Origin of the sequence: Nostoc sp. NMS8, assembly GCF_017115045.1 — a bacterium.
Taxonomy (GTDB): domain Bacteria; phylum Cyanobacteriota; class Cyanobacteriia; order Cyanobacteriales; family Nostocaceae; genus Nostoc.
Genome location: NZ_JABXKK010000068.1, coordinates 57,672 through 173,014, shown reverse-complemented (window position 1 = coordinate 173,014; position 115,343 = coordinate 57,672). Strand labels below are relative to the sequence as shown.

The 115,343-nt window shown below is 41.4% G+C and carries 107 protein-coding genes, 1 tRNA gene and 1 pseudogene (2 of these 109 cut by a window edge); 44 read left to right on the top strand and 65 right to left on the bottom strand.

Features of this window, described 5'->3' with window-relative positions; translation table 11 throughout:
- The 6 genes from HWQ39_RS13565 to HWQ39_RS13540 form a co-directional block, all read right to left on the bottom strand.
- Nucleotides 1-1,511: the 5' portion of a cation-translocating P-type ATPase gene (locus HWQ39_RS13565; protein ID WP_292845425.1), read on the bottom strand. The gene continues 970 nt to the left of window position 1, outside the view; only the first 1,511 of its 2,481 coding nucleotides appear in the window; its start codon is at nucleotides 1,509-1,511; the stop codon falls past the left edge of the window.
- A 483-nt stretch (nucleotides 1,512-1,994) separates the two neighbouring features.
- The gene (locus HWQ39_RS13560) at nucleotides 1,995-2,270 is read right to left on the bottom strand and encodes an NINE protein (RefSeq protein WP_292845422.1); all 276 of its coding nucleotides are present in this window, start codon (nucleotides 2,268-2,270) and stop codon (nucleotides 1,995-1,997) included.
- Nucleotides 2,271-2,568: 298 nt separating this feature from the next.
- Complete coding sequence (locus HWQ39_RS13555; RefSeq protein ID WP_292845419.1) at nucleotides 2,569-2,718, bottom strand: hypothetical protein; 150 nt, start codon at nucleotides 2,716-2,718, stop codon at nucleotides 2,569-2,571.
- Between the two features lie 321 nt (nucleotides 2,719-3,039).
- Nucleotides 3,040-4,614, bottom strand: a complete 1,575-nt coding sequence (locus HWQ39_RS13550; protein WP_292845416.1) for a CPBP family intramembrane glutamic endopeptidase — start codon at nucleotides 4,612-4,614, stop codon at nucleotides 3,040-3,042.
- A 14-nt stretch (nucleotides 4,615-4,628) separates the two neighbouring features.
- A complete protein-coding gene (locus tag HWQ39_RS13545) occupies nucleotides 4,629-4,778 on the bottom strand; it encodes a hypothetical protein (RefSeq protein WP_292845414.1) in 150 nt (49 codons plus the stop codon).
- A gap of 148 nt (nucleotides 4,779-4,926) precedes the next feature.
- Nucleotides 4,927-6,195 carry a bifunctional sterol desaturase/short chain dehydrogenase gene (locus HWQ39_RS13540; protein ID WP_292845411.1) on the bottom strand — a complete coding sequence of 423 codons (1,269 nt, stop codon included), beginning with the start codon at nucleotides 6,193-6,195 and terminating at the stop codon, nucleotides 4,927-4,929.
- Nucleotides 6,196-6,430: 235 nt separating this feature from the next.
- Between HWQ39_RS13540 and HWQ39_RS13535 the strand changes: the two genes are divergently transcribed.
- Complete coding sequence (locus tag HWQ39_RS13535; RefSeq protein WP_292845408.1) at nucleotides 6,431-6,679, top strand: hypothetical protein; 249 nt, start codon at nucleotides 6,431-6,433, stop codon at nucleotides 6,677-6,679.
- A gap of 681 nt (nucleotides 6,680-7,360) precedes the next feature.
- Nucleotides 7,361-9,031 (top strand): MBL fold metallo-hydrolase, encoded by a 1,671-nt coding sequence (locus tag HWQ39_RS13530; protein ID WP_292845405.1) that lies wholly within the window; start codon nucleotides 7,361-7,363, stop codon nucleotides 9,029-9,031.
- Nucleotides 9,032-9,089: 58 nt separating this feature from the next.
- Here HWQ39_RS13530 and HWQ39_RS13525 read toward each other — a convergent pair whose 3' ends face one another.
- From HWQ39_RS13525 to HWQ39_RS13495, 7 genes are all read right to left on the bottom strand, one after another.
- Nucleotides 9,090-9,401 (bottom strand): DUF6679 family protein, encoded by a 312-nt coding sequence (locus HWQ39_RS13525; protein WP_012408115.1) that lies wholly within the window; start codon nucleotides 9,399-9,401, stop codon nucleotides 9,090-9,092.
- A gap of 704 nt (nucleotides 9,402-10,105) precedes the next feature.
- Nucleotides 10,106-10,366, bottom strand: a complete 261-nt coding sequence (locus tag HWQ39_RS13520) for a hypothetical protein (protein WP_292845402.1) — start codon at nucleotides 10,364-10,366, stop codon at nucleotides 10,106-10,108.
- Nucleotides 10,367-10,633: 267 nt separating this feature from the next.
- A complete protein-coding gene (locus tag HWQ39_RS13515) occupies nucleotides 10,634-11,422 on the bottom strand; it encodes a Nif3-like dinuclear metal center hexameric protein (protein WP_292845400.1) in 789 nt (262 codons plus the stop codon).
- Between the two features lie 32 nt (nucleotides 11,423-11,454).
- Nucleotides 11,455-12,204 (bottom strand): hypothetical protein, encoded by a 750-nt coding sequence (locus tag HWQ39_RS13510; RefSeq protein ID WP_292845397.1) that lies wholly within the window; start codon nucleotides 12,202-12,204, stop codon nucleotides 11,455-11,457.
- Nucleotides 12,205-12,485: 281 nt separating this feature from the next.
- Nucleotides 12,486-12,899: a secondary thiamine-phosphate synthase enzyme YjbQ gene (locus HWQ39_RS13505; protein ID WP_292845394.1), complete on the bottom strand. Its 414-nt coding sequence runs from the start codon at nucleotides 12,897-12,899 to the stop codon at nucleotides 12,486-12,488.
- A gap of 216 nt (nucleotides 12,900-13,115) precedes the next feature.
- Complete coding sequence (locus tag HWQ39_RS13500) at nucleotides 13,116-14,198, bottom strand: glycosyl transferase (protein WP_292845392.1); 1,083 nt, start codon at nucleotides 14,196-14,198, stop codon at nucleotides 13,116-13,118.
- Nucleotides 14,199-14,275: 77 nt separating this feature from the next.
- Nucleotides 14,276-15,469 (bottom strand): aminotransferase class V-fold PLP-dependent enzyme, encoded by a 1,194-nt coding sequence (locus HWQ39_RS13495; RefSeq protein ID WP_292845388.1) that lies wholly within the window; start codon nucleotides 15,467-15,469, stop codon nucleotides 14,276-14,278.
- A gap of 126 nt (nucleotides 15,470-15,595) precedes the next feature.
- Here HWQ39_RS13495 and HWQ39_RS13490 point away from each other — a divergent pair, with 126 nt between their 5' ends.
- The 8 genes from HWQ39_RS13490 to ftsH2 all read left to right on the top strand — a co-directional run bounded on the left by HWQ39_RS13490 (nucleotide 15,596) and on the right by ftsH2 (nucleotide 26,848).
- Complete coding sequence (locus tag HWQ39_RS13490) at nucleotides 15,596-17,056, top strand: TM0106 family RecB-like putative nuclease (protein WP_292845385.1); 1,461 nt, start codon at nucleotides 15,596-15,598, stop codon at nucleotides 17,054-17,056.
- A 266-nt stretch (nucleotides 17,057-17,322) separates the two neighbouring features.
- Entirely contained in the window at nucleotides 17,323-18,507 is a 1,185-nt protein-coding gene (locus tag HWQ39_RS13485) for an esterase-like activity of phytase family protein (RefSeq protein WP_292845382.1), read from the top strand.
- Nucleotides 18,508-18,791: 284 nt separating this feature from the next.
- A complete protein-coding gene (locus HWQ39_RS13480) occupies nucleotides 18,792-20,414 on the top strand; it encodes a serine/threonine-protein kinase (RefSeq protein WP_292845379.1) in 1,623 nt (540 codons plus the stop codon).
- A 104-nt stretch (nucleotides 20,415-20,518) separates the two neighbouring features.
- Complete coding sequence (locus HWQ39_RS13475) at nucleotides 20,519-22,042, top strand: serine/threonine-protein kinase (protein ID WP_292845376.1); 1,524 nt, start codon at nucleotides 20,519-20,521, stop codon at nucleotides 22,040-22,042.
- Nucleotides 22,043-22,152: 110 nt separating this feature from the next.
- A tRNA-Asp gene (locus tag HWQ39_RS13470) sits at nucleotides 22,153-22,226 on the top strand.
- A gap of 138 nt (nucleotides 22,227-22,364) precedes the next feature.
- A complete protein-coding gene (gene gltX / locus HWQ39_RS13465; RefSeq protein WP_292845373.1) occupies nucleotides 22,365-23,810 on the top strand; it encodes a glutamate--tRNA ligase in 1,446 nt (481 codons plus the stop codon).
- Nucleotides 23,811-24,033: 223 nt separating this feature from the next.
- The gene (locus HWQ39_RS13460) at nucleotides 24,034-24,528 is read left to right on the top strand and encodes a hypothetical protein (RefSeq protein ID WP_292845370.1); all 495 of its coding nucleotides are present in this window, start codon (nucleotides 24,034-24,036) and stop codon (nucleotides 24,526-24,528) included.
- Nucleotides 24,529-24,961: 433 nt separating this feature from the next.
- Nucleotides 24,962-26,848, top strand: coding sequence for an ATP-dependent zinc metalloprotease FtsH2 (gene ftsH2 / locus HWQ39_RS13455; RefSeq protein WP_292845367.1), 1,887 nt, complete (start codon nucleotides 24,962-24,964; stop codon nucleotides 26,846-26,848).
- A gap of 151 nt (nucleotides 26,849-26,999) precedes the next feature.
- Here the strand turns inward: ftsH2 and rnc are convergent, their stop codons facing one another.
- The 4 genes from rnc to HWQ39_RS13435 form a co-directional block, all read right to left on the bottom strand.
- Nucleotides 27,000-27,686 carry a ribonuclease III gene (rnc, locus tag HWQ39_RS13450; protein WP_292845364.1) on the bottom strand — a complete coding sequence of 229 codons (687 nt, stop codon included), beginning with the start codon at nucleotides 27,684-27,686 and terminating at the stop codon, nucleotides 27,000-27,002.
- 136 nt (nucleotides 27,687-27,822) lie between these two features.
- On the bottom strand, nucleotides 27,823-28,608 hold the full coding sequence (locus HWQ39_RS13445; RefSeq protein ID WP_292845361.1) for an NYN domain-containing protein: 786 nt from the start codon (nucleotides 28,606-28,608) through the stop codon (nucleotides 27,823-27,825).
- A 553-nt stretch (nucleotides 28,609-29,161) separates the two neighbouring features.
- Nucleotides 29,162-29,770 carry a hypothetical protein gene (locus HWQ39_RS13440; RefSeq protein ID WP_292845358.1) on the bottom strand — a complete coding sequence of 203 codons (609 nt, stop codon included), beginning with the start codon at nucleotides 29,768-29,770 and terminating at the stop codon, nucleotides 29,162-29,164.
- A gap of 43 nt (nucleotides 29,771-29,813) precedes the next feature.
- Nucleotides 29,814-30,401 (bottom strand): Uma2 family endonuclease, encoded by a 588-nt coding sequence (locus HWQ39_RS13435; protein WP_292845355.1) that lies wholly within the window; start codon nucleotides 30,399-30,401, stop codon nucleotides 29,814-29,816.
- A 91-nt stretch (nucleotides 30,402-30,492) separates the two neighbouring features.
- On the opposite strand from HWQ39_RS13435, the gene bchD reads away from it, so the two are divergent.
- From bchD to HWQ39_RS13420, 3 genes are all read left to right on the top strand, one after another.
- Nucleotides 30,493-32,529 carry a magnesium chelatase ATPase subunit D gene (gene bchD / locus HWQ39_RS13430; RefSeq protein WP_292845352.1) on the top strand — a complete coding sequence of 679 codons (2,037 nt, stop codon included), beginning with the start codon at nucleotides 30,493-30,495 and terminating at the stop codon, nucleotides 32,527-32,529.
- Nucleotides 32,530-32,585: 56 nt separating this feature from the next.
- Entirely contained in the window at nucleotides 32,586-32,723 is a 138-nt protein-coding gene (locus tag HWQ39_RS13425; RefSeq protein ID WP_292845350.1) for a hypothetical protein, read from the top strand.
- 267 nt (nucleotides 32,724-32,990) lie between these two features.
- Nucleotides 32,991-33,356 (top strand): hypothetical protein, encoded by a 366-nt coding sequence (locus HWQ39_RS13420; protein WP_292845347.1) that lies wholly within the window; start codon nucleotides 32,991-32,993, stop codon nucleotides 33,354-33,356.
- 24 nt (nucleotides 33,357-33,380) lie between these two features.
- On the opposite strand, the gene HWQ39_RS13415 is transcribed toward HWQ39_RS13420, so the two are convergent.
- Together HWQ39_RS13415 and HWQ39_RS13410 are read right to left on the bottom strand one after the other, a co-directional pair.
- Nucleotides 33,381-34,763, bottom strand: a complete 1,383-nt coding sequence (locus HWQ39_RS13415; protein ID WP_292845344.1) for an aminopeptidase P family protein — start codon at nucleotides 34,761-34,763, stop codon at nucleotides 33,381-33,383.
- Nucleotides 34,764-34,791: 28 nt separating this feature from the next.
- Nucleotides 34,792-35,058 (bottom strand): hypothetical protein, encoded by a 267-nt coding sequence (locus HWQ39_RS13410; protein WP_292845341.1) that lies wholly within the window; start codon nucleotides 35,056-35,058, stop codon nucleotides 34,792-34,794.
- A gap of 363 nt (nucleotides 35,059-35,421) precedes the next feature.
- On the opposite strand from HWQ39_RS13410, the gene HWQ39_RS13405 reads away from it, so the two are divergent.
- From HWQ39_RS13405 to HWQ39_RS13395, 3 genes are all read left to right on the top strand, one after another.
- On the top strand, nucleotides 35,422-36,222 hold the full coding sequence (locus HWQ39_RS13405) for a PhzF family phenazine biosynthesis protein (RefSeq protein WP_292845339.1): 801 nt from the start codon (nucleotides 35,422-35,424) through the stop codon (nucleotides 36,220-36,222).
- A 42-nt stretch (nucleotides 36,223-36,264) separates the two neighbouring features.
- The gene (locus HWQ39_RS13400) at nucleotides 36,265-36,435 is read left to right on the top strand and encodes a hypothetical protein (RefSeq protein ID WP_292845337.1); all 171 of its coding nucleotides are present in this window, start codon (nucleotides 36,265-36,267) and stop codon (nucleotides 36,433-36,435) included.
- A gap of 92 nt (nucleotides 36,436-36,527) precedes the next feature.
- The gene (locus HWQ39_RS13395; RefSeq protein ID WP_292845334.1) at nucleotides 36,528-36,968 is read left to right on the top strand and encodes a DUF4332 domain-containing protein; all 441 of its coding nucleotides are present in this window, start codon (nucleotides 36,528-36,530) and stop codon (nucleotides 36,966-36,968) included.
- Nucleotides 36,969-37,037: 69 nt separating this feature from the next.
- On the opposite strand, the gene HWQ39_RS13390 is transcribed toward HWQ39_RS13395, so the two are convergent.
- Nucleotides 37,038-37,652: a TetR/AcrR family transcriptional regulator gene (locus HWQ39_RS13390; RefSeq protein ID WP_292845331.1), complete on the bottom strand. Its 615-nt coding sequence runs from the start codon at nucleotides 37,650-37,652 to the stop codon at nucleotides 37,038-37,040.
- Nucleotides 37,653-37,803: 151 nt separating this feature from the next.
- Here HWQ39_RS13390 and HWQ39_RS13385 point away from each other — a divergent pair, with 151 nt between their 5' ends.
- The 4 genes from HWQ39_RS13385 to HWQ39_RS13370 all read left to right on the top strand — a co-directional run bounded on the left by HWQ39_RS13385 (nucleotide 37,804) and on the right by HWQ39_RS13370 (nucleotide 43,709).
- Nucleotides 37,804-39,447, top strand: a complete 1,644-nt coding sequence (locus HWQ39_RS13385; protein ID WP_292845328.1) for a pitrilysin family protein — start codon at nucleotides 37,804-37,806, stop codon at nucleotides 39,445-39,447.
- Nucleotides 39,448-39,473: 26 nt separating this feature from the next.
- On the top strand, nucleotides 39,474-40,991 hold the full coding sequence (locus HWQ39_RS13380; RefSeq protein ID WP_292845677.1) for a pitrilysin family protein: 1,518 nt from the start codon (nucleotides 39,474-39,476) through the stop codon (nucleotides 40,989-40,991).
- Between the two features lie 315 nt (nucleotides 40,992-41,306).
- Nucleotides 41,307-41,954 carry a Uma2 family endonuclease gene (locus HWQ39_RS13375; RefSeq protein WP_292845674.1) on the top strand — a complete coding sequence of 216 codons (648 nt, stop codon included), beginning with the start codon at nucleotides 41,307-41,309 and terminating at the stop codon, nucleotides 41,952-41,954.
- Between the two features lie 552 nt (nucleotides 41,955-42,506).
- A complete protein-coding gene (locus HWQ39_RS13370; protein WP_292845325.1) occupies nucleotides 42,507-43,709 on the top strand; it encodes an alpha/beta hydrolase in 1,203 nt (400 codons plus the stop codon).
- A gap of 17 nt (nucleotides 43,710-43,726) precedes the next feature.
- On the opposite strand, the gene HWQ39_RS13365 is transcribed toward HWQ39_RS13370, so the two are convergent.
- On the bottom strand, nucleotides 43,727-44,338 hold the full coding sequence (locus HWQ39_RS13365) for a hypothetical protein (protein WP_292845322.1): 612 nt from the start codon (nucleotides 44,336-44,338) through the stop codon (nucleotides 43,727-43,729).
- Between the two features lie 270 nt (nucleotides 44,339-44,608).
- Between HWQ39_RS13365 and HWQ39_RS13360 the strand changes: the two genes are divergently transcribed.
- Nucleotides 44,609-45,040, top strand: a complete 432-nt coding sequence (locus HWQ39_RS13360) for a biotin carboxylase (protein WP_292845319.1) — start codon at nucleotides 44,609-44,611, stop codon at nucleotides 45,038-45,040.
- A 186-nt stretch (nucleotides 45,041-45,226) separates the two neighbouring features.
- Here the strand turns inward: HWQ39_RS13360 and HWQ39_RS13355 are convergent, their stop codons facing one another.
- From HWQ39_RS13355 to upp, 3 genes are all read right to left on the bottom strand, one after another.
- Entirely contained in the window at nucleotides 45,227-45,478 is a 252-nt protein-coding gene (locus HWQ39_RS13355; protein ID WP_292845316.1) for a YggT family protein, read from the bottom strand.
- Nucleotides 45,479-45,601: 123 nt separating this feature from the next.
- Entirely contained in the window at nucleotides 45,602-45,955 is a 354-nt protein-coding gene (locus HWQ39_RS13350) for a hypothetical protein (RefSeq protein ID WP_292845671.1), read from the bottom strand.
- Between the two features lie 75 nt (nucleotides 45,956-46,030).
- The gene (gene upp, locus HWQ39_RS13345) at nucleotides 46,031-46,681 is read right to left on the bottom strand and encodes a uracil phosphoribosyltransferase (RefSeq protein ID WP_292845313.1); all 651 of its coding nucleotides are present in this window, start codon (nucleotides 46,679-46,681) and stop codon (nucleotides 46,031-46,033) included.
- A 387-nt stretch (nucleotides 46,682-47,068) separates the two neighbouring features.
- Between upp and crtH the strand changes: the two genes are divergently transcribed.
- Nucleotides 47,069-48,559 carry a carotenoid isomerase gene (gene crtH / locus HWQ39_RS13340; RefSeq protein WP_292845310.1) on the top strand — a complete coding sequence of 497 codons (1,491 nt, stop codon included), beginning with the start codon at nucleotides 47,069-47,071 and terminating at the stop codon, nucleotides 48,557-48,559.
- Between the two features lie 34 nt (nucleotides 48,560-48,593).
- Here crtH and HWQ39_RS13335 read toward each other — a convergent pair whose 3' ends face one another.
- The gene (locus tag HWQ39_RS13335; protein ID WP_292845308.1) at nucleotides 48,594-49,223 is read right to left on the bottom strand and encodes a DUF1003 domain-containing protein; all 630 of its coding nucleotides are present in this window, start codon (nucleotides 49,221-49,223) and stop codon (nucleotides 48,594-48,596) included.
- A gap of 516 nt (nucleotides 49,224-49,739) precedes the next feature.
- On the bottom strand, nucleotides 49,740-50,198 hold the full coding sequence (locus HWQ39_RS13330) for a hypothetical protein (protein ID WP_292845305.1): 459 nt from the start codon (nucleotides 50,196-50,198) through the stop codon (nucleotides 49,740-49,742).
- A gap of 270 nt (nucleotides 50,199-50,468) precedes the next feature.
- Here HWQ39_RS13330 and HWQ39_RS13325 point away from each other — a divergent pair, with 270 nt between their 5' ends.
- Both HWQ39_RS13325 and HWQ39_RS13320 read left to right on the top strand, forming a co-directional pair.
- Complete coding sequence (locus tag HWQ39_RS13325; protein WP_292845302.1) at nucleotides 50,469-50,645, top strand: hypothetical protein; 177 nt, start codon at nucleotides 50,469-50,471, stop codon at nucleotides 50,643-50,645.
- Nucleotides 50,646-50,710: 65 nt separating this feature from the next.
- Complete coding sequence (locus HWQ39_RS13320; RefSeq protein ID WP_292845299.1) at nucleotides 50,711-52,072, top strand: serine hydrolase; 1,362 nt, start codon at nucleotides 50,711-50,713, stop codon at nucleotides 52,070-52,072.
- 155 nt (nucleotides 52,073-52,227) lie between these two features.
- Here the strand turns inward: HWQ39_RS13320 and purT are convergent, their stop codons facing one another.
- The 3 genes from purT to HWQ39_RS13305 all read right to left on the bottom strand — a co-directional run bounded on the left by purT (nucleotide 52,228) and on the right by HWQ39_RS13305 (nucleotide 54,339).
- Entirely contained in the window at nucleotides 52,228-53,391 is a 1,164-nt protein-coding gene (purT, locus tag HWQ39_RS13315) for a formate-dependent phosphoribosylglycinamide formyltransferase (protein WP_292845296.1), read from the bottom strand.
- A gap of 49 nt (nucleotides 53,392-53,440) precedes the next feature.
- Nucleotides 53,441-53,938, bottom strand: a complete 498-nt coding sequence (locus tag HWQ39_RS13310) for a pentapeptide repeat-containing protein (RefSeq protein ID WP_292845294.1) — start codon at nucleotides 53,936-53,938, stop codon at nucleotides 53,441-53,443.
- Nucleotides 53,939-54,171: 233 nt separating this feature from the next.
- Nucleotides 54,172-54,339, bottom strand: a complete 168-nt coding sequence (locus HWQ39_RS13305) for a hypothetical protein (RefSeq protein WP_292845291.1) — start codon at nucleotides 54,337-54,339, stop codon at nucleotides 54,172-54,174.
- Between the two features lie 206 nt (nucleotides 54,340-54,545).
- On the opposite strand from HWQ39_RS13305, the gene HWQ39_RS13300 reads away from it, so the two are divergent.
- Nucleotides 54,546-56,327 (top strand): M61 family metallopeptidase, encoded by a 1,782-nt coding sequence (locus HWQ39_RS13300; protein WP_292845288.1) that lies wholly within the window; start codon nucleotides 54,546-54,548, stop codon nucleotides 56,325-56,327.
- 109 nt (nucleotides 56,328-56,436) lie between these two features.
- On the opposite strand, the gene pyk is transcribed toward HWQ39_RS13300, so the two are convergent.
- On the bottom strand, nucleotides 56,437-58,206 hold the full coding sequence (gene pyk / locus HWQ39_RS13295) for a pyruvate kinase (RefSeq protein ID WP_179063712.1): 1,770 nt from the start codon (nucleotides 58,204-58,206) through the stop codon (nucleotides 56,437-56,439).
- Nucleotides 58,207-58,585: 379 nt separating this feature from the next.
- Between pyk and crtR the strand changes: the two genes are divergently transcribed.
- Both crtR and HWQ39_RS13285 read left to right on the top strand, forming a co-directional pair.
- A complete protein-coding gene (crtR, locus tag HWQ39_RS13290; protein WP_292845668.1) occupies nucleotides 58,586-59,476 on the top strand; it encodes a beta-carotene hydroxylase in 891 nt (296 codons plus the stop codon).
- Nucleotides 59,477-59,742: 266 nt separating this feature from the next.
- Complete coding sequence (locus HWQ39_RS13285; protein ID WP_292845285.1) at nucleotides 59,743-59,922, top strand: hypothetical protein; 180 nt, start codon at nucleotides 59,743-59,745, stop codon at nucleotides 59,920-59,922.
- Between the two features lie 379 nt (nucleotides 59,923-60,301).
- Here the strand turns inward: HWQ39_RS13285 and HWQ39_RS13280 are convergent, their stop codons facing one another.
- Entirely contained in the window at nucleotides 60,302-60,448 is a 147-nt protein-coding gene (locus HWQ39_RS13280) for a hypothetical protein (RefSeq protein ID WP_292845282.1), read from the bottom strand.
- A 20-nt stretch (nucleotides 60,449-60,468) separates the two neighbouring features.
- Nucleotides 60,469-60,792, bottom strand: a complete 324-nt coding sequence (locus tag HWQ39_RS13275) for a hypothetical protein (protein WP_292845279.1) — start codon at nucleotides 60,790-60,792, stop codon at nucleotides 60,469-60,471.
- 571 nt (nucleotides 60,793-61,363) lie between these two features.
- Here HWQ39_RS13275 and HWQ39_RS13270 point away from each other — a divergent pair.
- Nucleotides 61,364-61,933 (top strand): hypothetical protein, encoded by a 570-nt coding sequence (locus HWQ39_RS13270; RefSeq protein WP_292845276.1) that lies wholly within the window; start codon nucleotides 61,364-61,366, stop codon nucleotides 61,931-61,933.
- A gap of 167 nt (nucleotides 61,934-62,100) precedes the next feature.
- Here the strand turns inward: HWQ39_RS13270 and aroH are convergent, their stop codons facing one another.
- The 3 genes from aroH to HWQ39_RS13255 form a co-directional block, all read right to left on the bottom strand.
- Nucleotides 62,101-62,514, bottom strand: coding sequence for a chorismate mutase (aroH, locus tag HWQ39_RS13265; protein WP_292845273.1), 414 nt, complete (start codon nucleotides 62,512-62,514; stop codon nucleotides 62,101-62,103).
- Nucleotides 62,515-62,629: 115 nt separating this feature from the next.
- Entirely contained in the window at nucleotides 62,630-63,451 is an 822-nt protein-coding gene (gene sppA / locus HWQ39_RS13260; RefSeq protein WP_292845271.1) for a signal peptide peptidase SppA, read from the bottom strand.
- Nucleotides 63,452-63,997: 546 nt separating this feature from the next.
- Nucleotides 63,998-64,294: a hypothetical protein gene (locus HWQ39_RS13255; RefSeq protein WP_292845269.1), complete on the bottom strand. Its 297-nt coding sequence runs from the start codon at nucleotides 64,292-64,294 to the stop codon at nucleotides 63,998-64,000.
- A gap of 494 nt (nucleotides 64,295-64,788) precedes the next feature.
- Between HWQ39_RS13255 and HWQ39_RS13250 the strand changes: the two genes are divergently transcribed.
- The 4 genes from HWQ39_RS13250 to plsY all read left to right on the top strand — a co-directional run bounded on the left by HWQ39_RS13250 (nucleotide 64,789) and on the right by plsY (nucleotide 68,389).
- On the top strand, nucleotides 64,789-65,583 hold the full coding sequence (locus HWQ39_RS13250; RefSeq protein WP_292845267.1) for an MlaE family lipid ABC transporter permease subunit: 795 nt from the start codon (nucleotides 64,789-64,791) through the stop codon (nucleotides 65,581-65,583).
- A gap of 220 nt (nucleotides 65,584-65,803) precedes the next feature.
- Complete coding sequence (locus HWQ39_RS13245; protein WP_292845264.1) at nucleotides 65,804-66,190, top strand: DUF3119 family protein; 387 nt, start codon at nucleotides 65,804-65,806, stop codon at nucleotides 66,188-66,190.
- Between the two features lie 136 nt (nucleotides 66,191-66,326).
- On the top strand, nucleotides 66,327-67,601 hold the full coding sequence (locus HWQ39_RS13240) for a DUF3086 domain-containing protein (RefSeq protein ID WP_292845261.1): 1,275 nt from the start codon (nucleotides 66,327-66,329) through the stop codon (nucleotides 67,599-67,601).
- Between the two features lie 107 nt (nucleotides 67,602-67,708).
- The gene (plsY, locus tag HWQ39_RS13235; protein WP_292845258.1) at nucleotides 67,709-68,389 is read left to right on the top strand and encodes a glycerol-3-phosphate 1-O-acyltransferase PlsY; all 681 of its coding nucleotides are present in this window, start codon (nucleotides 67,709-67,711) and stop codon (nucleotides 68,387-68,389) included.
- Nucleotides 68,390-68,472: 83 nt separating this feature from the next.
- Here plsY and HWQ39_RS13230 read toward each other — a convergent pair whose 3' ends face one another.
- The 12 genes from HWQ39_RS13230 to HWQ39_RS13175 form a co-directional block, all read right to left on the bottom strand.
- Nucleotides 68,473-68,730, bottom strand: a complete 258-nt coding sequence (locus HWQ39_RS13230; protein ID WP_292845255.1) for a hypothetical protein — start codon at nucleotides 68,728-68,730, stop codon at nucleotides 68,473-68,475.
- A gap of 63 nt (nucleotides 68,731-68,793) precedes the next feature.
- Nucleotides 68,794-69,033 carry a hypothetical protein gene (locus HWQ39_RS13225; protein ID WP_292845252.1) on the bottom strand — a complete coding sequence of 80 codons (240 nt, stop codon included), beginning with the start codon at nucleotides 69,031-69,033 and terminating at the stop codon, nucleotides 68,794-68,796.
- A 317-nt stretch (nucleotides 69,034-69,350) separates the two neighbouring features.
- Complete coding sequence (locus HWQ39_RS13220; protein ID WP_292845249.1) at nucleotides 69,351-69,917, bottom strand: hypothetical protein; 567 nt, start codon at nucleotides 69,915-69,917, stop codon at nucleotides 69,351-69,353.
- Nucleotides 69,918-69,954: 37 nt separating this feature from the next.
- Nucleotides 69,955-71,550 carry a TrbI/VirB10 family protein gene (locus tag HWQ39_RS13215; RefSeq protein WP_292845246.1) on the bottom strand — a complete coding sequence of 532 codons (1,596 nt, stop codon included), beginning with the start codon at nucleotides 71,548-71,550 and terminating at the stop codon, nucleotides 69,955-69,957.
- Between the two features lie 9 nt (nucleotides 71,551-71,559).
- Nucleotides 71,560-72,252: a hypothetical protein gene (locus HWQ39_RS13210; protein ID WP_292845243.1), complete on the bottom strand. Its 693-nt coding sequence runs from the start codon at nucleotides 72,250-72,252 to the stop codon at nucleotides 71,560-71,562.
- A gap of 50 nt (nucleotides 72,253-72,302) precedes the next feature.
- A complete protein-coding gene (locus tag HWQ39_RS13205; RefSeq protein ID WP_292845240.1) occupies nucleotides 72,303-73,127 on the bottom strand; it encodes a hypothetical protein in 825 nt (274 codons plus the stop codon).
- Nucleotides 73,128-73,218: 91 nt separating this feature from the next.
- A complete protein-coding gene (locus HWQ39_RS13200) occupies nucleotides 73,219-74,268 on the bottom strand; it encodes a hypothetical protein (protein WP_292845238.1) in 1,050 nt (349 codons plus the stop codon).
- 131 nt (nucleotides 74,269-74,399) lie between these two features.
- Entirely contained in the window at nucleotides 74,400-75,227 is an 828-nt protein-coding gene (locus HWQ39_RS13195; RefSeq protein WP_292845236.1) for a hypothetical protein, read from the bottom strand.
- Nucleotides 75,228-75,280: 53 nt separating this feature from the next.
- Nucleotides 75,281-78,028: a hypothetical protein gene (locus HWQ39_RS13190; RefSeq protein ID WP_292845234.1), complete on the bottom strand. Its 2,748-nt coding sequence runs from the start codon at nucleotides 78,026-78,028 to the stop codon at nucleotides 75,281-75,283.
- Entirely contained in the window at nucleotides 77,982-78,353 is a 372-nt protein-coding gene (locus HWQ39_RS13185; RefSeq protein WP_292845232.1) for a hypothetical protein, read from the bottom strand. Before HWQ39_RS13185 ends, HWQ39_RS13190 begins: the two co-directional genes overlap by 47 nt.
- A 14-nt stretch (nucleotides 78,354-78,367) precedes the next feature.
- Entirely contained in the window at nucleotides 78,368-78,988 is a 621-nt protein-coding gene (locus HWQ39_RS13180) for a hypothetical protein (RefSeq protein WP_292845230.1), read from the bottom strand.
- 702 nt (nucleotides 78,989-79,690) lie between these two features.
- Nucleotides 79,691-80,881, bottom strand: a complete 1,191-nt coding sequence (locus tag HWQ39_RS13175) for a choice-of-anchor tandem repeat GloVer-containing protein (RefSeq protein ID WP_292845228.1) — start codon at nucleotides 80,879-80,881, stop codon at nucleotides 79,691-79,693.
- A 1,265-nt stretch (nucleotides 80,882-82,146) separates the two neighbouring features.
- On the opposite strand from HWQ39_RS13175, the gene HWQ39_RS13170 reads away from it, so the two are divergent.
- The 3 genes from HWQ39_RS13170 (at nucleotide 82,147) to HWQ39_RS13160 (ending at nucleotide 85,083) form a co-directional block, all read left to right on the top strand.
- A complete protein-coding gene (locus HWQ39_RS13170; RefSeq protein ID WP_292845226.1) occupies nucleotides 82,147-83,562 on the top strand; it encodes a substrate-binding domain-containing protein in 1,416 nt (471 codons plus the stop codon).
- Nucleotides 83,563-84,204: 642 nt separating this feature from the next.
- Nucleotides 84,205-84,633 (top strand): hypothetical protein, encoded by a 429-nt coding sequence (locus HWQ39_RS13165; protein ID WP_292845224.1) that lies wholly within the window; start codon nucleotides 84,205-84,207, stop codon nucleotides 84,631-84,633.
- A 216-nt stretch (nucleotides 84,634-84,849) separates the two neighbouring features.
- Nucleotides 84,850-85,083, top strand: coding sequence for a DUF3134 domain-containing protein (locus tag HWQ39_RS13160; RefSeq protein ID WP_292845223.1), 234 nt, complete (start codon nucleotides 84,850-84,852; stop codon nucleotides 85,081-85,083).
- A gap of 231 nt (nucleotides 85,084-85,314) precedes the next feature.
- Here the strand turns inward: HWQ39_RS13160 and HWQ39_RS13155 are convergent, their stop codons facing one another.
- Both HWQ39_RS13155 and HWQ39_RS13150 read right to left on the bottom strand, forming a co-directional pair.
- Entirely contained in the window at nucleotides 85,315-86,607 is a 1,293-nt protein-coding gene (locus HWQ39_RS13155; protein WP_292845221.1) for an MltA domain-containing protein, read from the bottom strand.
- 102 nt (nucleotides 86,608-86,709) lie between these two features.
- Entirely contained in the window at nucleotides 86,710-88,065 is a 1,356-nt protein-coding gene (locus HWQ39_RS13150; protein ID WP_292845219.1) for a proton extrusion protein PcxA, read from the bottom strand.
- Between the two features lie 79 nt (nucleotides 88,066-88,144).
- On the opposite strand from HWQ39_RS13150, the gene HWQ39_RS13145 reads away from it, so the two are divergent.
- The gene (locus HWQ39_RS13145) at nucleotides 88,145-90,352 is read left to right on the top strand and encodes a recombinase family protein (protein WP_292845217.1); all 2,208 of its coding nucleotides are present in this window, start codon (nucleotides 88,145-88,147) and stop codon (nucleotides 90,350-90,352) included.
- Nucleotides 90,353-90,605: 253 nt separating this feature from the next.
- On the opposite strand, the gene HWQ39_RS13140 is transcribed toward HWQ39_RS13145, so the two are convergent.
- A complete protein-coding gene (locus tag HWQ39_RS13140; RefSeq protein WP_292845215.1) occupies nucleotides 90,606-92,579 on the bottom strand; it encodes a response regulator in 1,974 nt (657 codons plus the stop codon).
- Nucleotides 92,580-92,589: 10 nt separating this feature from the next.
- Complete coding sequence (locus tag HWQ39_RS13135; RefSeq protein ID WP_292845213.1) at nucleotides 92,590-94,722, bottom strand: ATP-binding protein; 2,133 nt, start codon at nucleotides 94,720-94,722, stop codon at nucleotides 92,590-92,592.
- Between the two features lie 324 nt (nucleotides 94,723-95,046).
- Between HWQ39_RS13135 and HWQ39_RS13130 the strand changes: the two are divergent.
- Nucleotides 95,047-95,370, top strand: a pseudogene (locus tag HWQ39_RS13130) (four helix bundle protein); the annotation flags it as partial.
- A gap of 35 nt (nucleotides 95,371-95,405) precedes the next feature.
- Here HWQ39_RS13130 and HWQ39_RS13125 read toward each other — a convergent pair.
- The 5 genes from HWQ39_RS13125 to HWQ39_RS13105 all read right to left on the bottom strand — a co-directional run bounded on the left by HWQ39_RS13125 (nucleotide 95,406) and on the right by HWQ39_RS13105 (nucleotide 98,861).
- A complete protein-coding gene (locus HWQ39_RS13125) occupies nucleotides 95,406-96,413 on the bottom strand; it encodes an ATP-binding SpoIIE family protein phosphatase (RefSeq protein ID WP_292845210.1) in 1,008 nt (335 codons plus the stop codon).
- A gap of 1 nt (nucleotide 96,414) precedes the next feature.
- Nucleotides 96,415-96,861, bottom strand: a complete 447-nt coding sequence (locus HWQ39_RS13120) for an anti-sigma regulatory factor (RefSeq protein WP_292845207.1) — start codon at nucleotides 96,859-96,861, stop codon at nucleotides 96,415-96,417.
- Nucleotides 96,800-97,213 carry an STAS domain-containing protein gene (locus HWQ39_RS13115; RefSeq protein WP_292845204.1) on the bottom strand — a complete coding sequence of 138 codons (414 nt, stop codon included), beginning with the start codon at nucleotides 97,211-97,213 and terminating at the stop codon, nucleotides 96,800-96,802. Before HWQ39_RS13115 ends, HWQ39_RS13120 begins: the two co-directional genes overlap by 62 nt.
- A gap of 13 nt (nucleotides 97,214-97,226) precedes the next feature.
- Nucleotides 97,227-98,078, bottom strand: a complete 852-nt coding sequence (locus HWQ39_RS13110) for an STAS domain-containing protein (RefSeq protein WP_292845201.1) — start codon at nucleotides 98,076-98,078, stop codon at nucleotides 97,227-97,229.
- Between the two features lie 345 nt (nucleotides 98,079-98,423).
- A complete protein-coding gene (locus tag HWQ39_RS13105; protein ID WP_292845198.1) occupies nucleotides 98,424-98,861 on the bottom strand; it encodes a DUF202 domain-containing protein in 438 nt (145 codons plus the stop codon).
- Between the two features lie 171 nt (nucleotides 98,862-99,032).
- On the opposite strand from HWQ39_RS13105, the gene msrA reads away from it, so the two are divergent.
- Nucleotides 99,033-99,698, top strand: a complete 666-nt coding sequence (msrA, locus tag HWQ39_RS13100; protein ID WP_292845196.1) for a peptide-methionine (S)-S-oxide reductase MsrA — start codon at nucleotides 99,033-99,035, stop codon at nucleotides 99,696-99,698.
- Between the two features lie 203 nt (nucleotides 99,699-99,901).
- On the opposite strand, the gene HWQ39_RS13095 is transcribed toward msrA, so the two are convergent.
- Nucleotides 99,902-100,528 (bottom strand): type I restriction endonuclease, encoded by a 627-nt coding sequence (locus HWQ39_RS13095; protein ID WP_292845193.1) that lies wholly within the window; start codon nucleotides 100,526-100,528, stop codon nucleotides 99,902-99,904.
- 64 nt (nucleotides 100,529-100,592) lie between these two features.
- Nucleotides 100,593-101,786 carry a serine/threonine-protein kinase gene (locus HWQ39_RS13090; RefSeq protein ID WP_292845191.1) on the bottom strand — a complete coding sequence of 398 codons (1,194 nt, stop codon included), beginning with the start codon at nucleotides 101,784-101,786 and terminating at the stop codon, nucleotides 100,593-100,595.
- A 383-nt stretch (nucleotides 101,787-102,169) separates the two neighbouring features.
- Here HWQ39_RS13090 and HWQ39_RS13085 point away from each other — a divergent pair, with 383 nt between their 5' ends.
- Both HWQ39_RS13085 and HWQ39_RS13080 read left to right on the top strand, forming a co-directional pair.
- Nucleotides 102,170-102,511: a type II toxin-antitoxin system RelE/ParE family toxin gene (locus HWQ39_RS13085; protein ID WP_292845189.1), complete on the top strand. Its 342-nt coding sequence runs from the start codon at nucleotides 102,170-102,172 to the stop codon at nucleotides 102,509-102,511.
- A gap of 26 nt (nucleotides 102,512-102,537) precedes the next feature.
- Nucleotides 102,538-103,680, top strand: coding sequence for a HigA family addiction module antitoxin (locus HWQ39_RS13080; RefSeq protein ID WP_292845187.1), 1,143 nt, complete (start codon nucleotides 102,538-102,540; stop codon nucleotides 103,678-103,680).
- Here HWQ39_RS13080 and rfbB read toward each other — a convergent pair.
- The 4 genes from rfbB to HWQ39_RS13060 all read right to left on the bottom strand — a co-directional run bounded on the left by rfbB (nucleotide 103,607) and on the right by HWQ39_RS13060 (nucleotide 107,152).
- Nucleotides 103,607-104,668 (bottom strand): dTDP-glucose 4,6-dehydratase, encoded by a 1,062-nt coding sequence (gene rfbB, locus HWQ39_RS13075; RefSeq protein WP_292845185.1) that lies wholly within the window; start codon nucleotides 104,666-104,668, stop codon nucleotides 103,607-103,609. The genes HWQ39_RS13080 and rfbB overlap by 74 nt on opposite strands.
- A gap of 52 nt (nucleotides 104,669-104,720) precedes the next feature.
- Nucleotides 104,721-105,716 (bottom strand): glycosyltransferase, encoded by a 996-nt coding sequence (locus HWQ39_RS13070; protein WP_292845182.1) that lies wholly within the window; start codon nucleotides 105,714-105,716, stop codon nucleotides 104,721-104,723.
- 90 nt (nucleotides 105,717-105,806) lie between these two features.
- Nucleotides 105,807-106,508 (bottom strand): DUF6391 domain-containing protein, encoded by a 702-nt coding sequence (locus HWQ39_RS13065; RefSeq protein WP_292845179.1) that lies wholly within the window; start codon nucleotides 106,506-106,508, stop codon nucleotides 105,807-105,809.
- 380 nt (nucleotides 106,509-106,888) lie between these two features.
- Nucleotides 106,889-107,152, bottom strand: a complete 264-nt coding sequence (locus HWQ39_RS13060) for a helix-turn-helix transcriptional regulator (protein ID WP_099103136.1) — start codon at nucleotides 107,150-107,152, stop codon at nucleotides 106,889-106,891.
- A gap of 362 nt (nucleotides 107,153-107,514) precedes the next feature.
- On the opposite strand from HWQ39_RS13060, the gene HWQ39_RS13055 reads away from it, so the two are divergent.
- Together HWQ39_RS13055 and HWQ39_RS13050 are read left to right on the top strand one after the other, a co-directional pair.
- Nucleotides 107,515-108,492: a carbohydrate kinase gene (locus HWQ39_RS13055; RefSeq protein ID WP_292845176.1), complete on the top strand. Its 978-nt coding sequence runs from the start codon at nucleotides 107,515-107,517 to the stop codon at nucleotides 108,490-108,492.
- Nucleotides 108,493-108,777: 285 nt separating this feature from the next.
- Entirely contained in the window at nucleotides 108,778-109,209 is a 432-nt protein-coding gene (locus HWQ39_RS13050; RefSeq protein ID WP_292845173.1) for a DUF6006 family protein, read from the top strand.
- Nucleotides 109,210-109,264: 55 nt separating this feature from the next.
- On the opposite strand, the gene HWQ39_RS13045 is transcribed toward HWQ39_RS13050, so the two are convergent.
- On the bottom strand, nucleotides 109,265-109,945 hold the full coding sequence (locus HWQ39_RS13045; RefSeq protein WP_292845170.1) for a polysaccharide deacetylase family protein: 681 nt from the start codon (nucleotides 109,943-109,945) through the stop codon (nucleotides 109,265-109,267).
- A gap of 204 nt (nucleotides 109,946-110,149) precedes the next feature.
- On the opposite strand from HWQ39_RS13045, the gene HWQ39_RS13040 reads away from it, so the two are divergent.
- Both HWQ39_RS13040 and HWQ39_RS13035 read left to right on the top strand, forming a co-directional pair.
- Nucleotides 110,150-111,019: an RnfABCDGE type electron transport complex subunit D gene (locus HWQ39_RS13040; protein ID WP_292845167.1), complete on the top strand. Its 870-nt coding sequence runs from the start codon at nucleotides 110,150-110,152 to the stop codon at nucleotides 111,017-111,019.
- A 4-nt stretch (nucleotides 111,020-111,023) separates the two neighbouring features.
- Nucleotides 111,024-112,406, top strand: a complete 1,383-nt coding sequence (locus tag HWQ39_RS13035; RefSeq protein WP_292845164.1) for a DUF2330 domain-containing protein — start codon at nucleotides 111,024-111,026, stop codon at nucleotides 112,404-112,406.
- Nucleotides 112,407-112,659: 253 nt separating this feature from the next.
- On the opposite strand, the gene HWQ39_RS13030 is transcribed toward HWQ39_RS13035, so the two are convergent.
- Nucleotides 112,660-113,211 carry a Uma2 family endonuclease gene (locus tag HWQ39_RS13030; RefSeq protein ID WP_292845161.1) on the bottom strand — a complete coding sequence of 184 codons (552 nt, stop codon included), beginning with the start codon at nucleotides 113,209-113,211 and terminating at the stop codon, nucleotides 112,660-112,662.
- Nucleotides 113,212-113,252: 41 nt separating this feature from the next.
- A protein-coding gene (locus tag HWQ39_RS13025) for a UvrD-helicase domain-containing protein (RefSeq protein ID WP_292845158.1) crosses the window boundary here: on the bottom strand, nucleotides 113,253-115,343 show its 3' portion. The gene runs 1,437 nt beyond the window's last position; only the last 2,091 of its 3,528 coding nucleotides appear in the window; its start codon lies off the right edge, out of view — the gene reads right to left on this strand; it ends in the stop codon at nucleotides 113,253-113,255.

Genomic DNA, 115,343 nt, shown 5'->3' with positions numbered 1-115,343 from the left:
TTTGCCTTTTCCCCAGTCCTCAATTGCTCAATTAACAGACAATCTGTAACGATGGGATTACCCGTAGTCAAAGTACCTGTTTTATCAAAAACTACGGTGTCTAGCTGGTGTACTTTTTCTAAAACGTCGCCACCTTTGATTAATAGACCCCGTTCTGCACCCATAGCAGTGCCGACAAGAATGGCTGTCGGTGTAGCAAGTCCTAAAGCACACGGACAGGCGACTACCATCACTGCGATGGCTAGTTTTAAACTAATTAATAAAGGGGAGTGGGGAGCTTCATCTGTAGCGTGGTTCATCATTTCCATACCACCAGACATGGTGATATCAGTCCAGATGTGAGTACCGAAAAAGTACCAAAAGATAAATGTTAATACAGATGCCGTCAGCACCCCGTAGGTAAAGTAACCTGCTACTGTATCTGCTAATTTTTGTACTGGGGCTTTCCGAGTTTGGGCAGCTTCTACTAGGGCGACAATTTGAGCTAGAGTTGTATCACTTCCAATACGGGTTGCCTGAATAGCGATCGCTCCTGATTGGTTTAGCGTCCCCCCTGTCACTATATCCCCTGGTTGCTTAATTACTGGCACGGCTTCCCCGGTCAGCATTGACTCATCGACTGTTGTTTGACCAACAACCACTTCACCATCAACGGGGATTTTATCACCTGGCAGCACTTGTAACCATTCACCGACACGTACCTGTTCCGCAGGAATTTCTATACTAGAAGAACCCGCTCCAACTTTATCTGGATTGGCAATCAATCGCGCTAAAACTGGCTGGAGTGCTAGCAATTTTCTAAATGCGGCGGCGGCGCGACCTCTAGCTTGTTGCTCTAACGTCCTTCCTAAGAGAATAAAGCCCAACATCATTACTGGTTCGTCAAAGAAGCACTCCCAACCCATTTTGGGAAACAGCAGTGCTATTAAACTAGCAATGTAGGCAGTGAGTGTTCCTAATCCCACTAGAGTGTTCATGTTGGGTGCATTTCGCCGCCACCCCAGCCAGCCATCTACTAAAATCGGGCGACCGGGAATTAATAGCGCCACTGTCGCTAGTCCACAGTGAAACCAGATGTTATTTAGCACTGGCAGCACTGAGCTACCAAGATTACCAAAATGTCCACTTCCCGACAATAACAGCAACACCGCAGCGATCGCTAACTGTCTTACCGAAGATTGCATTTCGCGGCGTTGGCGTTCTGCTGGGTCTGGTAAGGTAGATATCTCACCTGTTACTGTGCCACTAGCTTGTCGGGGTTGAGTCGGGAATCCAACGCCTGTTAATCGCTGTGCCAGTGCATCTGCATCTACTGCACCAACTTCTGACTCTACAACTGCTACCTCTGTGGCCAGGTTGACACAAGCACTCTTAACTCCTGGATGTTGGGTTAGCTGTCGCTCTACTGCATTCACACACCCAGCACACTTCATGCCCCCAACATCGAGAATAATTTTCTCTAGAATTGGTTCAAGTTCTGGGACTAGCTTAGTTTTCGGGACAAGTTGCATGGCAAGTGTTTAGATTCGCTACAGAAATTCAACGCCTGACTAAAAGCGTCTCTAATTTGAGCGTAGGCGAAATATCGAACTACGACTGAACGTCAACCATATTAAAATTATTAATTTATCGTATTTCGCTGAGGATTAACGACGGCTCCAACGTAGATAAGTTATATAAATAATAGCTCCAACCTGTATTGGCATCAGCACAATTAGGCTTTTTAAAAAATAGTTGACTTCCAAATTAGACATAGCACTGAAATATCCTAAGCCCAACACGAGGAACATCACTGAGGTAAGATGTTTAGGTTTAAGAGTCAGCATATAAGTATAAATAAGTGCTGTGTATACAGCAGGGAATAGGGTGGACGGGTTTCCCAGCATAAAGGAACTGGCACGGGGTATGAATCCCACCTAATTGTTCCTTCTATCTTCTGCCTCCTTCAAGAGATTTTTTACCAATTTACATGTATCAAATTTACCGGAAAACTACTAAAACCAGCCCTGCTTTTTCAGAAAGTAGGTATTTACGAATTTTTCAGGGGGCTGGTTCAAGTAGATCATGCCTTCAACTAAACCTACAAGCTGCATAACTAACAAGGCAATGCCGTAGGTGAAAGAACCCCCAACTACAGAAATCACTAACATGATAAAGCCTTCCGCAGCGTATCCTAGAATAAACTTATGAACTCCAAATGCTCCCAGGATAATGCCACAGTAACCAGATAGAAGTTGCTTGGTGGGGTGACTGGGGTTGAGATTTGCCATAATATTAAGTGTTGCTCCTTGATAAGTGAGTATAAAAATAAAGTCTTTATTGTAATGAAGGCAAATACGTTTACTTACTCAAATAAATAGATTTTTAATTTTTTCAGTATGAGTCAGCCTCAAGACGAATAACCAAAATCAGCGTGTTTTTATTTCAGAGGGAACGCTAATGAAAATTTGGCGTTCCTTCATCACGATCGCAACTCTGGTGCAGCAGTTTTGCAGATTTTTAGGTAAGACATTGATCTTGAGAACAATGAACCTCAGTAATCAGCAAAAGCTACTACATCACAACTTTTTACAAGTCCATCAGTATTGTTTCCGGATTTTTTTGGCGTAGGCGTAGCCCGTCGTAGACATCGCTAGCGGGTGTGAAATGCCATCGCACCAATGAAAAACCCAACTGTGTGGCTAGTAAAAATCTAGAAGCGCAAGAGGCATCTTCCACTTCTTTCTAACCCCTTTTTAGTTCCCGATCTCCACTTCAACGAGCGCAAAACGGAATTGCAATCCAATTTATGACAGCTAAAAATGGTTCGGGAAGACAATTAACATCTCGAAAATGGATAAAATCATCCGAATGAGAATAAATGCTTAACTAGATAGTTTGTTGCCTATGTTAATAGCATTCTTTGATTTGCTTTTGCCACGATCTCAATTTGGTTTTCAGGCAGTATTTATACCTGAACCAATTGCAACTAGTTAATTGTCTCTACTTATGGAGATAAAAGCAAATATTTAGGTTTTGAGCAACAGTATTATCTTAGTACTAATTACTACCTAAAACAAATAAGCTTAATAGTGTACCACTATTCCAGAGACTATGGAGAAGCATGGGAGCGAGGAGGTTACGCGATCGCGTGTAAACTACTCCCAAGACAATCCCTAATGCCGTCAGTGGCAGAATTTCTGACAAGCTGAGGTGAGCGATCGCAAACAACAAACTACTGATCAGAATCGCTCCCCACACAGGTAAGTAACGAGTCAGAGAGGGTAACAAAAAGCCACGAAACAGAATTTCTTCAAAAAATGGCGCTGCGATCGCGGCTGTGGAGAAAAATATGCCAAGTGCTACACCGTCTTGGCTTTCTAGGGCTAGTTGCAACAAGGGATTACTACCACCCTGTCCTTGCCATAGCTGTTGATTAATCAAAGATACCACCACAACTATAGGTAAAGCCGTGCAATAGCCTCCCAGTCCCCACCAAAACCAATTATCTTGGAAACGGAAGCGAAACCAGAATTCTGGTAATGGAAAAAAGCGCTTGAGAGAAAAATACAGCACTAACAGCGCACCTAAGGCCACTAATAGGTAACTAACCAAGACCGAAAACGCCTGAAGTCGCACATCCACAATCGGACGCGGGATAGGTAGCACCGAGATTACCAAGGGTACAAAAATTTGCCCCATGAAGAAAAAGCCGATGATAAAAACCTGCAAAACTGTTTCACCATCCCAAGGCGTTGACCAAGGGATATCAGCATTTTGAGCTAATAACGAGGCTTTTCCTTTCAACAAGCGTTGAGCAAATAACAAAATCAGCAGTATTAAACCAATTAAAGCTGCCAAGGTGGGAATAGTGCCAATAACCGCCAATTTCAACACAGCTTGAGCCGATGATTCTTGTTGTGCAGCTTTTACTGCTGATAAAGCATCTTGTCGTTGCTGGAGTTGGTATAACTTAACCAAAGCAGTAGAGCGAAACCAACCTTCTAAATTCCTCTGAATCGGTTCTTGAGCATTTGGGAGGAGGCGAGGAGGATTGCTCCACAGTCCACTTAATACAGCAGCAGTTTGTCCAAATTCTGGATTGATATCTGAGCGTTGTTGTAATTCGCTCCAAGTCTTGGAGGCTGTATCCGTTTGTCCTTGCTGTGCTTGTAAAATTCCCAGGCGTAAATCTAATTCAGCGAGTAATTTTTGTAATTGCTTGAGGGATTGCTGTAACGATTGCTTTCCCTGTCTAGAGGTTTTAGTCGGGGGAGGAACCTCCGGTAGAGGTTTCGGAGGTGTGGGAGTTATTTCAGCTTGAGAGCGTAATTCTGCAAGTTGATTATTAACTTTGTCTAAATTAGCTTGAACTGATTGACGCGCCTCCTGATACTGCTTTGCAGCATTCTCCAGGGGTTGCTCACCAAGTATTGCTTCCCGAATCGCCTGGAGATTGTCATCGTTGCTATCTTCTGATTGCCAAGCTTGGGCTTGTAAAGCAATATTGGTTTGGTATAATTCCAGGCGACTTTGAAATTGAGGTTCTTGCCAACTACCGAATAAAGCCGAAACTGCCAACAGAACTGCTATCGGCGTCAGTACAAAAAATAAAACCAATCGCTTGAGTGTCATCTATCCCCCTTTGACTAACCAGTGAGGAGCGTGTCCCCCTTGGGAATTATCGCATTGAAGAAGAATTCAGGAGTCAGAATCAAGACGCGACTCGAAAATACTCGCTCTAAGCGTTCGCGCAGCGTCTCGTAGAGAAGGCTTTGCGCTGCGCTATCAAAATTCATTCTGTTAGCGGATAGCTAAGGTTTAGCCCATTCTGGCTCCTGACTCCTGAATTCTGTTTTGATAAAAAGTGAGAGGTGGGTAAATATCATCAATTGGGGCACTGTGGAAAGCTAAAAATGTTAATCAAGTGCTTTGTATGTGTTGTGGCTATTGTTTGCTTAAGTCAGGTTCACTTTTCGCTGTCCGGCTAAAAAGTCGATAGTATAGCGACGTACTAGTTTCCTTTAAGGGAAACAGCAGATAGGTGAGAGGATTTATTGCCACAATAATATTTCGGAAATCGCGCCGTGCCAAAAATAAGATCGCACGAGCAACTTGCTGTGCAGACATCACTCCATAAGGATTGAGTTGACTCTTAAACGGGCCAAGAATTAACTTGCGAATTACACAATCCCCATCCAAACGCTTGAGGGTAATAATATCCCCTAGCGATCGCTTGCTGAGTTCATAAAGCGGACTCAAGGCTGGAGAAACCTCAGCTTCAGAAGTGTTTACCCAAATTTCCTTCGTTGCTTTTGCTTGTGGGCCTGTGACAGTTGTCGAAAATATATCCATCAACCGCAATGCCGAAAAGGTATTCACCTCATAAGAGGAGTTAATAGCCTCCGGTGTGCGGCTGGTGTAAACATTGATTCCGTGATTGATAATTAAAATATCTACTTTCTCTAAGGTATTCCTCAAATCGGCTTCATTTCCCAACTGCCAGGGAACTACTTTCACTCCAACTTGCTCTCCTAATTTTTCTGGATTAGTTGTTAATGCCACGACTTTAGCATTATTTTTGACAAGTTCAGCCGCTAATGCTTGTCCCAATGCTCCTGATGCTCCGGTTAAAGCGATGGTTTTCCCCTTGAGAGACAATCCTGTACCCAGAATTTTATCTACTAAGGGAAAGACACCACTGTAATAAGCGTTGACATCATCAAAATGATGCCGCCAATGGTAAGACCGATTCACCCACCAAATAGATGGTATTGTCTCTAAAGGGCCGGGTAGATGGTTATAGTCTGTATCAATTTTTCCTTGAAAATACCGCACAGACGCACCATACAAGAAGGTGCAAGCATAAGCAACTCCCAACCATAACCCCATCTGCTGGATAATTAAAGCAATTACCAGCAATACCACAAGCAGTAGACTCGACTCTAAAATGTCGTGATATAGCTGGGATTCTTGATAAATTTTCAGAGAAACTATCGATAAATCGCGGCGGTAGGCGCTATGGTGCTTGTTATGCCATTTAGCAAGCCAATTGACTTTATGACACAAAGCATGATATATGTCTCTCAAAACCTCAGCTAGTAAAAGTGAAAAAAGTCCCCAACCAGCGAACTGTAAACTAGCATTTAGCCAAACCCAATTAATTTGTAATCTTGTCTCAATTCCAATCAAGTTGTCGGCTAGCATTTTTATCATGTTTGTCTATACTCGTTTTTCTTAATCATTCTTCATGATCCGATAAAGGTGCGTTAAGGTCGAGTCTAGAGCAATTAAAATCCAAATAGAGAGCAAGGCAAAAATAAGCAATGCCAAATTACGAATTACGTTAGCGCAACATTAGCAAGTATTCGAGCCTCATTACTAGAGTTGCTAGAAAAAATAAATAATAAATATTTAACTATATATTTGGTAATAACACGCTTTGTGCTTTTTGATTGGGCAATTTCTAGATGAGGATTTTTACAACAGAGCAAGCGATCGCGGGGTAATACATCATTTACGATATGGGAGCGTGTATGCAGGTAAATGTTATTACTACAACCTATTGGGATCACTGCTTGCACCGCAGGGTGTTTATGCTCAAAACACCGACACCACGAGTCAGGCATTCATGCGGGCTGCACCGACAGTGATGACATTCGACTACTTCGCTACGAAATGTAAGCAGGGTAGTGGCTGACGGAGTTAGCTGTGTACGCCGAAAGCAGTAACAAAACAATTAATGGAATTTTTAATTTTTAATTCGAGCGAAGCGAGTATCATTCCTAGTATTGATGGACAGGTGAACCGAAAGGTTCTACAATCTGACTGATTGCGGTAAATTTACCTATTGCCCAATCCATATAAGCATAGTAAAGATTTTCTAGTGATTCCGTTTGATTGCGGAAGCACTAAATTAATATAGGAAAGTCTTTGAGTAAAGGGCAGCAAACAAATGGATGTAAAGCTGATTCTAGCTGGATTAACAGTTATATTTACGCTTTCGTGCTTGTTTTTTGGCACGAAAAATGGATTCTATGATTCGGATAATTATCACGGCAATGGCTCCGCACATTGAGATAAGTCTGTAGACGCTTAATCGACTTCCCAGAGGATGAGTTGGCTAAGATAGCTCCGAAACTTGCAAAGGGAAAAGAAACAAGAGGCAAACTCCTTTGGTTTCTAGTTTGATAGCTTCTCGTTAGCCCACCTTTCCGAACCAGTGCGGGTTCGGTGGAAGCGTCCTCCCCAATCAAAAATCTGTGTTTTCAGGGTGTAGGGGCGCACGATAAAACTTACCCCTAAGTCACAAAACCAAAATTTGTGTAACTTTTGGCTTTTGGGATATGTCCATGATGATGAGGTTTGAGGGGAGGAGAGCATGAGGGATAATCTGTCGGCATCCTCTCGCGTAGATGCTGTGGAAGCGGGTAGTGAATTAGAATGTTTGCCCTATAGTGTCCAGCATGACAATGAGGGCGTGTGTTTATTGGTGAAGATGGGCCCACACCGCATTCTATTGGACTGCGGTTTGGAGGATATTTCATTGCTGGCTAAGGGTCTTACTAAGTCGGTAGTTGGAGCTAGTTTGCCCTTACCAGCAGATTTAGTTTTGATTAGTCACGCCCATCCAGATCACTCTAAAGGCATGCTGGCACTGCATAAAGCTTTTCCCAAGTTACCTATTTATGGTAGTGAGGTGACTAGCAAGTTGCTGCCGCTGAATTGGGTAGACGAAGATCCTGAGAAAATTTCCAAATTTTGTCATGCGCTGCCGTTGCGATCGCCTGTGGAACTCCAAGATGGTTTGGTCGCAGAATTATTTCCCGCAGGGCATTTACCAGGGGCAGTGGCAATTCTCCTTACCTACACTACCCAGCAGCGTACATACAAGCTACTGTATACAGGTGACTTTTTCTTATCGAACTCCCGGTTGGTAGAAGGTTTGCGTTTAGAGGAACTGCGGGGCTTAGATTTGGATGTGCTAATCATTGAAGGTAGTTATGGCACATCCCGTCATCCTCACCGCCGCAACCAAGAAAATCAACTAGCCGAGCGAATTAATCGAGCGATCGCTGACCATTGTTCTGTGATTCTTCCCACTCCGGCTTTAGGATTGGGTCAAGAATTATTAATGCTCTTGCGATCGCATCACCACTTCACCGGGCGAGATTTAGATATTTGGGTAGATGGTGCTGTTGCCACTGGGTGTGATGCCTACCTAGAACTACTACCCCACCTCCCCCCATCAGTACAGAATTTCGCCCGCCATCAACCCTTATTTTGGGATGAACGGGTACGTCCCCGCGTGCGTCGTTTGCAACCAGAACATCGTTCCAATGTGGGCAAGTCACCTTGTATTGTCCTCACCGACTCGACATCTGATTTAGGTGAACATTGCCGACTAGACACCGGCCCCTGGCTAATCCTGCTACCAGAAAAAATTGATATAAAAGTTAACAAAGAATATTTAGCACCTACCAGTCTTGAAACCTATTTATTGGCTCAACATAGTGACGGCCCTGGTACTACGCAGCTAATTCATAACTTGCGACCACAGCACGTCATTTTTGTCCACGGTTCTCCTGCCTACTTGGCAGACTTGACTAGCTTAGAGGAGTTGCAAAACCGCTACCATGTACATTCCCCAGCAGCTAACACCTTAGTAGAACTGCCTATCGGCGATACATTTTTACAACCGGCAGCACCAGAGACTAACTATGAAGGGGAATTGACAGAGTTGGGAACAGTAATCACAATCACCCTACCCAATGTGATTACTGCTGATCCGCGTTGGCGGCAATTTGCCGACACTGGTTTAATCGAAGCTCGTTGGCAAGGGGAAGAACTAGTGTTAAGGGGATTGTCTCAACGAGAACTCCTAAATCAAAATAGCGATCGCTATACATGGACAGATGTAGACTGTTGTGGTACTTGCCGACATCAAAGGGGGCAGCGGTGTTGGAATCCAGCTTCCCCATTGTATAACTTCAAAGTAACTCTCGAAGGTTACTGTCCTGCCTTTGAAAGTTTATCTAATCCTGAGTCCTGAATGCTCAACACTGAGTTAGGATTTTTTAACTCAGCACTCAGCACTCAGCACTGGTTATTTATTCTGGATTCGAGTCAGTGTAACGGTTGTGGATGCGCTCTGCTTCGGGACAATCTTCAGTCATCAGAGGTTCCACATTCCCGCGCGGTACTGAAGCCAATTTTTGCGTTACAGCACCAATGCTCTCAAGGCGAACCATTTCTTCCCAAGAACAAACTTCGTCCTCTTCTTCTGTTTCATAGCGTAGGGTAACTAAATCTCCCTCTATGTCTATGATGCGGGCGCGTTCAATCCAGCGTTGCTGGTCCCGCAAGAAAACACATACCTCGCGCCCATCGCAACACAGTTGATAAATCTTGCGGTGTAGCATGTATTGTTTCTGCCTTTTTAAACAACGTAGTTAAACCTGTCAAAATCTGGGTTCTACCCCATTACATTACACCTTTAAGAGGTTAATTTCACTCTTGAGAACAAGTACGCTTCATCATCCAATCCCAAGACTTGCTTCTAGTTGTCAAAATATCGGGAAATGTTTGGTAATGAATCAGTGTTTGCTCTCACAATGAACTAAGTCTCCCTCAGGCTCATTCTAGGGAATATCTGCTTCATCGAAGAAGTCAAAAATTCGGTACCTGTCCTAACCAGGTTTATATTTTTTAGTGAGTCATTCTTACCATTGTGTAATAAAGAATACTCCAAAACAATCGTTGATTGCGGTTGTTTAATTTGCCTACTTTTAATCATTGGCATTACTGGGAAGTCCGGGGACTTGCTTTTACTTTTACCCACTTGTATGTGATCTTAACTCATTCTCTTGCTGACCTTGATGGTTTTCTACAAGAACACCCAAAGAGTTTTGAATTTTTAAGATTTTTGCCTGATTATAACTAAGAAAAAGGCAACGGAGTTTGGGGAAAAGGCAGATAGACAAAAGAGATAAGGGGCAGAGGGTAAATACCCTGAGAAGATTGATTCTCTTCTGCTTCTTTTGTGGGGGTGTCAGCAAGATTTATCAACAGAGGCGGTTCTTGCTGTTCGTGCAGCGTGTCGTAGACAGGCTAGGAGATACCACAATCATCCAGGGTCAAATCCTCTCGGAGTTTGCTCATCCTGCCTCCTACCCCCTTCAACCGATAAAGGAAATTCCATAAGCACGTTCGACGAGGACGCTTCTCGTTTAATTTGACCTGCGCGAACTGCATTGTATAGGGATGCGAGAAAAGGCAAATCCTCTGACTGATAGCATTTGGTGGATAGCACTTGCTGGAGTAAACCCTCAGATTCAACACTAAGATATCCAGTTTCAAAAGCAGATTCAATGAGTGTGCGAATCATCTTGATTAGGGCAGAGTAAACAATTTATTATGTCAAGTGTGGAACATTTCTCTCGCTTGCTAATTGATATAGAACATTAATACTGTGTGATTAATATTACAGGCAAACAGTGATTCATATCACAGTGAATAGTATAAGTTTTGGATGCTCAGTACATTGATATACGGAGACGATTTGCATAAAGCCACCCTAGAAGCACGGGATTTTAAACCCAAATTTTCGATAACAGAGATAGAGTTTTAAGGCAGAATATTTAATAATCAGCAATCAAGCAAGAAACTGGCGGAAATCTTCATCTTTGTGACTTAATTGCACCCAATCTAGATTTAAGGACTGGAATTTTTGCACTAAGCGATCGCAAGCCGGACGTTCGGTAGCGTAATGTCCAGCATCGATTAAAATAAGATTGCAATCGCGGCTTTCTTGAAACTGATGAAATTTGCAGTCAGAAGTCAGATAAGCTTGAGCGCCAGTTTTGGCAACGGCTGAAATGTAACTAGCCCCTGAACCACCCAAAACAGCAACTCGTGAAATTGTTTGCCGTAAATCAGCAGTTGGGGAAAAAATTAAATTAGGGGGAGAAAGTCGGGTTTGAATGGTGGCGAGTAATTCCTGTAATGTCAGAAATGGCTCTAGCGAACCAACACGACCATATCCTAATCCTCCTTGTGTAGGTTCTATGGGAGTAACTTCTTTGAGTTCTAAAATCTGAGCTAAAACGTCAGCAGTCCCGTCTTGCACTTGGTCAAAATTCGTGTGAGCAGTGTAAATACCAATATTGTGGGTAAAAGCTAACCGTACCATTTCTGCGATCGCTTCACCAGTGCGTAAAGATTTGAGAGGATTAAAAATTAATGGATGATGGGCGAATATCAGATTAGCATTTTCTGCGATCGCTTCCTGCATTACCGCCAAAGTTGGTGTCAAACACACTAAAACCCGTGCTTTTTCTGGTAAAACTCCTGGTTCAATTTGCCAACCACAATTATCCCAACTTTCACACCAAGCGGGATTTGCCCATGCTTCAAACCAAGTAATTAAATCAGCAATTTTCATAATTATTTTCTTCAGCAATTTTTAATTGCTCATCAGTGTCTCTGTGGTTGAATATTTAATTTTAATGCTAATTGCTGGCGCATTTCTTGGAAAGGTTTGTTCCACACAGGGCTAGCATTCCAGTTCCATACTGCTACTGGAATAAGTTGTTCTTCAGCAAGATAAGTTAACAGACGGTATTCATCTTTTGGTTCACGAGAAAAGGTGAAGGGGTTACGGTAGCCTGTATCACAAAGTTTATAAGATACGACTTGACCATGATTAATCCGTTGTAAAAGTTCCTTACCTTTGACGAGCAAATAATCAAAAAAAATTAGACTAAAAGGCTCTATATGTGCGCGATTCTGTGGCTCTTTTTGTACCCATCTTGCCCACTCAAATCCATATATAAAATCATGAACATAACGGAAGCGCATTTCCGTTTTATTTCCGAACATCTCCGTCAAAGAAACCATCTTTGCACCAAAGGTTTTTAAGAATTGAACAGCGCCTTCATCTGCGGTTAAAGCCTGTCTAAGCATACTACTTACAAGAAAATCAAAATCCCAGAAGATATTTTCTGGGAAGTTTTCCAATTGAGTACGAACGATACTTTCGAGAGTTTCCTGGAGGGTTATGATAATTTTAATACCAGTGTTTTCTTCAGTAATGAAATTTCCCAATTCTGCAAAACTGGTAATTAATGTCTTTTCGGGACTAAGTGACAATAAGTTAACAGACTGCTGGGCAAGTATTTCATCAATAAATTGAAAATTATGAGTTTGTATCAGTTTTTGCTTCATAGAAATAGCGCACACAGCTTACACTAAATATTAGTGTATATCGGCATAAGTAGATTATTTAATAATCACAAATAAACTTAACTTTTGAATTTACAAATATACACGAATTATTTAGTATGTGTCTGGTTACTTTTGTATCAATAATTTTTATAATAAAGGTATCGCGGCAAAATTTATTTAATGCATATCACCACGAGTTAAGGAGATTATACCCAAAACTTAGGCAGTATAACCAGAGTATTTAAACTCTATCTAATTCTTAAATAAAACTTGGAAATTGGCTATCCAGAAATGTGAATCACCAATTCTCTAGAATGACTACGCTGGCGGTGTTCCCAAATATAAATTCCCTGCCAAGTTCCTAGTACCAAATGACCACGATTAATGGGGATATGTTCAGAAGTATGGGTAAGTGCAGTACGGATATGTGCTGGCATATCATCGGGGCCTTCTGCATCGTGAATGTATTTGCCTGCTTCTGGGACGAGTTTCGCCATAAAATTAGCTAGATCCACAAGAACATCAGGATCGGCATTTTCTTGGATAACTAAACTGGCTGAAGTATGGCGTAAAAATAAAGTACAAAGACCAGTTTCAACTCCCGATTCTGCAACTGCGGCTGCAATTTTTGCAGTGATGTTATAAAAAGATTTGCCAGTTGTGGAAATTTTTAGTAACTTTTGGTAGTGAGTCATTTCACACAGTAATTATTGATGACAGTAAAAGCTAGTTAGCAGTTCAATCTACTTAATTTGGTTGTTGGTTTGCCCTTGGTTGATCACTAGATTGAGTACGGTTATTATAAATCTTTCTGAAGTCAGCTAACATCTGTAAATTGTATTCTTGAGACGTAGATTTATTTATCTATGGTTAGAGATCGTATGATTACATTGATGTTACTTTGAATAACTTTATTTTGTCTGTAAATAATTGATCACAGCTTTAGCGATCGCTTCATTACCATCCTTAGCAATTGGTTGAGATTGCTTTGCTAGTTGGGGTAACTCATGGAGAAAATTCCAAGTCCCTTGAAAAAACTCAGATGGGGTGATGATTTGATGCTGGTTGTAATTAGTTATACCTTCTACGATAAAAGTTGCTTCGGCAAAGTCTTCGCGCGGTATGGTGACAATTGGTACTCCTAGTATTGTGGCTTCAGAAAAAGTACTGTACCCAGGTTTAGAGACAACTCGCGCACAAAGAGGCATAAAATCTACAGGGCGGTATTTGCGATTGCTAATTTTCACTAAATTAGGTAAATCAGGTGCAGATTGATCGAATACGATAAATTGCCAATCTGGAAATTCCCCCAAGTTATGATAAGGGATTTGCTGTAAACCCAAGCCGCCAAAGGTCAACAAAATAGTTTTTTCGACTGGTGCAGTTATCCCCCAAAGAGAACGTAAATCATCAGCAGAGTAACGAGGGTAACCGCCTGTTAAGCCGACATCTGTGATATTATTAAAAGCTGGCATTGGTTCATGGAAAGGGAGACGAAACAGGCGATCGCACTTTGAATACCAATCACTAATCCAATCTGCAACTGCGGTAAATTCGCCTCCCCAATCCCGGTAGATCAAGTCCCAGCCAAAGTTACTCATCATCCAGCAGGGAATATTTGCAGCTTTGGCAAACCCAGGAGCAAGGAAGGGAATATCTGCCAAAATGAGATTAACGCGATTTTGGCGGATGAAATTTACTTCTGAGGCAATCAGCGAATTTTGATGCTTCTTAATATCGAGCAATTTTTCTAAAGTCGCTACTTTATCCATTGTCAAACTATCCGTTTGCACCACACCCAAATCAAATGCACGGGGACGATAAATAAAATCACCTTGTATGTAGCACTCTAGCAACCAGCGTGGGGCAGTACTCGCCAGAATTAGCAGAACCTCTGGACATAATTTTTGAATGGTTGCAGCTACAGAAGCCGTGCGGGTAGCATGACCAAAGCCGTGGTTAGTTATGGCTATGTATAAGATTGGACGTTCCATTTTTATGTTAGGAGTTAGGAGTTAGGAGTTAAAATCATAATTTCCAGACTTATAACTTACAACTCCTAAACTTTTAATTAATTTTGTTTGTCAAAATTTTGAATCGCCTCAACCAATAGGTCAATTTCCGATTCTAAAGTAAAGTAATGAACACTGGCGCGTATACAGCTAGGATCGGCAATTGTCCGAGTTAATATCCTTTGTGAGTTTAAAAATTGCACCAGCTTCAAATGAGCTTGAGGCTGATTATTTGCAAGTTGAAAGGAGACTATACCGCTTTCGGGTGGGGAAGTTCGCAAACATTTAATATCGGGTAACGCCGTCAATTGTCGCCAGAGGTACTCGCTGTTATGGCAGATTTGCTCGTAACGTTCTTGTGAGGTTCCCCATTGCTGATGAATTGCGATCGCTTCCTTTAACCCAAGATACAACGGATAAGATAATGTAGACACTTCGTATCGTCGCCCGTCTGGCAGCCAATCTACAGGCTGAGATTGACTATCCACAACAATACCACTCAAGCCAATAAACGTAGGTTTCAGGCTTTCTCGTGCTTCTGGGCGGACATACAAACCACCAGCACCCGCAGGGCCACATAACCATTTGTGACCAGTGAAAGCATAAAAATCTACTCCCAATTCAGTCAAGTTTAAAGGCAATAAACCAGCAGATTGGGCAGCATCTATTAATAGTGCAGAATGATTATTTCTACATACTTCGGCAATTTTGTCCAGAGGTAAAACTTGACCAGTATTCCAGAAAACATGACTTAATATTACAAGACGGGTATTGGGGCGTAAGTGCTGGGCAATGACTTTTATGGGATCGCCCTCATTTAAAGTTGCTTTTAGAGGACAGGTGGTAACTTCTACTGCGAATCTACGTGCGATTTCTTGGGATGTGGCAATTACACCTGGATGTTCGCAGTCAGAGAGTAGCAGATGGTCGCCAGCCCGCCATTCAATACCCCACATGGCGATATTGCAGCCAATGGTGACATTTTGGGTGAGAGTAATTGTTTCAGATGGTGCATGGAACTCAGAAGCGATCGCAACTCTAGCAGCTTGAGTCTGAGGTGCTATCCAGCTATATGCCTCATTGCCGAAGGGGCCTATTTGCTGAACATAAGCTTGAGTTTGGGCCATAGTATCCATTGCCCTTTGGGGCATCGGCCCTTGTCCCCCATAATTGAAATAAGTTTTATTCGCTAAAGCCGGAAATTGTTCTCGATGGCTATGCAACCTGGTTTGTGCAACAGAAGTACTAGTCATATCAATTTTGGATTTTAGATTTTAGATTTTGGATTAGCATTAGTTTCTCATCTCCCTCATCTCCCACTCCATTATTAATTGTCTGAGTTACTCCCAGATTGTGCTAAATCTTGTTAACTTAAAAGGATGCTAATTAATGCTGAACTCCTACTGCAATACCAACGCTGTAAACGCCGACCTTTTCTAGATATCCGCGGTGACAAAAGTCAGCGCGATGCCCCCAATGAGTTGCTAAGGAAACTGCAACAGGACAAAATCGCTCATCAGTTGAGTATTTTGACAAAGGTGACTTATCACCAACCAGATTATTCTTATGGAAACTGGGAAAGGGCAGAGAAGGCAACTTTAGAATTGATGCAGCGTGGGGTTGAGTACATCTATAAAGGAGTGCTGTCAGCAACTTATTCTGAAGCAGATACCCTGCTAAGTCGTCCAGATTTACTCGTGAAACAAGCGGGACAATCAAATTTTGGAGATTGGATCTACGTCCCAGCGAATATTGAACTGGGTAAGCGCCCTAAGCAAGAATATCAGGTTGTCGCGGCATTTCATGCCCAAGTGCTGGCATCAGTGCAGGGAGTTGCACCTGGAACAGCTTCACTCATATTGCGAAGTAAAAATACAAATTATGCAGTGGATCTATTTAAATGGATGCCACGGATGCAGCAGATTCTAGAGGAGTTTATTCAAGTTTTAGAGTTACCAAATCCGCCAGAGGTGTTTATTTCTCGCCAAAAGTGCAATTTTTGCCATTGGTATAGTGAATGTTATGCGATCGCTCAATCTGAAAAACATCTCTCATTGTTACCAGGTGTAACACCCATTCGCTACACTCAACTCCAAGCTTTAGCCATTACCACACTGGAATCTCTTGCTAATACCAGTCCCAGCAGCTTAGAAAATCTACTTGGTTTTGACAGCGAAGTAGCACCCAAGTTAGTAGTGCAAGCTCAATCTGCACTAGAAAAACGACCCCTAATCTTACCCTACCCGCTACCGACAGAAGATATTACATTTACAGCACCTATAGAGCTTTATTTTGATATTGAGGCCCAGCCAGACTTAGATTTAGATTATCTCTTAGGGGTTTTGGTCGTTAATAGACAAGCTAATACAGAACAATTTTATTCCTTTTTAGCAGACAAACCAGAAGACGAAGAATTAGTTTGGCAGCAATTTTTGGATTTGGTTTGGCAATATCCTGAAGCGCCAATTTATCATTTTTGTGTCTACGAGTTTGATACAGTCAAACGGTTGGCAAAACTTTACGGCACTCCACACTCCTTAGTGCGTCCTGTACTGAATCGATTTGTGGATGTGTATGAGCAATTAACCCAAAGTGTAGCATTGCCAATAGAAAGCTATGCCTTGAAAGCGATCGCTCGTTGGATAGGATTTGAGTGGCGTGATAAAGAAGCCAGTGGTGCCAAGTGTATTTACTGGTACGATCAATGGTTAGAAACAGGCGATCGCAGCTTACTAGAAATTATCCAACGCTACAATGAAGATGACTGTCGTGCTACTCATCAAGTGAAAGATTGGCTTGTCAATTTTTTCCAAGATGAATATGGTTTGCGACTAGCTTAAGTAATTTCCTATTTTCTAAAGCTTTTCAAATTAAAAATTAATTAAAGCCTGATTTGATAAAGCTTATCAGGCTTATATTTGTAATTTAACATTGTTTCTTCGTTGGTATTATTTATAGAGACGCACAACTGGGTATTTATAACGTCAATACAAACCATCATGTAGAGACGCGATTTATCGCGTCTTAAAAGACCAATTATCTACACCAACAACCCTTAACTGAACCATATTGGTTCATAACGCATATTTGTTTAACAAAAAAATCTATGCAGCTAATTCAAAAAATTTTTGTATTCCCACGAATTATTTACTTTTTGCTCCCAATTATAATTCTTAGCCTTATATTCACAAACTTAGCGTCAAATGCTGTTGAAGTCAGTAGCATAGAATTTATTGGGGAAGCCACCTTACCCAAAGGTTCAATCTTTGAAAAAACGGAGATTGGAGGTTTATCTGGAATTACATATAATGCCAAAAACAACCTTTATTATGCTATTTCCGATGACCGTGGACAAAAAGCTGCCGCTCGTTTCTACACCTTGAAAATCGACTTGAGCAAAGGGGTTCTACAAAAAGGTGGAATTACCCCAGTCAGCGTTACCGCATTACTAAATGAGAATGGTCAAACATTTAGCCCTGGTGAAACTGATACAGAAGGTATTGCCTTAAGTAATAAAGAAACTGTATTTATTTCTTCTGAAGGTGATGCTGTAAAATTAATTAATCCTTTTATTAAAGAGTTTTCACTATCTTCTGGCAAAGAAATTGTAACACTCCCCATCCCAAACAAATTTTTGCCAAATAAGAATGGTCAAAAAGGTATTCGTAACAATTTGGCTTTTGAAAGCCTCACCATCACACCCGATAAAAAGCATCTATTCACTGCTACCGAAAATGCTCTAATTCAAGATGGTGTCGCAGCTAAACCTAATATTGGTAGTCCCTCTCGGATTTTGCAATACAACTTACTCAACAACCAGCCAGAAAAAGAATTTCTTTACCAAACTGAAGCAGTTGCACCATTTTTGAATCTGATTGGCAAATTTGCGAGTGGATTACCCGATTTACTGGCTCTAGATAATCAAGGACAATTCCTAAGTTTAGAAAGGTCTTTTACTGGTTTAGGATTTGCTATTTCCCTGTTTCAAGTTTCTTTAGAAGAAGCCGATGATATTCATAATATTGATAGCCTTTTAGCAGTTGATTCCAAAAATATTAAACCAGTTCAGAAAAAACTGCTGTTAGATTTAAGAACCCTAGATGTACTACTAGACAACATTGAAGGCTTAACTCTTGGCCCTAAATTACCCGATGGTCAGCAATCATTAATTCTCATCAGTGATAACAATTTTAACTCCCTACAACGCACCCAAATACTAGCCTTTAAAATTAAAATTGAAACTCCGCTAATGAGATTATTACGCCGTTTATTCCCAAATCTTAACCTTTAACCGCACAGATATAATACTGCTATTCTTTTTTCTGGTTATTTCTGTGTATCCACGGAATCTACTAGATAGCTTTATCTACCCTGCTTGTAGTTTACGTGTTATTTCTCAACCGTAATCCTTAATAAATATGTTACACAATGTTTAGGAGATTTGCAGAGAGTTAAGCATATTTACAGCATATAATTAATTTTTTCAAAACTTGGATATTTTTTAGATTTCAATTTAATAATTAGCTAGACTTAATTAAAGTATTTTGCCAATAACATTTTTCATAAATGATTTTTATGCCAGAAAATAAAATTGAGAGTATGGTAGGGCAAAAAGCAGAATTAGACGATTATATTGGACAATTTTTAAACAATCGCTATCTAATCAGAGATTTGATTGGCAAAGGGGGGATGGGTAGAGTTTATCTAGCGGAAGATACTGCTAAAGGTGGTATGTCTATCGCAGTCAAAATATTATCACTTAGTTTAGCGAACCAACAAATGTCTCAACGCTTTGCCAGAGAGATTTTTATTGGCGCTCAATTGGGTCGCAAAAGTAAACATATTGTTCGCATCTTAAGTTATGGCGTTACTGAAGATAAAACTCCATTTTATGTAATGGAATATCTTCAAGGAAAAAATCTCAAACAAATTCTGAAAATTCAGCCCTTAACAATCTCGAAGTTTTTAGATATTTGTAATCAAATTTGTTTAGGTTTACAATGTGCCCACCAAGGCATCAGCCTGAAAGGAGAAATTTATCCTATTGTCCACAGGGATATTAAACCAGAAAATATATTTCTTGCTGAAGATAGTAAACAAGGAGAAATTGTTAAAATACTAGATTTTGGTATTGCTAAATTTCTCACAGAGCGAAGTGGGATGACTCTCACAGATTCTTTTATTGGCAGTTTACCTTATTGTTCTCCAGAACACATGGAAGGGCGCAAACTGCTTGATGTGCGCTCTGATATTTATAGTTTGGGAGTATTAATGTTTGAAATGCTGACAGGGAAACATCCATTTCAAACAAAAAGTAACTCCTTTGGGACTTGGTATCAAGCCCATCGCTTTCAAATGCCACCGACAGTTACAGAAGTAAATCCGCAAGTCAAAATACCGGAAATATTAGAAAAGATATTGATGAGTTGTTTAGCAAAAGAAGTAAGCGATCGCCCTCAAAATATCAGCCAAATATTAGAAGGTTTAGGAAAAGTTTATCTTCAGCTTAATAATGCTATTCCTAGCAATAGTACTGACATAATCAAAGTCTCATTTCCGGTTCAATTAGTACCTGCAACTTTACTATCAGAAAAAGAGTGCTTGCAGAAAAGTTGGCCGAAGAATAAACCAATTGCGCCAATTGGGTTTCCGCATTTACTACATACTCTTCAAAGACCAATACCAACTTTTTGGGCAATGTTACCAAAACAAGATATTACAAAGTTTTTGGATAACATACATGGTACTGAATTTATTAGTCAAATGAATGTATACCCGATGCTATTGTGGGTAACAGTACTATACGATGCCCAACCTTCTATGACTAAATGGCTACCTTATTTTCTGGATTTGAAAGATAACAAAGGTCAAAATATAGCACGTAGTTTAGCAGAAGTAGGCTACTATCATTTACTATTTTTTCCTCTAGAAGAGCCAACACGTTGTTCTCATGTAACAACTTTAAACCTTACGGCTAACCAGCGGCAGCAACTTGTAGATTGGTTAAATATAAGTCAACAGGCAAATGAATTAATTTTGCCTAATCAAGCCAAAAATATTTTGAAAATAGAATATGAAAAGTTGAAGTTAGACATCTTACGCAAGTTAACTGCACATGAAAAAACTGAGAAAGAAGGTTTAAAAAATTGGATGGTTAAATTTTTGGAGATTTTTTTAAAAGTTCTATCCCGTCCTTGAAAATTTGCGATTACAATTCTTGCTATGCTTGCTACAATTGTCTAATCATATTCTTATGTGTGTATTACTAACTTTAAATAGACTCAACAGCAGAGGTGAATAAAGTGAATCAAAGCCCATTTACATCTCCAAGTACTACGGGCTTGCTTGCCAATCGTTATCAACTTAAGCAATTAATTGGTAGTGGTGGTATGGGTGAAGTTTTTTTAGCCAATGATATTTTGCTAGGAGGCATACCGGTTGCTGTCAAGTTTTTGACTAAAACTGTTGTCGATAGCAAGATGCAACAAGACTTTGCTCGTGAAGCTTTAATGAGTGCAGCTTTGAGTCAAAAAACTATACATATAGTGCGGGCCTATGATTATGGTGTGAATGAGAAAGGAAAACCATATTATGTCATGGAATATCTATCTGGCAAGAGTTTAAAAGATTTAATTCCGCTGCCTCTACATATATTTTTGACTCTCTCTCGCCAGATTTGTTTGGGCTTACAATGCGCTCATCAAGGTATTAACATTGATGGCAAAATTTGTCCATTAGTTCATCGAGATATCAAGCCTGCTAATATATTAGTTATTCCCGATCCGATATTAGGTCAGTTAGTTAAAATTCTCGATTTTGGGATTGCTAGATTTTTAAATTATGCATCAACAGCTAGTACAAGTAGGGGATTCAATGGCACTTTACCCTACTGTTCTCCAGAACAATTAGATGGAGAAAAATTAGATAGCCGCTCTGATATTTATAGTCTGGGTGTGATGATGTTTGAGATGCTCACAGGTAAAAAACCTTGGCAACCTGAAACTGATTACTTTGGCGCTTGGTATAAGGCACATCACTTTGAACAGCCAAAAACGATCGCAGAAGTTAAACCCACTCTGAAAATACCTCAAAAGCTGAATAATTTAATCATGGCTTGTCTGGCTAAAAAAGCAAGCGATCGCCCCCAAAATATCGCTCAAATTTTGCAAGTATTAAACAGTCTAGAATCATTAAATTGTCCTAGCGTACCTACAAATATAGCCTCTAGTTCCATCTTGAGCCGTCCTTTAAATTCTGTATTACCAATTGCAATAGAACAAAGCTGTCGGCAACTTTTATGGCCTCAAAATAAACCAATTCAAGAAATTGTTTTTCCTCAACTTCTAGACACCGCACAAGGATCGATGACAGCACTATGGTTGATGTTGTCTCAACAAGAAATTAAAAATTATGCGGCTTCTACTCGTTACAGCCGATTTATCTTCATCACATCCCCTCACCCAATGCTGTTGTGGGTGACAGTACTCTATAATCGGCAATTGGCTCCTAAGTGGCTGCCATGCTACTTAGATATGCAAAACCCCCAAAATCTTAAAATGGTAAGTCTCCTGACTGAAAATGAACACTATCCTTTGATTTTCTTTACTCTGGAAGAACCACATTCCTGTACCCAGGTTCTCAGCAGTCGCATTGAGCCAACTCAGCGGCAATTGTTGAAAACCTGGGTGCAACAGAGTCATACTCTACCACCCACTTCTCAAGCCCAGTTGAGCAGACAGCTATTAAAGCAGCAGTATAAACAAATACAATCTCGGATATTGCAGCATTTGGAATCAGAGCCACAGGTTGCATTATCAAGGTTTTAACAAAAAATTCGCACCTTGGAGAGACAGGACAAAAATAATTTCTAATTCTCAACTCCAAAACGCTTGACAAGTAGAAAAAAAATAGTGATAATAGCAAAGTTGCCAAACAAGGGACTGTAGTTCAATTGGTTAGAGCACCGCCCTGTCACGGCGGAAGTTGCGGGTTCGAGCCCCGTCAGTCCCGTTCTAAATTTATGAGTAGTGAATCACTGAATTCAGCTTCGGTGATTTTGGATTTTGAATTCCCCAAAGGCATTGCTTCAGAATTCAGGATTTGAATATAAGCTACATTTATCATGCTTTGCGAAAGAGAGAATTAACTGTGACTGTTAGAGTCCGTATTGCGCCGAGTCCAACCGGAAATTTACATATTGGTACAGCTAGAACGGCTGTATTTAACTGGTTATTTGCCCGCCACCACGGTGGGAAATTTATCCTGCGAATAGAAGATACAGATTTAGAGCGATCGCGTCCTGAATACACAGACAATATTCTTGAAGGACTGCGCTGGCTAGGGCTGAACTGGGATGAAGGGCCATTTTTTCAATCCCAACGCCTGGATCTTTATAAAGAAGCAGTACAAAAACTGCTAGAGCAAGGATTAGCTTATCGCTGCTACACCACTTCCGAAGAACTAGAGGCGCTTCGAGAAGCCCAAAAAGCTAGAGGTGAAGCCCCCCGCTATGACAACCGTCACCGCAACCTCACCCCAGAACAACGCGCCGCCTTTGAAGCCGAAGGTCGTTCCTCTGTGATTCGGTTCAAAATCGAAGATGGGCGAGAAATTGTCTGGAATGACCTAGTAAGAGGAAAGATGTCTTGGCGAGGTAGCGATTTAGGTGGTGATATGGTCATCGCCCGTGCCTCAGAAGAGGCTAGCGGTCAACCTTTATACAACTTTGTGGTTGTCGTGGATGACATCGATATGCAAATCACCCACGTTATTCGGGGAGAAGACCACATCGCCAACACCGCCAAGCAAATTTTACTGTATGAAGCCTTGGGGGCAAAAATCCCAGAGTTCTCCCACACACCGTTAATTTTGAACATGGAAGGGCGCAAGCTTTCTAAGCGAGATGGTGTCACTTCCATTTCTGACTTTCAGAAAATGGGATTTACTGCTGAAGGCTTGGTAAATTACATGACATTGCTAGGTTGGTCGCCACCAGATTCGACGCAGGAAATATTTACCTTAGAAACAGCAGCGAAAGAATTTGGCTTTGAGCGTGTAAATAAAGCAGGTGCAAAGTTTGACTGGGACAAGCTGGATTGGTTAAACAGTCAGTATATCCACAAGACGCCAGTAGATAAACTCACAGATTTACTCATTCCCTATTGGCAAGCGGCTGGGTATAAATTTGATGGTGGAAGAGAACGCCCCTGGTTAGAACAGCTAGTAACTTTAATTAGTCAGAGTTTGACTCGCCTGGTAGATGCAGTAGCTCAAAGCCAACTGTTTTTTAGCGATACAGTTGAATTTAGCGAGGAAGGTAGTACGCAACTCAAGCAAGAAGGCTCGGCAGCTGTTCTTGAAGCGATTGTCACAGCTTTAGAAAATCAGCCGCAATTGTCAGAAGCCGCTGCCCAGGAGATTATTAAACAAGTAGTGAAAGAACAAAAAGTCAAAAAAGGCTTAGTAATGCGATCGCTCCGAGCAGCCTTAACTGGAGATGTCCATGGCCCTGACTTAATCCAATCTTGGTTACTACTAAATCAGATTGGTTTAGATAAGCCGCGCTTGAGTCGGGCAATCACAGAAGTTAATTAGCGATTACTTTTGAATTTTAGAAATATTTTAGACTTTAGGGGCGCACATTTGTGGGCCCCTATCCATAAGCTAGAGCAACTATGAGAACAAGAAATCATTGACTAATTACTAATAAATTATTCTCAATTTCACATCTAAAATAGTTAGTCAATTCTCCTCATGTTGGGAACTTGGTGTGTAAAATTCATGTCTTCAAAAACACTTAGAAGCGAACGTAATTACAATGCCGACAAAAGCGCTCAATAGAGGGATGAGATTATCGTTCATGATAGTTACGCTCTTCATCACCTCGACAGTTAATGCTGTGACTGATGCTCAAGAAGCGCCAACAATATTTGGAGATGTCACAATTGGCCCTCAGTTTTCCCCAGACCCTTTGACAGTTCGCGGGATGAGTGGTGGTTCAATATCTGGGAGTCAAATAGGTGGGAGAAGCGAAACAGCCACCGGCCCTTGTACTGGATTTGTTGATGAAACACCAGACCACACATTAGTGCTAACAAGTAAATTTGACTACCTAAAGCTGCAAGTTCAAAGTCCTGAAGATACCACCATAACTATCAAGGGCCCGGGTGGTACTTGGTGCAATGACGATTTTGATGGCAAAAATGCCGGCATTGTTGGTGAATGGCTACCTGGAAGTTACAAAATTTGGGTTGGTTCTTACGAAAAAGGCAAGTATCTTCCTTACACTATCAAAATTACAGAAGTTAAGTAGGGAATTGGGCATTGGGCATTGGGATTGGGTACTGGGGATTGGGGATTAGGAAGAAACTTGTTCGATTATTCTCCTTCATCTCCCTCATCTCCCCCAATCTCTAGTCCCCAGTCCCTAGTCCCCAGTCCCCCAGAATGATGATTGAGGAAGACTTGAAGCGACACGAGGAGCATTCTGGAGAAATTATCCGTGTCTTTGCATCCCGTTGCGCTTCCTTTTATGGTGCGATTTTGTATTAAAATTAAGTTAACTTTGATTAAGATTCTTATATGTACTGTCATAATAGTCTAGTTGCTTTATGACACTGCATATAAGAGATCAAATTAAACAAGATGGATTTATAAACATCCGTTTAACAGCTTAAAGTGACAGACTGATGAACATTCTGTTGCTAGAGCTAATGATTTGTATAGGCATCTAGAGGCAAATTAAGATGAAATTCTCTTGGAAAGTCGTAGCACTTTGGACATTACCGGCTCTGGTAATTGGCTTTTTCTTCTGGCAAGGGGCCTTTGCAGGCGCTCCTGCCGACATGAGTAAGAATGCAGCTAATACCCGTATGACTTATGGTCGCTTTCTAGAATACTTGGATGGCGATCGCGTCACCAGCGTGGATCTTTACGAAGGCGGTAGGACAGCAATTATAGAAGCCCGCGATCCAGACATCGAAAATCGTGTCCAAAGGTGGCGTGTAGATTTGCCTATTAACGCTCCTGAGTTAATTAGCAAGCTCAAAGAAAAAGCCATTAGTTTTGATGCTCACCCCATGCGGAATGATGGCGCAATTTGGGGATTGTTGGGTAATCTCATCTTTCCAGTTCTATTGATTACTGGGCTGTTCTTTTTGTTCCGGCGTTCTAGCAACCTCCCTGGCGGGCCAGGTCAAGCGATGAACTTCGGCAAATCCAAAGCGCGTTTCCAAATGGAGGCGAAAACTGGGGTCAAGTTTGACGACGTAGCCGGCATCGAAGAAGCTAAGGAAGAACTACAAGAAGTCGTTACTTTCCTGAAGCAGCCAGAAAGATTTACCGCTGTAGGCGCACGCATTCCCAAGGGAGTGCTGTTAGTTGGGCCTCCTGGAACTGGTAAAACTTTATTAGCAAAAGCGATCGCAGGCGAAGCGGGTGTACCTTTCTTCAGCATTTCCGGTTCGGAATTTGTGGAAATGTTCGTTGGTGTGGGTGCGTCCCGCGTCCGCGATTTGTTCAAGAAAGCTAAAGACAACGCCCCCTGTATCATCTTCATCGATGAAATCGACGCTGTAGGACGGCAACGGGGTGCTGGTATCGGTGGCGGTAACGACGAGAGAGAACAAACCCTCAACCAATTGCTCACCGAAATGGACGGGTTTGAAGGCAACACAGGCATCATTATTATTGCTGCTACCAACCGTCCCGACGTACTAGACTCAGCCTTGTTGCGTCCCGGTCGCTTTGACCGCCAAGTAACAGTCGATGCACCCGATATCAAAGGGCGTTTGGAAATCTTACAAGTCCATGCGCGGAATAAGAAATTAGACACTAGCGTATCTTTAGATGCGATCGCTCGCCGCACTCCTGGATTTACTGGTGCTGACTTAGCCAACTTACTCAACGAAGCAGCAATTCTCACTGCTAGAAGACGTAAAGAAGCCATCACCCTCCGCGAAATTGATGATGCCGTGGATCGGGTAGTCGCTGGAATGGAAGGCACTCCTTTGGTGGATAGCAAGAGCAAGCGCTTAATTGCTTACCACGAAATTGGACACGCTTTAGTTGGGACTTTGTTAAAAGACCATGACCCAGTGCAAAAAGTTACCCTGATTCCACGGGGACAAGCACAAGGTTTAACTTGGTTTACTCCCAACGAAGAACAGGGGTTAATTTCCCGTTCTCAGTTGAAAGCTAGAATTACTGGTGCTTTGGGTGGTCGCGCCGCCGAAGAGGTAATTTTTGGCGCTGCGGAAGTCACAACTGGCGCTGGTGGAGACTTGCAGCAGTTATCGGGAATGGCCCGGCAAATGGTGACTCGGTTCGGGATGTCCGACTTAGGCCCATTATCGTTAGAAAGTCAACAGGGAGAAGTATTCTTGGGTCGTGACTGGACAACCCGATCTGAATATTCCGAATCCATCGCTTCCCGCATTGATGGACAAGTCAGAGAAATTGTTGAGCAGTGCTACGACAATGCTAAGAAGATCATCCGTGACCATCGCACTGTCACCGATCGCTTGGTAGATTTGCTCATCGAGAAAGAAACCATTGATGGCGAAGAATTCCGCCAGATTGTAGCTGAGTACGCTGAAGTACCTGAGAAGCAACAGTACGTACCGCAACTGTAATATTTGACTCTTTTCCGGCTACTATCTGGAAATGAGTAAAGTAACAAAAAATAAAATGAGGATGGTATACTCCACCCTCATTTTTTTGCGTTTTTTTAGTGTTAGGAAGTTTCTAATTTTAAAATTATCAAAATTTATGAACCCATAAACTCTATAATAAACCTTGTTTTTTCAACTTAGCTAGCGCATCTTCAGCAGCAGCTTTTTCTGCATCTTTTTTATTGCGTCCCTTACCTTCTCCATAAATCTTTTCATCTACCAATACTTTGGCGATGAATTCTGGTGCATGAGAAGGGCCTCCTATTTGTTCTGTGAAGTATTTTGGAGGATTTGGAGTAATGTTGCGTTGCACCCATTCTTGAAAGCGGTTTTTTGAGTCTACATTAGAACGAGATACAATTATATGCTTAGGATCTACAGAATCAAATAGCGGTTGTATAATTGCACGAACTGTTTCAATATTAGAATCATTATCTAAATAGTAAGCACCAAGAACTGCTTCAAAGGTACTACTGAGCAAATTAGGATTTTGGTAGCCTCCATCTCGAATTGCACCTTTTCCTAACCGCATTCTAAAGTCTAAACCTACCTCCTCGCCGAACTTTGCCAATTGCTTCTCATCTACCAGCGCCGAACGCCGCCGTGTTAATTCATCTTCTCCCATTTCTGGGTGACTCTTGTATAGATACTCGCCACTTAAGAAATTTAGCAAAGCATCACCAAGGAATTCTAGGCGTTCATTATGTTCACCTTCACCGGGGTTTTCATGGACGTAAGAACGGTGGGTAAGCGCACGACGTAGAAGTTTTTCATTATGAAATATTAGAAGTTTGTGCATTTTTATATTGTGTCTTGTTGCGAAAATTGACTATTGGGAAACTGTACAAGTGTGATTGTCTTTAGACATGAAAAAACCGCAAATAGCGGTAGTGGTCAAACCCAGCTTTTATTCAACTGGGTTTTTAAAAGCTTTTTTAAGCAGCTAGTTTGTCTAACTCAACTAAAAATAATTCCTGACCTTGCTTTTGAACTTTACCATCCCTGACAGCAGCATCAATAAACTGACTAAAGTTTTTAAACTTCTTGCCGCTAGACATAGAAATAGAGGAAAAGCCCTGATATCTATGGCAATGCTGACACATCAATTTATCAATATAGCTAAATTCTGTACGTTTGCCTTGACTTAAAGTAATTGTGATAGCTGTCATCAAGCATTCTGTAGCCTCATTGTAGTTAATCTCAAATTCCATAAAAGTGGTTTGAGATTTAGTTTTTTGATCAATTAACTCAGGTAACTTGTTTATAAAGTAAAATTCATTAGCAAGTTCTTTCAGCTTCTGTTTTACATTACCTGCTTGAGCAAAAACAATGACCTTTTTGCCCAATTTTTGCAAATTACGAACTAAATTTACAAAGTCCCCATCTCCTGATACCAGAATTACTATATCTGGAGACAGATTACTGTAAATGTCTTTTAGACAATCAGCTATCAATTGATTGTCTGCACTATCCTTGAGAAAACAAGGAACATCAAAGCAGTTATAACTAATACTGGCTAGATTATTCTTTGCAGCCGCTTGATCTTCGCACTGCGAATTATAGTAAATGTTTTTGCCAATTAAACGTCCTCTGGATTTGGCAAAAACTAGTAAAAGTTTGGCTAATTCCAGGTTTAGTTTAGCATTTTGATAATCCCAATAAATCAAAACATTAAGTTGCTTATGACTGGTTCTATTTGAAGTTGTATGAGTGTCTAACATTAGTAATGTGTCCAGAGTGTATTTTTACGAAGAACTGGACAGCTTCAACAAATCACACATCTAGCAGTATCAAGACTTTATACTAGAAATTTGTACTCAAAAAGTACTTCTTTGCGATAAAGCTTTTTACCGTCGCTTTCGTTTGGTTCAAGTCTCAGCCGTAGAACTCCTGGCTTCCTACCAAGTTTTGCGTCATCCTTTCCCCTGAACATTCATCCAAACATCTTGTCTTCCCGTTGAAAGTCTAGTCAATCAGTTGACCTGACATTGGACTGAGTATTCAGCCGAAGGGATGACGCGAAGCTTGGCAGGAAACTAGGAATTCTGCTGCTGAGACAACACCAAAAACCTGCGCTTTAGAGTGCGGTTGTTTATTCTGTCTTACATACAGAATTGCATAGCTGATTCTGGATGTCAATATGATTATTTATGAAGATTTAGTAAAAACGTAGATGCATAGTGGCTTGTCATAAGACATCGCCTGTTATCTATCAAGTTGGATAATCATTTATAGTATTCTCTCAAAATCACCATTTTTTAGCTAATAAATAATTTACGGTTTGCTTTGCGCGATCGCACCATACAAAATACCTAAAATTCTCTTAATATCCTTAATATAATATTCACTCAAATCAATCGAAACTACATTCCCTTCAAGCTTGAGAAATTGCCAGATAGTACCGATAGTAACAGCGCCATATATAGCTTTGATTTGATTTCCACCTCTCTCGTTAAATAACTGAGCAGCTACCATTTCGGCAATACATTGGGCCAAACCAGACCTCAAATTCTCATTTTTACTTTCTACTAAGACAATCACTGGACTGCGTACAAGCAACTGCTCCGAAGAAAGACTCAAAATAAAATCACAAAAACCATTTAATCCTCGTTGACTATCAACAGTAAAATCAACTCCCGAAAAAAAGCTGATTTCATAATTAAATTTGCGTCTAATTTCTAATAAAATTGGACTTGTTATCATTTCACTTCGAGCTTTTTCTGAACTTATCGCCACTGCTAAATCCACATTTTCCCTAAGAATAGTAGATAATAAATCACTACATTCTTGCTCCTGCACATTTGCGAATAGTCCAGATGATTCGTAGATAACTAACCCAAAAGAATCAATAACTTCAAGAAGTTTAAAATCACTATAAGCCATAAAACTTACTCCTTTGTCTTATGACTGAATACTATAACAAAGTTTAAAAATTAAGCTTCGGCGGAAACACCCTAGCTAAATCAAGAGATAAATCAGAGAAGCAGGGAAAAGTTATTACCTCATTTGACAAAAAAATTCGCTTATTTGAATAACCATATCTGCCTTGATTATCCTGATATGGTTCACTGTAAGCTTCCAAATAATTATCGAATAAATTGAATATCCAATAATCAGTAATACCCGCTTTAGCATAGAGAGCGATTTTCACATCTTGGTCATAAGCTAAAGAAGAATCTGAAACTTCCATCACCAATAAAACATCAGCAGGTTTAGGGTGAGCCGACAGATAATCATCAGCACGGTTTTGAACAATCGCAAAATCTGGTTCAGGTTCGCTATTAGGCGGCAAAGCAATTGGGGCTTGAGATTGCAAAGTAGCCTTGTCTCCCAGAATTTTGGGGAGTTCCTTCCACAGTTTTCTTAAACAAGTTTCATGGGCTTTACCTTTGGATGCCATTTCAATAATTTCCCCGTTGATTAATTCAATGTGGTCATCTTCATGGAAAAAGCCCAATTCTCCAAGCCTGTGGTATTCATCCAGTGTGAAGCGTTTAGCTTGAGCAATACTCATAACTTTACCTTTGTCTCATTGCCATAATACTTATTCTAAATGTGCCAGAAATTGGTATGCTAAAGGCCGAGACTCGCTATAAAAGCAAACAATGCCTGCGCCTACTATCAATCCCACGATCGCTGCCTTTCCCTTGACTGCCGTAGTCGGTCAAGAAGCAATAAAATTGGCGTTGCTGTTAGCCGCAGTTGATCCTGGTTTGGGAGGAGTGGCGATCGCAGGTCGTCGCGGTACGGCAAAATCTGTGATGGCTCGTGCTATCCACGCTCTACTACCACCGATTGAAGTTGTTAAAGGCTCAATTAGTAATTGTGACCCCAACCACCCAGAAGAATGGGACGATCAATTATTGGCGGAGTACGCAGATAAAGATATTCAAGATGTGCCTGTCGAAATTATCCCCGCGCCTTTTTTACAAATTCCTCTAGGTATTACAGAAGACAGGCTCCTCGGTTCAGTGGATGTTGAAAAGTCGGTAAAACAAGGTGATACCATTTTTCAGCCTGGGTTACTCGCTACAGCAAACCGAGGCGTGCTGTACGTAGATGAAATTAATTTATTAGACGATCAAATATCAAATCAGCTTCTAACAGTACTATCTGACGGGCGCAACCAAATTGAACGGGAAGGGATTAGTTTTCAGCATCCGTGCAAATCACTATTTATTGCCACCTACAATCCAGAAGAAGGCGGATTACGAGAGCATTTGCTAGATAGAATTGCGATCGCACTTTCTGCTGACGGTGTACTCGGCTTAGATCAAAGAGTAGAAGCAGTTGAGCAAGCGATCGCCTATTCTAAATCTCCCCAAGACTTCCTCAAGCAGTACAACGAAGATTTAGACTCCCTCAAAACTCAAATTATCTTGGCACGGGAATGGTTGAAAGAAGTCATCATCACCCATGAACAAATTGCCTACTTAGTAGATGAGGCAATTCGCGGCGGAGTTCAGGGACATCGCGCCGAGTTATTCGCCGCGCGGGTTGCCAAGGCCGCGGCAGCTTTAGAGGGACGAACAACAGTTAATGCTGAAGATTTGCGCCGTGCTGTGGAATTGGTGATTGTACCACGCGCCACAGTTGTGCAGACACCACCACCAGATCAAGCACCTCCACCGCCTCCACCGCCGCCGCAACAAAATCAAGAAGAACCCCAGGACGAATCGGAAGACGAAGAACAGGAGGAACAAGAGGAACAGGAAGAAAATCAAGAGCAAGAACCTCCCAGCATCCCAGAAGAGTTTATCTTTGATCCAGAAGGGGTAATTCTTGATGACAATGTGCTTTACTTTACTCAAATGGCGAAGCGGCAGGGTAAATCTGGTAGTCGCAGTGTCATCTTTTCCGATGACAGGGGACGCTACATTAAGCCGATGTTGCCCAAAGGGAAAGCGCGACGCATTGCAGTAGATGCTACCCTCAGAGCAGCTGCTCCTTATCAAAAAGCACGAAGAGAAAGACAACCAGGTAGAAAAGTTATTGTCGAACAGCCTGATATTCGCTCGAAACGCCTGGTACGCAAAGCCGGGGCGTTAGTAGTATTTGTGGTAGATGCTTCTGGCTCAATGGCCTTGAATCGAATGCAATCGGCTAAAGGTGCGGTAATGCAACTGTTGACTGAAGCTTATCAAAACCGTGACCAAATAGCATTAATTCCCTTCCGAGGAGAACAGGCAGAGGTATTATTGCCTCCAACACGTTCGATTGCTTTGGCGCGTAACCGTTTGGAAAGGTTGCCCTGTGGTGGTGGTTCGCCATTAGCGCATGGTTTAACTCAAGCTGTGCGCGTCGGCTTAAATGCTCAGATGAGTGGAGATATTGGGCAAGTTGTCCTTGTAGCAATCACCGATGGACGGGGTAATATTCCTTTAGCGCGTTCTTTGGGCGAACAGCTAGAACCAGGAGAAAAGCCAGATATCAAAGGAGAATTATTAGAAATTGCTGCAAGAATCCGGGCTTTGGGGATGCAGCTATTAGTAATTGATACAGAAAGTAAATTTGTGTCCACTGGCTTTGCTAAAGAATTATCGCAAACAGCAGGCGGTAAATATTATCATTTGCCGAAAGCGACAGATCAAGCTATTGCTGCTATGACCAAAGGTGCGATCGCTGATTTAAAATCTCGTTAACTCATCCCCCAGCTTGAAGCCCTACGGTGTACACACAAGTCTTTTGATCTGCATCTTTGTTGCATCGACCTGCACCTTTGTTGCATCGACCTGCATCTTTGTTGCATCGACTTGCACCTTTGTTGCATCGACTTGCACCTTTGTTGCATCGACCTACACCTTTGTTGCATCGACCTGCACCTTTGTTGCATTGACCTACACCTTTGTTGCATTGACCTACACCTTTGTTGCATCAACCTGCACCTTTGTTGCATCGACCTACACCTTTGTTGCATCGACCTGCAAAAATTAACCTACCCTACTTCACGTAGCAACTTTAAAACACTTGTGTGTACACCGTAGGCTTGAAGCCGGGGGGAAATCGAAGTTATTAGTCATTAGCACCAATGACTAATGACTAATAACTATGGGGATGAGGGTTTTTAAATCTTGAAAGTTTCAGTTACCCTGAAACTAAAACTATGCAAATAGCTAAACGTAATGATTGGAAGACAGAACCTATGCCTTCTACATGCACAAATATAACGCTAGAAAAAGTTTACTCACAGGAAGAATTCGACCGGATTGCTGCTGGAGTAATTCCAGAGCAGATGGAAGATAAGTGGTTCATTTTCTATGAATCTCCTTGGCTATACTTGCATCGTAGTTGGACTGGTTTTTGCATTTTCAAAGTGCGTTTTGAGGTGATTGCAGAAAGCGTAAAGATTGCAGAAGTGCAGGTAAATCGAGATCCAGAGGAGTACTCTAACACTGAAGATGAGCGTGATGCCTCTATGTTAAGGATATTGCTGGATTCACGATCTGAACGTGATGTGCAAAGAAGTTAAAAGGGTTTGGCGCATCACATAAACTCAGCCATTGACTAGATTTTCCACACTATCAGCATCGTTTGGCAATGCGGCTGTTAAGACTTCGCTGCCTTCTGTAGTAACTAAAACATCATCTTCAATACGAATTCCGCGAACATCGGCAAATTCAGATAAACGTTGCCAATTCACCACATTCTGATATTTTGAACGGACATTAGGATCATTTAAAATTGCTGGTACTTGATAAAAACCAGGCTCAATTGTGACTAACATTCCTGGACGCAGGGGACGATTTAAACGCAGGTAGCTTAAGCCAAAGCGATCGCTTCTTGAACGTCCCTCTTCATACCCTGCTAAATCACCTAAATCTTCCATATCATGGACATCTAAACCCAGTAGATGACCAATACCATGAGGAAAAAACAGCGCGTGGGCATCGATTTCTACTAAATCTTGGGGATTTCCTTGTAAAATACCTAGTTCTACTAAACCTTCTGCGATCGCTGTAGCTGCTAGCAAATGAATATCCCCATACTCTACACCGGGCTGTATTTTGGCAATGCAGGCATCATGGGCTGCCAACACCACATTATAAATATCTCTTTGAGTAGATGAAAACTTCCCTGAAACTGGCCACGTGCGTGTTACATCACCTGCCCAACCCATCTCGGTTTCAGCGCCAACATCGGCAAGCAGTAAATCACCTGGTTGCAAACTATGGTGATAATGCTCGTTATGCAAAACTTCACCGTGAACAGTGACAATACTGTTGTAAGAGGTGGTCATATTGTGAGCAATAATTACCCCTTCCATCGCTGCCCTAACTTCTGCTTCTAGTTTGGCTTGCGGTGTTGCAGCCATCCCAGCTTTGTGGGCTTCTACAGTCACAGCAGCAGCTTTTCGCAACTCGGTTAATGCCGCATCATCGTGGATCAGGCGGAGAGAAACGATCGCCTTAGCTAACTCCAAGTCAATTCCTTGGGGAGGACTTTGCGGTAAAACCCATTTATTTAATATCTGTGATTGCTGTGTCCAAGTAGCTGCATCTTGAGCAGCAAGCGTAGCGGCATCTTCTACCCAAGACTCTAATTCTGCCATTGGCCCTGCCACATCCGCCCCAATCTTTTCGGCTATTTCCTCGCGCGTTGGCATTTCTCCATGCCAAAGGGCGCTGCTGGCTGATGGGTCGTCGATGAATAATTCTAGCTTGCCTGCTTCTAGACGAATTGCCGCCTTTGATAATGGCAGTCCGGCAAAATAGAGAAAATGACTGCTAGCACGAAACGGAAAGGAATTTGCGGGAAAGTTGCGCGGATTGTTGCTACCTGACCACAGAATTACTGGAAAATCAATGAGGTTGGCTAGTTGTTGGCGGCGGCGGCGTAAAGTCTCGATGAGGGAAGTAGAAGTTTGTGGGATAAGCATAAATTTAAGGTGATAGTTTTACCTTTATTTAGTCGTTATCGTCTTTATCGTCATCTTTTTTATCATCCTTGCGATCGCCATCTTTTTGATCATTTTTGCGATCGCTATGTTTATCATCATTATCTTTGTCGTTCTGCTTTGCCTGCTTAGGCTGTTGGCTAGGTTGTACGACTGGTTTTTGTTGCTCAGTTGGAACAGGTGGCTGTGGTACTTCAACAACACAGCTAACTAATCCTCCAGAAATTAGCGCTAAGTTGAACGCAGCAAAGATGCTTCTGAAGATTTTTATCCTCATATTTTTGTTTTGCTTTAACATTGACTCTAGTTTTTGGAGATTGTATTCCTAATTTATAAGGTACTGTATATAACGGTTCTCATTTGGATTAACACAACGTAGTAGCGTAGCAAGGCTAAAATGCTGCGAAAAATTGTATGTTGGGGAGCCACTGCGTTCATTGGTGTCAACTTAACGCGAAACCGCTTGTCCGCCGGGAATTTCAATTCCCGTCTCATCGCTAAAGTCATCTGAAGATGACTAGATATCGTCAAAAATCTCCAGTCTACTTCAGTAGACCACCAATGCACTGCGTTGCGCTACGTCTAAATTTATTTATGGGAATCATTAATTTTGAATTTGGAGCGAAGCGACGTGACTTTAATGGGACAAATCATTACTCAAGTTGATGCTTTTACTAATACACCTTTTGCAGGTAATCCTGCTGCTGTCTGTGTTTTGCCTACTCTCCAAGATGAAGGCTGGATGCAGAACGTAGCCCAAGAGATGAATTTATCTGAGACGGCTTTTCTAGTCAGACAGGATGATGGTTTCAATCTGCGTTGGTTTACGCCCACAGTGGAAGTACCGCTTTGTGGTCATGCAACTTTAGCTAGCGCCCATGTACTTTGGTCAGAAGGACATTTGTTGCCTGATGAAGTTGCACGTTTTTATACCAAAAGTGGAGTGTTGATTGCAAAGTTGCAAGGTGAGTGGATTGAATTAAATTTTCCTGTGAATCACTCACAAGCAGCGATCGCACCTCCAGAACTTAGTGAAGCTTTGGGTGTACCATCCAAATCTGTCTTCCAAAATTCCCTCGGCTATTTAGTGGAATTAGAATCTGAAGAATTGGTACGGCAAGTACAGCCCAATTTCCAACTCCTGAAAACGTTGTCTATTGGTGATGTAATCGTCACTAGCACCGCCAATTCTGATTCCAAATATGATTTCGTCTCGCGCTTCTTTGCACCGAAATTAGGTATTAATGAAGACCCGGTGACTGGGGCGGCTCATTCTTGCCTTGCTGCCTTCTGGCGCGATCGCTTGCACAAAAATGAGTTTTTGGCTTATCAGGCATCCAGTCGCGGCGGTGTAGTGAAGGTATATTATGATGGGGGCGATCGCGTCTTTCTCTCTGGACAAGCGGTAACTGTGCTGCGAGGCGAGTTAATTACCGCCTAAACCTCATAGACTAATTAATTTTTGCAAGCCGATGCGATCGTATTGTCAGACAAAACAATCGCATTGTCAGCCGAAACAATCGCATTGTTAGGCGAAACAATCGCATTGTTAGTCAAAACAATCGCATTGTCAGGCGAAACAATCGTATTGTCAGGCGAAACAATGGCATTGTTAGGCGAAACAATCCTATTGCAGAAGATTGAGTTAGAATAGCACGGCAATACAAACACTAAATCGCAAAAGTACGCTTTTGCCAAGAAACAACTGTCACAATATTTAAACAAGCCTATATTTTTATTTTAAAAATGTCTGCTAAGCACAAAGATAGTAGAACTACTATCCAATCTCGTGATTGGCCAATTGAGCAATTACCTGGACTGAGCCACGAAGAACAATCTCAACTGCAAAATTGTGGAATTACCAGCACAGTAGCGCTATTTAAACAAGGTAAAACTCTAGAGTCAAGACTAGCATTAGCAAATAAACTACAGATTCATCTTCAGTATGTAAATAAATGGATGGCTTTAGCTGACTTGGCACGTATTCCCAGCGTAGGGACACAATATTGTGGTTTATTGCTCCATGCGGGTATTGGTTCTGTGGTGCAATTAGCTCAAACTCCCACTCACAGATTGCACCAACAAATTATGCGCTTGCAAGTAGCCACAATGCAGCGCCGAGATTTGTGTCCAGCAATTGAGCTAGTACAGCAGTGGAGTCAGCAAGCGAAAACAATAATTAGTTAGGAGTGAGGAGTGAGAAGTGAGGAGTTAAAATTCATTACTCATTACTCATTACTCATTACTCCTCCCTCATTACTCTTTAACCAAGACACCATTCAGGAAAATATCAGCAAGTCCTTCAGCCATTTCCTGCATTTGTTGAGGGGAGGCGTCAGGCTCGATGACGGTGTTGTTAGAAAAACCTGCGATCGCAAACATTCCTAAAAAAACTTTTGCAACTAGCTTGGCATCTCCTTGACGATAAATACCTTTATCCATTGCTGTTTGAAAGAATGCTTCACCCACATCAGTCATTTTGGTAATGACTTCTAATTGAATGCGATCGCGTAAATCGGGGTGAAACTGCACCTCCATAAAACAAACACGCATCAAATCGGCATTTTTTTGGAAATTCCACATCCGGCGGCGCATCACCTGCGCTACGGCTTTATAGCTGCCCATTTCACTTAACTCTGTGAGCAAATCGGTAAGAATCTCTACCCATCCACTCGTGGCTACTTCCACCAAAATCGCTTTTTTAGTGGGAAAATGACGAAATAGAGTGCCTTCAGCTACACCTGCTGCTTGTGCTAAATCGCGGGTGGTAGTACCATCAAATCCCTGAGAGGCAAACAACCGTTGTGCAGCCTCTAAAATCCGGGTGCGCGTCTGAGCCTCTGAAGGTGGGGAAGAATTAAAAATTCGCATAACAGTTATGGTTAGATATCCGTAACAGGATTTGTAGCATTATTGTCTAACGTTAGGCATAAAGAGCCACTGAAAGCTAAATACAAGATTAACGCTCTTTTGCTAAGTATCCTGTTTTTTGAGTAATGTAACTTTATCGTAGTTTTCGCTTATGAGCCAGAGCAGTCGGTCAATTTTGGATTTTAAATTAAAGATTTTGGATTGGTCAGATCGAGTATCTGTCATATTGCGGCGGTTGTCGATCGCTTTGTTGACTTGGATCATCTTCTCGTGGGGATTGCTACCAGAAGTTGCTCTAGCTCAAACTCAGACAGCACCCCCTCCTCAAGAAACCAAAACTCAAACCCCGCCAGTTCAAAGTTCGATCCAACCTTATCTAGATCGAGTCATCAAGCAGTTAACGGAATTTCGCCTCGACAATGGTTTGAAATTCATTGTCTTGGAACGCCATCAAGCGCCTGTAGTTTCTTTTCTCACATACGCAAATGTTGGTGGTGTCGATGAGGCCGATGGCAAAACAGGTGTAGCTCACTTTCTCGAACATTTGGCGTTCAAAGGTACAACGCGCATCGGTACGCAAGACTATAAAAAAGAAAAACCGCTACTAGAAGCCTTAGAGCAGTTGAATGCTCAAATTAAAACCGCGAAAGCCAATGGCAGAAAAGCTGAGGTTATTCGGTTACAAACTGAGTTTGAGCAAGTGGAGTCGCAAGCAGCCAAGCTAGTCAAGCAAAACGAATTGGGGCAAATTGTCGAACAAGCGGGAGGCGTGGGTTTAAATGCTAATACTTCTACTGAAGCCACTCGTTATTTTTATAGCTTTCCTGCCAATAAGCTAGAACTTTGGATGTCGTTGGAGTCGGAACGATTTCTCGATCCGGTAATTCGTCGTGAATTTTATAAAGAGAAAGATGTAATTTTAGAAGAACGACGGATGCGGGTGGAAAATTCCCCCATTGGCTTGATGGTGGAAAAATTTATCGATACGGCTTACAAAGTTCATCCCTACAGGCGTCCGGTGATTGGTTATGACGAAGATATTCGCAATCTGACACCAGAAGATGTCCAGAATTTTTTTGATACTCACTATGTACCAAGTAATTTGACTATTGCCATTGTCGGAGATGTCAATCCCGCTCAAGTGAAAAAACTGGCGCAAACTTATTTTGGCCGCTTTCAGGCAAAAAGCAAAGCTGTGGAAAAAATTTCGGTGGAACCGCCACAAAAACAAACACAGGAAGTTACTTTACAGCTATCTTCTCAACCCTGGTATTTAGAAGGTTATCACCGTCCGGCTGTGACTCATCCAGATAATGCAATCTATGAAATTATTGGCAGTTTATTAAGTGATGGACGCACGTCGCGGCTATATAAGTCTTTGGTAGAAAAGCAGCGTTTGGCGTTAAGTGCCCAAGGTTATAGCGGATTTCCTGGAGATAAGTACCCAAACCTGATATTTTTCTATGCTCTCACGGCTCCTGGTCATACAGTTGATGAGTTGGCGGTGGCTTTGCGTCAAGAAATTGACAAATTAAAAACTGAGCCTGTAGCGACAGCTGATTTAGAACGGGTGAAAACCCAAGCACGGGCAAGTTTGTTGCGTACCCTCGATTCTAATACGGGGATGGCTCAACAATTAGTGGAATATGAGGTGAAAACTGGCTCTTGGCGGAATTTGTTTAAGCAGTTGGATGATATTGCAGCCGTGACAACGACTGATATTGAGCGGGTGGCAAAGGAGACGTTTACGCCAGAAAATCGCACGATTGGGAAGTTGTTGTCGAAAGAAGCATGAGAAACGAACCGCAAAGGAAGAGAGATATGCAGAGGTTTAAGGTGAAGGGTAAAAGGCAGATAGGGTTGAAAATCCAAAATAGGAAGGGGCTGATTTATGCTTTGGTTGCTGTTTTTGCGTGTTTACTTTTAACTTGTAATTTTTCTTTGGCAGCGACGACTGAGGCAAAACATTATACAGACTTGCAACTGCCACCGCTACCTGAGATTAAGTTACCTAAGTATGAACGGTTTGTGCTGCAAAACGGTTTGGTTGTCTATTTGATGGAGGATCATGAGTTACCGTTGGTGAATGGAACGGCCTTTGTACGCACAGGGAATCGCTTAGAACCACCGGAGAAAGTCGGGTTGGCTGGTTTGACAGGCGCGGTAATGCGAACTGGAGGAACTAAGCAGCATTCGGCTGATGAACTCAACGAGATATTAGAACAACGAGCGGCATCTGTAGAAGCTAGTATTGGTGAAGCTTCTGGTGGTGCTAGCTTTGACGCACTCAGCGAAGATTTAGAAACGGTGTTTGGGCTGTTTGCAGAGGTGCTGCGATCGCCTGTATTTGCTCAAGAAAAGCTAGACTTAGCTAAGACACAAGCCAAAGGTGGCATTGCCCGTCGTAATGACAATCCAGATGGGATTGCTAATCGAGAATTTAAAAAATTGATCTATGGCAAAGATAGCCCGTACTCTCGCACTATCGAGTATGCAACGGTTGATAAAGTTGAACGTGAGGATTTGCTCAAGTTTTATCAACAATATTTTCACCCCAATAATATAATTTTGGGGATTGTGGGCGATTTTGATAGTAAGAAAATGCGATCGCTCGTTCAAGCTAAGTTTGGTAATTGGCAGCGTAATCCAGGTATTGCTAAACCCACATTACCAAAGGTTTTGCCAGCTAATACAGGTGGAGTCTTTTTTGTCAATCAGCCACAACTAACGCAAAGTAGTGTGCTTATCGGCCATTTAGGCGGACGTTTCGACAATCCCGATTATGCAGCGCTAGATGTATTAAATGGGGTGTTAAATGGATTTGGTGGACGCTTATTTAATGAATTGCGATCGCGTCAAGGTTTAGCATACTCTGTCTACGGGCAGTGGAGTCCCCGCTACGATTATCCTGGCGTCTTTGTTGCTGGTGGACAAACGCGATCGGATGCTACCGTTCAGTTTGTCAAAGCTTTACAAGCTGAAATCAAGCGTACCCAAACTCAAAGAGTGACAGCAAAAGAATTAGCTTTTGCTAAAGAGTCTACACTCAACTCCTTTGTGTTCAACTTTCAAGACCCCAGCCAAACCTTATCACGGTTGATGCGATACGAATATTACGGCTATCCTGCTGATTTTCTCTTTCGCTATCAAAAAGCCGTCGCCGCCACCACGGCTGCTGATGTGCAACGGGTAGCACGAGAATACCTCAAACCAGAAAAAATTGTGACTTTAGTCGTGGGGAATCAAACCGCCATTCAACCACCGTTGACACAGCTAGCAGCAAAGGTGATACCAATAGATGTAACGATTCCTGGTTCGCAGCCACAGGCGAAGAATTAATCCCGTAGATAGGTTAAGACTCAATATACAAATAAAATCGCAGGTTCAGAACCCCGACTTCTTTCAAAAGTCGGGGTTTTTATTGTTCAGATAATTTTTTTGATTATCAGGAAATGACTGAGGACAAATTGGAGTAAGAACTAGAAACTAAATCAGGAACCAAAACCTCTGGGAATTCCAGAGGTTTTTTCTTTACTCTGGTTTTTTGGAGCGATCGCCTCAGTATACACTAGCCATGAAGCCGCAAAATTATCGCAGCACATTAGTCAACTAGAGTAAGCTAAATTTAGGTTTCAGCTATTGGGAGTGGAAATGATGTTGTTGGAATTAAAGCGCATCCATGTTCCACCAGGACAAAGAGTGCTACTGCGAGATGTAACCTGGCAAGAATTAGAAGCAATTCTAGAGGATTTAGGAGAACACCGAGCAGCAAGAATTGCTTATGCTCGGGGAATACTGGAGATTATGGCCCCACTGCCAGAACATGAAGACGATAAAGAAATTATTAGCGATTTAGTCAAAGCTCTTTTGGAAGAATTAGACATTGAGTTTAGATGCCTTGGTTCTACCACTTTCAAAAACCAAGCAATGGCTCAAGGTATAGAACCAGATCAGTGTTTTTATATAAAAAATGAATCTAAGATTCGCGGCAAGAAGCGGCTAGATTTAGCAGTAGATCCTCCTCCAGATTTAGCTCTAGAAATTGATATTACTTCTCGCACTCATCCTAATATTTATAAAGCGCTAAAAGTGCCTGAACTTTGGCGTTTCGAGCGAGGAAAGCTCCAAATTAATGTTTTGCAAGATGGTCATTATGTAGAATCTCAGCAAAGCCTAAATTTTCCTCTATTCTCACTAATTGAAGCAATTCCCCAACATTTAGAGCAAAGTATAACAGCAGGCAGAAATGCAACGCTCAAAGCTTTTCGTATTTGGGTACAAAAACAGATACAACAGCAATAATTTATGCTGTTATTAACATTCATAATATACATTGGTTTTCAACACAAACTAAGTCTCAAAGCCAGGTTTAAAGGCTATTTTACTTCTGACTTCTGAATTCTGCTGTATAACTATAGCTTCGTTTACGTGAAGTACACCCGTAAGGAACATGCCCATTGGTGTTAACTTAACGGGAAACGGGCGGTTAGAAACCGCGTCTATACAAATAAAACCCACGGAGGTGGGTTTCAAACCCTTAATTTGACTTTAGTCCGCGTTCGCGTAACGTTCCGCAGGAAAGGCGGACAATGCCAATAGCTTCAGTCTACTAAAGTAGACTGAAGCTATTGGCGATATTTAGTCATCTTCAGATGACTTTAGCTATGAGGCGGGAATTTCAATCCCCGACGGACGAGCGGTTTCGCATTAAGTTGACACCAATGACCGTGGCCCTACACCTTACGATATAATTTTGTACCGCATCTGAATAGGAATCCGCTATAACTATTGCTAACCTTAGCATTAGCGATTAAATTGTACTTTTTTTGAGTCATTCTTGCCGAACTTTAATCTATGTTTGCTAAACCCAAAATACTTTTATCCTGGTTGGCATTATTACTCAGTTTTGCCAGTCTAATTCTTAGTTCTTGGATTATTCTTCCTGCTCCAAATATGTTTTTACTCACCTTAGCAGTAGGAGCGCCAGAAATCAGTCCTTGGTTATTTTTATTAAATTTGCTTTTTTTATTGTTGTCTTTATTTTATATTCGTCGCCGTCAAATACAACGTATAGTTTGCATTTTCAGTTTAATTGGATTATTAATTTGTGGATGGGTGCTAATAAATATCCCAGCAACTCAAATACAGATGGCTAAAGCCATGAAACAAGGGCTTGGAGCAAATTATCTAGAGCAAATTCCACCGCAAGTCAGGGTGAAAATGCAAACCCATCCCTTTGACTTAGTTAATTTTTCCCGGGGTATTCCATTAGGTAAAACGCGCCATCAAAAAGATATTCTCTTTGCTTCTCCTGCGGGAGTGCCTTTAAAAATGGAAGTTTACCAACCCTTAGAGGTAGGAAAATATCCAGTAGTGGTAGTAATTTATGGTGGAGCTTGGCAATATGGCAATCCTCATGCCAATTCTGAGTTTAATCAATATATTGCTAATCATGGATATACGGTATTTGCGATCGATTATCGACACGCACCTCAATATCAGTTTCCATCTCAGTTAGATGATGTGCGTACAGCCCTGAATTTTATTCGCAAACATGCGGCTGAATATGAAGCTGATTCAGAACGTATGGTACTTTTAGGACGTTCTGCGGGGGCACATCTAGCAATGTTAGCGGCTTATCAAACAGATGCACCACCCATCCGTGCTGTAGTGAATTATTACGGGCCTGTTGACTTAACAGAAGGATACAAAACACCGCCAAATCCCGATCCTATAAATAGCCGCGCTGTTTTAAAAGCATTTCTTGGTGGTTCTGTAGAAGAATTGCCTAATCAGTATGAAATTGCTTCACCGATAAATTACCTAACGCACCCTTTACCACCAACTTTATTAATTTACGGCAGTCGTGACCATTTGGTGCAAGCGCGATTTGGCAGACAGATGTATGAACGTTTACATAACTCTGGTAATACTGCGGTTTTTCTAGAAATTCCTTGGGCGGAACACGCTTTTGATGCCGTTTTCAACGGTGTGAGCAATCAATTAGCGTTATATTATACTGAGAGATTTTTAGCTTGGGCGTTGTTCAAGCATTAAAAACTCAGCATTCCTTACTACTTTTGAGGCCAGCGCCAGTTATAGCGATTCCATTCATAAATTCCTTGAATTTCATACTCAGCGCCGTTGAAGAAGCGGACGACGCAATTAGTAGAGGAATCATTGCGCTCGCTAATTTCCTCAACCTGAATCACCATACAGGGAAACCATTCGCGCTGACAAGGCCCATCCTCTTGCACCCATTCCCATAGTGCATTAGAAACTTCAATGCGATCGCCTACTCTTAACTTTAGTGCATCCTCAAAATAAGAATACTTGTCAAAATGGCACGCCTCAACCCGATTCAACCACTGTAAACCATAGCGTTGGCGAATGAATTGCACCTTTCCAGAGTCATTTTCCAGCAACCAGTCGTTGAGTAATTGCACTTTCCAAGTACGGTTGCGTTGTTCTTCATCCTTAACAAATTGTAAAAATGCTTCTAACTCCTCTGGGGTAAGTTCATCTAAGGGATTAGCAATATTTACCATCCCAGAGGTAGAATTTCCCTGAATTTGCTCGACCAGTCGCAGTAATATCTGTTTCTGCGTGTCAGTGAGAGGACAGCTTGCGGCATCACAACTATTAAAGGCTGCAAGCATAGCTGTTTCAATCTCATCTGGAGTCATAATTTAATAGCAATTGAGGGCTTATTTCCCTAATTATTACAAAAGTTAAATTAAAGTCTCCAATCCCTTTGTCGTTAAATCTGGACATAATTAGGGTTTGCTGAAAAAGTCTTTTCGTGAGGGCTAAGAGGCAGAAGGCAGGAGGGGAGTTAATAGTAGAGCAGGTATTTGCAATTGCAATCAATCAGGGAAGTAGAGAAACCGAGTAGGGGTATGTTGTAAGCTGAGGTTGTAAGTTAAATCATTATTAAATTAAGTCACGGGGTTTTTATGCAGTTGCGCTCACTCACGGTCATTTTTATTTCCTGTCTCATCACCTTTCTATCATGGGTGATTGTTCCCCCAGCTATAGCCCTGACACAGATTAAACTATTTGATGTCTCTTATAAAGATTGCCCACCAGAACTTGCAGAAGGGGCTGTTCTCAGCAGTGGTAGTGCAGCGGCTAATTGTTTTATTGTCATTGGCAAGGCAGAAAATGGCACTAATAAAACAGTCTACGACGCAGATATTTTTGGACGTATCTATGATGCCAATAATGACTCAGTGATGCAAAACCGCACTCGCTTAGGCTCCATTACCGAGGTGCCACCAGGTATTAGCGATTTTGAATTGAGAATTTCTGTAGCTGCGAATCAGCCTACTCCGTTGAAGCTGAAGCAGTTTAAGGCTGCTGGCTTTAGCGGTCAAGTACGTAAGTAAAGCCGTCTTAGAAGGACGGGGTTTTAAACCCAGGTTTTCGATAAAATACTCGGAAATTCTGGAATATAGCGTCAGTTTTCAATTATCGCATCCATAATTAGACTTGAGATTGTATAAGTCTGAGCTGGTTAGCCCAGACCTAAAATTCATCAGTTGAACATGGAGCAAACTGCAAATTCTGTGTTATCAGATGGATTGCAGACCACCACCTACTATTTGAAGCAGTATAATAGCTAACATTGCTGAAAAGTCTATACCGCCCAAAGGGGGAATGATTGAGCGGAACAGATTCAAATAAGGATCGGTTATCTGGCTCAAAGTGGCAAATGGTTGGTTGTACCAGTTGATATTGGGGAACCAGGTCAATAAAACCCGAATAATTAGCAGAACAGTATAAATCTGGATGAAACTGGCCAGAGTGTTAATCAGAAGGTACATGGATTTGTTGGTTTCCTACTAAGTGTCAAACGCGGTCTTATCTTTTAATTTTAATTTAGTCCATGTCATGTTTGCGGATTCCATATTTACCACACTTGACACTTTCACCACGCCTAAACAAACTCAGGAGTCTTTAGTGAGGGAGCGGTCATTGCTTGGTTGGGGTGAACTACTTTTTACGTTCCCTAGTTGATTTCGCACTTCGTCAATTGTGGCATTTAGCTGGGCAATCTTATCTTCTAGTGATCGCCTGGCCGTTTCTATACTGTTGCTCTCACTTTCTGAGGCTTTCATCTGACGCCGCTTTGCTACTATTTTCTTCGCTTCGCCTTGGCTATCTGTCAGTTCTGTTTCTTTTTCTGCTAGCAATTCTGGCTCGCGTCGAGAAACAATCAGTGCCCCGATCACACCGCCAAATACCCCACCAACAAAGGCCCCTGCTAAAAAGCCACTGCCAAAACCATCTCGCTGACTCATATCTTTACCGCCTTCAACAAACCTTGCAACTTTTACAGTACTTATGCCATTTTCCTGCCCTAGCTGCATAGTAGCTTAAGTCCCAAAGATGCGATCGCCTGCATCTCCCAATCCCGGTACAATATACCCCTTGCTATTTAGTTTTTCGTCAATAGTAGCGGTGTAAATTATTAAACCCGGATAAGCTTCACTCAGTTTTTGCAAAGCGGGTGGAGCCGCCACTACACAAATAATCCGTATCAGAGATGGATCGGCCCCCCGTTGTGTCAATTCTGCCATTGCTGCCATGATTGACCCTCCTGTTGCCAACATTGGATCAGTAACTAACACTCGTGTTTGAGGGTCAAATTTTTCTGGTAACTTGTTCAGATAACAATGAGGTTGCAGTGTCTCTTCATCTCGTGCCAAGCCAAAATGATAAATCGATGCTAAAGGTAATAAAGTCTGCGCTCCCTCTAGTAATCCTAAGCCTGCCCGGAGAATCGGCACTACTGCCATCGGTACTTGCGGATCAATCACCGTTGCGGGACAAGTATCTAAGGGACTCTGCACTGCCGTTTCTTGGGTCGGCAACCAGTCTCGCGCAGCTTCATAAGTTAGCCATCTTCCCAACTCAGTCATCGCACTGCGGAACAATACTGAAGGCGTGCCGGCATCACGGGCAACTGCTAGCCAGTGTTTGATCAGGGGATGCGGTGGAACATAAACGCGCAATTGTAGCGTCATAGCCAGAAATAGGCGCCTTTTTATTGTATAAGAACTGAAACACCATAATACTCTTTCCTGCATCTGGCTGACAGCTAAAAATTAAAGCACTCAATTTTATTGAGAATTCTTTTCATTAATAGTTGACATTTATTCTCAATCAAGGCTATATTCTTATAAAGTGTTCTCCTCTCTTTTAAGGATCGGCAGACGGGATTAGCCAGCAGTAGCAGGCTCGTCCCTCTTTTTTTTTGATTAGGGATGGGGCATTGGGCATTAGTCATTAGTTAAATTAAATATTGATTGACTCTAGACAAAGGATAAATACTTCTCTAAGAGACGCTACGCGTTAGCGGAGCTTTCGCTTTAGCGATACGCTCAGTACAAATGACAAAGGACAAATGACAAATGACAAATGACGCGATCATAATTGGGTCTGGGATTGGCGGATTAGTAACAGCGACTCAGTTAGCGGCGAAGGGAGCGAAAGTACTGGTACTGGAACGTTATTTGATTCCAGGTGGTAGCGCTGGTTATTTTGAACGCCAAGGCTATCGATTCGATGTTGGCGCATCAATGATTTTTGGACTGGGACAGAACGGTACTACCAACTTACTCACCCGTGCATTATCAAGTGTAAATGTCAGCCAAGAAGCGATCGCAGATCCGGTACAGATTCACTATCATCTACCCCAAGGTTTAGACCTGAAGGTTGACCGGGTTTATGAACAATTTTTGCAAAATCTTATTGCTCATTTTCGCCACGAAGAAGAAGGGATTCGTCGCTTTTATGACGAATGCCAAAAAGTATTCAAGTGCCTCAACAGTATGAATTTGCTGTCGCTGGAAGAACCTCGGTATTTACTGCGCGTATTTTTCCAGCATCCTTTAGCCTGTCTCGGTTTAGCTAAGTATCTGCCCCAAAATGCCGGAGATGTGGCGCGGCGTTACATCAAAGACCCGCAATTATTGAAATTTATCGATATGGAATGTTATTGCTGGTCGGTAGTTCCATCAGACATGACACCAATGATTAATGCGGGGATGGTCTTTTCTGACAGGCATTATGGCGGAGTTAACTATCCCAAAGGTGGAGTCGGACAAATTGCCCAAAAACTAGTAGATGGTCTAGAAAAAGCTGGAGGTAAGATTCAGTACCAAGCTAGAGTCACCAAAATTATTACAGAACAGGGAAAAGCGGTAGGTGTGCAATTGGCTAATGGTAAAGTATACCGAGGTAAACGCATAGTTTCTAACGCTACACGGTGGGATACATTTGCACAATTATTACCACCAGAAGCAATGCCAAATAATGAGAAAAGATGGCAACAAAACTATCAAAAATCTCCAAGTTTTTTGAGTTTGCATATTGGCGTAAAGGAGTCAGTTTTACCAGTGGGGACAGAGTGTCACCATATTTTGCTGGAAGATTGGGAAAAGATGACAGATGCAGAAGGCACAGTATTTGTTTCGATTCCCACATTACTTGACCCAGATTTAGCACCAAATGGATATCACATCATTCATGCCTTCACGCCTCACTGGATTGATGATTGGCAAGAACTTTCTGTGAGTGAATATGAAGCGAAGAAAGAAAAGGCAGCTTGGCGAATTATTGACCGCCTAGAGAAACTTTTTCCCGGTTTAGATGCCGCATTGGATTATTTAGAAGTGGGCACACCGCGCACCCATCGCCGCTTTTTGGGTCGTGAAGATGGCACTTATGGGCCAATTCCCCGACGTAAGTTGTGGGGATTATTGAATATGCCCTTTAATCGCACAGCTATTTCAGGACTTTATTGTGTAGGGGATAGTACCTTTCCCGGTCAAGGGTTGAATGCAGTCGCTTTTTCTGGGTTTGCTTGTGCCCACCGTATTGCCGTAGATTTAGGATTTTAACGTGCATCAATCAAAGCAATTAAAGGAATAGTTACTACTGATCTAGTGTTTTTTTATTCTGAAAATTAGCTAGTTCGGATGCTAAAGTATCTTCTAACGCATCTAGAATCGCTTGCGGATCAACAGCTTCTTTCATAATTTGGGCTTGCGGATCAGAGCGATTTTTAACATTAGGAATATCTTCGCGTAATTCCTCAACCAAGGCAATAAGTTTTGCAATTTTCTGCTCAGAGAGCAGATTAAGCTGAAGGCTAAGTTGCGCCCGTTGCTCTGCTAATTTTTCCTGACGCTCTTGTTTAATCAACACCCCTGTTGTTACTAACAGGGAACCTGCGGTCAATGAAAATTGTAGCCAAGAAAATGGCGGGGGATCGAATCTTGATAATCCTAAACGTCGTGGTAAAACATTGGGTGTTACCCACAAAATAATTCCTAATAGGATGCTATACAGAAATGCCGGACGACCAAAAAAAGCTGTTACTGTTTCTACAATCCGTTGATGTTGAGGTACGTCTTTTTCATAACGTCTGTGCAGTGCAATTATAGCCTCTATATTTTGACTAATCGCTTCCGGCAATGGGGCAGTGGGCAAAATGCTTTGGCAAGGTGCTGAAGATGGTACTTGCGGTGAATCTTTTGGATTTGGTTTATCTTGGGAGAGCATGGACAGTTTTTTTGTAGCGCTGATTTCTCTAATTTAATAACTCAATTTTTAACTATTGATCTATACTTTTAGGTAGAAAAATGTATGAAAGTACCTATAGACATATCTTAGCAGATTGCTATAGTAGTGCTACATGATAATGAGGCGGTATTCTTTAAAGGAGTGAGACTAGTATAAATTGCCAAATATTTAACTCTTATAATGAAGCACTTATAGTAAATTCAGAAATATATACAATTGACTCAATGATTAAAAAAACTGAATTTGACATAAGTATTACTAGATTATATTTAGATACATCAGACATTTAGAGAATGTTTGAAAAGTATTTGTCTATAATTTTACGCACTTATTGATTCCCCCTTAAACCCATAAAAAAAGGGGAGCCGGAATAAAGGTTCCCCAATTGATCGAGCAGTTTAGAAGTACTTATAAAGTTTTAATACGTCTAATATTAATTTTTAAATATCCTCTTAAACGGTATTTTAATTGAGATTACAAGTTAAACGTAGATAGTTAATTTTTTGAAGTTGAAAAATTCAATTCCTCTTGAATGCTTTTAGTGTCATCATACAGATTTGTTACTCTCGGATCATTACTTGGACAGCTAATATCTTGAGATTTTTGCCCTTGATACCTGACTTGAGTTGACGTACCGAACGAAACAGGTTTCACACATGGTTTATATGGTAATTTTGATAATGAATTAGCTGCGGAAATATCATTAAAAAATTTCGTGGCTGTGTTCACTTTTATTTCACCTACACCTTTTCGGTTGCAAACAGTGTAAGTTGCTTTTCCAGAAGGCAATACGCGAATTCTATATTTACAGGTATTTGTAGAACCACTATTAATAATAACTGCTGTCTGTTTGAGATTTGGAGTTTGGGCAAGTATCCTCAGAGGTAAAACATATAAGGGTGTAGCTAACAATAACGAAGCTAGACTCATTTTATATATATTAAAAACTTTCATTTTCACCTCACATTAATTTTTTGAGTTACCTAATTAGATTAGATTGATTTGAGATATCTTATGCAACAGAAAATTCTGCAATAGCACTTGCTTGGTTAATACTTGATTAAGGAATATTAAATTTGTGAGCAGTGGAGTTACTAAACAGAAATCATGGTGACTTTTTAAAAGTATAGTTGATTGTATATTATTTAGATATGTCATTATGATGTCAATGTTATGTCAGGATAATACTCATTTCTTATGTGGTATTCCTGTCGAATATCTACTGTGGATTTCACAATAAAAGCCTTCAGTGAGACAATTGTGGCATTGCGATCGCGCTGGAGAAACAATCATCAGGTGCGATACGCAAACAGATGCGTGGATGCGGTAGGTTACGCCACGCTGAAAATCGGTTTGTTCGTTACTGTGCCTTTTTACCGCTATTTACAAAACTTTTCATAATTGTGCTTTAATGGTGAGCGGCTTTTGTTCGTTTAAAATCATCCTCACACACAAAGCGATCGCTGATGCTACTCACACACAAAGAAAACATTGTAAAATTTAGCTGGTTTCTACCCAGCTTCTTAAGCTTCCTCCTGCTTGGTTGCACTGTTAAAGCTAATGGTGCCATGCCTGCGGCGGGCGTAGCCATCGCGAATTGGCATTTTGATAGCAATCGTAATCATCTGGACTTCACCACAGATGAGAATGTTCAACCGAAAGTACAATTACTTAACAACCCGACTCGTTTGGTAATTGATTTGCCTGGAGTCACATTAGGATATCCACAGACTAATCAAAGAGTGGGACCAGTAATTCAAAATATTCGTATCGAGCAGTTTAACGCAGAGACTACCCGCATGGTAGTTACTTTAGCACCTGGTTACACTTTTGATTTAGTACAAGTGAAACTGCAAGAGGAATCCCCCAATCATTGGTCTGTGCAGTTACCCAAGCCAATACAACTGACTGCAACCCAACCGCAATATCTAGAAATAACTCCGAGTATTTCTCCAAGAGTGAATGATAATAGCACTCTCTTTGCTGGCGTAATTCCCATGCATTCACCGATGAAAGCGCTGGAACCTCAAATTAAAGCCTTGATGAATCGCTATAGTTTTCTGAAAACAGGAATGTTTTTCTTGGATTTGGATACTGGGGATTATTTGGATATTGGAGGCGATCGCGTTTTCCCCGCTGCTAGTACAATCAAACTGCCAATACTCATCGCCTTTTTCCAGGATTTAGATGCAGGTAAAGTCAGCCTTCAGGAAAACCTGACGATGCGGCGTGACTTAGTTACTAATGGTTCTGGAAGTATGCAATATGAACGAGTTGGCAAAAAGTACACAGCTTTGGAAACCATCACTAAGATGATTATCATTAGTGATAATACTGCCACTAACATGATTATCGATCGCTTAGGTGGAGCGGCGAAACTAAATCAGCGTTTCCGTAGCTGGGGACTGAAAGACACAGTAATTCGCCATCTTTTAGCTGATTTGAGAGGAACCAACACCACAAGTTCTCAAGATATGGCGCGGGTGCTGGCTTTAGTTGTGAATAACAAGTTAGTTTCCCCACAAAGTCGGGAGCAAGCCTTAGATATTCTGCGCCACACCACAATTCACACACTGCTTCCCGCCGGTTTGGGCAAAGGTGCAGTTATCGCCAACAAAACTGGAGATATCGGCTTTCTCATTGGCGACGCGGGATTTATTACTATGCCCAATGGTAAGCGCTACTTAGCTTCCATTTTCGTTACCCGTCCCTATAAAGACACCAGGGGAAGAGACTTTATTCGTCAAGTTTCTCAACTTGTTTACAATTACTTGAATCAGACGAACCCGGTTGCTGCGGTTAATTCGCCTAACAGCGTTACGAGATAGTAATGTGCGGTTAGAAACAGCGTCTACACAAACAAAACCCACCTCCGTGGGTTAAAAAACCTTAATTTTCCCTTAGTCCGCGGAGGCGGACTTTGCCTGTATAGCCGCGAATTCCATTCGCCCAATGCACAGCTAGCTATGCGTCCATACGGTAATTAGATAATTGTGATTTTACTTGCAGCTTTAGTAGCTTTTTCCCTAGCCTCTTGAATATTCATGCCCTTCGCCAAAGCTACGCCCATTCGCCGATATGGATGAGCATTAGGTTTACCAAATAATTTAATATCTACATCTTTTTCTGACAAAGCATCGGCGACACCACTAAAAGCAATAGAATCAGATTTTTCTGAAGCTAAAATCACCGCACTGGCTGAGGCTCCTAGCTGCTCTATATGAGGAATTGGCAAGTCTAAAATAGCTCGGAGATGTAATTCAAATTCATTGAGATTTTGTGAGATTAACGTCACCATTCCCGTATCGTGAGGTCTAGGAGAAAGCTCTGAAAAAATTACTTCATCTTTAGTTATGAAAAATTCAACACCAAAAATTCCGGCTCCTCCTAAAGCATCAGTGACTTTTATAGCTATTTCTTGGGATTTTAATATTTTATCTTCAGAAATTTCTGCGGGTTGCCACGATTCTTGATAATCGCCTCGTTCTTGGCGATGACCAATGGGAGAGCAGAAAATTGTAGGTGCATTCCACTGTTTAATGGTCAGTAAAGTTATCTCAATTTCAAAGTTAATAAATTCTTCAACAATAACTTTTTGACTGTCACCTCTAGAATTAGCGATCGCATAATTCCATGCTTTCTCAACATCACTCCGATCCGACACTACAGACTGACCTTTTCCAGAGGATGACATCACAGGTTTAACAACATTGGGAAAGCCAATTTTTTCCGAAACTGTAATTAATTCTTCTAAAGTTGTTGCATAACCATATTTAGCCGTTCTGATGCCTAATTGTTGATGTGCCAGTTCCCGAATTCTATCGCGGTTCATTGTATAATTAGTAGCAGCCGCAGTTGGTATAACTGTAATCCCTCGTTGTTCAAATTCGAGCAGTTTTTCTGTTCTGATTGCTTCAATTTCTGGTATAATTGTATCTGGCTGATGTTTTTTCACTACAGCTTCTAAATCATCAGCACTTAGCATAGAAATAACTTCATAAGCATCAGCAACCTGCATCGCCGGAGCATTGGCGTAGCGGTCAACAGCAATCACATAATTACCAAGACGTTGAGCTGCGATCGCAAATTCTTTGCCTAGTTCTCCTGAACCCAGCAACATCAATTTTTGGGGTAACTTAATACTCATTAACTTATCCAGTCAATTTCAACTCAATAATCTTATAATTTTTTGTGTTTTAATTACCGTCTTCTCTAGAATTAAATCTAGCTCCGCGTAGTTGTAAATCTTGACGTTGCAGATAATCTAAACCAGTACCTACCCCAAACTCACACTTATCTACAAGAGTCTCTAACCAAATAGTCTCATTTAAAGTTGCACCTCGTAAATCTGCATTTCTCAAATCAGCTTTCGTAAAATTTACAAATAGTAGGTCTGCATTAATTAAACTAATACCTTGTAGATTAGCTTCTGATAAGTTTCCTCGAATGAAGTTGACACTATCTAAAATTAAACCAGACAAATCTGCTCCAATAAGATTCGGAAACTTTAACTGACTTGGATATTTAAAAAACCGCATCATACAAATGATATTGGCTTCATTGAGTTGTATTTTAGTTAAAAAATCATAACGAGCTATGCCCATCTGTTTAAGAACTTGTAGACGCTGTGGGGGACTTTGTTCTAAAAACTGAATGGCTTTGTGGCGTAAGTCTTGATTAGGCATATTTAACATAATTATTAAATTTTAACGATGTTAGATGCCCGACTTTTTTAAAAAGTCGGGCATCTAATTTAACGTCTTGCCAAGAATGCTTTCGTAGCAGATTCACCTGCTAATTTTACCCTCCTTTTCAACTAAAAGTTTAACAACGCTAAAACACTCAAATCAGCTAGAAATGCCATAAAAATTGTTGTCATCCCAGAGTCAACACAGTTCAGATAAGACAGATTTGTAGAGACGGCGATTTATCGCGTCTCAACGCTAATTCTTTTACCATACTCAGTACCGAGTGCTGAGTTTTGAAGTTGAGTACTCAGTACTTTTGCACTATAGTAAAAGTCCCACCCGATGTTAAGCAGAATCTTTTTATCGGGAAGTGGTTGATACCCCGCATATTGTGGGCGATCTTTCATCTCAGCACGGGCTAAACCTTAGCTATCCGCTAACGTAACTCAGCACTTTTCATACTTAACCTAGCCTTTTCTAAAGCTTTTGTCAGGCTGGTTTCAGAAATTGAAACTGGCTTTCAGAAAATTGGGGCTACTGAATTCTGAATTCTTCTTCGGTAAATTTGTCATGATGGTAAAAATTACACATCTACATTAACTCAGCACAGAAGATGACTGAAGCAACAGCAATTCGTCCCAACACCTACATTCAGGAAACCGGGCCAACGATTCATTACCTGGTGGCAATGTCCCAACCAGAAACCCATCTGTTTGAGGTGACTTTACGCCTTGTGAATTATCCCTCACCGATTCTCGATTTAAAACTACCAGTGTGGACACCCGGTTCCTACTTAGTTCGGGAATACGCCAAGAATTTACAGGATTTTGTGGCTTTTGCAGAGGATAAACCTTTATCTTGGCGGAAGATTAGTAAAAACCACTGGCAGGTAGACAAAACAGGTATTTCAGAATTAACTGTACGTTACCGCGTTTTTGCAAATGAGCTATCAGTACGGACAAATCACCTCGATACCACTCACGGTTATTTCAACGGTGCGGCACTATTTTTTAGAATACCAAGCTGGGATAAGCAACCCATTCGCGTTACTGTCGTACCACCACGCCCTGAATGGCAGGTAACTACTGCCTTACCACCCGTTGCTGAAGAAACAAATACTTTCTTGGCTGGCGATTTTGATACTTTGGTGGATACTCCCTTTGAGATTGGTAGCCACCAATTGTATAAATTTGAGGTGTTAGGAAAACCCCATGAACTGGCAATCTGGGGGCAAGGTAATTACCAAGTTCAGCAATTGATTGCTGATATTCAAAAAATTATTCAGGTAGAGGCGCAGATGTTCGGCGGTTTGCCTTATGAACGATATGTGTTTCTGCTACATTTATTTAGCCAAGCTTTTGGCGGTTTGGAGCATAAAGACTCTTGCTCTTTAATTTACCAACGTTTTGGGTTTCGCGCTCAGGAAAAATACGATCGCTTTCTCCAATTAGTGGCACACGAGTTCTTTCACTTGTGGAATGTCAAACGAATTCGCCCCAAAGCATTAGAGGTTTTTGATTACGACCAAGAAAATTACACACCATCATTATGGTTTTGTGAAGGTACTACTAGTTACTATGACTTGTTAATTCCTTTGCGGGCGGGAATTTATGATGTTAAGTCATATTTGAATAACTTAGGTAAGGAAATTACCAAATATGAAACAACACCGGGGCGCAAGGTACAACCCGTTTCCGAGTCGAGTTTTGATGCCTGGATAAAACTCTATCGCCCAGATGCCAATAGCGGTAATTCCCAAATTTCCTACTATTTAAAAGGAGAAATGGTATCGTTGTTGCTGGATTTGCTGATTCGCTCTACTCACAAAAATCAGCGCTCCCTCGATGACGTGATGCTGAAAATGTGGCAGCAATTTGGACAAGATGAAATTGGCTACACCCCAGGAGAGTTGCAGGAAGTTATAGAATCTGTTGCCGGCATCGATTTGACTGATTTCTTTAAACGCTACGTTGATAGTACTGATGATTTGCCTTTCAATCAGTATTTAGAACCCTTTGGCTTGCAGTTGCTAGCTGAACAGCAAGAAGAACCTTACTTGGGTGTGAGAATAAATACAGAGAATGGGCGGGAAATCATTAAGTTTGTAGAGACTGCTTCACCTGCACAAGTAGGGGGAATTGATGCAGGTGATGAGTTGTTAGCAATTGATGCAATTAAGCTAGCGGCGGGTGGCTTAAGCGATCGCCTGAAAGATTACCAACCCAACGATACCATCCAAGTCGCAGTTTTCCACCAAGACGAACTGCGTACTTATTCCATCACCCTCACCTCACCATGTCCAACGAGATATCAGGTAAAACCTGTTGAGCATCCTAACTCCAAACAGCAACAAAACTTTGCTGGATGGCTTGGGGCTGCGATCGCAACTGTTTAATAAAGGGATTGGGGATTGGGGATTGGGTATTGGGCATTGGTTATTAATTCTTCTCCCCCTTGCCCCCTGCCCCCTGCTCCCCTGCTCCCCTGCTCCCTGCTCCCCACTCCTAAGCCGTTCTCACCGCCCCAGAGTAAATCAAACCACGTTGCAGATCCAGCGTTATAATCGCCCCATCTCGAATCACCTGCGTTGCCTGTTTCACGCCGACAATCACTGGTACACCGAGACGCAAGCCAATTACTGCCGCGTGACTTGTGAGACTTTCATCTTCAGTAATAATCCCGGCAGATTTCCGAATTGCCTCAACAAAATCCGCACTAGTGCGGGGTGCAACCAAAATATCTCCGGGATTAAAGTTACTCACATCCATGCCAGTACTAGCCACCCGTGCGCGACCACTCACTGAACCTTGTCCCAGTCCAATTCCGTGGCCTAGTACCGCTGTCACCACTTCTACCTTAATCAAATCTGTAGAGCCAGAAATCCCCTGGAGTGTACCAGCAGTCATCACTACTAAGTCTCCCTGAGACAGTAACTTAAGCTCTTGAGCCACGTTAATCGCAGCTTGAAACGTTTGACCAGTAGAAGGTAATCCTAGTACCAACAACGGTTTGACTCCCCACACCATTTGTAGCTGCCGCGCCACATTTACATGGGGTGTCACTGCCAAAATTGGTGTGTGAGGACGAAACTTAGAGACATTACGAGCGGTTGCCCCCGTTTGCGTTAGGGTCATAATTGCTGCTGCACCTAATTGTTCGGCAATTTGACCGACAGCTTGACTAATCGCATTGGGAATGGAGCGCCGAGCATCTCTCGTAGAACGTAGGTTTAGGTGTTGGGCTTCTTCCTGCTCCATACGTTCGGCAATTCGCGCCATCGTCGCCACTGCTTCTACAGGGAAGCTACCCACAGCGGTTTCATTGGAGAGCATCACCGCGTCCGTGCCGTCTAAAATCGCATTTGCCACATCCGATACTTCAGCGCGAGTGGGACGGGGATTGCTCACCATGCTATCTAACATCTGAGTAGCGGTGATGATGGGAATTCCCAAGCGATTTGCTGTGGCAATTAGCCGCTTTTGCAGTACCGGAACATCTTCTGCTGGCAATTCCACCCCTAAATCGCCTCTGGCAACCATCACGCCATCACACAAAGCCAGAATCGCCTCCATTTGTTCAATGGCTTCGTGCTTTTCAATTTTGGCAACCACTGGCACTTGCTTGCCTGTGCTGGAAATTAGTTCTTTAATTTCGATCATGTCCTGGGGATTGCGGACAAAGGAAAGTGCCACCCAATCGACACCCTGATCTAGACCAAACATTAGATCCTCTCGGTCTTTGTCGGTCATTGCCTTAATTGACAGGTAAACGCCAGGGAAGTTTACGCCTTTGTTGTTAGAAAGTTTACCAGGCACGGTGATACGACAATGCAAATCACCTTTGTCCCGGTTAATTTCCTCTACAACCATTTCTACTCGTCCATCATCGAGGAGAATTTTTGCACCAACTGGGACTTCTTCGGCTAAATAATCGTAGGTGACACAGCTAATTTCTTGAGTACCTACCACCGGACGATTTGTCAAGGTGAAGCGATCGCCTTTTGCCAAAACTATAGACCCGTTGTCAAACTTCCCCAAGCGAATTTTTGGGCCCTGCAAGTCTTGGAGAATAGCCACTGGCTGATTTAGTTCAAAAGCGGTTTGCCGAATTAAGCGGATACTACGCTGATGGTCGGCATGAGTTCCGTGGGAGAAGTTTAGCCGCAGCGTCGTGGCTCCCGCTTCAATAATCGCCTTGAGCATTTCAGGACTACTAGTAGCGGGGCCAATAGTAGCGACAATTTTTGTCCGGCGCAGAGAATCTCTTAATTGCATAGGGGCTGAAGTTAGGGAGCTATCTGGGAAGTCATCGTAACTTAAGTGGCATCTCCTTTTCAGTCACTGCTATATCAATAAGACATAAGCAGTTAGAGAGAGTTTATGGGAGAGTGTGGCTGTGGGATAGAGTAGATATAGTACATTAATCTTGTATCCATCTTCCCTAAGAAGGAGTTTGTTCCATAAACTTCTTGCCGATTGTCATACCCCACTTATCAGTAAAGACTGGGCTTCGTCTGGAATCATAGCGTTATTCATCTGCTGATATGCAAAGCTGTGGATAAATCTTGCTATACAAAACTTTGCAAAAATTTATTATTCACTAATATTTATCGTATATTCGTAATGTCTGCTCAAGAAGGAGTCAATGTTAGAGATGATCGCATCGGAGGCACAAAAGCCACTGACAATCCCACCCAAGGAATTTTTAGCGCCTCCTGGTGATTTTAATCCGACGCTGCTGCTGTTTTCTGTAGCTGTATCCATGCTGGTGTTATCTAACTTTGGTTACTGGCTTTGGGAATGGCCGCACTGGCTATGCTTTTGCGTTAATACTATTGCCTTGCATTGTGCTGGAACAGTAATTCATGATGCCTGTCACCAATCTGCCCATCGCAACCGGATGATGAATGCAATGTTAGGACATGGCAGTGCGTTGATGCTAGCTTTTGCTTTTCCAGTCTTTACGCGAGTGCATTTACAGCATCATGGACATGTTAATCATCCCAAAGACGATCCAGATCATTATGTCTCTACGGGTGGGCCTCTGTGGCTGATTGCAGTACGCTTTTTGTACCACGAGGTGTTTTTCTTTCAACGGCAACTGTGGCGTAAATATGAGCTATTAGAATGGTTCATCAGCCGCTTAATTGTTGGTGTAATTGTTTATATCTCAGTGCAATACCACTTTTTGGGTTATGTTCTCAATTTTTGGTTTTTACCGGCTTTTGTGGTGGGCATAGCACTAGGATTATTTTTCGACTATTTGCCCCATCGTCCTTTTGCCGAGCGCGATCGCTGGAAAAATGCTCGCGTCTACCCAAACCAAGTTCTCAATATTCTGATTATGGGACAGAATTACCACTTAATTCATCATTTGTGGCCTTCTATTCCTTGGTATAATTACCAACCTGCGTACTATGTCATGAAGCCCCTTTTAGATGAAAAAGGATGTTATCAAACTTCAGGATTGTTGCAGAAAAAGGACTTTTTTGAGTTTGTTTATGACATCTTTTTAGGAATTAGGTTTCATCATCAAAAAGAATAGAGTTGTTGCATGAAGCGATGCCTACAACAGAGCTTTGTAAGGGTTTAGAACTATTTGCTACAAGATTAAATGGCGATCGCATTCCTTGTAAACTTAGGCTGTTGATTCAGATTTGCATTTGGAATGCGGTCGCACTTTTACTTAGTACAAGAGCATTCGTGAGAGCTTAAGACAAAATCATTTTTGTCAATTAGTAACTTTGCTGAAAATTTGCTGAATATTGAGTATTAAATAAAACTCAATACTTGCTTTTGATGCAAGAACGAATGATGCTTTTAAATATGACGCGATCGCACACCCAAAAATTCTACCGCAAGTATTGCTGTTGTGCATTGCGTTATATTTTTGCGCTTAATATAACTTTTAATCACGCCATTTTGCATACAGGTAGTTATTTAGATTCTCTAGTTCTGTGGATGTGTGCGATCGTCTCCGACGGGGCGTAGCCCATCGCTATCTTGTCACGTATAAAAACCTTTGCCTTTGCGATGGCCCCATCGTTGTTCTAGGCTACAGGAAGCAAGCTACGCTGCGATCGCAGTAATTGATTTCTAGCTAAAAAGCTAATTAATGCGATCGCACTTTTACTTGGTATAAGAGTAATCAATTAGATCGCTCTCCAAACAAAACCAAATCAGTAATTTTGGTTGGTGATGTATGCAAGCGATCGCAGTAATTAAACTCACGTTATATTAAAGGCGGAACCTGCTACAGGCTACGCGAAACACGAAAACGTGAAAGCGGAAGCTGCTGCATAAAAAATAAAACTAATAAATTCCAGAAGAAAATAAAACCTTTTAAGTATAAGTTTTTCATGATTACGCACTATGGTTTATTCTCTTTTGTTTGTTCTGTTTCACCTTTGATTTCTGCGAATTTCTGAAGTGCCTTGGGAGCAAAAGCTGCCACCAAGAAAATAAATGTCATGTTTACATCACTACTTACAGCACTTACGGCAGCTATGAGGTACATTCTCAAAGCTGAAAGCTATGCTAAGAGAGGGACAAGGAGAAAATTGTATTGCATAATAGCGGGAAGCGCTGTAAGGAGTTGTTGTTTGTGTTACTTGGATTGTGAGCATTAGTCAGAGATAAAGAACCAAAAACTATTGCTGTAATAAGAGCAAAAAATGACATCAATCTAATTGATGATTTATGCCCCTGATTGTCTGTCCAGAAATTACCTTTTACTAAATAATTTTGTTTTTTTAGTGATTCATCTAGTAATTGATTTCGGGTTTTTATTAATTCATTTTGGGTTTTTATTAATTCATTTTGTTGTTTTAATTCGTCTACTGTTATTATTCCTGGTGTCATGTATTTTATCCTTAGAATTTGAAAATTTATTCGTAGGAAGATAGTACACTTTGCAATACTTCTAAAGCAATGGAAATTTGCCAATTTAAGCACATAGAAATTAAGAATTATTACAATCGTCGCTCTAAACCATCAGTAAAAATCTCTTCAATAACTGAGAAATTTAGAATTTTTAGCAAAGCAAAAGATTGATTTTCCCCTAAAGGAACGAAAAATTATCTAAAACTCAGCAAAGCCAATTTAGTTACATAGTATTAAAACTGCGTGTCTTATGAGCTTGTAGTGTTTAAGATTACACTTGTTTGCCATTATACTCTGGTCAATCTCTATCTGATATCCATATACTCTGACTATCAAAAATTTACTGTTGAATAACATTTCTGAAATCGAACTTCTAGGAGTGTAATTTTGGCGTATCCACTTTTGGAAGAAATATAATAAGCACCCCTCTATGGGTTGTATAAAAAACTATCTGCCAAAACCGGATGCTCCCTGTAAATTGTAATTTTCCCTCTCGGCTGACTCCCTTTTTTGCCTAAAGTGTTGCGTAAATCAAATCTAAATGTTTTTTATGCTTCCAAAACAACGCATACGTGGTGTTATCCTTACGCCTAAAGGATTACATAAACTTGAGCTTGCAAAACGAAAAACAGAATTTAATGAAAACGGCAACAAGCGATTTACACTCATTAATCTGAGTGTTCAGACAGGTTTAGACTCTCATACTCTGTGTAAGATTTTTAGCTGTAATAACAAAGTCGATCGATACTCTCTCACTCGATGTTTTCAGGCATTCAAAATATTATTAGAGCCGGATGATTATGAGATCGCCACGATTCCCCGGCTCATAAATAGCTCAGAGTTACAACAGGGAGAAAGCTGCAAGGATAAGACTTTAGGAAGAGAGGAGGACAAAAAACTTGGATTACAGTTGAACCTAGATGTAAATAAGGTCAACTTGCCCATGACTCCACCTGAAGAAATTCGCTCAAGAGGAATAACACTGCTGGAACAATTATCAGGAGAATCTTTACTAAAAGCAGTTAAATTTTTAGAATCCCTTTCTCAAGAGTCTTTACCGCTAAGTCAAAACAAGCCTGAACATAGCATCGGTGTTGTGAGGAATATTACGCTCAATTAAACTAAAAAGATTTTTCAACAAGTATAATCAATAACCTATCGAAGCGATCGCCTCACCAATATACCTCAAATCACTACGGCAAACTTAGTAATATTCTCCCATCAGCAAGAGGTTGAGCAGCTGCGAATTATACTTTTGCGCTGTTACATATATTTTATCTAAATAATTTACACTTTTGACTTCACTACTGGCTGTGATGTTTGTAAAGACTGAGGCAAACTCCAGTCGGGACGCAAGCTAGCTGCGTTGCGTAAATAGATATGATGAATTGAGGCGGAGGCTGGTAGATAGGCGTGAATTAAGAAACGAATGCAACGCTGTAAACTACCTTCGACGTGCATTTGCTGCACATCCAACATGGCCACATTATCCCAACCAGGACGCGATCTAGCGATCGCAGCCGGGAAAATCGCATCCAAATCCCGTGTCACAGAGAAAGTCACACTGATCATGTCCCCCGCCTGGAATTGATTCCGGTTTTCCAGTTCATCTAGTAGTTCTGTAACTACCTCTCGGATTACCTCAACAGTATTTTCTGAAGCAGTTGTTGCTCCGCGAATAGCCCGCATTTGCCAGTCCACGCCAAAATCCTCCTTAAAACACAAAAGTAAGGAATTGGAGTTAAGAGTGAGAAATTAAGATTTTTAACTCATAACTCCTCACTCCTAACTTCCAACTCATAACTCCTAACTCATATTAGGGTCGATATAACCACAGAGGCAAACCACTAGTAGAGACTTCAAATTCGAGCCAATCAATTCCAGATCGAATTCCTGATGAGAACTGACGACTCCCTGGTAGAAGGCGACTCAATAAGGGTTTACGTTCTTCTAGGGTATAGCAGAGAGTTTTTTCTGGATCAAGACCAACCAATTCGGCTGTCCAGCGACGGGCATCTTCTTCTGTGCCCAAGCGATCGACAACACCCAAGGCTAGGGCTTGCTGTCCAGTAAAAATCCGGCCATCGGCGAAACTTTTCACAGCTTCTACTGTTAAAGAACGGCCATCTGCTACCGTTTGGACAAACTGCTGATAACTTGTGTCAATCAACTCTTGCAGGATGATTTCTTCTGGTTGAGTAAGTTGCCGATCAAAAGCCAAAATGTCTTTGTAGGGGCCAGACTTAATTACCTGGAAGGAAACACCGATTTTGTCTAGCAAGCGTTCTAAGTTATTTCCACGCAGAATCACACCAATACTACCCGTAATCGTACCTGGGTTGGCGACGATGTGTTCGGCTCCCATGCCGATGTAGACTCCTCCAGAAGCCGAAATATTGCCAAAGCTAGCAACGATTTTGATTTTTTCGCGCAAACGCTTCAGGGCGCTGTAGATTTCTTGGGAATCTCCGACTGTACCGCCAGGACTATCGATACGGAGCAATAATGCCGGAAACTTTTTTTCTTCTATAGTTTTCAGGGCTTCTAGGACGCGTTTGCGAGTAGCACCGGCGATCGCACCAGTAATTTCAATCCGCGCAATTTGTTTTTTAAACTTGGGCTTAAACGGCCATACCATGAGCTGTCAACATACCTCGTAATAAATTCAATATAAGATGCCTAACGGTCAAACGACCTGCTTTGCTCTGTTAAGAAACATGAGCAGGCATTGTGAGCATCGTCATTTTAAGGAAATTTTTATATTTTTTAGTGAGTTTTATTTGATATTCTCAATAGATGCTAATCAAATCCTTCAAGATTGCAGCTAATAAAAAATACCAAGCTCTAGTTTAGCGTTAACTTGGTAATTTAGAAAGACTATTTTACCTATTTGACAAAATTAAAAATTTCTGAACCCTTAGTATTCTAGGTTTTTAAAATGGTTGAAAATTATTTGCCTATAGTCGCACACCTTTACTAGTTGTTAGTAATTAATCACTAATAACTAAAAAATAATGAATATTTAATCAATCACTTCGACACTCTACTCTATTTAATTAATAAAAATTCATTCCGCAGCACTAATCTCTATTGGGGTTAAGGTCGGTAGTACTTTAAATTTTGGAAATATCACTTTTTCCTGTTTTCTAAAGCCCAATAATCTCCTGACGAAGCATTTCACTACTTAAGAATCTATTCGTAAAATTTGATACCGATAACATACGAAGATATCAAACAGTCCGCCAACAAAACTACAGGTCAAGCTAATTACGAACAATCCGCGTAGGGGGGTTCCACTGCCGAAGGTAGCGAGAAAACGCATAATCTGAGTAGCAAGTGCTTCAGTTAACTCTTGTAAGCCAGGAAAGTGGCCAATGAGGGATATAAAGAGCAACCCACCACCAACTAAGAACATGGGAGCGACAAAACTAAAAATGATTGTAAGTACTAGGGAGCGGAGAAAGTTAGTCAAAATAGTCATTTAGGACACACTCCGTGAATAGAGATGACAAGAGCTAGATAGCGGTTTGTCATTTTCTACAATACGTGCGATCGCTCCAGATCAGATAATCTGTCAAGAATCTTAAGTTTTCATTAAAAGAAACGGCTATCAGTTACAGCCCATGCTGGGCAGATTACAAACGGCTTAAATCTACAAAACCCTTGCAAAATTAAGGTTATAGCAAAGCTTATCACTTATTTCTTGCTTTTCAGCACCTTTAATAACAGCTTCATTTTCTGAGAGCATCTTTAATCTAAGTTAATATTCAGCCTTTTTAGGGGAGTAGGGGACAAGGGGGACAAGGGTGAATTATTGAACAAGTCTCTCCCTTATCTCCCCCCTCTTCCTTGTCTACCTTGTCTCTTCTCAATGCCCAATCCCCATTACCCCTTATCCCCAGAGAGGACCCCACCTTTCCCAATCCCCATTACTTCCGCTATTCTTAAGGCAGTTACCGAGTTAGCTACAGAACATTGAACCAGACTACATCCAAATCCAGTTTAAGGGAATGGAGTCAGCGATTGCTGGCAGCGATTTTTCTGGGTGGGCAAGTACTAGTTCACCTATTGAGAGGCAAAATCCATCGGCGCAACACCTTAGAACAAATGGCGGCAGTTGGGCCAGATTCCTTATTTATTGCCCTACTGACGGCTATTTTTGTTGGTGCTGTGTTTACTATTCAGGTGGCGCGGGAATTTATCAACTTTGGCGCAGGAAACATTATTGGCGGAGTGCTTTCTGTTGCGTTGACACGAGAACTCGCTCCGGTGTTGACAGCAGTGGTTTTAGCAGGGCGAGTCGGTTCTGCCTTTGCAGCAGAAATCGGTACCATGCGAGTCTCAGAACAAATCGATGCTATGTTGATGTTAAAAACAGATCCAATCGATTACCTAGTTATTCCCCGTGTCCTTGCTTGCTGTTTAATGCTGCCAATTTTAACCCTTCTGTCTTTGGTAACAGGGATGTTTGGGGGATTAATAATTGCGACAAATATCTACAATCTATCTGATACGGTATTTCTAGACTCAGCCCGTAACTTTCTTGGTATCTGGGATATCTTTAGCGCCATGATTAAGGCGTGTTGCTTTGGTATTTTAATTGCCGTAATTGGTTGCAGTTGGGGGCTGACGACAACAGGAGGTGCTAAAGGTGTAGGACAGTCAACTACAACTGCTGTTGTGACTGCCTTACTAATTATATTTGTGAGCAACTTCTTTCTTTCTTGGTTGATGTTTCAGGGGACTGGCAGTGCATTCATCGGGCTATAAAAGTGAGGAGTTAGGAGTGAGGAGTTAGGAATTATAAGTTATGAGTTAAAACTTCTCACTCCTAACTCTTAACCAGAGATGCTACAGCAGGAAGTAGTGTGTACTGAGAGTTATGAGTTAAAACTTCTCACTCCTAACTCCTAACTCCTAACTCTTAACTTCTAACTCCTGACTCCTAAAATAGGAGATATGCCTACTAAATAAAGCAGGATTTAAGACTTTGACTAGTTTATTTACTCCTAACTCCACATCCACTGTGGAACTCAAGCCTAGTTACAATATACCTATAGTATTGGTAATTGCCTCGATTCCACTACTTTTGGTACAACCGTGGGTAGGTTCTATTTTCACACTGTTTGGTTTGTTTCTCATGTTTCAGGCGTTAACGCTGCGTTTGCAATTTACCGTCACCGACTTAGATATTTACAGAGGTGAAAAGTTGATTCGGCGCTTTCCCTACCAGGAATGGCAAAACTGGCGGATATTCTGGAATAGAGTCCCCATCCTGTTTTATTTTAAAGAAATTAAAAGCATTCACTTTTTGCCGATTTTATTTGACCCCGACACCTTGAAAACTTGTTTAGAACAACGTTGTCCGCGTTTTTAGTGCTGATTGCTATCTATGCTGAGTCGTTTTGATATAAACTCGTAACTTAGCACTCATGCTCAGGATTTTTATGGCAGGTCAATCGTAATATTTCTGAAAGCTATTTATTCGCGTCATCGGAATTACACTATTGTTTATGAACCTAGAGGCATCTCAAACCCCAGAACCAAGTGATGAGCAATTGACAGAAAAACCAGAAGAGAACAATGCAGTTGAACATCCAGTAAATTCATCTGTTGAGTCAGTGCTAAAAACAGAAGCCATTAACTCATCAGAAGGCTACACGACTTTTGAGCCACTCATTTCTAATGCAGAAGTGGTAGATTCTACAGTAGAGCTAACAGAAAATTCAAATGGCGAGTTTGTAGCGCAGTTAGAAGCGGAAAATGTCGCGCTGGGGTCTGAAATAGGATCGGGAAATAATTCATTATATGCAGAAGCAGAGCAGCGAGTGGCAGAGTTGCAAAGCGCTGAAGCATCTCTTAAGGAAGAAATAGCCAAGCTGCAAGCTTCTTATGAAAACCTGCAAGCACAGGTGAGTGAAACTCAAACCTCACTGGGACGAATTGTACAAGAGTCACTGTTGCAGTTGGAACAACGCAAGCAAACTCTGCAAATTTCTGTCGAGCAACTAGAACGCCGTCAAGAACGTATCCGCAATGAGATGCGAACCACTTTTGCTGGTACATCCCAAGACTTGGCAATTCGGGTGCAGGGTTTTAAAGACTATCTCACGGGTAGTTTACAAGATTTGGCTGTTGCCGCTGAACAGTTGCAACTGACCCCAAGTGTGGTAGAACGAGAAAAACCAGCTGTAAAAGAGGCTAAACCTGTTGAATCGCAGCCTGGAATACCCCAATTTGCCCAACAGCAATTTCAAGATACTACCAAGCAAATTCGCCGCCTAATTGATCAATACCGCAACAAACCAGATTATTATGGCCCACCGTGGCAACTACGTCGCACCTTTGAACCAATCCATGCCGAACGAATCTCTAACTGGTTTTTTACCCAAGGAGGACGGGGTGGTTTGCGGACAATGGGTAGCCGTTTGCAGAATATCCTAATTGCCTCAGCTGCAATTTCGATATTACACAAGCTTTATGGCGATCGCATTCGTACTTTAGTCTTAGCTAATACACCAGAACGATTAGGTGAATGGCGGCGCGGCTTGCAAGACTGTCTCGGAATCGGTCGCCCAGATTTCGGCCCAGACCGGGGTGTGGTATTATTTGAAGCGCCTGATGCTCTCGCTCAAAAAGCAGAGCGATTGACGAAAGCCAATCAACTGCCCTTAATTATCATTGACGATTCAGAAGAACAAATCAGTTTGTCACTGCTGCAATTTCCCCTGTGGTTAGCCTTTGCTCCTGACCCCAAAACAGTGAGAAACTATGATGATGATTTTTAAATGAGTCATTGGTCATTAGTCAAGAGATATTACTCTTGACTTTTTTGAATTTTGTTAGCGCAGCGTCAGCGAGTCTTCGAGCGTCATTTTGAATTTTGAATTGTATTATGACAATTTGGTTAACTCTGTGCGGGGCAATTGTAGTCATAGCTTACTTGCTGGGTTCTTTTCCCACTGGCTATATTGCTGTGAAGCAGTTAAAGGGTATTGATATTCGAGAAATTGGTTCAGGTTCTACTGGCGCAACTAATGTACTAAGAACGTTGGGGAAAGGGCCAGGAGCATTGGTTTTAGTACTTGATTCCTTAAAGGGAGTATTAGCGATCGCTCTAGTTTACTGGTTGTTCAACTTTGCCTCTAATCAAAATTTTATCCCTCCAACGGTAGATGCACAACTATGGCAACCGTGGGTTGTAACTTTAACTGGGTTAGCTGCCATCTTGGGACATAGTAAATCAATTTTTTTAGGCTTTACCGGTGGTAAATCCGTTGCTATCAGCTTAGGGATTTTGTTGGCAATGACTTGGCAGGTAGGTTTAGCAACAGCGGGTGTGTTTGCCCTGATTGTGGCGATATCGCGGATTGTCTCTTTGAGTTCAATTGTAGGTGCGATCGCAGTTTCCATTTTCATGCTACTTTTACATCAACCCTTACCCTATATTCTGTTTGGGATTGCTGGTGGATTGTATGTGATTTTACGCCATCGCACTAATATCGAGCGACTGCTAACAGGAACAGAACCAAAAATTGGGCAAACTGTAGCGACAGAACCCGAACAAACTGCATGATAGATCAGCAAAAGCCAAACTCCCTCTGTGAAACGGGGTTGGGGGAGAAGTTCTTCCACAATTACTGCATTGCTGTTTTGGGCTTATGGACGAACGTTACCTTTAATTAAACGGTGGAAAAGACGGCACGGCCACAAAAAAGCTCCACAAATGCTTACTGAGGCGATCGCTACCACAACTCTCCAAATCGAATTAGGCTCAGTAGAAGATTCTGAAGAATTAGCTTGTGTACTTTTAGCGAGTTCTGGCATTGAATGAGATAGCTGACTGGCTGTACTCACCCCTTCAATCGCTGCTCCAATTAGATAAGCTACTAGGGCAATTACTAGCCAGTGATTCATAATATTGCACTGTTTGAACTCTGAGCGTATGCTTGGCAATGACCAATCATTTGATTTATCGTACTAATGATTGCCGCCTTGCCCTAAAGATAATCTGCCTTCAGCCGTATCGCGAATTAGGGGCAGTTTAGATTTGATGTAAGTGTTGAGAGTCGTATCTGCCTGGGCATCAAGTCCTTGTTTCGCTTTTAACTGCTGGAGGAGCAATTGTATTAAAGCAGCATCATCAAAGTGGAGCAAGGTGCTGACTTGGGTAGACTCGATTACAGCCCAAAGCTGTTGCATCATTTTAGCAGTTACCATGAAGCCTGTAACCTCTTAAGCTTTTCTTTATATTTACACGAATTTTGAATTTGTGGTTAGTTTTTATCTGAAGATTTATAAAGATGTGCTTGGAAAAGCTTGATTAAACAGGTAGGCATAATTAAATATACAGCAGAAGTCAGAATGGGCTATGCCCCCTGCGCTAAGGGACTTCCAAGAAATAAATTAGCCAATCTTGTGGGCTGGGCGTCTCGCCCGCCCAGCCCACAGGAACTAGTTGAGTATTTTTTTTGAGAGTCCCTAACAAGGAGTCAGAAGTAAAACAGGCTTTATATCAAGTTTTGAGACGAACTATTTTATTGTGAAACTCTCGCACAAGCTCCTTCTTGACCAGAAGGATCGGGGAAAATTGCTAAAGTATGATATTCAGGACTATCTGTTTTATATATTACTTTAAAAGTATACAACTTGTTTTTACCTTGGGCTTCGGTAATAACTGTTAAAAGTGTATTACTAGTGTTAGGAAGTCCAGGAATATTCAGTTTTTGAATTCGTCTGAGTTGGATTACATTCGCGGCTGAGTTTTTACAATCTCCTGAACTTGTATTAGGTTTTAGACCAAACTGCATACATACCGGGCCATCAAAATCCATAGTTACCTGTGATGGATCGTTTAACCAAACTTTTTTAATTACTTCTCCAGCCGGAATAAAGCTTAAGTTTGTGCCTTGCTCATACCAAACGTTGATTGTCGGGATTAATCCTCCTAAACCTTGCGCTTGGCAAGAAAAGATAGAACGCAAAACGGCATTATTAGCTACAGCACGACCTACTAATAAGAACATAGCAACCGAGAAAATTAAGGAAGCTATAGGTAGGAAATAATAATGGGTATTTCCTGGCAGTTTAGTATTCTTTTTCATAGTTGCAAATATCTAAAATTGGTATAAATCCTACCTCTTAAAACTGGGTTACTTGATTAACGTATACTTCAACATTTGTGCCTGCTGGCAAAAACCAAATGTTAGTTTGCTGTGACATTTGAGCGATCGCCTGTTGATTACGTTGAGCAATTTGGGGTACTACAGAGTTCAAACCACCTTCTACAACTCCGGCTGCAAGGTTGCGTCTGTTCTTAGTGACAGTTGTAATTTGGCTGGCGCTGCTGGTGGAGCCGTCGGCGTTGGTAACTGTTGAAATAAGTGGTTGGAGTTCAGTATCACTACGATTGATTAACTCTGCCGCTTTCCCAACGCCTCCCAAAACAAATAGTCCTAGATCCATTGATGCGATAGACGAGCTTTGACTAGGAAATTTATTGGCTACTAAAGGTTTACCTTGGGTAGCACGAAGAATAATTGCATTGTTGGTTAAGCTTCGTTCTATAGGGTTGCCACCACTTTGCGAAATAACTTTCACTACGTTCATCTGCAAAAGACCTTGTTCGGAGAGGGAACTAATTTCAGCTAGAAATTCGGTGTTTGCAGGTAAAGCGGGAGAACCATCGGTAGATTTGAGCGGTTCTTGCAATCGGATCACAAATACGTTTTTTCCTTCGCCTGTTTCACCACCACCTGACTTATTAGAAGTTTCCCCAAATATCGCTGTCGCTAACACAGCTTTGGCACTAGTCCCGACTGCTACAGATTTCTGTCCCTGGGGTTGCGCTTGACTAACCATAGGAGCTTGCGGTTCTGGAGTTTGCTCAGGATTGGGGTTTTGTGTCTGTGGCTGCGTATTATTCTGTGGTTGGGCATTATTTACAGGTTCCAAAGTAGCTATATTACTAGTAGGTTGATTGCTAGCATTTACTTGGCCATAGCTACCTAATTTTGCTAACCTTGCCCACTCTTCAAATGGGCTTGGTGGAGATGGTGGAGTTATATTAACTACCGGTTGAGTGTTTGGTCTGACAACTGGTAGTTGGGCTGATGTGAAAGGTTGAGAAGGAGTTACACGAACGATACGCTCAGTTACCGTCGGAGGTACATAAGCTGTTGGTGGGGGTGTTGGAATCACTTTTTGTCTAACTGACGGTTGTTGCAAGACTACTGTCGGCATTGATTTGGCAATTCTCAGCTGTTGTTGGGCAGCTTTCACCATCTGTGCTTGTTCAGTCAGGGCTAATTTTGTTTTGAGAGTATCTACTTCAGCTTCTAGCTGTTGAGATTTAGATTCAGTAATGGGTTGCTCTTGCACTGGTGCTGAAACAACATTTTTGGGCTTTTGACTGCTGGTACTCATCAATTTAGACAAAAACAGACCACCCAACAAAACGATCGCTAAGGTAGCAGCGCCTACCAAGCCTAATTTTGCAAAGGGATTCGATGAGAGTGGTTGCTTAGTCTGAACTTCTTGTGGTTGAGAAACCGACTCTGGCGGCGTTGCCGAGTCTTCTGAACCTTGGGTAGCGGTAGAAGATTCTTCTTCAAAGCCGACTAACCTTGACATCCGTGATTCCCAATCTAAAGATTCTACTTCTGGTTGGCGATCGTCGGTGCTGAGAGTAAATCCATTTTGGGGAGGAGTTTCCGCAGGAATTGAGTATCGAGTCATAAGTAGAGCTTAGTTGGGATTTCCAGAACAATTTTTATCTTGGATTTCACAGACATTATAAATTTCTAGTCTGGCTTCACCAAGGCGGTAAGCTGCGAAGTGCAATGGTAGTGGTGCATTTGGTAGTGAAGTTGCTGGTTCATCTATGGCTCTAACTAAAATTTGTTTATTAAAAGAAACTGATTTTCCCAACTTATCATAACTACTAAAAATTAATTGATTGGCAAACATTTCTACTTTCCATTTTCCATTACCTATTGCTGTAGGTTGAGAAATTTTTTGGATGACTAATACATTCTCCGCGCCTCTATTAACATTTTCAAATTGGCTATCTGGATTTAAATTAGTAATTTCTGACTTAAATTTTTGTTTAAAATTATCAGCTACCAGTTGAGAGCTAATTTCCCAGACTTGTGTTGGTGGTTGTTGCTGTGACCAGGTGAGCATTAAGCTCATAGTTTCACCCACAAACCGCCGAATAGCCTCCGGCTGTCGCTCTAAATTTGGTTGGGGGTCTACGGTTATGGTGCGACCATCAACAAGCTGCACTAAACTTTGAGGTGTAAGTTGCCGTCCTAACTGTTGTAACATAGACCCATGAAATATTAGTAACAGCAAAGTGAATAGATGTAAACCAAGAGTTCCTACTGCCAACAGTGGCAAGGGGCTATTTTTCTTATTTTCTGGTTTGAGTAATTGCATTAATAATTGATTATATAAATTGAACGATCAGCCTGTGAATTAGAAATCTCTCATCTTATAAAGCTATCAGATGTTTGTCCACTGCTGCATTGATTGGATTTATCTCCGTTCGGGTTGTTGTAGCTATCTAGCAAACATAAGTTACGAATTTCATAAATTTCTAGTCTATCTGCGCGGACACTATAAATTGCTTTTTGTAAGTCGGTGCTACTGTCAGTTTGGGGATTAGCAAAATAATCTGTTGCGCGTACAAGGAAATCTTTATTAAAAGGAGTTATGAGTTTTGCACCACCAACTCGGTTTTTTTGAATTAAGTCGGCTACCATCCCCACTTGCCACTTACCTGGTGCAATTTCTTTTGGCGGATAAACCCGCTTAATAACTAATTGTGATGTCATTGCTTGGCTAGGATTTTCAGAGAAGACTTCTGGCGGTGTCATTTCTGCAACTGTGCTTAAAAAACCTTTGCGAAAGTCTTCTGAGAAGGCGAAACTAGATACCCAACTGCTGGTACTAATTTTTTGGCTACCACCTTGAGGTGTGTTAATCAGTATTCCTAAATCTGATTTGGGATTTGCAACTTCTTCAATAGTTTGTGGTGGTAAGGTTCCAGACCAGCTAAACATTGATATCATCGTTTTGCTGACAAATCGACGAATGGCTTCTGGTTCTCTTGCTAAATCATCAATATTAGCTACTGGTTTACCGTCGATTAATTGCACAAAGTTGGGAGATTTTCTCAGACTGAGTTGGCGAATATTTAACCCTTGTAATAAGAATAAAAATAAAACTAATATATGTAAACTAAAGGTAGCGATCGCAAAAATTGTTAAAGCATTTCCCGTTGTTTGTCTTTTCTCTAGTAAACGCACCATTTACTCACCTCCTTCTACAAAAAACTTCAGCTTATTATATATAGTCAGCATTTACAGCACTTGCCAAAATTTATTTTTAATTTTTAATTCCCTATATTCTCTCTTTTACTAAAGAAGCCGTATTGCTGATAGCGCTAAAGACTGCAAAACCGCCAGCAGCAGCCACAAGTAAAGATAAAATCGGTGCTAAAATTCCCAGAAAAATTATGAACCACATTAAATCTGGATCAACATTAGCATTTTGACCCGGGCCATTGACAATAACTGCGGCAGTTAGCACAGCAATAATATTGAACGAAATCTTGGCAATTCCAATCGATAAAAATCCAGTCAGCCATGCAAAAATTGGTTTTCCAGCAACAGGCAGCAAAGAACCACCTACAGCTATTGGACCTAAAGCTGCTATTAGCAACATACTAGCTTCTATCAAATTCTGGAAGGCATATTGTAAGGAAACTAAAAAGTTTTTGATACTCGTTTGGACTGTCGAACCTAACAAAGAATTAAAAGAGGTTTCTGATACAAGACCAGTGCCATAGCGAATATTATCTACCTTGTTTTGTAATCTAATTATCCAGCTTTTATTACCATAAGTATTTCGATATTTCTGCCAGAGAATGTTGATTTTTTCGGCAGCTTTGACAAAGCATTGACTTTGTTGTTCGCCAGTCAGCGATTGACAAGGACGTAGTAAGGAACCAGCTACTTCTTCAGCAACACTCATATTCAGTGCTTGCTGGTATATTTTATCTGCATCTGCTGATACCACCACTTGCTGATTCACAGTGTTTAAAAAATTTCGCACTCCCAGCGTCAGATTAGCAAGTATACTTCCATTGCCGGAATTACTTAAGAGAATTACCACAATAAAAGGCCAAATCAAAGCTGATATGGGGCGTGTATATTCGTAGGATATTAAGTCTTTGAGGAATTGTATCATAAAAAATAACAGGGTTCCTACTGCGAAAAAAATACCCAGATTTGTCAGCGCTCCATACAAGTTATTACTGGTGTTATTTTGTAATAAATCCAGCCATTGTTTATCCCAACCTTCGGCAATACTTTGGGAAGTTGCAGTCCCATTATCGATAATTTGATCAATGCCTACTTGGGAAAAAATTAGTTGAATAGCAAGTTGCATTTTGAATTTATGGGCTGTTTTCTTAAATTTTGCAGGTTGGGTTAAGTTACTAACACACTCTACTAAACTGTTTTTTAGATATTTTGTTAGTTTTTCATAATTTCAAGGATTTTAAAAAATCTCTTAAAATCCTACTTATTAACTTTTCTGCCAAACAAATCTAGTTGAGAAGTCGCTCGTAAAAGTCGCGCCGCTTCTGTAGATGTTTCTACTCTTCGAGCGCGATTTGCTTCTTCAGACTGTTGAGAAATGTTTGCTAAATTTAAATTAGAGTATTGCAAGGACTGATTATTTTGTAATGTCTGAGCAAATGTTTCAGCAACGATTTTTGATTGTTCTTTTTGGATTTTAATGGTTTCTTGATTGGTAGATAACAATGCTAATATCCCTTGACCTAGCAAGTTGTCGGCAATACTTATCGCCGGACTCTTTGCATCAATCACAAGACTTTCTAATTTAGTCTTAAAGCTATTTATCTTGTTATTAGCATCGTTGAATCCTGCAACATCTTGTAGACTCTTCTCTGTATTTTCTAACTTCGCTTTTGCCCGAATTTGGCCATTTTGACCGAGAATACCTACCGCTACTCCACGGGTAATTACACGGTTTAGTTCATTACTAACTAAATTTCCCCGCACTGCAGAATTATTCTCAAAGCGACTTGAACGAGAGTCAGAACTAGAAGAGTAGAGAATCAAATCATCACGAACCTTTTGTCCTGCCGCGACGGGGTTAGGTATATTCAAATCTCCCTTGGAATTACTCAGAGCATTTTGACTTTGTACTTCTACAGGTTTTAAATTGTCGCTCAGATTATATTGAAGATAGTTTTGTAAATCTGTGGAATATGATTGAAAATCAGTCCAAACTTGACCTAATGCACCCGTCTGAATTTGTGCCATTGCTGGTAGTATTGCCAGGGATAACAAGGTAAAAGTAAAAATGATAGTTTTTTGCATACATCTGTGCCTGAAAAAGGTAGACGACATTGTTAAGTGCTTACATAACCCAATTAACTACTACGCAGAGTCGCCACTAACTGACGTGCAAAAGCAGAAATTGCTTCATATTTATCGCTGTGAAGTTGCATCATTTGGCTACGTGCAGTTTGTTCATAAGGGTTATTAGCAACTGCTGCTAATTGTTCGTAACCTGGATAGTAACGGCAGAATGTATAACTACCGTTATCATCTAATAGCCATTGACTATAAACGCCTTCTTTGCGGGGAAAAAAGCTTTCTGAAGCATTACGAGAAATAACTTGGCGGGGATATTTCAAGATGTCTGCAAAACTATCTACTGCAACCGGCTGAATGCGTCCAATTAATCTTGTTGTCAAGTTTTGCAAAATTTTAGATGCAGCTTTAGATTTGGCGATCGTATCAGGATCTTGTCCTGATAAGATGACTCTGATACCGGCTTTAGCACCGTTCGCACAAATTCTGCCAACTAAGTCAGAAATTTGCTCAAATTCAAACAGAATTGGTGCTTCGTCGATAAAGAATATAGAAGCTGGACTACTTAATGCACGTCGTAGTGCGGCTGAATAGGCACTCAAGGATAGTACAGCTGCATCTTCACTATCTGATAAGTTTCTAAGCGCAAAAACTAAAAGTTGTGCATCGGTAGGAAAGCTAGATGGTGCAGAAATGGCTTGTCCGACGCGGCTAGAAAGCCAAAACCGTAAGCGCAACTGAATTTGACTGAGAGCGTCTTCTACTCTGCCAGTTAAAGAACTTAGTTGCAAGTGTTCGGGTGAACAGAAAAAGAGAAAATCTTTTAAAGTGGGGGTTTTTTGCCAAGCAAGAGTGCCGAATCCAGCCACCATCGCTTGTTTATATCGCTCTTTGATGCCTTCATCTCTAAAGAAGGCTTCTAAAGCGAGGTTGAGTAGCGATCGCACGGTTTGCGATAAAATTTGACTTTCAGTGGATGATCCTAAAACCATTGTCATTAACGCTGATTCTAGGAAGGCGGTATAATCGTTAAAGCGATCGCGCTGTTGTTCTGCTTCTAGCGATCGCAAATCTGGTTGTTCAAATAAGTTATTCGATTGTTTGGAGATATCAAAATAGGCTCCATTTCCCTCCATAAACTCTGTGTAGTCAGTGAAAGTAGATGTTCCATCAGGTTTCGGGAAATCTAACGCCACAACCGGAATCCCATGTGCCAAAGCTTGAGTTAAAATCCCTGACACCAATACAGATTTACCAGCACGAGTTGTCGCAAACAAAGCTAAATTTTTGTGTTGATTAAATAAATCTAAATGTACGGGTGTTCCGCCTTCTTCTGCAATCAACTCAAAACCTTGTCTGTCACCTTTTTTAGTTAAAACCAAAGGCATTAATCCGGGAACTTCACTGGTTAAATATAGCTGGCGACGGTTGAAGGGTGTTGCTAACAAACCTTCCCAAACTATTGGTAGAGTTTGCAGCCAAATTTTCCAAGCATACTCAGTTTCTCTAATTACCTTAGCTGGACGTTGAAAACAGTTTTCAATATATCTTGTCGCCTCATCTAATTTTTCGACAGTTGGACGATGTACTAAAATGGCAATACTCGTATAAATCGGGACTGCACCTTCAAATAATTGTTCTTGCGCGGCTACCGATTTCTTCAACTTTAATTGAGCATTTACATCAATAGTTTTACTTTTTTCTTGAGCCAGAATTGTTGTCATGTTTGACTGCTTTAGCACTCTTTGCAGAGTCGTTTTTACTAATGCTGGATTTGCAGCAGTCAACTCACAAAATATTTCTGTATCTACTACTGTTTCTCTGGCTAACAGTTCCCATAAATAGCGCAGTTGAGCCGATTTACTTACCCAACCGCCGGGTTTTTCGAGAAATGACAGTGCGCCAATATAACGATTGTTAACATTAACCCAGCGGCGATCGGCACAAGGTACACTAGATTCCATCAGCAAGGTTGTGCCGTGGATATTGTCTAGAAGTAATTTAGTACTAGCTAAATCAGAATTAACTTGCTCATGTAGTCCCTGCTCATCTAAAGTCATTAACTGGGGAATCTCTATTGGCTGCGTATCATTAAACCTTTTCCAGATATCTCCCCAGAGTTCATCAGCAGTCAAAGGCTTGACATCCAATCCCATTTTGTTAGATAAGATTTGTTCCCAGCGAAGAAAACCCTGGTTGTAAGCATTGGTAATTAGGGTTTCAATGCGTTGATTTTCTACTTCTGAGAGATCCCCTTTAAATTTCAACCACCATGATTCAGCTTTGACTAAAAGCTTTTCTATCCAATCATCTGCATGTTGTGAGTTAGATTCAATGGTGTAAGTAACATAAATCCGCAAAAATTTGGGTTTACGAATCCCAGAAATAGTCAGTTCTTTAACTCTAGCTCTCTCTGCCATCAACAAATATTTGATGTCTCGTGATGGCGAATTTCTAATTAATGTTGCTAATTCTTTTTGCCGTTCTTTATCTGAACTAAAAGAACCCAAGTGCAGCGTCATCCGTTCACCGCTAGGAATGTCTTTTAATCCAGCTTCAATGTTATTAAAAAGTGTATCAATTTGTTCAGGTCTTAAGGTAGTATGGATTCCCTTACAATCAAAACCAAAAACAAAGCAAAACCGATCTTTTTGAGTGCCTTTTGTCAAAAGGTAAGCACCAATATCACGTCCATTAATTGCGACACGCAGCATTGTCGCCAAGTGCAAAGCATCTTCAAATGGTGTTAATCTACTTTCATTTCCGGCGACGCTGACGCTTTGTTTTCCGATTTTTTGCTTCATGGTTAACTTCCAATAAGCTTTGATAACGAGCAAAGCCTCTTGTCCAAGCGGGAACACCGATAAATTTACTTAAAAAACTCCAACTCCTACCACCAGTTAATATCCACCAAGTTCCTACTCCCCAACCAGTCATTAGTACTGTCCACAACCATTTTTGAAACTCTTCTTGGAAAAGACCTCCAAAAATTCCATTGATAATAAAATAGGAGGTTAGGGCAATTACTGTCCAAGGAAGAATTTGATCGGCAGGAATTGGCCCTAATGAAGGTTGGCTTCCCAGAACTTGATTGACTGGACGAAATTCTTGTTCCCGCTCTTGAGACATTTGAAATATCTGAATTATTTACTGCTATCGCCAATTACAAAGCGTGTGAGTACATCAGCAATGGTAACAGCAACAACCACTAATAGGGGAGTTCTGGCGATGCTTTGCCAATCTTCATCTTTACGCACTGCATTGATCACACCAACTAGGGAGATTGCAATATAAAGTAAGTAAATTGCCCGCAACACATTAAATATCAAACTAACTGCTGTGTCACTACCACCAGCATTGGTTGCTGAACCATCTTGTAAGGTTTTTTTGAAAAACTTTTCAGCTTCCCCAAAAAACTGTGCTTGTGCGGGGGCTGCAAAACAGTCTAACCAATATAAACTCAGAACGATCGCTGCTGCTAAAATTTGTAATAATATTAGCGATCGCCTTGGTAAATTCACTTGCTGTCCAATTTGCTGGGTAATGACTGCAATTAAACTACCAACAAGTAAGCAAAAGAGCAGAATAGGACTTTTTAGGCTGATAACGCTAACGAATACAGCACAAGCAATCAAAAAAGGTACAGATTCAACCAGAACAGTCAGACAAGATTTAAATGCCAGTCTAAACTTGTGAGATTCTTTCGCCGCACTACCAGTTAAAGCTTTGAAAAAGTTTCTCTCGTGAGAACTTTGTCTAAACATTTGCTAATTTTCCTATAGTGTACTATAATTGCTCTTTATTTTCAAATTTTACAGCTACTACAATTTAACATGCTTTAACATGATTGTTAATCAAATTACGAACTTGTAGTAAAGTTCTATATTCTACATCAGTATTATGAAGTTAAGTTAACATAATATTAAGATTTATCTAAAACTAAATATCTCTGATTTGAGAAGCTAGGTTGCAAACCTCAAGCTTGACCTTCTAGAATCCTGCTCGGCTTTAAGAATTTTCTCAATATTCTCATACAGATAGCCTTAATAAACCAACTTCAAAGCCTTAACTTTCCTTACCTCACGAGTATTTGAGTGAGCGGAGTGGAAATATCCTGTAGTTTAGCGTAAACGCACAGTGGCGATCTAGTACAGTCTCAAAGGCTTCTTTGATGAGCAACTTGTGTTCGCGCAGCCCCGTAACGAGTACAGATAAAATTAGACCGATTCTTCTTCAAAGACGCTACGCAAACAGACATGAGAAAAGAGATGCATATTTTCGAGCATCGAGTGCCACAAGAAATAATGCATCCTTACTTTAATCCCCAGAGAACTTGTCAAGAAATATCGCTCTCTATAAAGTGGATATTTGTGAATATGCTCAAGGAGACTTTAATTGTTGTCGAAAAATGGTGAATGTTCAAATTTACGTTCTACCATTTTTTGGCACGGAGATTAGATTTGGAACTAAATTACAAACTTAAACACAGTTCCTAAATTAGAAGTACCGCCAAAAGAGGCGGTACCGTAAAAGGCACCATTCGATAGCTGAATTAGCGTTGACTCTGGCGTTGCCCCATTAGTGCCATTAAAACTAGTTAAGCCAGTGATGGTTGCGCCAGTCAGCTGATAGATAGCTCCTTTGTTATTTGCCCCACCAGTAGAAGCTGTGCCATAGAAATTACCATTGCTTGCTTTGATGAGTGCAGCTGTTGGGTTAGCCCCATTAGTACCATTAAAACTAGCAACTAAAACAGGTGTACCGCCACCAATTGGAACTTTAAAAATAGCTCCCTTATTGTTGGCTCCACCTAGTTTAGCTGTGCCGTAGAGAAATCCGGTAGATTCAATTAATCCAGACTGCGGACTTGCCCCATTGGCGCCACTAAAGCTATATGAAGTTAGTATTCCTGCGGGAGTTAACTTGAATACAACTCCTTTAGCACTTGCTCCACCAGCAGAAGCACTGCCATAGTAGTTTCCATCAGTAGCCAGTTGCAATCTTGCCAATGGAGTTGCTCCATTAGTGCCACTGAAGCTTCTAATGATGGTGAGTGCGCCGGTAGTGGGCGAAACCTTGAATATAGTTCCTTTATTACTAGCTCCACCTGTAGAGCTTGTTCCCCATAAATTGCCATCAGCACCCGTAATCAGTCGGCCTGCTGGATTAGCCCCATTCGCACCTGTAAAATTCACAAGAGTTGTTAGGGTTGTAAAAGCTGTTTTTGCCAACTTAAACACAGTACCGAGGTTACTTGTACCACCTGTAAAGGTTGCCCCATATAAATTACCATCGGCTGCTTGGAATAATCTAGCAACTGGATTAGTCCCTTTGTTGATTCTAGATGTTCCGGTGAAGTTTATCAGTGTGGTTAGAGTAGTGTAAGCAGTAGGAGCTAACTTGAATGCAGTTCCTTTACCAGAAGTGCCACCAGCAGAAGTAGTTCCATAAAGGTTTGCATCAGTACCATTACCCTTAAGTACCCCTGCTCTTGGTGTAGCTCCATTAGTGCCATTGAAATTTACAACAGTAGTCAGTGTTGCAGCAAAGGCTTGTTGGAAAGGTAGAACTAATGAAGAAGTCAAAACAGTTAGGGAAGCTAAAATCAATACCCTATTTTTGCTCTGACGTTGTTTGTACAGATTAATTTTATTCATTGAGTACCTCAAAAAAATTGAGTGGAGACAAAATAGTAGCTAGTTCTAATTGATTTTGTGATGGGTACTACTCACGACTAATACCAATTTGAAAAATGATCTTTGTACATATAGGTTGGAAAGCCGCCATCGTCAAAAGATTTGCTCGGCTTCCACGCACAGCATTCCTTCTTCTTACTTTGTGAAAAGCAAGTGACGTTGCAAGTAACTTTTGAGGGATGAAACTCAACACCTGAAAATCTTCAGGCAAAATTTTCAGGTGTTGGGTTTAACTCCATAGCCTACAAAATATTGCTACAACTCAACCTATGTATTGAGCGCATTCTTATCTGAAAGTTGATTTAATTTCTCAACTTACACACTAAAAACTAGTATGTTGAATTAGGCATTAGTGAGAGGATGCCTAAAATGTCGTTATAGTCAATATTTAAAAAGGACTCAGAAAGCCTTTTTATATCTACATCACAAAACCTTTACTAGCACTAAGTCAATAACGTGAATGACACGATTAATGATTTCGTTACGACGTAGCATAAACCACTCTTTATTTTTTTTGATGTCGTGAAAAACACAAAAAAAACTGGAAAATCCACAATTTTGGCAGAAATAGCCATTAAATGGATTTTACTTAAATTCACACAGTGTGCTTTTTGTCAAGAAAAATGATGTATTTAGTAAATTATATTAAATGCTGATTAAAACCTTTAGAAAAATCTTAATAAGCAAAATCATATATATGAAAGTTGCAGATTTTACTCTGGCGAGAGTAATAAAAACCGCAATGAAAACCATTCTTAAATTACTGCTAAATTCCAGAAATATATTTATTTTTTAATCATTTCATAATGTAATCATGATTTGAGCTTTACCTTCAGACTATAGTGTTGATTTCGTTGGCATAATTTAACAGCTATTAACTATAGCAGTCTTACAAAGATTCGTGAAATATTGACTTTCTTTACTTCGCACTTAGCGGTAGTTTGTGGCAAACTGCTGCATATCTACATGAAAGAAAGTAATTTTCATAATTCAGATGATTATGTTTTTGGGTGTATAAGCAATAGCTTAGTTCCCTCTACATGTTGAAGGCTTTGCCTCTAATTCGCTCTACATCCTTCAGAGTTTTGTGCAAACTTTAATTTATTAATAGCCTTTTTAAGGCACAAGTTGATTGTGCTTATAAAAAGTTATTTTTCATCGTCAGTTTGACACTTGATTCGGCTTTGAGGGGTGTTGAACCAGAAATTAATTTTAAGGAGCTTGACATGACTTTTTATTGCGATCGCCAATTAAATAAATTGGCAAGTTCAATTACTGTACTAGCCCTAGCAACTGGTTTAGTAGTAGGCCAATCTGCTGCTCAGAAATCTCTAGCTCAGACCTCCACCACTCCCCCCCCAGCAGGAGTAACCTCTGTAAATGGTGCAGGTGCAAGCTCTATAACTACCTTGCTTATAGGTACAGGAACTTCCTATCCTCTTGCGCCGAAAGACTCATGGTTTAACGCTTACGGTGTTGGAAATCCTCCATCCCTCAATAACAATGTACCCCCAGCCCAAGCCGGATTTCCAAACGGAACTTATGGCCCACTCAGTACGTTATCCACATTCAGATATGCTTCGATTGGTAGTGGTGCAGGGCTAACAGCTTTTTTCAATCAAACCGTGCCACCAGTACCACCTAATGCTGCAACTATCTTAGCCCCAGTCTCTTTTGCCGCTACTGACGATCCCGTATTAGGAACAGAAAGAGTGGTTGGCAGTCCCAACGATGTTCCCACCCCCGCAGGCACACCCCAAAACCCTGTTCCATACATTCAAGTGCCTGTGATTAGCGTCGGAATCGCCTTAGCTTACAACCCCACTGGTCTAACTGTACCAGCAGGTGGAATTAAGCTTTCACGAGCTACTTACCTGGGTATTCTTAACGGCACTATCACAAATTGGAATGCTCCCCAAATTAAAGCAGATAACGGTGGCGTAGCAATTTCTGCAAATAAGCCCATTGTTGTAGTGCGTCGTAGTGACGATAGTGGTACAACTTTTGCTTTAAGCGCTCATCTCAAAGCGGCATTTGGTGCTACATGGAACAGAGGAGTTGGTAAAAAAAGTATTGCTCAACCTGCTGGGGGTATACCCAATCCACTACCAGCCGATACAGTTGTTTGGCCAGCTAATTTCCAATTCGCTTCAGGAGGTGGAGGTGTAGCCACTAAAATCAAAGCCACTGCTGGTGCAATTGGTTATGTGGATAGCGCTACACGGTTAGCAAATAGTCTGCAAGCTGCTGTCTTAAAGAACAAGGCAGGTACTTTCAATGCCATCTCACCAACTACAATTTCAAATGCTTTTGTTGGTGCGACTGACCAAGATACAAATGCTCGGCGGATTAAACTCGTTGTCACCGATCCAGCAGCGGCAAATGCTTATCCGATTGTTACGGCAACTTACCTGCTATTTTATGACAAATACGCAAACGTTAACGTAGCCAATCAGATTAAAGGATTCATCAACTGGGCTTTAGGAGTGCCACCGGTTCCAGCACCAGGAACAGATGTGACAATCGACCCGAATGCTATTGCTATAGCTCGTGGATATGCTCCTCTACCGGCTGGCATTAAAAATCTGTCTCGAGGTCTTGTTAATACTTACGTGAATAATGTTTTTAATGCCGCTCCATAATTGCGTTTTTGGTCTTACAGCAGTTTTTTGTATTTGAACCACATCTGTCATCAGGGCACAGCATTGCTTTGCCCCTACCGCGTGGTCTAGTTACCTGAAAATCGCTGTCTGTAATTAAATATCTTGGCAAGGATATGAGATGATGCCCCAGAATTATATTTACAATTCTGGGGTTTTATTTTAGGGATGCGATCGCAATTAATATTGAATCTGGAGTTATAACTATTCTCAGCAAAAATTCAAGCCATAGTAAATATACTTATCTTATAAAACAATTTAGTACGATTTACAATTATTATTTACTGAATATCTATCAGTCAGAATAGTTAAAAAAGTTCAACCGTTAACTGTGTTAGGATTAGATACGTTGAGAAATATTTTCGGTCATGTAACTGATTATTATAGACACTTCTCCGAATCTAAATCTCTACACCCTTTGATTCTGAAGGTATTTGATGTCAGTTAATGTAGCTAATCTATTCGATGAAAATGAGGTTGAAGATGACGAATTTTAGTTAGCCGAACTATATTGCAATACCCCGTGTGACACTGAAATCTTTAACTATCAAAAAATGTGCTAACAAGAATGGACAAGTCTAGTGTGTCACAAAACAAAACAACATACGGATATTACTTGAGCTTATGTTAACGGATATAATTACCCGTCCTGAGTCCCTGACAGAAGATTGCTTTTTTACTTACGCTCTTGGGACTGATTTGCATGATACGAATTCGACAGCCAAATATTTACGCCGAATTAGAAAAGAAGATAAACCATATATTGACATAGCGGTTTCTCCTAGACCTGGCTACCGATTTGAGGTTTGCCTTATCCCTGTTGAAGGGTTCGCTCAAGAAACAATTTTGACAAAAGATGGGTTTGCCAAAGCTTTAGGGATTATTTGTGCTGTCTCTAACAAAGCTAGAAAGCGATTCCCTTCAGGAAATGGACAAGATATAGTCCGATGTCAATTTAGTAACTTAGCTGATGCAGTAGCCGTAGCAAACAGATTGTCTGCATTACCCTCTGATATGTATGAAACGATCGCCAAGCTACCAAATGCTTTGTGAAATCGTGTTTGCATGAAGGGGACTGGCGACTGGGTACTGGAGATTAGGGACTCTTTTATTGGATATCAAATTAAAAAATTATGGTGTAGGCTTGTACCTACTACCAAATTTTAGACAACTTTTCCCAATACCCAGGGAAAGGAGTGCTGCGACCTGTTGAATGTACAATTTTGATGTATTTGTACGATAATCTATAATTCAAAGTGAGTTTTTTTTATGCCTACTAGTCCTTTGCGTGAAGAGCCTCGTAACCAACGAGCGCCAGTAATTCGTACAAGTAATGAATTTATTCTTTTGGAATGGCTGAAGTCAACTGGTCGTCTAATTGAGCGCGAACATCAAGAATCTGAGTATCTAACTGAAGTAGAAGAAATTTCCGAAATGATAGACCTTGATGATATCCCTTACGATCATGATGATGATGATGGTGAGATGGATTTAGAAGCGTAATTCGTAATTCTTAATTTCTATACTGCAAGTGTTTCATTGATTTGCAATGGGTGCTTTATTTACGCCGAAAGGCTAAAATTCCCGACTTTTTAGAGAAGTCGGGAATTTTAGTAATCTGTTACACATTTAACTTGCATCATTAGGGTAAGAAAGATGCCTACCCCACAAGAGTTATATGAATTTTAGATAATTGAACTAGATGTTGTTTAGCTTATTAAAATGCGAGTGTGTTTAATTCTTCGACTTGAGTAATAGATAAAATAATTGTCCATTGCTGACTGTCACACCAGCGCGATCGCCTGCTATTTTTCCAGTACCTAAAAAATAATCTACTCTACCTGCACCTTTAATTGCACCTCCGGTATCTTGGTCAAGAACATAGCGACTAATTATCCGCTCCTCCATTTTTCCGGTAGGATTAACGAAGGGAATGGAAGCACGAATCAATGCTAAAGCCCCGGGAGGCATGAGAGATTTATCTGTAGCAATAGAACGCTCTGCTGTTAATGGTACGTTGATAGAACCTTGGGCTGGTTCACCGTGATTTTCTTGAAAAAAAACAAAGCTGCGATCGCGCGGAATATAAATATTTAATTCTTGGGGATGCTTTTGAAAATAGTTGAGAATAATTGGCAGAGTTATACCTTCTAGGGGTAATTTGCCATCATTGACTAATTCTCGGCCAATACTTTTGTAAGTATAAGCAGTATTACCTGCATAGCCGATTGTTGTTTGAGTACCATCGGGAAGCTGAAGTCTGGCCGAACCTTCAATTTGAGCTAGATATGGTTCGAGGCGATCGCGAAACCAAAACAACTCTAATCCTCGCAACTTACCTTTTGGACTTTGCAAACCATCCGATCCTTCTAACTCCTCGCGTGTCGGATGAGGTTTCGGCCAGGAGTTGAAATCAGGAGGTAATCGATAAACAGGATAGCGATATTCTGTTGTGGAGATGCGACTGGCTGCGTAAAGTGGCTCATAATAGGCGGTGAATAAAACGGAACCTTTGCGATCTTTACCGACTGACTGGTAAAGAACAAATTCCCGCTCAATGGCTTGATGTAATTCTGTGGCAGAATTAGTTGTTAATAAGAGTTTGCGGAATCTTTGCAAGCTTTTGATGACGCGATCGCGCGTAATTCCAGCCACCGGATAGTTTTGATAAGCAGCCGCAGCATTAGCCGTTTCCAGGTATTGCAGACTACGAGCGATCGCGCTTATCAGTGCTTTTTTCTCTGGTATTTTGCCATAAATTACTTCATCTAAACAAGAAGTATCATCTTGACAACAAGTAATTGGTAGTCTCTGGATTAATGGTGATTTTTGCTCTTTTAAAAATGCATCTTGATTTTCGGCAGTTAAAGAAATCGGTATATCCCACTTTTTCACCTGACATTCTGGCGAAATAAGTTCTCGATGCGTCAAAGATTGCATTCGCACTACCAAAATAAACAAAAAGACAGGTAAGCTGATAGCGATAATTTTGTTAAATTTTCCTAACCAAGCAAGTGTTTTTTTCATCAAAATTCAAAATTTTTAATATTATCCCACCTCGCTCAAATTCCAAAATCAAAAACAACTTAATTTCTCACAACACCCAAATTTTTCGCAATGCTCCATTCCCTATTCATTCATATTCCGATAAGTCGCAACCGCAGAAGGTGAGATGCGATTCAAATATCGGAATATCCAATATTTGAAAATGGTATCTAAAATCACCGGGAAGGTGGCAATAAATAAGAAAATAAAATCTCTATTTGCTGGTAATCCCCAATGGCGCGATACACCTTCTAGCAGTACTTCCCAACCATGAGGCGAGTGGAATCCTACAAAGATATCAGTAAACAAAATAATGATAAATGCTTTAGCACTATCACTAAGCCCATAGACAATGTTATCAAAGAAATCTTTGAGTACGGCAATAGAAGACTTACTAACTAGCAAAAGCCAGATAAAAGCAACCACCGCGAACATATCTGCAAAAACATTTTTGATCGCACCAGAGCTTTCGTGACGAAATTCTTCAGCAACCTCTATCGCCTTATTTTTCATTTCAGTCTCCAGTTGCTCAGGTAACAGTGGAGGAGCTTTGATAATGAGATTTTGAAACTTGAGCTTTTCTTCAAATCTTTGTAATTCTACAAGGGCTTCCTCTTCCATTTCAGAATTGAGGAATATCTGCATTTGCTCTGAGCTTCTAAACCGCTCAAGAATTGGGCCAACTACAAGAGATTTTGCTATTTGATGCGTCAAAAGTGGTACGATAATTAATAGTAAAATAAACCTAATAGATATTATTGTTCTTTTTTGAGTCTGACGGAAATTCTGAATTACCTCTTGTTCCGAATTAGGATCTAATTCAACTTGTAGACGACTGATAGTACTTAAAATAGAACGGGGTAAAACGCCTATAGTGTCAGTTTTGCGTTTTATTTTTCCTTTTTTATCTAAGTCTTGAGTTGATATTTTGGGTGGTAATGCTGGAGTATTGACGAGCAGCGATTTGTCGTCAGATATCACAGAGTTAGCTGAGAGATTTTGAGGTCTAACTACTAAAGCTTTGGAGGTTGTTTGTTCGGAATCTATTGTGTATTTGGATATAACTTGATCGATAAAGTTTAGCTTTTCTAAAACTAAAGAAAGACTTAGATACTCTATACCTGCTTTCTCGGCAGCTTTTTGATTCTCTTCATTTAGAAACCAACGACTTGCTTTAAACTCCGTCAGGCGCATTCTGGCAATTTTTAATAGCTTGTTGAGGTCTGACTCAAAATAATCCATTACGCTATTACTGTACATGGCTAAGTCAGTGTCTATTTTATTACCATTGAAATGCTTATTTTCTATTTCCTGAATCTTTAGTGCTGCATCGTAAGCCTCATATAAGGAACGTTCAGGAGTCTGTAAGTACCGCCGATAAGCAGTAAGTAAGAAAGAATAGATTTTTTGACTAAAAACAGAGTTTTTCATTGCAGACAATCATCCAGCATTATTTGGTTAATTATTAACCTTAAGTTAACGCACGAGGTATACTAGCAAATCTACAAGGAGAAAGTTTGTGGTTTCTCATTCGGTTTGGATTGTTGGCACTAGCCGCAGTGGTAAGACGGCTCGCTTAGTAGAGCAATTTTGTAATTGGGTAAAATCGGAAAATCAATATATTGAATCATTTTATACAAAAAAAACAGGACGTAAAAAAACTGGTCATGTACCCGAATTTTTATATCTTAAACAAACAGAGCCAGGAGTTTTAGTTTTAGCTGCCAATGATGATAATCGTCGAGAGTTAGGAGACATAATTGTTACATCTACATTGGGTAAATATCCGGTTCGTGCTAAGACACCACTAGGCTTTTTTCAGGATGAAGTAATTTTATTTTGGCCGTTGCTGATTAACTCATTGAACCTGAAAGCACAGTTTCCGGTAAGATTGCGACCAGAAACCGAACAAGAATTAGCAACCAAACTCTGGCGTCCCCAATTAGACGAAGAAATTTTACGTATTGCGGGAGTGAATGAATCTCGTTTGGTGCGTCGCATCCTAGACTTATTGCAATTAGCGGCTTACAGTGGTGTACCTTGCGAAGATATTGCCCAGATTTTGGCAAGGGGTTTGGGGGAAAATACCACAACTTTAGAGCCGGAATTTTTGGCATCTTTGCTGCTAGATTGGCGTAACTGGTGTTTAGAGAGGGGTTTACTAACTTATGGGATTATTACTGAACTTTATAGTCAGCACTTATTAAACGATCGCAATTACCAGCAGCACCTAACTAAACGCTATCAAGCGGTACTAGCAGATGATGTCGATGACTATCCTAGCGTAGCGCGTCTTTTGTTTGAGTTGCTATTAGATCGAGGTGCAGTCGGGGCCTTTAGCTACAATCCCGATGGTGCAGTGCGATTGGGATTGGGAGCAGATCCCAAGTATCTAGAAGGGTTAGCAGAGCGTTGTCGGGTAGAAATCTTGAACGGCCCGCCTCCAGAGTCTCTGAGCGAGCAACTAACTAAACAGATGGTGGAATTAGTCACAGAACCGATGGTACTGTTGAGTTTACCAAAAACAGTGTATTCAATTCAAACCACCTCCCGCGCTCAATTATTGCGGCAAACAGCAGAGGAAATTGCTAATGCCATCCAATCTCAGCAAGTGCAACCGGAAGAAGTGGCGATTATTGCACCAGGTTTAGATGCGATCGCTCGTTATTCTCTAGTAGAAATCCTCATCAAGCAAAATATCCCAGTAGAATCGCTGAATGATCAACGTCCCCTAATTAGTTCGCCCATCATTCGCGCCTTACTCACCATGTTGGCACTAGTTTATCCCGGCTTGGGACGACTTGTAGATCGGGATGCCGTCGCAGAAATGCTGGTTGTATTGAGCAGGAAGCAACAACTACCAGAAAACTCTACAGACGCGATGAATCGAGTATCTACAACAGACGCGATGAATCGCATCTCTACAAATATTGATCCGGTACGTGCTGGTTTAATTGCAGATTACTGCTTTGTACCCCACCCCGATCGCCCCAACTTGCTACCAGTATCAACGTTTGAGCGCTGGGATCGAATCGGTTATGCAGCGACTACAGCCTATAATGAGATATTAGAGTGGTTAGAACAGCAGCGCTCGCAACAAGAACTGCGGTTAATTCCCAGTCCTATTTCCCTTTTAGATAGAGCAATTCAGCGCTTTTTGTGGAATGGTAGCAATCTCCCCTACGAACAACTAGCAGCATTGCGGGAATTATTAGAAACCGCCCAACACTACTGGGAAATTGACACCAGATTACGACAAATTGCCCCAGTTGAGACAACGCCTCACGCAACTATTATCGAATTCATTCAACTACTGCGACGTGGTACGATTACTGCCAACCCTTACCCTGTGCGTCCCATTGGTGGAGCGAGAAAGGCTGTGACCTTAGCAACTATATTTCAATATCGATCTAGTAGGCGATCGCACCGTTGGCATTTTTGGCTGGATGCTGGTTCACCCTTGTGGGCGAAAGGTGGTGCAGCAACTCTGTTCGGTGCGCCGTTCTTCCTGCGAGACAGGTTGGGCGAACTTTGGACAGCAGAAGATGAGAAATTGGCAGAAGAACAACGACTACAAAGGATTTTGACAGATTTACTCTCTCGTGTATCCGAGAGAGTTTATTTGTGTCACAGCGATTTAGCCGTGAATGGACAAGAGCAATTAGGGCCGCTGTTACCCTTAGTGAATGCTTGTGTGACCGTTATTTCTGAGGCTAATGTTAATTGAGTACAACTTCATATCACAAGGTGTAGTTAAAATAACGTGAGTTCGATAAACCTCTCCCTGCCTTGAACTTTAGTTCAAGTCTGTCCCTCTCCGAGTCGGAGAGGGACGGTGTTTGCATAGTAAAACCAGGGAGAGGTCTTTTTTACGGCTAATTAGATGGATACTATATGATTCGTCGAACTCAGGTTAAAATAGAACGATTTCTGACGACAAGACGCAAAGCGTTTACATATCCTCTCAAAAATTCAGGTTGCTAGACCTTTACTATCGTCAAAATAGCCTGTATTAATACTTCTAGCTCAATTGGTTTAGAAATATGTTGTTGAAATCCGGCGGCTAGTGCTTGTTGTTGATTAATTTCTCCCGCATAAGCAGTTAGGGCGATCGCTGGAATTTCTCCACCTTGTTCGGGTGACTGCTTTCTAATTTGACGAATTAGGGTGTAGCCATCCATATCGGGCATACCAATATCACTAATTAACAAATCAAATTTTGCTCGTCCCAAATTATTCAGAGCATCATGTGCTGAGTCTGCTTCAGTCACTTGTGCCCCGTACTGTTCTAGCACGAAGGCAATAAACTCCCGCGAATCTCTGTCGTCGTCTACAAGCAGCGTTTGCAATCCGTTAAGATTGAAGTCTGAGCGATCACGATCGGCTGTGCTAACTTGATTCAATGTTGAAGCAGCGATCGGTGGAAGTTTAACTTTAAATACTGCTCCTTGTTCTTCTCCAGGACTGTCTGCTTGAACAGTTCCGCCGTGCAATTCAACCAAATGACGCACGATCGCTAACCCTAACCCCAACCCGCCAAATTTTCGCGTCGTTGTCCCATCGGCTTGGCGGAAGTAGTCAAAGACGTAGGGCAGAAACTCATCAGAGATGCCCCTACCAGTGTCGCTGACAGTGATTTGAGTGTATTCCGCAGCATGGGTATCTACTTCATCCTTTTTACTTTCTAACCGCACCTCTACTCGACCACCGGGTGAGGTAAATTTAATCGCGTTAGAAAGTAGATTCCAAACAACTTGTTGCAAACGACCAGAATCACCCAACACTTGTCCAACGTTCGGTTCAAATATTGTTTGAATCTGAATAGATTTGGCTTCAGCAGCAAGCCGCACGGTTTCAAGGGCAGCTTTGATGGTAAAATTTAGACTGACTGGAACTGTGTTTAAACTCAACTTTCCTTGGAGAATACGCGACACATCGAGCAAATCTTCGATTAGTTGGGCTTGCAGTTTCGCGTTGCGCTCAATCGTTTCGAGGGCGTACTGAGTTTTGGCTGCATCCTGATGACTCTTTTGCAAAATTCTTGCCCAACCCAGAATTGGATTCAGGGGTGATCGCAATTCATGAGACAGCACTGCCAAAAACTCATCTTTGATGCGGTTGGCTTGCTCTGCTTGTTCAGTCTTTTGCTGCAAAGAAATCGTTAGTTGATTGAGGCGATCGTTTTGCTCTTGCAGCAATGCTTCTGCTCGTTTACGTTCGGTGATATCTGACAGGATGAAAACGGCGCCTGTGAGAGTCCGATGTGCATCAAATACTGGATCGATGCTTTTGGCAAACCACCGTTCTTGAGACTGAAATTCGAGAATTTGCCGTTGGTGAGTTTCTTTCGCACGCTGAAAACAAGTGCCATCGCCGATTCCCAATTCTGCTTCCATCAACTCATGGTGGGCATAACCTAAGATTTCGTGGGAGGGCTTGCAACAAAGCCGCATCATCGCTCGATTACAGCGCAGAATCATTCCTTCTTGGTCTACCAGAGATACGCCGTCGTTCATAGAGTCAAAGGTGGTTTGCCACTCCCGCGCTGAGGACAAAGCAGCTTCCTCCGCCCGGCGAATTCGCAGCAGCGATCGCAAAGTGGCAAGCAGTTCAATTGGTTCAACAGGTTGCACCAGATAAGCATCGGCACCACTGTCTAAGCCTTCTGCTTTATCCTGGCTTTGGACAAAACTTGCAGAAAGGTGTAGCACAGGGATAAAAGCCGTTTCCGGGTTTGCCTTAATTTGGCGACAGACTTCAAAGCCGCTGATATCTGGTAATTGAACATCTAAAATTACTAAGTCAGGTTGAAAGTTAGCAACAGCTTCTAAGCCTGTCCTTCCAGTTGCCGCTTCCACGACACTAAAACCTGCATTTTGCAAAATACGGGTAACAACGTAACGATTGGTTTCGTTATCGTCAACATGCAGGATCTTAACCCGTGGCTCAGACATGACTTTTCCCTTAAACCTCTAGAACGAGTCCGGCTTTGACGAGCGCATCTTGAAGTTGAGCGATCGCCGTAGTTTGAGAGCCTGTTTCTTTGGAAACAATGGCTATGCTTTGTGCCGCTAACCGGCTCTGCGCTTCTGCATCCAGTTGAGCAGATGAGTGAATAATCACAGGAATCGACTGAGTGACGGAATTGTTTTGAAGTTGCTTGAGTACATCAAACCCGCCGATCTCTGGCATCTCCAAGTCCAGCACGATCGCATTTGGCTGCTCCCGCTGTGCCAAATTTAATCCTTCTTGTCCGTTCACGGCTTCCAAAATACTCAATGGTGTATTTATTAACAACTGTTTCACCAGATACCGATAGGCGGGGTCATCGTCAATTAACAAGACTTTTTGAGGCTTGTTCTCAGTAATTAGCCTATTAAGTTTGTTCAACAGCGGCAATCTGTCTACCGGCTTAATTAGAAAACCGTCTGCTCCTAACGCCAGTGCTTGCTTCTCGTTATCAACGATGGTAATAACGAGTACAGGGATAGTGCGGGTTGTTTCATCCCCTTTGATTTCTCGCAAGAACGTCCAGCCGTTTTGCCCCTCCAGCAGAATATCTAGCATAATCGCCGCTGGTCGAAGTTTTTGTAAGGCCAGCCTTGCCTGAGCTAAGGTGCGGGTAGCAATCAATTGATAGATTGATTGTTGAAGGTGCTTTTCGTAAATAAATAGAGTTTCTGGATGATCTTCAACCACCAGAATGGGCAGGCGAGTTAGCTCAACTGATGCGATTGGTTGCAGTACGGTAGTCAATTCGGTGGCATTTGGGTAGACGATGGGAATCAAGGCTGTAAAGGTAGAGCCTTCACCCAGCTGACTTTTCACCGAAATGCTGCCGCCGAGTAGCTCCGCTAGCTTGCGCGATAACGGCAATCCTAACCCGGTTCCCTTCACCTGCTTTTGCAGAGGGGAGTCAATTTGCATAAAATCTTCAAAAATCCGTTCTTCATCGGCGGGAGCAATGCCGATGCCCGTATCAGATACAGAGAAGGTGATGGTATGATCCGTTTGCACAGCGCTGACACGCACCTCTCCCTGCTCGGTAAATTTGAGGGCATTCGAGACAAAGTTTCTCAGAATTTGAGCAATTTTACCCTCATCGCTATAGAGCGGTGGAATGCCTTCAGCTTCTTCAACAATCAGCGTCACAGAGGAACCTTGAACCAATAGTGGGCGCAGCATCCCCCGCAGCGTGGCAAACAATTCACTAACTTCAAAGGAACTGGGACGCACTTCAATTTTTCCAGCTTCCACCTTTGCCAAATCCAGCAAGTCGTTGACCAATTCTGATAATCCGCTCGCCGCCTTTTGGATGAATGTCACCTGCTTTTCTTGCTCGATGGTCAAATCCCCATCCATCCGGGCTAGCAGCATCCGAGAGAGGGACAAAATCGAGTTGAGCGGCGTGCGAAACTCGTGGCTCATATTCGAGAGAAAGCGGGTTTTTAGATCGTTTACCTGTTGCAGAGAGCTGGCTTTTTCGTCCAGTTCTGCATAGAGGGCAACCACACCGCGATTGGTATCTTCCAATTCCTGATTGAGTTGGTTCAGTTCTTCTTCGCGCTTCCGTAGCTCTGCCATAGCCCGGAGTAATTCCTGGTTTTGCTGCTGAATTTCTTGATAGAGATTTTCAGGCGATCGCCCAATGACGGTTTCTCGAATCTGCTGCAATTGCGAATCGGTGAAACTAGATGTGCGCTTCGACAACCTTTTGCCGATTGTTACCGTTGTTCCTTGCCCCGGCAGCGATTCAATCTCAAATAAATCCATCAACCTGCGCGTGCCCACGATGCCTAGCCCCATTCCCGTATCAGAGGTGTAGCGTCCTGCCAAAACGTCTGCTAAATGAGGAATGCCCCTACCCCGATCTTGAATCCGAATCAGAAACGCTTGCGGCTCTCCTGCCACAGAAAATTCAACCGTTCCGTTTTGGGCATATTGAAAGGCGTTGCGGGCAATTTCGGAAACTGCCGTTGCCAATCGCGCCCGATCTTGAGCATCAAAGCCCAACTGCTCGGCGATCTCACGAGTTCGTTGCCGAGCTTGCACAACATCTTGTTCGTACTGAATGGCGATCGCCAAAAGAATTGTCAAGTCGCTTTGCTCCAATTCAAAATTCTTAAACCTTCTAGTTATTTTTCGCGTTCTTTAAGTAATTATTAATAAGTAATGAGTAATAAGTAAGGAGTAAATACCCATTACTTATAAAGTAAATTTTCAGGGGTTACAAATTCATGCACAATCCTTTCCAATCCTTGGCTGAGTAAAATTTGCAGTGGGAAAAGTTATTTTTAGCGTTCTTATAAGTAATGAGTAAAGACCCATTACTTATAAAATAAAATTGAATTACCACATTCTTTTTTCATTTTTATGATTAATTATAACGCAAATATTAGTATTTAAGAAAGAACAGAAAATTTTGCAATAAGAGTTATCAAAGCTTATTTTGAGCTAAATAAAAGGCCTTTTGACGACGCTGGTAAAATCTTGTCTAAACAATTTTTAAGAAGCGGGACATCAATAGGTGCAAACTGTTCAGAAGCTAAATATGCACAATCAAATAAAGACTTTATCAATAAGTATTCTATAGCATTAAAGGAAGTCAATGAAACCCTTTATTGGATAAAAATAATGATCAAATCGGAGTTAGTGTCTAAATCAGAATTTCAAAATCTGATAGAAGAGAATGAAAGAATTATTAAGATATTAACAACTTCAATCAACAAATTGAAAGAAAAATAAAAAATAATCCACTCATTACTCATTACTCATTTGCCTTAACTGCCCATTCCTTTCGCAACTAACACCGTCACATCATCCCGCTCTCGGTTAAAGTCTCGGTATAGCACACCTGCAATCAGGCTGGGATGTTTTTGCATTAAGCCTGGATAGCGATCGATTTGCCACTTAGCGCTTAATCCGTCAGAATGCATAATTAAAACTCCGTTGGCATACCAAGAATAGCTGAACTCTTGAATTTTGCGGATTTCATGTCCGACCGTGCCATTATGAGACACCAGATTGTGATGCTCAGTAAAGGAGAAAATGCTGGCAGCGATGTTGCCAATTCCAGCAAAGCGGACAGACTGTTGTTCAAAGTCGATTTCGGCAATAGCGAGTGCTGCTCCTCGCGTACTTCGCAAGGCGGTGTGGGCAGCTTCGACGATCGCACCAGGAGAACGATGATGATGTTCTTGAAACATTTTCACAGCTGCATCAGCAGCAGAAGCCGCGGCAGGCCCATGCCCTAAACCATCAGCTACTAACAACAGGCTACGACAACTATCGACTTCCGATGCCCAGGTATCTCCTGAAACTTCTTCTCCTCGTATGGGCAAACAGATCGCTCCAATTTCCAACATCTTCTCAGGTTGATGGGGTGCTGAGTCTGTCCAGAGGTGAGCGAGAAGGGCTGTACCTTGGTTGGGAACGGAGTAAATTTCAAATAAATCAGAAAGGCGACGAATTGCACCCATACCATTGCCCAAGGTTCCGGCTGTGGAAAAGCCATCTTGCAAACACTCATCCACATCAACCATTCCCCGTCCCTTATCTAGCGATAAGATTTCAATGCCAATTCTGGAATCTTGCTTGAGCGATCGCAGCAGTATGACTCCACCGTGGGCGTGCTGCAACAGATTGTTTGCAATTTCTGTCACTACAATCCCCACCTTGCCCCGTTCTGTTTCTTGAAAACCCAGCCGAGTTGCTAAAGCCATCGCCGCCCGTCTGGCTTCCCCAGTTTGGCTAGATTCAGTAATTGCGACAGCGACAGATTCTTTCATTTTATTTCCATCGTACAATTCTTATGCGTGTCCCTTCTCCCACCGCAGACTGAATTTCAAACTCGCTGGCAAGTCGTTTGGCACCACCTAGCCCCATACCTAAGCCGTTGCCCGTGGTGAACCCATCCTTTAGGGCCAGTTCGATATCGGGAATACCCGGCCCCCGATCTTCAAAGGTCAGGCTGAGTCCTCGTCGTCGCACTTCCTGAAGGGTTTCTAGCTTGACTGTGCCGCCCCCTCCGTAGTCTAGGGTATTACGGGCTAACTCACTGGCGGCGGTGATAATTTTAGTTTGGTCTACTAAGCCAAAGCCAATCTCCACAGCCATCTGGCGCACGGCCTGCCGAACTAAAACTACATCTGTAGAAGATTGAATATCGATAGTTTCAGTCTTCTCCATCGTCATCTGCACGCCATTTAGTGGCAGTGATTTGATTTGTGGTTTCATTAAATGACGATCGCAACAATGCCATACCCTTTTCGATGTTTAGGGCAGTGCGAATCCCCGTCAGCGACATCCCCAATTCCACTAGGGTGATTGCCACAGCAGGCTGCATCCCGACAACAACTGTCTCAGCATCCAGCACCCGTGACATTCTGGCAATGTTGGCTAAAATTCTCCCAATGAAGGAATCAACAATCTCTAATCCCGAAATATCAATCAGAACACCGTGAGGGTGAGTTTCAGTGATGCGGTTGGTTAAGTCTTCTTGTAGCGTCATGGCGAGGCGATCGTGCATATCTACCTGGATTGTCACAAGTAGAAAATTGCCCATTTTAAGTATAGGAATGTGTTCCATTGCTTTCTTCCAGCTATTTAGATTGAGAGCGGTTAATGGTCGTTCCCAATCGTTTTAGCGCTATCAGAAAGGCATCCGCTAACGTTGCTTTTGTGACTATATTGGTCAAATCAATACCGAGATAAACGATTGTTTGGGCAATTTGAGGACGAATGCCACTGATCATACAATCAGCTCCCATGAGACGGGCGGCGGTAACAGTCTTAAGTAGATGTTGAGCAGTTAGAGTGTCGACAGTGGGAACCCCGGTAATGTCAATGATGGCAACTTCTGAACTAGTTTCGACAATCTTCTGCAATAACGACTCCATCATCATTTGAGTCCGGGTACTATCCAGAGTACCGATTATCGGCAATGCCAAAATTCCCTCCCAGAGTTTAACCACGGGGGTAGATAGCTCCATCAACTCTTCCTGCTGCCGCAAAATCACCTCTTCTCGCGTCTTTTGATAGACTTCAATTGTCAGCAATCCTAGCTGATCCAGTAAATTTGTGGCTAACCAGATATTTTCACCCAACTCAATCGGGTCTTTCAATTGCTGACGCATTCGCTTGAAGAGGGGTTGCTTGAACGAAAAGACGAATGTAGCTATTTCTGAGGGTGTGAAGCCACTTTGCGATCGCGATCGAGAAATGCTGTTGAGCATCTCCCGCATGTCCTGCCACTCCGCTGCCTGAATATTGGTAAAGTTGCCCCACCCAACGGCAATCCGAAACAAACTAAGAAATTCCCGGCACTCCTCTTTTAGCTCGGCTTCTTTAATCAAACCTCTGCGAATATTGATAATAGCTAGTTCCTGAGTCCACTCCGACAGCAAGTCTGCCTCGAAGGTTCCTAATATCTCTGATATCTTACTTTCGATCATCGTTTCTCTAAGGGCAACCACTTTCATTAGTTCAAAATCAGTGTATGACGATTCAGCCCAAGGTGAAAGCGACGATTACAAAAAGTCTAAAAGCTTGCTAGATATCAAGTGCGATAAGTTGGGCAGACATACAGCAATGCCTGGGTTGGACTATGCCTACCCTAAGATGGATTGAGGATCGGCAAAAAAGTTACAAAAAATGCGATCGTCTAAAAAGTGTATTCTGACCAAAGAGGCAGGGGAGGAAGATTCGCTCATTTCCCCTGCTCAAAGGGTTTCAAGCCCCTACATTTATGTATGGGGTTCTCCTCCCTGCCCCCTGCCTCTTAGTGACTCCTGCTGTATTTAATGTAAATTTCGGGACTGTGGTTGAATGGGAAGCGGAGAACGAGAAGGTACTTTATCGCGCCATAGAAGTAAAGGAATACAGAAAAATCCCAAAATAATTACAACTCCAGTCATGATCCAAACTATTAACCGATTTGGTCTATAGTTCCCTGTTTCAATTTGCCAGAAAACTCGATTGTATCGCCATGCAGCTAAGGCAATAGTCGAAATTCCAAAAATTACCAAAGCAACACCCAAATTTTCTGAGTTAGAGGATGGACTTACCGGAGGTTCTTGTTGAGTAATAGTAATATTCAACTGGTGCAGAAATATACCAAATCGCGCAATCACAAAACCAAAGCTAATCAATGCAATAGAAGTGCGTAGCCAAGCCAGAAAAGTACGTTCATTCGCTTGATGCTCCCTTTGACGGTCAATTTTCGGTATTTTATCCATGAGTACTTTTGACAACTATTTACCCTTGAAAAGTATTCATAACGATGAATAGCATGAACTAGCGCCACAAGATCAACACAGTCTAGGCAGGACTCTGAAAAAACCCCAAGCGATCGCGAGAATCTTTACAATAGTAAGTAAGGTAAAGATATATATTCAGAGTCAAAATCAATGGCACTATTCGGATTTGGCAAAAAGTCAGTTATGCCCACACCTGAAGAAGCTTTGTCAGGAAGGGCACAATCTATGTCAGTACCCGCAGCTCATTATGTCAATAAGAATACCTTAAAACCTCCTTTTCCCGATGGATTAGAGAAAGCAATTTTTGGCTTGGGCTGTTTTTGGGGTGCAGAACGCAAATTTTGGCAACTTAAAGGAGTTTACACCACCGCAGTCGGTTACGCTGCTGGTTTAACACCCAACCCCACTTATGAAGAGGTATGTAGTGGGCGAACCGGTCACAATGAAGTGGTGTTAGTTGTGTTTGATCCCAAAGTGATTAGTTATACCGAACTGCTCAAAGTCTTTTGGGAAAGCCACAATCCCACCCAAGGGATGCGTCAAGGTAATGATAGTGGCACTCAATACCGTTCGGGAATTTATGTATATTCCGAAAGTCAAAAGCAGCTAGCTGAAGCATCACAGGAAGCTTATCAGCAAGCCCTCAACGGTGCAGGTTATGGCAAGATTACCACAGAAATCTTAGATGCACCTGAATTCTACTACGCTGAAGATTACCACCAGCAATACCTCGCTAAAAATCCTAACGGGTATTGTGGTTTGGGAGGAACAAATGTTTCATGTCCTGTAGGTGTAGTTGAATCCCAAGTTAGTTGATAGAAATGGAGTTGGTGGGGTAGTCAACTTAAGGTGAGTTCGATGAACCTCTCCCTGCCTTGAACTAAAGTTCAAGTCTGTCCCTCTCCGACTCGGAGAGGGATATGTTTTATAGCGATGTCTACGACGGGCTACGCCTACGCGTAAAATACCTAAAGTATTGCGATGGTGCGTTATGTCTTTGGCTAATGCACCCTACAAAATTACGAATTACGAATTAAATGAGCTATGCGTTTTAACACTTTGACAACAGTATGTAGGTCATCCCCACGATTTAGTGACAGTGTGTAAGATAATGCATATCTCGGTGTATCCTGTTTAGTCAACTTAATAAATTGAAATTCCCGACCATTGATTACAAAACCATAAGTAGGTTTATCGTTACCAGCATTAGCCAACATATAAGCTAATGCTTGAGGAATTCCTACCTCCAAAGAATAATCTGCTCGTTTTGCCTCAATAACCAAAACCCAAAATGGAGGATGGAACACCAAAATGTCAATACGTCCTCTGATAATCGTGCCTTCGTCTTCTGAAGATATTTTTACCTCTTGTTCTGAGGCAATGTAGAAAGGCGGTTGATAAAAACCTGCTAGACGTAATAGTGGAGATAGCACCACCATTTTGACTACAGGTTCTAAAATAGGATATTTCGATAGATGCAAATATTCTGCCTTGACTTCGTTGAGAGATTGCTTTTCTAAGTCACTCAACTCAGCTAAATCATGCCGCCATTCTGAAAAAAAATCTTCGTCATCTGCAAGTTGTAAGCCAAATTCATCAATTAGTTGGGCTAGGGTGATATCTTTTCCTTGAAGAATTTGAACCATTTCTTGAACCCTTATACTTATCTGGCTAAAAAATCTTCGCTTGATATTTACCCAAAAGACTGCCTTAAAATACAGATTTCAGCAAAGCGATCGCTCGCACCCATAACATAATACTAATTGGCGCTCCAAGTAGAATACCAGCGATCGCCCAGCCTCTCTGATGCGCTTTGAATTGTTCAATACTTCGCCACCGTCTACTTTTCCAAGCCCATTCATTGCCTTTCGCACCAAGTGCGAAAGGCATTACCAAACCAATATAGGGTACAAAACAGAACACCCCATACCCCACTTTATTCGGCCACATCCACAACCAAGGCATCAGAAATGCACCCCAATTCCAACCGAGAATTTCCTCTGGGACTGTTTCTATAGTATTAAATACACCGCATCCAGAATTGTTGATTATTTCTTTTAGCGGCAAAAGCTGATTCTTGTTTGCAGATTTGACAGTCAAACCAGATTTAAGTGCATTTATCGCTTGATTAGCACTAGTAAATCTTTGTTCGGGAGCCGGTTCTATCAACTTTTGTAGCCAATTGACAAAACTGGGACTGAGATTAACTCGGTCTGTAAATTGCAGTCGTAAATCCTGTTGGGGTAAATCAGAAGGGGAAGTTCCAGTTAACAAATGAATCAAAGTTGCTCCCAGTGCATAGAGGTCTGAAGCTGGAACCGCTCGACCACCAAATTGTTCCATTGGGGCATAACCATAAGTACCCACAACGGTGAAAGTAACGCCCTCTCTTGCCGCTTTATCCTGAACTGCGCCAAAATCAACTAAATAAATCCGATTATCTTCGCCCCAGATTAAATTACTCGGTTTAATATCTCTATGCAGTACTCCTGGATTCAACTCATGTAGATAGGTGAGAATATTTAAAACCTCAACAGCAATTTTTCTCGCTCGCTTTTCACTAAACCTTTTGCCAACAGCAAGTTTATCCTTGAGCGACTCACCAAGTATATATTCTTGGATTAAGGCAAACCAGAGTGTGCGATCGTCGATACAAAAATAATCTATATATCGAGGAATGCGGGGATGATTTAGCTGTTTAAGAATTTGTGCTTCCCTTTCAAAAAGTTTCAAATCATCCCACTGCACAGTACCGCCAAAGGCCAAAAGTTTGACTACAACGGTCGAATTTTCGCCATTAGAGGCTTGTAAATCTTTTGCTAGCCAAGTTTGGCGAATTCCATTATTGCCGAGTTGGCGCTGGATTTGATAACGGTCTTGTAATATTTGTTCTGCTTGCAGCATTTTACACCTGCTGGCAATTTACGTTGATCTGATTCCCTTATATTCAAGGATAGTCATTATCTAGATAAACTGTGGCAGCAATCCCTAACTGTCTTAGTAAGCTGTTGTGCATTTGATTTGTATAACTGGGGTGAACAAGACGCTTTGCATAACTTGCCTTTAATTAAACTATATAGTACACTTGTATTATATAGAAATGATAGGAAAATGATCTTGCTCAAGCAAGATATGCTGTTAGATAAAAATGGCGAAACCCTTTACAGGAAAGGTTTGCGCTAATTTTCAAGATCATCTTACAAACTTTACAAACGGTTTAAATCTCTTGTCACAATAAGATTTACAATTAAAATATCAGTTATTCACCCCAAGGCTGAAGTCAGCCATTGTATAATGCGAAATCCAGTGCATTTAACTTGGGGGGAGCTTTGCGTTTTCACTTTAAAAAAAAGAAACTCGAAGCACTTTACACAGAAGAAAAAGATGCTCATAAATATCCAGGTGTGGTTGATGACTTTTTTGAAGTCATGGCGATTATTGATGCTGCTGTAGATGAGCGAGACTTATATGCTCAAAAAGGATTGAGATTTGAGAAATTGTCAGGAAAACGAGGAAAAAAAGGACAGCGTTCTCTACGTTTAAATAACCAGTGGCGTCTAATTGTGACAGTGGATGAGGATGAACAGGGAAATTATCTCACAATAATCGATATCGAAGACTACCACTAACTTTCGTCAGTAGAGGACACAGCAATATGAGCCAGAAGCTAGCACCAGCAAGAGTACCAACACCAGGAAAAATTTTAAGTCGAGAATTAGAAGCTCGTGGCTGGACACAGAAAGATTTAGCAGAAATTATGGGGCGTCCAGTTCAAACCATCAATGAAATTATTCGGGGAAGTAAGCAAATTACACCTGAAACAGCTATCCAACTCTCCCAAGCCTTGGGTACTTCTCCAGAATTCTGGACAAATCTGGAAGCAAAGTATCGACTTCATATAGTGGGAAAAGAAAAAAAGGAGCAAGATATAGCTCGTAAAAGCCGATTGTATACAATTGCTCCCATCTCTGAACTCATCAAAAATAAGTGGATTCAAGCAGTAGATTCAATTGATGACTTAGAACGGCAAGTATGTGATTTTTTCGGCGTATCTTCCTTAGATGAAACACTCCAGTTAGCCGTTAATTTTCGTTGTTCCGAGCATCGAGAGCCAGAGGAGACTTCTCGCATAACTTGGATAAAACGAGTTGAGAACTTAGCGAAACAACAAACCATTGCTAGTTTTGAACGCAAAAAACTAGAGACTGCTATCCCTGAAATTCTTGCTTGTGCTAAACAAGTAGACAGTATTGTGCATATTCCTAAATTGCTGGCAGATTTAGGTGTACATTTTCTAATTGTGCCGCATTTAAGCAAAACTTACTTGGATGGTGCAGCCTTTTATTTAAACAGCAATCCTATTATCGCGTTGACATTGAGATATGACCGGATAGATTCATTCTGGTTCACCCTCATGCATGAGTTAGCACACATTGTTTTAGGACATCAAGGAGCTTATTTAGACAATTTGGATGCGTTAGAAGAGAATGATGAGGAAAGAGCATCTAACGAAAAAGCCGCTAACTGGCTAATAAATCCTCACACATTGAATGAATTTATTATCAGGAGTAAAAAAGTCTTTTCTCGGAAAGCAATTGAAGAATTTGCTCACAATCAAAATAGACATCCAGGCATAATTCTTGGTCGCTTACATTATGACAAATTAGTTCCCCATAAAAATTTGAGACAGTTACTCGTTAAAGTTAGTCCAATTTTAGGTTATTCTACAGATAATTTTTGCGATAGTAAGCTTGATATTCCGCAGATAGCAGAGGTTCCCACCAATCACGATGATTGAGATACCATTCAACTGTTAAACGTAAACCTTCAGCAATTGTTACTGAAGGTGTCCAACCAAGCTGAGTTTTAATTTTGTTTGCATTAATTGCATATCTCCTGTCGTGTCCCTGTCTATCCTTAACAAAAGTAATCAAATGCTTTGCTGGGCGCACTGGTAAATCAGGTGCTAATTCATCCATCATTTGACATAAAAGTTGGACGAGGTTAATATTTTCTACCTCATTGTTGCCACCGATATTGTACATTTCTCCTGGTTGACCATTATTGATTACCACATCTAAAGCACGGCAATGATCGCCCACATAAAGCCAATCCCGTACATTTTTACCATCACCATAAACAGGTAATGGTTTCCCGATCAAAGTGTTGATACACATTAGGGGAATTAGCTTTTCGGGAAACTGATAAGGTCCGTAATTATTAGAGCAATTTGTGATAATGGTTGGCAGTTGATAAGTATGATAATAAGCACGCACTAGATGATCGCTACCCGCTTTTGAAGCTGAATAGGGACTATTGGGAGCGTATGGTGTCGTTTCAGAAAAAGCTGCGTCATCTGCACCCAAACTGCCATAGACTTCATCAGTAGAAACGTGCAGGAAACGAAAATTAGATGGCTGTGCTTTTGTCTCCCAATATTGCCGAAAAGCTTCTAGTAGGGTGAAAGTTCCTACTACATTAGTTTGCACAAAAGCGGCTGGCCCAAGAATCGAACGATCGACATGAGATTCAGCAGCAAAATGGGCAATGGTATCAATATTTTCTGTTGATAATAGGTTGTCTATGATGGTGCGATCGCAAATATCCCCCTGCACAAACCGAAAATTCTCTCTTCCCTCAACCAGTGCCAAATTCAGACGATTCCCGGCGTAGGTAAGAGCATCTAACACCACCACGAGATCGTCTGGATAAACCTGACACCAGTGATGTACAAAATTGGCCCCAATAAACCCCGCACCCCCAGTAACTAATAACCGCCGACTCATTCAATTTCCTCTCTTCTCTCTGTGAACTTTGCGCCTCTGCGGTTTGTTTCCATTACTTAAAATATTTCTTCCTCAGCTTCCCATATATCCTCTGAGAAAGTAATTTCGCCATCCGTATTTTCGTCAAACTCTTAATATTAGATGGCTGCTGAATTTTATGATCAAAAAACTCATTCAACTCATCTAGAATAACTTGGAAACGCTGAATAATATTTTCAGTCCGATGTTCAACAAAAAATTCTTCAGATAAGCTAACTGCTCCCGAAGACTCAATTACCTTGAGAATGCGTTGGACATCATATTCTTGAGAATATCCAGCAATTTTATAGCAATTAAATCCCGGATCTAAGTAATCTGCCAATCCACCGTTAACACTAGAAAAGACTTGACAGCCACAGGCAAGAGCTTCCATTGGTTGTAGACCAAATCCTTCACTAACGTGCTGTTGTGCCCAGTACTCAGCAGAATCATAGAGGTAAACCTTAGCTCGATTGAATAGTCCAGGTAAATCCTCTATGTATGAATCAACAACCAATACTTTACAACGTTTTTGCAACGCTGGAATCAATTCTTTAATTAAATACTCAGAAGACTTCCGAGCTTGAACTAAAACATCAATATCTCGTTCTAGACCTAGATTTTGAAACTCATCAGAAATTTGATTGGGCAAATAATAAATCAGAGAATTGGGTGATTTTTCTCCCCAATATCCCATCGTATAGCGGCTCACAGTCACGATCGGAATACTTGCAGGTAGTCTAAATGGATAACCTGCGCTATGTGCGTGGTAAACGACATTGTATTGCTTAAGTTTAGCCACCAGTTGAGCTATATCAAATCCCCAACTGATGACAAAAATTACATCATTTAAATTTTTCTCTTTTAGCAAATCATCGATAAAAAGCTGATCTTTTTCTCGTTGACGGTAAGTTACAACATCAGCACTACAAATATGCTGAACTAGATTAAGTGCTTTTAATTCTGCCCAAAGACCACCACAGGCAAATTTGCCATCTGTACCAGGGAGTAAGAAGTAAAGTTTTCTCATAATTTTTTTAGGGAAGTGGGGAGTAGGGAATAGGAAATCGGGGAAGAGAAGGGAAAAATATCTTGTTCATCCTCCTCATTTCCCTCATATCTACTCTTGCCAGCCCACTTTAACAAAATGTGCCTCACGTCCCCAAACGTCGCGTGTACGGGTAATATTTTCAATTGCTAGGTTAAAAGGAATGGCAGTTGTTAGGTAACGCTGTGCCATAGAACCTAAATCAGGCGCGAGTTCTGCGGCTGTCGTTGCTGCTAACCCCAAACCTATAAGTTGCTCGATTGGTCGAAATGGTAGTAACAAATGCACACTCACAGCTAGTCCAGCTGTTAACAGCATTGCTACTGATAAATTTGTGCCACAACGGGGATGCACAGCCAAATCCCATTCTCCGCTGGTGATGCGATGTCGAGCAAGTGTGACTGCACGCCGCAAATCACTAATATTTACCTCACCATAGAGGTAGAATCCATGTTCAGTAGACAAACCGCCTAATAGCTCATTATCTAGTTGAACATTAGTGGATTCTCCTCTAGCAGGATAGGCACTTTTTGATTCGCTAAGAACCCAAACAGTAGCGTGTTCTAGGGCATGAACCTGCCGCAACATCAAAATTTCTTTCAACCCTGGAATAAACGATAGCTGTCTGAGTAAGTCGGCATCTTGTGTGGGTTGCGGAAAGTCTGAAAATTGGTCTTCAAGACTCTGAATTTTCTCAGATACAGGTGTCGTAAAATCAAAGTTGAAAAATTCAAAGGGAGACGAGCTACCCTGAAAAGAAGCGGAAGTATTCATTGGAACACTACTCCCAAAGCCGATGGGGCAACATAGATTTCTTTCAAATGTAACGCTTGCACCACTGAATTGTTGCTAATTTTTGTAGATGGTTTTTAGTTAGGGAATGGGGCATTGGGCATTGGGCATTGTAGATGGTTCTCCCCATTCCCCATTCCTACATCTGTTCTGCTGAATCAGAAATTCTGCTCTTTATAGTTTCCGAGTCCGAGGGTCAGCTGGCTCCACTAACATAAACTCCGGCTGAGTGAAGGACTCGGAACTTTTGGTAGAGTGTTCACACTGAAAACTTAGGCGTGAAGATGGGAAAATCAGTAAAACTCAACATTGGCTTGTAACTATACCAGACCAAAGCAATTACGTTGCTACTTGTAAATTGTTTATTCGATCTGGTTAGGCAGAGTACAGCAATTGACATCGTTCAAACAGACTTTGCCCCACTGTAAAGCCCAGCGGACAAGGGCTACTCGATTATCTGTCTCGGTCTTGGTGAGAATATTACTGATATGGTTATCAACTGTACGCTTACTAATCTCCAGTTTTCCTGCAATCTCTTGGTTAGTTAAGCCAGCGGCTACTAAGTCGATAATTTGCAGTTCTCTGTCTGACAGACTAACGGGGGTCTCGGACTTGCCACCAGCCATGACTATTTCTATCCTCTCTTGGTATATGTACTCAATCGCTCTTTCTAATTCTAGAAGATTCTTTTCTTGGTAGGGGTTTCAAGTGTTAGCAGTAATAAGATTGTCAATATTTTCTTTGGATTTCAAGTTGGCATCCAGATAAAACACTCGGTCTTGAAAGTAATAAATATAGCTCAATGAAACGAAAATGTCGTCTAAGCACTTAGCTAAAATAAGCGAGATTAAAAGCATGTACATATTATATAAGTAGTAAAAATTGCCATTTAATTCTATTAAGGACTGGCGACAGATTAGCAAAAATTATTGTAGATTTTATACTGTAAATTCCTAATCCCAAATCGAAATCTAAAATTTAAAATGAGATGAGCAATCCCCGTGTTTTGTGCCTTGGTGAAATTTTGTTTGATTGTTTAGCCGATCAATTGGGGCTAAAGCTGGAAGAAGTGAAATCTTGGACTCCCTACCCAGGAGGGGCACCAGCTAATGTCGCCTGTGCTTTAGTCAAGTTGGGGACATCAGCGGGATTTATTGGAGCTGTTGGCGAAGATGAACCAGGGAATGCATTGGTCAAGCTATTACAAGATGTAGGTGTAGAAACCACGGGGGTACAACGCCATCCCACAGCGCCAACGCGGCAAGTTTATGTTACACGGGATCTGGCTGGCGATCGCACCTTTGCCGGATTTGGTCAGTACGATACCGCAGAATTTGCCGATACTCGCCTGCAAGCTAAAAAATTGTCAGATTCGCTGTTTCAACAGGCAGATTTTCTAGTTTTGGGTACTTTGGAATTAGCCTATCCTGAAAGTGAAGAGGCAATACACCGCGCTTTAGAGTTAGCAGAACATTACGATTTAAAAATTGTGCTGGATATCAACTGGCGTCCTGTATTTTGGGATGAACCAAACATCGCCCATCAAAAAATTCCAGAATTATTTAAGCGAGTTGATTTTCTCAAACTCTCCAAAGAAGAAGCGGAATGGCTATTTGAAACCGCAGATCCCGGAGCCATCACTTATCGTCTAGCTTCAATTGAGGGGGTACTAGTGACAGATGGGGAAAACGGCTGCACTTATTGTCTGGGTGAGAACGAAGGCAAATTACCCTCGTTTTCCATCCCTGTAGTTGATACAACTGGTGCAGGAGATAGCTTTTTGGCAGGATTCATCCACCAACTGAGTCAGTATGGTATCCACAGCTTGCGGGATGCAGAAACCGCAAAACGCATTGTTACTTATGCCAGTGCTGTTGGGGCACTGACTACCATTAAACCAGGTGCGATCGCTTCTCAACCTACAAATGCTGAAGTTGAAGCTTTTATAGCCACACATCAACTTTAGAACTAGCACAAGCCACTGGAATATCAGCTACCCAAGGCTGATATTCTCAATAGTCTGTCAATAATTAATGGATAAATTCACTGTAGAGACGGCGATTTATTGCTTCTCTCTAACCGTCAAAATGAATTTGACAGACTAGTAGTTGGACTCTACAAAACGCATCAAAAGTCTTGAACATAAAAAAAATATTAAATCTTAATGCTTTAATTATCTGCATAAACAGCAATGCTGATACATATAAGTGAATAGAAAGTAAAAATTAGCTTAAGGTATTGGTAAAGCATTATGAAAAATATTACAAAATGGCTTTTGGGTTTGGCGATTGTTCCTGCAAGTTTAGTATTAGTATCTAGTCATGCTAAAGCCAGTCAGATAGCTGGCGAGTGGTTCTTTGGTCTCTGGGATTGTAATATTGACGGTAGACCAGCCCAAATGCAGTGGAAAGTAGTCGATGATCCACAAACTACTTGTAGTGGTGATGTTTGCTCTACCACTTCTGGTGTCCGTCTCGTCGGACGATTTAGTGATAATGGTAGTGCGTGGGTTCCTCTAGGAAAACGTTTTTCCAGCACAAAAAGACAGGATTTAGGTATTCGTTATTTAGGTGCAGAACAAGATAACTGGTATCTCAAATACAACAGTCGTACTAAAATCGCAGATGGTTGGACGACATGGCGGGGTAAGCGTTACCCACTGCAATGTCGTAATCGCAGATAAACTTTAATGTCGAACACGCTAACACCACATTTTGATTTAACTTGACAGGCTAAGACTAAAGTATGGTCTTAACTTGCTGCCACAGATTATCAATGCTCACAAACTCATAACCTTGTTGTAGTAGTTGCGGAATGAGAATTTGAATTGTGGCAGCAACATCTTGTCCACCGCAAGCACCATCATGCAAAACAATTATTGAACCATTTTTAACCTGCTGCATAATTCGCTCTACCACAGTGGTTACACCTGGACGTACCCAGTCTTCTGGGACAACGCTCCACATAACTGGGCGGTAATTCCACTGAGAAAAAAAATTTAAAGTAGCAGGTGTAAATAAACCATTGGGGGGGCGGACATCTCGCACCTGTTCGGGTTGCAGATTGCAGGCGTTGTAGATAGCAGCTTGGGTTTGTTTTAAAGTTTCCTTTAAGTCATTTGGGGAAAGCATGGGAAAAGAGCGATGATCGTAGCCATGCAATCCGATCCAGTGTCCGCGATCGCTAACCGCTTTTGCAATGGCTGGTGAACGGTTAACACAAACACCCAACCAAAAAAAACTCGCTGTAATCTTGTAACGATCTAATACAGCCAAGACTTCAGGTGTGTATTGGGGATGTGGCCCATCATCGAATGTGAGTGCGATCGCTTTAGTCTGAGAATTTCCACGCCAAAGGCAGTTGGGAAAACTCGGCTGGAGAATGCGGTAGAAAATTGGGAATAGAGGCGCAAATTGCATCTTGAGTATTTCCGTAGATTTTAAGAAATTTTATACATTCATTTCTCAAAACTGTCCAATTTGAAATCTATATCTATAACAATTGGGGACTTTTAGACTTAACTATCTTATTTTGTAACAAAATCTGTAACAGCAATGTTATTACAGCGAACTCTCGTCTAAATTGATGAGAAATCTACGGGTAATCCCGGAATTTACAGATTAATGTTGCTCAAAGATATACGAGATTATCAAATTCTATTTCTCGGCTTGTTCCTAGTCTTGGGAATCGGTACACGAGATTGGACGCTGCGGCCAGAATTGATTGGGGTAGCGATCGCCACAAGTTTAGCAACTCAATGGATCTTGTCGTTAGTCATTGGTCATTGGTCATTAGCAAATGACAAAAAACAAATGCCCAATCTTCGCAGTGCTTTAATTACCTCACTGGGATTAAGTTTACTGTTACGAGCTGATCATTGGACGACAATGGCGATCGCGGCAGCAATGGCGATCGCCAGCAAATTTATCTTCCGAGTCGGCGATAAGCATTTCTTCAATCCCGCCAACTTTGGCATCATATCTGCCTTGATTCTCACCCCCGATGCTTGGGTTTCGCCGGGACAATGGGGTGAAGAGTGGTGGTATGGGCTATTATTTCTCGGCACTGGCGGCATGATTTTGCAGCGCATTGGTCGTTGGGACACCACAGCAGCTTTTTTGGGTTCTTACTCTTTGCTAGAAGCCATTCGCAATCTCTGGCTGGGTTGGACTTGGGATGTTTACTGGCATCGATTGATGAGTGGATCTTTGCTGCTGTTCGCCCTATTTATGATTACAGATCCGCGATCAATCCCTAATTCTCGAATTGGGCGTGTCGTTTGGGCAATCTGCATCGCTGGATTAACCTTTATCCTGCGAAATTATTTCTTTATTTCCACAGCAGTTTTCTGGGCGCTGTTTGCCCTTGCACCTTTAAGCGTCTTGATAGATGTTCTCTGGTTAGCCCCAAAGTTTGCTTGGCAAGAAGAAGATGAGGGAGATGAGAAAGCAGAGGTGAATTTCTTACTTAGCGCTAAAAAAGTAGAGGTATAAAATAATGAAGTATTTTCGACTTTTAACACCATTATTGTTAGCAATTGTAGCTGTTTTGTGGTTTGCACCCGCAGCTTGGGCATTTTGTGGATTTTATGTAGCTAAAGCTGATACAAAACTGTATAACAAAGCTTCTCAGGTAGTAATAGCGCGCGATGGCGATCACACTATCCTAACAATGGCAAACGACTTTCAAGGCGAAGTCAAAGATTTTGCAATAGTAATACCAGTGCCAACGGTGCTGCAAAAAGAACAAGTTCACGTGACTGAACCCAAGATTATCGAGCGCTTAGATGCTTTTAGTGCGCCGCGATTGGTAGAATATTTTGACTCAGATCCCTGTGCCCCAGTAGGTAATTACGATCGGATGGATGCAGTACCAGCGCCAACTGCCGCTAGAAGTGAGGCTGGGAATGCAAGAGGCGATGCTAGTTTAGGCGTAACAGTCGAAGCTCGTTTCAATGTTGGCGAATATGACATTGTGATCCTCAGTGCGAAAGAATCTGGCGGACTCGAAACTTGGCTCAAACGCAATGGTTACAAAATTCCCAGAGGTGCGAAACAGTTACTTCAGCCTTATATTCGCTCCTCAATGAAATTCTTTGTTGCCAAAGTTAACTTAGATAAATTCGAGCAATCTGGCTACCAGTTCCTCCGTCCGCTACAAATTTCTTACCAATCGCCTAAATTCATGCTGCCAATTCGTTTGGGTATGATCAATGCCACAAAAGAGCAGGATTTGATTGTCTACATTCTCTCACCTCAAGGACAGGCAGAAATCACCAACTACCGGACTGTGAAAATTCCCTCCGACGTGAATATTCCCTTGTTTGTCAAAGAAGAATTTGGAGAATTCTACAAATCCATGTTTCAAACTGCCTACACCAAAGAAGATAGGAAAGTTGGTTTTTTAGAATACGCTTGGGATATGAGTAGTTGCGATCCTTGTTCTGCTGAACCTCTAACCCCAGAGGAACTCAAGCAAGCAGGCGTATTTTGGCTAGATGATAATTCTGCAAGCGATGTGCCAGTCAGCCCCGGCTTTCGTCGTCCCTTTCCCAGAAGTAATAATGTCTTCATATCTCGACTGCATGTCCGCTACACCCGCGACAAATTCCCTGAAGATTTGATATTTCAACAAACTGCCAACAGAGAATCTTTCCAAGGGCGTTATGTTTTGCAACATCCGTTCCAAGGGGAACTCAAATGTCAGGCGGGTAGAGAATATAAACGGTCTTTGCCCAAGCGTTTTGAGCAAGAAGCGCAAACTTTAGCTAAACTAACCAACTGGAAAATCCAAGACATTCGTAACAAAATGAACCTGAGTGTCGGTAATTTGAGATATTCTTGGTGGGAAAATTTATTGTCCTGGGTAGGATTGTATTAAAAGCAATGGTTACGGTATAGGAACAAGTTCTAAATAATCCTTGCTTGGTAAGATACAAGCCTTAGTAGGCAAGGATTTAGGTTGAGTAAAATTATCAACAAATATGAATTAACCCTATACCACAATACAGTTCAGATAAACCTAAAATACTTGTAGAGACGGCGATTTATCGCGTCTCGAAAACCCAAAATTGTTGCCAGTAGCCCTTAACCCAAGCGTATGTTCAAAGAGATACTAAAAGCTGTAAATTCTCTTAGCTGTTAATAATTTGTTCCACAGCAACAAAAATATTTGGGAATGCAAGCGGTTGAATTGCTCCCCCAGCTAATGTCAGTTTTGTTGCGTATTCTCCATCTAAGACTTCTCGAAATACTATCAGGTGTAACTTTTTTAGATTAACAACCCAATATTCTAAAATATCTGCTTCTGCATAGATTTTGCTTTTTGTCTCTAAATCTTTTTCTAAACTAGAGTTAGAGTACTCAATCAACCAGAAAATATTTTCTGGATAGGGATGATGTTGTCGATACTCGCGTCCTAAAGGTTGAACAATGGCAATATCTGGTTCTGGTTCCGAATCGTTGGGTAGGGTAATTGGTTTAGCATGACGAATTTTGGCACGTTCAGCTAATAACTTTGCTAGATAGTCACCAGCTTCACCACTACTATAAGCGTGAGGCTCTCCTTCGGGCGACATTTCGACAATTTCTCCTTTGAGTAGTTCAACTTTGCGATCGCTCAAAATGCCAGCGTCAATCATGCGGTGATATTCGTCAATCGTCCACTTAGCAACTATCACACTCATGACGATTGATTCCTCCCAATGATTCTTTATATTCTCACATTTTAAATGACGGCAATGTATTTACCTTGATCAACAAAATACTTTGCCAGCATATTCTCTAAATCGTCGTAAAATCGTACTTCAATACCAGCAGCGTGAGAAATCCACTGAGCGTTATCAAAATATTGTTGGATTGAGAAATCCTGTGCAGGATAGGTACAACACCAAGCTGACCATTCAATTGTCCTCCAGGTATAGCCTTCAGCATTAAGTAAATGTTTGATTGCGTAAGTGCCGTTTCCACCTTTTCCGGCCTGATTACCCACTTTAACAGTAATGCACTGTATGCTTCCAACAAAAGGCGGATAATCTAACCAATCAAGTAAGTTAATTCTTTTCCTACTTTTTAATTCTTCAAGGAAAGGTGACAAGTTTTTAGTTTCTGTAATAATAAATAAATGCTCTACTGCACGAGTTAAGGCAACGTAAAAAAGACGACGCTCCTCATCAACTACTTGCTCAATGCTATCACCGAAAACACGGCTAAACATCAAATCAGGGTGTATTAATGGATAACAACGAGGGACAGCATCAAGTATTATAACTACATCATTCTGAAGACCTTTATACTTGTGAGCGGTTGATATGCTTACAGCCTTTTTTGATTCTTCAGGAAGGTAGGAGCGTACCAAGTTTAAGAAGTTGTCGAGTACGTTATCTTTTGAGCTACCTTTACCATAATTTACATACCAAGGTAAACTGTTCTTGCGGCTGAGTAAAACTACATTTTTTCTATCCTTGATAGCCTTGTCTACTAAGCGCAATATAGCAGGTGTTATACTGTCTCCTGGATGCTCCTTTTGCTCCTTGGGAGTTGGATCAAATTGTCCCATATCAGCGATTTCAACCGTTCCAAATATGGCTTTATGGGCGCGTGCAGGAGTACCCAATCCATGCATCAATGTATTACCGATATCGACAATTGAAGTAGCAGAACGGTAATTAGTAGCTATATTGAGTTTTTGCGAAGGTTGGAAAAACTGCGCGAAATTCTGGTAAAAGCGAAGATCAGAACCAGCAAAACCATTAATTGCTTGCCAGTCATCACCAACACAGAAAAATTGTGCTTGAGGATTTTGTTGTCGAATTGCTTCTATTAAATGGTGGAAGAGTTCTGAAAAATCTTGATATTCATCAATGAGTATGTATCGAAGACATTTTAAATCACCAGTGCCAGATTTGCGGCGAAATACGGTTTGTCCTGATGCGATAACTGCGGCAGCTTTTTGCATTAGTCCATCAAAATCATCCTCGCCTGTTGTCTGAAGCTGTTGCAAATAGCACTGATAATACTTTTGTGCAAGCTCTAAAAAACGTTGCTCGACATCACTAGCACACTCATGATTATCAACGAGAGACGCTAATTTGTCTGAAGTGAGGGACAGTTTGCGACAACGCTGGATAAATCTTTCTACTACTTTGGTAAAACGGTCTATAACTCTAAGTCTAATTTTCTTCCAAATCTCGTCTTCAGTCAAGCGATCGCACTCCATACCATAACTTTTAAGACATCGCTTAAGTAAAGCACAAAAACCTTCTGCTCCCTCAAATCTGAGGGTTGTGGGGGATAATTCGACAAAATGCCAGCTAGGATGATTTCGCCAATATTGTCGCTTTTGTTCCGACATGATATCGTAATCTGGATCACATTCAAGTCCAAAATATTCAATAATTATTCCCTGATTTTCTCCAATTGCAAAATCAGGGCGATAATTAATGTCATTCCACCAAAAATTACGCTCGTATTTGTATGTAATATTGTGTTCCAATAAAAAATTTGCAATTACTTTCTCACCAAAGGACTTGTAGTAGTTTCCGTCAAGCCCTTCTCTTGGCAATGAGCGACGGTAACGTAACATTTCTTCAGGACTTTTATCATAACCACCCCAAGCAATGCGCTCCCAGTCTTCACGAAAGTTCGCCATCATCAAAACGCGAATTTTTTCATAAACATCTGGCTTGCGGTGATACTCATAAATTACAGTCTGTAAAGCTTGGGCTTTGTTCTGTTGTCCATCTGGTTCATTAAAAAGAATGCTTTTTTCTGGATGAACTAAAGCATAAGCTAATGCATGGAAAGTCATTACATGAGG

Excerpts from the sequence above, each read along its gene's own strand:
- HWQ39_RS13560 (WP_292845422.1), bottom strand. The coding sequence starts at position 2,270 with ATGGCAAATCTCAACCCCAGTCACCCCACCAAGCAACTTCTATCTGGT.
- HWQ39_RS13550 (WP_292845416.1), bottom strand. The coding sequence starts at position 4,614 with ATGACACTCAAGCGATTGGTTTTATTTTTTGTACTGACGCCGATAGCA.
- HWQ39_RS13545 (WP_292845414.1), bottom strand. The coding sequence starts at position 4,778 with ATGAATTTTGATAGCGCAGCGCAAAGCCTTCTCTACGAGACGCTGCGC.
- HWQ39_RS13540 (WP_292845411.1), bottom strand. The coding sequence starts at position 6,195 with ATGATAAAAATGCTAGCCGACAACTTGATTGGAATTGAGACAAGATTA.
- HWQ39_RS13530 (WP_292845405.1), top strand. The coding sequence starts at position 7,361 with ATGAGGGATAATCTGTCGGCATCCTCTCGCGTAGATGCTGTGGAAGCG.
- HWQ39_RS13525 (WP_012408115.1), bottom strand. The coding sequence starts at position 9,401 with ATGCTACACCGCAAGATTTATCAACTGTGTTGCGATGGGCGCGAGGTA.
- HWQ39_RS13520 (WP_292845402.1), bottom strand. The coding sequence starts at position 10,366 with ATGATTCGCACACTCATTGAATCTGCTTTTGAAACTGGATATCTTAGT.
- HWQ39_RS13515 (WP_292845400.1), bottom strand. The coding sequence starts at position 11,422 with ATGAAAATTGCTGATTTAATTACTTGGTTTGAAGCATGGGCAAATCCC.
- HWQ39_RS13510 (WP_292845397.1), bottom strand. The coding sequence starts at position 12,204 with ATGAAGCAAAAACTGATACAAACTCATAATTTTCAATTTATTGATGAA.
- HWQ39_RS13505 (WP_292845394.1), bottom strand. The coding sequence starts at position 12,899 with ATGACTCACTACCAAAAGTTACTAAAAATTTCCACAACTGGCAAATCT.
- HWQ39_RS13500 (WP_292845392.1), bottom strand. The coding sequence starts at position 14,198 with ATGGAACGTCCAATCTTATACATAGCCATAACTAACCACGGCTTTGGT.
- HWQ39_RS13495 (WP_292845388.1), bottom strand. The coding sequence starts at position 15,469 with ATGACTAGTACTTCTGTTGCACAAACCAGGTTGCATAGCCATCGAGAA.
- HWQ39_RS13490 (WP_292845385.1), top strand. The coding sequence starts at position 15,596 with ATGCTAATTAATGCTGAACTCCTACTGCAATACCAACGCTGTAAACGC.
- HWQ39_RS13485 (WP_292845382.1), top strand. The coding sequence starts at position 17,323 with ATGCAGCTAATTCAAAAAATTTTTGTATTCCCACGAATTATTTACTTT.
- HWQ39_RS13480 (WP_292845379.1), top strand. The coding sequence starts at position 18,792 with ATGCCAGAAAATAAAATTGAGAGTATGGTAGGGCAAAAAGCAGAATTA.
- HWQ39_RS13460 (WP_292845370.1), top strand. The coding sequence starts at position 24,034 with ATGCCGACAAAAGCGCTCAATAGAGGGATGAGATTATCGTTCATGATA.
- ftsH2 (WP_292845367.1), top strand. The coding sequence starts at position 24,962 with ATGAAATTCTCTTGGAAAGTCGTAGCACTTTGGACATTACCGGCTCTG.
- rnc (WP_292845364.1), bottom strand. The coding sequence starts at position 27,686 with ATGCACAAACTTCTAATATTTCATAATGAAAAACTTCTACGTCGTGCG.
- HWQ39_RS13445 (WP_292845361.1), bottom strand. The coding sequence starts at position 28,608 with ATGTTAGACACTCATACAACTTCAAATAGAACCAGTCATAAGCAACTT.
- HWQ39_RS13440 (WP_292845358.1), bottom strand. The coding sequence starts at position 29,770 with ATGGCTTATAGTGATTTTAAACTTCTTGAAGTTATTGATTCTTTTGGG.
- HWQ39_RS13435 (WP_292845355.1), bottom strand. The coding sequence starts at position 30,401 with ATGAGTATTGCTCAAGCTAAACGCTTCACACTGGATGAATACCACAGG.
- bchD (WP_292845352.1), top strand. The coding sequence starts at position 30,493 with ATGCCTGCGCCTACTATCAATCCCACGATCGCTGCCTTTCCCTTGACT.
- HWQ39_RS13420 (WP_292845347.1), top strand. The coding sequence starts at position 32,991 with ATGCAAATAGCTAAACGTAATGATTGGAAGACAGAACCTATGCCTTCT.
- HWQ39_RS13415 (WP_292845344.1), bottom strand. The coding sequence starts at position 34,763 with ATGCTTATCCCACAAACTTCTACTTCCCTCATCGAGACTTTACGCCGC.
- HWQ39_RS13410 (WP_292845341.1), bottom strand. The coding sequence starts at position 35,058 with ATGAGGATAAAAATCTTCAGAAGCATCTTTGCTGCGTTCAACTTAGCG.
- HWQ39_RS13405 (WP_292845339.1), top strand. The coding sequence starts at position 35,422 with ATGGGACAAATCATTACTCAAGTTGATGCTTTTACTAATACACCTTTT.
- HWQ39_RS13395 (WP_292845334.1), top strand. The coding sequence starts at position 36,528 with ATGTCTGCTAAGCACAAAGATAGTAGAACTACTATCCAATCTCGTGAT.
- HWQ39_RS13390 (WP_292845331.1), bottom strand. The coding sequence starts at position 37,652 with ATGCGAATTTTTAATTCTTCCCCACCTTCAGAGGCTCAGACGCGCACC.
- HWQ39_RS13385 (WP_292845328.1), top strand. The coding sequence starts at position 37,804 with ATGAGCCAGAGCAGTCGGTCAATTTTGGATTTTAAATTAAAGATTTTG.
- HWQ39_RS13380 (WP_292845677.1), top strand. The coding sequence starts at position 39,474 with ATGCAGAGGTTTAAGGTGAAGGGTAAAAGGCAGATAGGGTTGAAAATC.
- HWQ39_RS13375 (WP_292845674.1), top strand. The coding sequence starts at position 41,307 with ATGTTGTTGGAATTAAAGCGCATCCATGTTCCACCAGGACAAAGAGTG.
- HWQ39_RS13370 (WP_292845325.1), top strand. The coding sequence starts at position 42,507 with ATGTTTGCTAAACCCAAAATACTTTTATCCTGGTTGGCATTATTACTC.
- HWQ39_RS13365 (WP_292845322.1), bottom strand. The coding sequence starts at position 44,338 with ATGACTCCAGATGAGATTGAAACAGCTATGCTTGCAGCCTTTAATAGT.
- HWQ39_RS13360 (WP_292845319.1), top strand. The coding sequence starts at position 44,609 with ATGCAGTTGCGCTCACTCACGGTCATTTTTATTTCCTGTCTCATCACC.
- HWQ39_RS13355 (WP_292845316.1), bottom strand. The coding sequence starts at position 45,478 with ATGTACCTTCTGATTAACACTCTGGCCAGTTTCATCCAGATTTATACT.
- HWQ39_RS13350 (WP_292845671.1), bottom strand. The coding sequence starts at position 45,955 with ATGAGTCAGCGAGATGGTTTTGGCAGTGGCTTTTTAGCAGGGGCCTTT.
- upp (WP_292845313.1), bottom strand. The coding sequence starts at position 46,681 with ATGACGCTACAATTGCGCGTTTATGTTCCACCGCATCCCCTGATCAAA.
- crtH (WP_292845310.1), top strand. The coding sequence starts at position 47,069 with ATGACAAATGACGCGATCATAATTGGGTCTGGGATTGGCGGATTAGTA.
- HWQ39_RS13335 (WP_292845308.1), bottom strand. The coding sequence starts at position 49,223 with ATGCTCTCCCAAGATAAACCAAATCCAAAAGATTCACCGCAAGTACCA.
- HWQ39_RS13330 (WP_292845305.1), bottom strand. The coding sequence starts at position 50,198 with ATGAAAGTTTTTAATATATATAAAATGAGTCTAGCTTCGTTATTGTTA.
- HWQ39_RS13320 (WP_292845299.1), top strand. The coding sequence starts at position 50,711 with ATGCTACTCACACACAAAGAAAACATTGTAAAATTTAGCTGGTTTCTA.
- purT (WP_292845296.1), bottom strand. The coding sequence starts at position 53,391 with ATGAGTATTAAGTTACCCCAAAAATTGATGTTGCTGGGTTCAGGAGAA.
- HWQ39_RS13310 (WP_292845294.1), bottom strand. The coding sequence starts at position 53,938 with ATGTTAAATATGCCTAATCAAGACTTACGCCACAAAGCCATTCAGTTT.
- HWQ39_RS13305 (WP_292845291.1), bottom strand. The coding sequence starts at position 54,339 with ATGAAAGATCGCCCACAATATGCGGGGTATCAACCACTTCCCGATAAA.
- HWQ39_RS13300 (WP_292845288.1), top strand. The coding sequence starts at position 54,546 with ATGACTGAAGCAACAGCAATTCGTCCCAACACCTACATTCAGGAAACC.
- pyk (WP_179063712.1), bottom strand. The coding sequence starts at position 58,206 with ATGCAATTAAGAGATTCTCTGCGCCGGACAAAAATTGTCGCTACTATT.
- crtR (WP_292845668.1), top strand. The coding sequence starts at position 58,586 with ATGATCGCATCGGAGGCACAAAAGCCACTGACAATCCCACCCAAGGAA.
- HWQ39_RS13285 (WP_292845285.1), top strand. The coding sequence starts at position 59,743 with ATGATGCTTTTAAATATGACGCGATCGCACACCCAAAAATTCTACCGC.
- HWQ39_RS13280 (WP_292845282.1), bottom strand. The coding sequence starts at position 60,448 with ATGTACCTCATAGCTGCCGTAAGTGCTGTAAGTAGTGATGTAAACATG.
- HWQ39_RS13275 (WP_292845279.1), bottom strand. The coding sequence starts at position 60,792 with ATGACACCAGGAATAATAACAGTAGACGAATTAAAACAACAAAATGAA.
- HWQ39_RS13270 (WP_292845276.1), top strand. The coding sequence starts at position 61,364 with ATGCTTCCAAAACAACGCATACGTGGTGTTATCCTTACGCCTAAAGGA.
- sppA (WP_292845271.1), bottom strand. The coding sequence starts at position 63,451 with ATGGTATGGCCGTTTAAGCCCAAGTTTAAAAAACAAATTGCGCGGATT.
- HWQ39_RS13255 (WP_292845269.1), bottom strand. The coding sequence starts at position 64,294 with ATGACTATTTTGACTAACTTTCTCCGCTCCCTAGTACTTACAATCATT.
- HWQ39_RS13240 (WP_292845261.1), top strand. The coding sequence starts at position 66,327 with ATGAACCTAGAGGCATCTCAAACCCCAGAACCAAGTGATGAGCAATTG.
- plsY (WP_292845258.1), top strand. The coding sequence starts at position 67,709 with ATGACAATTTGGTTAACTCTGTGCGGGGCAATTGTAGTCATAGCTTAC.
- HWQ39_RS13230 (WP_292845255.1), bottom strand. The coding sequence starts at position 68,730 with ATGAATCACTGGCTAGTAATTGCCCTAGTAGCTTATCTAATTGGAGCA.
- HWQ39_RS13225 (WP_292845252.1), bottom strand. The coding sequence starts at position 69,033 with ATGGTAACTGCTAAAATGATGCAACAGCTTTGGGCTGTAATCGAGTCT.
- HWQ39_RS13220 (WP_292845249.1), bottom strand. The coding sequence starts at position 69,917 with ATGAAAAAGAATACTAAACTGCCAGGAAATACCCATTATTATTTCCTA.
- HWQ39_RS13215 (WP_292845246.1), bottom strand. The coding sequence starts at position 71,550 with ATGACTCGATACTCAATTCCTGCGGAAACTCCTCCCCAAAATGGATTT.
- HWQ39_RS13210 (WP_292845243.1), bottom strand. The coding sequence starts at position 72,252 with ATGCAATTACTCAAACCAGAAAATAAGAAAAATAGCCCCTTGCCACTG.
- HWQ39_RS13205 (WP_292845240.1), bottom strand. The coding sequence starts at position 73,127 with ATGGTGCGTTTACTAGAGAAAAGACAAACAACGGGAAATGCTTTAACA.
- HWQ39_RS13200 (WP_292845238.1), bottom strand. The coding sequence starts at position 74,268 with ATGCAACTTGCTATTCAACTAATTTTTTCCCAAGTAGGCATTGATCAA.
- HWQ39_RS13195 (WP_292845236.1), bottom strand. The coding sequence starts at position 75,227 with ATGCAAAAAACTATCATTTTTACTTTTACCTTGTTATCCCTGGCAATA.
- HWQ39_RS13190 (WP_292845234.1), bottom strand. The coding sequence starts at position 78,028 with ATGAAGCAAAAAATCGGAAAACAAAGCGTCAGCGTCGCCGGAAATGAA.
- HWQ39_RS13185 (WP_292845232.1), bottom strand. The coding sequence starts at position 78,353 with ATGTCTCAAGAGCGGGAACAAGAATTTCGTCCAGTCAATCAAGTTCTG.
- HWQ39_RS13180 (WP_292845230.1), bottom strand. The coding sequence starts at position 78,988 with ATGTTTAGACAAAGTTCTCACGAGAGAAACTTTTTCAAAGCTTTAACT.
- HWQ39_RS13175 (WP_292845228.1), bottom strand. The coding sequence starts at position 80,881 with ATGAATAAAATTAATCTGTACAAACAACGTCAGAGCAAAAATAGGGTA.
- HWQ39_RS13170 (WP_292845226.1), top strand. The coding sequence starts at position 82,147 with ATGACTTTTTATTGCGATCGCCAATTAAATAAATTGGCAAGTTCAATT.
- HWQ39_RS13165 (WP_292845224.1), top strand. The coding sequence starts at position 84,205 with ATGTTAACGGATATAATTACCCGTCCTGAGTCCCTGACAGAAGATTGC.
- HWQ39_RS13160 (WP_292845223.1), top strand. The coding sequence starts at position 84,850 with ATGCCTACTAGTCCTTTGCGTGAAGAGCCTCGTAACCAACGAGCGCCA.
- HWQ39_RS13155 (WP_292845221.1), bottom strand. The coding sequence starts at position 86,607 with ATGAAAAAAACACTTGCTTGGTTAGGAAAATTTAACAAAATTATCGCT.
- HWQ39_RS13140 (WP_292845215.1), bottom strand. The coding sequence starts at position 92,579 with ATGTCTGAGCCACGGGTTAAGATCCTGCATGTTGACGATAACGAAACC.
- HWQ39_RS13125 (WP_292845210.1), bottom strand. The coding sequence starts at position 96,413 with ATGAAAGAATCTGTCGCTGTCGCAATTACTGAATCTAGCCAAACTGGG.
- HWQ39_RS13120 (WP_292845207.1), bottom strand. The coding sequence starts at position 96,861 with ATGAAACCACAAATCAAATCACTGCCACTAAATGGCGTGCAGATGACG.
- HWQ39_RS13115 (WP_292845204.1), bottom strand. The coding sequence starts at position 97,213 with ATGGAACACATTCCTATACTTAAAATGGGCAATTTTCTACTTGTGACA.
- HWQ39_RS13110 (WP_292845201.1), bottom strand. The coding sequence starts at position 98,078 with ATGATCGAAAGTAAGATATCAGAGATATTAGGAACCTTCGAGGCAGAC.
- HWQ39_RS13105 (WP_292845198.1), bottom strand. The coding sequence starts at position 98,861 with ATGGATAAAATACCGAAAATTGACCGTCAAAGGGAGCATCAAGCGAAT.
- msrA (WP_292845196.1), top strand. The coding sequence starts at position 99,033 with ATGGCACTATTCGGATTTGGCAAAAAGTCAGTTATGCCCACACCTGAA.
- HWQ39_RS13095 (WP_292845193.1), bottom strand. The coding sequence starts at position 100,528 with ATGGTTCAAATTCTTCAAGGAAAAGATATCACCCTAGCCCAACTAATT.
- HWQ39_RS13090 (WP_292845191.1), bottom strand. The coding sequence starts at position 101,786 with ATGCTGCAAGCAGAACAAATATTACAAGACCGTTATCAAATCCAGCGC.
- HWQ39_RS13080 (WP_292845187.1), top strand. The coding sequence starts at position 102,538 with ATGAGCCAGAAGCTAGCACCAGCAAGAGTACCAACACCAGGAAAAATT.
- rfbB (WP_292845185.1), bottom strand. The coding sequence starts at position 104,668 with ATGAGTCGGCGGTTATTAGTTACTGGGGGTGCGGGGTTTATTGGGGCC.
- HWQ39_RS13070 (WP_292845182.1), bottom strand. The coding sequence starts at position 105,716 with ATGAGAAAACTTTACTTCTTACTCCCTGGTACAGATGGCAAATTTGCC.
- HWQ39_RS13065 (WP_292845179.1), bottom strand. The coding sequence starts at position 106,508 with ATGAATACTTCCGCTTCTTTTCAGGGTAGCTCGTCTCCCTTTGAATTT.
- HWQ39_RS13060 (WP_099103136.1), bottom strand. The coding sequence starts at position 107,152 with ATGGCTGGTGGCAAGTCCGAGACCCCCGTTAGTCTGTCAGACAGAGAA.
- HWQ39_RS13055 (WP_292845176.1), top strand. The coding sequence starts at position 107,515 with ATGAGCAATCCCCGTGTTTTGTGCCTTGGTGAAATTTTGTTTGATTGT.
- HWQ39_RS13050 (WP_292845173.1), top strand. The coding sequence starts at position 108,778 with ATGAAAAATATTACAAAATGGCTTTTGGGTTTGGCGATTGTTCCTGCA.
- HWQ39_RS13045 (WP_292845170.1), bottom strand. The coding sequence starts at position 109,945 with ATGCAATTTGCGCCTCTATTCCCAATTTTCTACCGCATTCTCCAGCCG.
- HWQ39_RS13040 (WP_292845167.1), top strand. The coding sequence starts at position 110,150 with ATGTTGCTCAAAGATATACGAGATTATCAAATTCTATTTCTCGGCTTG.
- HWQ39_RS13035 (WP_292845164.1), top strand. The coding sequence starts at position 111,024 with ATGAAGTATTTTCGACTTTTAACACCATTATTGTTAGCAATTGTAGCT.
- HWQ39_RS13030 (WP_292845161.1), bottom strand. The coding sequence starts at position 113,211 with ATGAGTGTGATAGTTGCTAAGTGGACGATTGACGAATATCACCGCATG.